Annotated in this window: 102 protein-coding genes and 1 tRNA gene (1 of these 103 cut by a window edge); 56 read left to right on the top strand and 47 right to left on the bottom strand. The window is 65.3% G+C overall.

Annotation, left to right across the window (positions count from 1 at the left end):
* The 3 genes from AAFG50_RS01595 to AAFG50_RS01585 all read left to right on the top strand — a co-directional run.
* On the top strand, positions 1-714 hold the 3' portion of the coding sequence (locus AAFG50_RS01595) for a xanthine dehydrogenase family protein molybdopterin-binding subunit (protein ID WP_028175652.1). Its footprint begins 1629 nt before the window's first position; 714 of the gene's 2343 nt are visible here — the last part of the coding sequence; its start codon lies beyond the left edge, outside the window; it ends in the stop codon at positions 712-714.
* Positions 715-853: 139 nt separating this feature from the next.
* Entirely contained in the window at positions 854-1654 is an 801-nt protein-coding gene (locus tag AAFG50_RS01590) for a xanthine dehydrogenase family protein subunit M (protein WP_028175653.1), read from the top strand.
* A 207-nt stretch (positions 1655-1861) separates the two neighbouring features.
* Positions 1862-2974 (top strand): CaiB/BaiF CoA-transferase family protein, encoded by a 1113-nt coding sequence (locus tag AAFG50_RS01585; RefSeq protein ID WP_028175654.1) that lies wholly within the window; start codon positions 1862-1864, stop codon positions 2972-2974.
* A gap of 243 nt (positions 2975-3217) precedes the next feature.
* Here the strand turns inward: AAFG50_RS01585 and hppD are convergent, their stop codons facing one another.
* Positions 3218-4336 (bottom strand): 4-hydroxyphenylpyruvate dioxygenase, encoded by a 1119-nt coding sequence (hppD, locus tag AAFG50_RS01580; protein WP_028175655.1) that lies wholly within the window; start codon positions 4334-4336, stop codon positions 3218-3220.
* A 121-nt stretch (positions 4337-4457) separates the two neighbouring features.
* Between hppD and AAFG50_RS01575 the strand changes: the two genes are divergently transcribed.
* The gene (locus tag AAFG50_RS01575) at positions 4458-4937 is read left to right on the top strand and encodes an Lrp/AsnC family transcriptional regulator (protein WP_028175656.1); all 480 of its coding nucleotides are present in this window, start codon (positions 4458-4460) and stop codon (positions 4935-4937) included.
* Positions 4938-5008: 71 nt separating this feature from the next.
* On the top strand, positions 5009-5320 hold the full coding sequence (locus AAFG50_RS01570) for a DUF1272 domain-containing protein (RefSeq protein ID WP_011083173.1): 312 nt from the start codon (positions 5009-5011) through the stop codon (positions 5318-5320).
* 96 nt (positions 5321-5416) lie between these two features.
* On the opposite strand, the gene fahA is transcribed toward AAFG50_RS01570, so the two are convergent.
* From fahA to AAFG50_RS01545, 5 genes are all read right to left on the bottom strand, one after another.
* Positions 5417-6688 carry a fumarylacetoacetase gene (gene fahA, locus AAFG50_RS01565; RefSeq protein ID WP_028175657.1) on the bottom strand — a complete coding sequence of 424 codons (1272 nt, stop codon included), beginning with the start codon at positions 6686-6688 and terminating at the stop codon, positions 5417-5419.
* Positions 6689-6825: 137 nt separating this feature from the next.
* Entirely contained in the window at positions 6826-8172 is a 1347-nt protein-coding gene (gene hmgA, locus AAFG50_RS01560; protein ID WP_028175658.1) for a homogentisate 1,2-dioxygenase, read from the bottom strand.
* A 2-nt stretch (positions 8173-8174) separates the two neighbouring features.
* Positions 8175-9131, bottom strand: coding sequence for an MBL fold metallo-hydrolase (locus AAFG50_RS01555; protein ID WP_028175659.1), 957 nt, complete (start codon positions 9129-9131; stop codon positions 8175-8177).
* Positions 9132-9154: 23 nt separating this feature from the next.
* The gene (locus AAFG50_RS01550) at positions 9155-9379 is read right to left on the bottom strand and encodes a DUF2783 domain-containing protein (protein WP_025032749.1); all 225 of its coding nucleotides are present in this window, start codon (positions 9377-9379) and stop codon (positions 9155-9157) included.
* A gap of 8 nt (positions 9380-9387) precedes the next feature.
* Positions 9388-11016: an FAD-dependent oxidoreductase gene (locus AAFG50_RS01545; protein ID WP_028175660.1), complete on the bottom strand. Its 1629-nt coding sequence runs from the start codon at positions 11014-11016 to the stop codon at positions 9388-9390.
* A gap of 110 nt (positions 11017-11126) precedes the next feature.
* On the opposite strand from AAFG50_RS01545, the gene AAFG50_RS01540 reads away from it, so the two are divergent.
* Positions 11127-11669 carry a MarR family transcriptional regulator gene (locus tag AAFG50_RS01540; RefSeq protein WP_028175661.1) on the top strand — a complete coding sequence of 181 codons (543 nt, stop codon included), beginning with the start codon at positions 11127-11129 and terminating at the stop codon, positions 11667-11669.
* A 216-nt stretch (positions 11670-11885) separates the two neighbouring features.
* On the opposite strand, the gene AAFG50_RS01535 is transcribed toward AAFG50_RS01540, so the two are convergent.
* Positions 11886-12185: a hypothetical protein gene (locus AAFG50_RS01535; RefSeq protein WP_028175662.1), complete on the bottom strand. Its 300-nt coding sequence runs from the start codon at positions 12183-12185 to the stop codon at positions 11886-11888.
* Between the two features lie 511 nt (positions 12186-12696).
* Between AAFG50_RS01535 and AAFG50_RS01530 the strand changes: the two genes are divergently transcribed.
* Positions 12697-13059: a hypothetical protein gene (locus tag AAFG50_RS01530; protein WP_060909787.1), complete on the top strand. Its 363-nt coding sequence runs from the start codon at positions 12697-12699 to the stop codon at positions 13057-13059.
* 29 nt (positions 13060-13088) lie between these two features.
* On the top strand, positions 13089-13550 hold the full coding sequence (locus tag AAFG50_RS01525; protein WP_028175664.1) for a MaoC/PaaZ C-terminal domain-containing protein: 462 nt from the start codon (positions 13089-13091) through the stop codon (positions 13548-13550).
* A 414-nt stretch (positions 13551-13964) separates the two neighbouring features.
* On the opposite strand, the gene AAFG50_RS01520 is transcribed toward AAFG50_RS01525, so the two are convergent.
* Positions 13965-14771: an N-acyl homoserine lactonase family protein gene (locus AAFG50_RS01520; RefSeq protein ID WP_028175665.1), complete on the bottom strand. Its 807-nt coding sequence runs from the start codon at positions 14769-14771 to the stop codon at positions 13965-13967.
* Positions 14772-15177: 406 nt separating this feature from the next.
* Between AAFG50_RS01520 and AAFG50_RS01515 the strand changes: the two genes are divergently transcribed.
* The 4 genes from AAFG50_RS01515 to AAFG50_RS01500 all read left to right on the top strand — a co-directional run bounded on the left by AAFG50_RS01515 (position 15178) and on the right by AAFG50_RS01500 (position 21756).
* On the top strand, positions 15178-16704 hold the full coding sequence (locus AAFG50_RS01515) for a caspase family protein (protein WP_028175666.1): 1527 nt from the start codon (positions 15178-15180) through the stop codon (positions 16702-16704).
* A gap of 146 nt (positions 16705-16850) precedes the next feature.
* The gene (locus tag AAFG50_RS01510) at positions 16851-17522 is read left to right on the top strand and encodes an OmpA family protein (RefSeq protein WP_028175667.1); all 672 of its coding nucleotides are present in this window, start codon (positions 16851-16853) and stop codon (positions 17520-17522) included.
* 158 nt (positions 17523-17680) lie between these two features.
* Positions 17681-18610 carry an efflux RND transporter periplasmic adaptor subunit gene (locus AAFG50_RS01505; RefSeq protein ID WP_028175668.1) on the top strand — a complete coding sequence of 310 codons (930 nt, stop codon included), beginning with the start codon at positions 17681-17683 and terminating at the stop codon, positions 18608-18610.
* Positions 18610-21756, top strand: coding sequence for an efflux RND transporter permease subunit (locus tag AAFG50_RS01500; protein WP_028175669.1), 3147 nt, complete (start codon positions 18610-18612; stop codon positions 21754-21756). The genes AAFG50_RS01505 and AAFG50_RS01500 overlap by 1 nt, the downstream gene beginning before the upstream one ends.
* A 15-nt stretch (positions 21757-21771) precedes the next feature.
* Here the strand turns inward: AAFG50_RS01500 and AAFG50_RS01495 are convergent, their stop codons facing one another.
* The gene (locus AAFG50_RS01495; RefSeq protein WP_028175670.1) at positions 21772-22446 is read right to left on the bottom strand and encodes a Crp/Fnr family transcriptional regulator; all 675 of its coding nucleotides are present in this window, start codon (positions 22444-22446) and stop codon (positions 21772-21774) included.
* A 236-nt stretch (positions 22447-22682) separates the two neighbouring features.
* Here AAFG50_RS01495 and AAFG50_RS01490 point away from each other — a divergent pair, with 236 nt between their 5' ends.
* The 3 genes from AAFG50_RS01490 (at position 22683) to AAFG50_RS01480 (ending at position 28690) form a co-directional block, all read left to right on the top strand.
* Complete coding sequence (locus AAFG50_RS01490) at positions 22683-24746, top strand: AsmA family protein (RefSeq protein ID WP_028175671.1); 2064 nt, start codon at positions 22683-22685, stop codon at positions 24744-24746.
* 233 nt (positions 24747-24979) lie between these two features.
* Positions 24980-27427 carry an adenylate/guanylate cyclase domain-containing protein gene (locus AAFG50_RS01485; protein WP_028175672.1) on the top strand — a complete coding sequence of 816 codons (2448 nt, stop codon included), beginning with the start codon at positions 24980-24982 and terminating at the stop codon, positions 27425-27427.
* Positions 27428-27823: 396 nt separating this feature from the next.
* Positions 27824-28690, top strand: coding sequence for a hypothetical protein (locus AAFG50_RS01480; protein WP_028175673.1), 867 nt, complete (start codon positions 27824-27826; stop codon positions 28688-28690).
* On the opposite strand, the gene AAFG50_RS01475 is transcribed toward AAFG50_RS01480, so the two are convergent.
* Positions 28691-29962, bottom strand: a complete 1272-nt coding sequence (locus AAFG50_RS01475) for a Spy/CpxP family protein refolding chaperone (protein ID WP_039186723.1) — start codon at positions 29960-29962, stop codon at positions 28691-28693.
* A gap of 135 nt (positions 29963-30097) precedes the next feature.
* Positions 30098-31123 (bottom strand): LysM peptidoglycan-binding domain-containing protein, encoded by a 1026-nt coding sequence (locus AAFG50_RS01470; RefSeq protein WP_028175675.1) that lies wholly within the window; start codon positions 31121-31123, stop codon positions 30098-30100.
* Positions 31124-31308: 185 nt separating this feature from the next.
* Between AAFG50_RS01470 and AAFG50_RS01465 the strand changes: the two genes are divergently transcribed.
* The 5 genes from AAFG50_RS01465 to AAFG50_RS01445 all read left to right on the top strand — a co-directional run bounded on the left by AAFG50_RS01465 (position 31309) and on the right by AAFG50_RS01445 (position 37758).
* Positions 31309-32001, top strand: coding sequence for a hypothetical protein (locus tag AAFG50_RS01465; protein WP_028175676.1), 693 nt, complete (start codon positions 31309-31311; stop codon positions 31999-32001).
* A 317-nt stretch (positions 32002-32318) separates the two neighbouring features.
* The gene (locus tag AAFG50_RS01460) at positions 32319-34982 is read left to right on the top strand and encodes an EAL domain-containing protein (RefSeq protein WP_011083196.1); all 2664 of its coding nucleotides are present in this window, start codon (positions 32319-32321) and stop codon (positions 34980-34982) included.
* 279 nt (positions 34983-35261) lie between these two features.
* Positions 35262-35540 carry a 30S ribosomal protein S21 gene (gene rpsU, locus AAFG50_RS01455; RefSeq protein ID WP_011083197.1) on the top strand — a complete coding sequence of 93 codons (279 nt, stop codon included), beginning with the start codon at positions 35262-35264 and terminating at the stop codon, positions 35538-35540.
* A 103-nt stretch (positions 35541-35643) separates the two neighbouring features.
* A complete protein-coding gene (locus AAFG50_RS01450) occupies positions 35644-35904 on the top strand; it encodes a hypothetical protein (RefSeq protein WP_038967442.1) in 261 nt (86 codons plus the stop codon).
* 159 nt (positions 35905-36063) lie between these two features.
* Positions 36064-37758, top strand: coding sequence for a GMC oxidoreductase (locus AAFG50_RS01445; RefSeq protein ID WP_028175678.1), 1695 nt, complete (start codon positions 36064-36066; stop codon positions 37756-37758).
* 120 nt (positions 37759-37878) lie between these two features.
* Here AAFG50_RS01445 and AAFG50_RS01440 read toward each other — a convergent pair whose 3' ends face one another.
* Complete coding sequence (locus tag AAFG50_RS01440; RefSeq protein WP_256380414.1) at positions 37879-38001, bottom strand: hypothetical protein; 123 nt, start codon at positions 37999-38001, stop codon at positions 37879-37881.
* Between the two features lie 312 nt (positions 38002-38313).
* On the opposite strand from AAFG50_RS01440, the gene AAFG50_RS01435 reads away from it, so the two are divergent.
* From AAFG50_RS01435 to AAFG50_RS01420, 4 genes are all read left to right on the top strand, one after another.
* On the top strand, positions 38314-38451 hold the full coding sequence (locus tag AAFG50_RS01435) for a hypothetical protein (protein WP_156149861.1): 138 nt from the start codon (positions 38314-38316) through the stop codon (positions 38449-38451).
* A gap of 133 nt (positions 38452-38584) precedes the next feature.
* The gene (locus AAFG50_RS01430) at positions 38585-39709 is read left to right on the top strand and encodes a beta-propeller fold lactonase family protein (RefSeq protein ID WP_028175679.1); all 1125 of its coding nucleotides are present in this window, start codon (positions 38585-38587) and stop codon (positions 39707-39709) included.
* A gap of 68 nt (positions 39710-39777) precedes the next feature.
* Complete coding sequence (locus tag AAFG50_RS01425) at positions 39778-39948, top strand: hypothetical protein (RefSeq protein WP_165448133.1); 171 nt, start codon at positions 39778-39780, stop codon at positions 39946-39948.
* A gap of 223 nt (positions 39949-40171) precedes the next feature.
* Entirely contained in the window at positions 40172-41062 is an 891-nt protein-coding gene (locus AAFG50_RS01420; protein ID WP_028175680.1) for an HlyD family efflux transporter periplasmic adaptor subunit, read from the top strand.
* Between the two features lie 236 nt (positions 41063-41298).
* Here the strand turns inward: AAFG50_RS01420 and AAFG50_RS01415 are convergent, their stop codons facing one another.
* A complete protein-coding gene (locus AAFG50_RS01415; RefSeq protein ID WP_011083202.1) occupies positions 41299-42147 on the bottom strand; it encodes a caspase family protein in 849 nt (282 codons plus the stop codon).
* Positions 42148-42569: 422 nt separating this feature from the next.
* Here AAFG50_RS01415 and AAFG50_RS01410 point away from each other — a divergent pair, with 422 nt between their 5' ends.
* From AAFG50_RS01410 to AAFG50_RS01400, 3 genes are all read left to right on the top strand, one after another.
* Positions 42570-44297 (top strand): hypothetical protein, encoded by a 1728-nt coding sequence (locus AAFG50_RS01410; protein WP_028175681.1) that lies wholly within the window; start codon positions 42570-42572, stop codon positions 44295-44297.
* A 149-nt stretch (positions 44298-44446) separates the two neighbouring features.
* Positions 44447-45169: a thermonuclease family protein gene (locus AAFG50_RS01405; RefSeq protein ID WP_011083204.1), complete on the top strand. Its 723-nt coding sequence runs from the start codon at positions 44447-44449 to the stop codon at positions 45167-45169.
* Positions 45170-45272: 103 nt separating this feature from the next.
* Positions 45273-46460, top strand: coding sequence for an aminotransferase class V-fold PLP-dependent enzyme (locus tag AAFG50_RS01400; RefSeq protein ID WP_011083205.1), 1188 nt, complete (start codon positions 45273-45275; stop codon positions 46458-46460).
* 267 nt (positions 46461-46727) lie between these two features.
* Here AAFG50_RS01400 and AAFG50_RS01395 read toward each other — a convergent pair whose 3' ends face one another.
* Both AAFG50_RS01395 and AAFG50_RS01390 read right to left on the bottom strand, forming a co-directional pair.
* Positions 46728-47837, bottom strand: coding sequence for a hypothetical protein (locus tag AAFG50_RS01395; protein ID WP_028175682.1), 1110 nt, complete (start codon positions 47835-47837; stop codon positions 46728-46730).
* On the bottom strand, positions 47837-49273 hold the full coding sequence (locus AAFG50_RS01390) for an MBOAT family protein (protein WP_028175683.1): 1437 nt from the start codon (positions 49271-49273) through the stop codon (positions 47837-47839). The genes AAFG50_RS01395 and AAFG50_RS01390 overlap by 1 nt, the downstream gene beginning before the upstream one ends.
* Before the next feature lie 337 nt (positions 49274-49610).
* Here AAFG50_RS01390 and AAFG50_RS01385 point away from each other — a divergent pair, with 337 nt between their 5' ends.
* Entirely contained in the window at positions 49611-51716 is a 2106-nt protein-coding gene (locus AAFG50_RS01385) for a S9 family peptidase (protein WP_028175684.1), read from the top strand.
* Between the two features lie 46 nt (positions 51717-51762).
* On the opposite strand, the gene AAFG50_RS01380 is transcribed toward AAFG50_RS01385, so the two are convergent.
* The 5 genes from AAFG50_RS01380 to AAFG50_RS01360 form a co-directional block, all read right to left on the bottom strand.
* Complete coding sequence (locus tag AAFG50_RS01380) at positions 51763-52482, bottom strand: ribonuclease activity regulator RraA (protein WP_011083209.1); 720 nt, start codon at positions 52480-52482, stop codon at positions 51763-51765.
* 99 nt (positions 52483-52581) lie between these two features.
* The gene (araD, locus tag AAFG50_RS01375; protein ID WP_028175685.1) at positions 52582-54321 is read right to left on the bottom strand and encodes an L-arabinonate dehydratase; all 1740 of its coding nucleotides are present in this window, start codon (positions 54319-54321) and stop codon (positions 52582-52584) included.
* On the bottom strand, positions 54318-55181 hold the full coding sequence (locus tag AAFG50_RS01370) for an ABC transporter permease (RefSeq protein ID WP_011083211.1): 864 nt from the start codon (positions 55179-55181) through the stop codon (positions 54318-54320). The genes araD and AAFG50_RS01370 overlap by 4 nt, the downstream gene beginning before the upstream one ends.
* A gap of 12 nt (positions 55182-55193) precedes the next feature.
* Positions 55194-55955 (bottom strand): ABC transporter ATP-binding protein, encoded by a 762-nt coding sequence (locus tag AAFG50_RS01365; RefSeq protein ID WP_011083212.1) that lies wholly within the window; start codon positions 55953-55955, stop codon positions 55194-55196.
* Complete coding sequence (locus AAFG50_RS01360; RefSeq protein WP_011083213.1) at positions 55955-56974, bottom strand: ABC transporter substrate-binding protein; 1020 nt, start codon at positions 56972-56974, stop codon at positions 55955-55957. The genes AAFG50_RS01365 and AAFG50_RS01360 overlap by 1 nt, the downstream gene beginning before the upstream one ends.
* Positions 56975-57068: 94 nt before the next feature.
* On the opposite strand from AAFG50_RS01360, the gene AAFG50_RS01355 reads away from it, so the two are divergent.
* Positions 57069-57779: a GntR family transcriptional regulator gene (locus AAFG50_RS01355; RefSeq protein WP_028175686.1), complete on the top strand. Its 711-nt coding sequence runs from the start codon at positions 57069-57071 to the stop codon at positions 57777-57779.
* Here the strand turns inward: AAFG50_RS01355 and AAFG50_RS01350 are convergent, their stop codons facing one another.
* Positions 57780-59951, bottom strand: coding sequence for a methyl-accepting chemotaxis protein (locus tag AAFG50_RS01350; RefSeq protein WP_028175687.1), 2172 nt, complete (start codon positions 59949-59951; stop codon positions 57780-57782).
* Positions 59952-60344: 393 nt separating this feature from the next.
* On the opposite strand from AAFG50_RS01350, the gene AAFG50_RS01345 reads away from it, so the two are divergent.
* Positions 60345-60764 carry a response regulator gene (locus AAFG50_RS01345; RefSeq protein ID WP_028175688.1) on the top strand — a complete coding sequence of 140 codons (420 nt, stop codon included), beginning with the start codon at positions 60345-60347 and terminating at the stop codon, positions 60762-60764.
* On the top strand, positions 60742-64338 hold the full coding sequence (locus AAFG50_RS01340; RefSeq protein WP_028175689.1) for a PAS domain S-box protein: 3597 nt from the start codon (positions 60742-60744) through the stop codon (positions 64336-64338). The genes AAFG50_RS01345 and AAFG50_RS01340 overlap by 23 nt, the downstream gene beginning before the upstream one ends.
* Before the next feature lie 112 nt (positions 64339-64450).
* Here the strand turns inward: AAFG50_RS01340 and AAFG50_RS01335 are convergent, their stop codons facing one another.
* Positions 64451-65086: a response regulator gene (locus AAFG50_RS01335; protein WP_011083218.1), complete on the bottom strand. Its 636-nt coding sequence runs from the start codon at positions 65084-65086 to the stop codon at positions 64451-64453.
* Positions 65087-65252: 166 nt separating this feature from the next.
* Between AAFG50_RS01335 and AAFG50_RS01330 the strand changes: the two genes are divergently transcribed.
* Positions 65253-65558: a hypothetical protein gene (locus tag AAFG50_RS01330; protein ID WP_028175690.1), complete on the top strand. Its 306-nt coding sequence runs from the start codon at positions 65253-65255 to the stop codon at positions 65556-65558.
* Positions 65559-65610: 52 nt separating this feature from the next.
* Here AAFG50_RS01330 and AAFG50_RS01325 read toward each other — a convergent pair whose 3' ends face one another.
* The 7 genes from AAFG50_RS01325 to AAFG50_RS01295 all read right to left on the bottom strand — a co-directional run bounded on the left by AAFG50_RS01325 (position 65611) and on the right by AAFG50_RS01295 (position 72179).
* The gene (locus AAFG50_RS01325) at positions 65611-66114 is read right to left on the bottom strand and encodes a response regulator (protein ID WP_011083220.1); all 504 of its coding nucleotides are present in this window, start codon (positions 66112-66114) and stop codon (positions 65611-65613) included.
* A 141-nt stretch (positions 66115-66255) separates the two neighbouring features.
* The gene (locus AAFG50_RS01320; RefSeq protein ID WP_011083221.1) at positions 66256-66573 is read right to left on the bottom strand and encodes a hypothetical protein; all 318 of its coding nucleotides are present in this window, start codon (positions 66571-66573) and stop codon (positions 66256-66258) included.
* Positions 66574-66575: 2 nt separating this feature from the next.
* Positions 66576-67454: a CheR family methyltransferase gene (locus tag AAFG50_RS01315; RefSeq protein WP_011083222.1), complete on the bottom strand. Its 879-nt coding sequence runs from the start codon at positions 67452-67454 to the stop codon at positions 66576-66578.
* 61 nt (positions 67455-67515) lie between these two features.
* Complete coding sequence (locus tag AAFG50_RS01310; RefSeq protein WP_028143851.1) at positions 67516-67902, bottom strand: response regulator; 387 nt, start codon at positions 67900-67902, stop codon at positions 67516-67518.
* Positions 67903-67933: 31 nt separating this feature from the next.
* A complete protein-coding gene (locus AAFG50_RS01305; RefSeq protein WP_011083224.1) occupies positions 67934-68407 on the bottom strand; it encodes a chemotaxis protein CheW in 474 nt (157 codons plus the stop codon).
* 81 nt (positions 68408-68488) lie between these two features.
* Positions 68489-71290 (bottom strand): hybrid sensor histidine kinase/response regulator, encoded by a 2802-nt coding sequence (locus tag AAFG50_RS01300; RefSeq protein ID WP_074076414.1) that lies wholly within the window; start codon positions 71288-71290, stop codon positions 68489-68491.
* Positions 71291-71699: 409 nt separating this feature from the next.
* Complete coding sequence (locus tag AAFG50_RS01295) at positions 71700-72179, bottom strand: response regulator (protein ID WP_028174828.1); 480 nt, start codon at positions 72177-72179, stop codon at positions 71700-71702.
* Between the two features lie 444 nt (positions 72180-72623).
* On the opposite strand from AAFG50_RS01295, the gene AAFG50_RS01290 reads away from it, so the two are divergent.
* The 4 genes from AAFG50_RS01290 to AAFG50_RS01275 all read left to right on the top strand — a co-directional run bounded on the left by AAFG50_RS01290 (position 72624) and on the right by AAFG50_RS01275 (position 75105).
* Positions 72624-73334 (top strand): Crp/Fnr family transcriptional regulator, encoded by a 711-nt coding sequence (locus AAFG50_RS01290; RefSeq protein ID WP_028174829.1) that lies wholly within the window; start codon positions 72624-72626, stop codon positions 73332-73334.
* A 192-nt stretch (positions 73335-73526) separates the two neighbouring features.
* Positions 73527-74225 (top strand): Crp/Fnr family transcriptional regulator, encoded by a 699-nt coding sequence (locus AAFG50_RS01285; RefSeq protein ID WP_171901173.1) that lies wholly within the window; start codon positions 73527-73529, stop codon positions 74223-74225.
* 156 nt (positions 74226-74381) lie between these two features.
* Positions 74382-74759, top strand: a complete 378-nt coding sequence (locus tag AAFG50_RS01280; RefSeq protein ID WP_028174831.1) for an Hpt domain-containing protein — start codon at positions 74382-74384, stop codon at positions 74757-74759.
* Between the two features lie 97 nt (positions 74760-74856).
* Positions 74857-75105, top strand: coding sequence for a hypothetical protein (locus AAFG50_RS01275; RefSeq protein ID WP_011083230.1), 249 nt, complete (start codon positions 74857-74859; stop codon positions 75103-75105).
* A 55-nt stretch (positions 75106-75160) separates the two neighbouring features.
* On the opposite strand, the gene AAFG50_RS01270 is transcribed toward AAFG50_RS01275, so the two are convergent.
* Positions 75161-75784 carry a helix-turn-helix transcriptional regulator gene (locus AAFG50_RS01270; RefSeq protein WP_028174832.1) on the bottom strand — a complete coding sequence of 208 codons (624 nt, stop codon included), beginning with the start codon at positions 75782-75784 and terminating at the stop codon, positions 75161-75163.
* A gap of 341 nt (positions 75785-76125) precedes the next feature.
* On the opposite strand from AAFG50_RS01270, the gene AAFG50_RS01265 reads away from it, so the two are divergent.
* A complete protein-coding gene (locus AAFG50_RS01265) occupies positions 76126-77289 on the top strand; it encodes a hypothetical protein (protein WP_028174833.1) in 1164 nt (387 codons plus the stop codon).
* 334 nt (positions 77290-77623) lie between these two features.
* Positions 77624-78049, top strand: coding sequence for a hypothetical protein (locus AAFG50_RS01260; RefSeq protein ID WP_161532699.1), 426 nt, complete (start codon positions 77624-77626; stop codon positions 78047-78049).
* Between the two features lie 12 nt (positions 78050-78061).
* On the opposite strand, the gene AAFG50_RS01255 is transcribed toward AAFG50_RS01260, so the two are convergent.
* Complete coding sequence (locus AAFG50_RS01255) at positions 78062-78298, bottom strand: hypothetical protein (protein ID WP_166466025.1); 237 nt, start codon at positions 78296-78298, stop codon at positions 78062-78064.
* A gap of 34 nt (positions 78299-78332) precedes the next feature.
* Between AAFG50_RS01255 and AAFG50_RS01250 the strand changes: the two genes are divergently transcribed.
* Complete coding sequence (locus AAFG50_RS01250) at positions 78333-79541, top strand: EAL domain-containing response regulator (RefSeq protein ID WP_028174835.1); 1209 nt, start codon at positions 78333-78335, stop codon at positions 79539-79541.
* A gap of 173 nt (positions 79542-79714) precedes the next feature.
* Here AAFG50_RS01250 and AAFG50_RS01245 read toward each other — a convergent pair whose 3' ends face one another.
* Positions 79715-80575: a DMT family transporter gene (locus tag AAFG50_RS01245; protein ID WP_028174836.1), complete on the bottom strand. Its 861-nt coding sequence runs from the start codon at positions 80573-80575 to the stop codon at positions 79715-79717.
* 162 nt (positions 80576-80737) lie between these two features.
* Here AAFG50_RS01245 and AAFG50_RS01240 point away from each other — a divergent pair, with 162 nt between their 5' ends.
* A complete protein-coding gene (locus AAFG50_RS01240; RefSeq protein WP_049832546.1) occupies positions 80738-82096 on the top strand; it encodes a PLP-dependent aminotransferase family protein in 1359 nt (452 codons plus the stop codon).
* Positions 82097-82201: 105 nt separating this feature from the next.
* On the opposite strand, the gene AAFG50_RS01235 is transcribed toward AAFG50_RS01240, so the two are convergent.
* Together AAFG50_RS01235 and AAFG50_RS01230 are read right to left on the bottom strand one after the other, a co-directional pair.
* Positions 82202-82807 carry a GDYXXLXY domain-containing protein gene (locus AAFG50_RS01235; RefSeq protein WP_028174838.1) on the bottom strand — a complete coding sequence of 202 codons (606 nt, stop codon included), beginning with the start codon at positions 82805-82807 and terminating at the stop codon, positions 82202-82204.
* A complete protein-coding gene (locus tag AAFG50_RS01230; RefSeq protein WP_028174839.1) occupies positions 82804-84075 on the bottom strand; it encodes a DUF2157 domain-containing protein in 1272 nt (423 codons plus the stop codon). Before AAFG50_RS01230 ends, AAFG50_RS01235 begins: the two co-directional genes overlap by 4 nt.
* Before the next feature lie 397 nt (positions 84076-84472).
* Between AAFG50_RS01230 and AAFG50_RS01225 the strand changes: the two genes are divergently transcribed.
* Complete coding sequence (locus AAFG50_RS01225) at positions 84473-85576, top strand: tripartite tricarboxylate transporter substrate binding protein (RefSeq protein ID WP_028174840.1); 1104 nt, start codon at positions 84473-84475, stop codon at positions 85574-85576.
* Positions 85577-85654: 78 nt separating this feature from the next.
* On the opposite strand, the gene AAFG50_RS01220 is transcribed toward AAFG50_RS01225, so the two are convergent.
* On the bottom strand, positions 85655-86635 hold the full coding sequence (locus AAFG50_RS01220; protein ID WP_028174841.1) for a tripartite tricarboxylate transporter substrate binding protein: 981 nt from the start codon (positions 86633-86635) through the stop codon (positions 85655-85657).
* A 79-nt stretch (positions 86636-86714) separates the two neighbouring features.
* Positions 86715-88355 (bottom strand): FAD-dependent oxidoreductase, encoded by a 1641-nt coding sequence (locus AAFG50_RS01215; RefSeq protein ID WP_039186375.1) that lies wholly within the window; start codon positions 88353-88355, stop codon positions 86715-86717.
* Between the two features lie 117 nt (positions 88356-88472).
* On the opposite strand from AAFG50_RS01215, the gene AAFG50_RS01210 reads away from it, so the two are divergent.
* The gene (locus AAFG50_RS01210) at positions 88473-89366 is read left to right on the top strand and encodes a LysR family transcriptional regulator (protein WP_011083242.1); all 894 of its coding nucleotides are present in this window, start codon (positions 88473-88475) and stop codon (positions 89364-89366) included.
* Between the two features lie 21 nt (positions 89367-89387).
* On the opposite strand, the gene AAFG50_RS01205 is transcribed toward AAFG50_RS01210, so the two are convergent.
* From AAFG50_RS01205 to AAFG50_RS01170, 8 genes are all read right to left on the bottom strand, one after another.
* Positions 89388-90263, bottom strand: a complete 876-nt coding sequence (locus AAFG50_RS01205) for an ABC transporter permease (protein WP_028174843.1) — start codon at positions 90261-90263, stop codon at positions 89388-89390.
* The gene (locus AAFG50_RS01200; RefSeq protein WP_049832547.1) at positions 90260-91045 is read right to left on the bottom strand and encodes an ABC transporter ATP-binding protein; all 786 of its coding nucleotides are present in this window, start codon (positions 91043-91045) and stop codon (positions 90260-90262) included. The genes AAFG50_RS01205 and AAFG50_RS01200 overlap by 4 nt, the downstream gene beginning before the upstream one ends.
* Positions 91046-91089: 44 nt before the next feature.
* Positions 91090-92139, bottom strand: a complete 1050-nt coding sequence (locus AAFG50_RS01195; protein WP_028174845.1) for an ABC transporter substrate-binding protein — start codon at positions 92137-92139, stop codon at positions 91090-91092.
* The gene (gene leuB / locus AAFG50_RS01190) at positions 92139-93278 is read right to left on the bottom strand and encodes a 3-isopropylmalate dehydrogenase (protein ID WP_028174846.1); all 1140 of its coding nucleotides are present in this window, start codon (positions 93276-93278) and stop codon (positions 92139-92141) included. Before leuB ends, AAFG50_RS01195 begins: the two co-directional genes overlap by 1 nt.
* Complete coding sequence (gene leuD, locus AAFG50_RS01185; RefSeq protein WP_011083247.1) at positions 93275-93910, bottom strand: 3-isopropylmalate dehydratase small subunit; 636 nt, start codon at positions 93908-93910, stop codon at positions 93275-93277. Before leuD ends, leuB begins: the two co-directional genes overlap by 4 nt.
* Positions 93911-95323, bottom strand: coding sequence for a 3-isopropylmalate dehydratase large subunit (leuC, locus tag AAFG50_RS01180; protein WP_198046598.1), 1413 nt, complete (start codon positions 95321-95323; stop codon positions 93911-93913).
* 172 nt (positions 95324-95495) lie between these two features.
* A complete protein-coding gene (locus AAFG50_RS01175; protein WP_028174848.1) occupies positions 95496-96449 on the bottom strand; it encodes a LysR family transcriptional regulator in 954 nt (317 codons plus the stop codon).
* A gap of 162 nt (positions 96450-96611) precedes the next feature.
* Positions 96612-96701: transfer RNA gene (locus AAFG50_RS01170), tRNA-Ser, on the bottom strand.
* 135 nt (positions 96702-96836) lie between these two features.
* Between AAFG50_RS01170 and AAFG50_RS01165 the strand changes: the two genes are divergently transcribed.
* The gene (locus AAFG50_RS01165; RefSeq protein WP_028174849.1) at positions 96837-97700 is read left to right on the top strand and encodes an alpha/beta hydrolase; all 864 of its coding nucleotides are present in this window, start codon (positions 96837-96839) and stop codon (positions 97698-97700) included.
* Positions 97701-97874: 174 nt separating this feature from the next.
* Here the strand turns inward: AAFG50_RS01165 and AAFG50_RS01160 are convergent, their stop codons facing one another.
* Entirely contained in the window at positions 97875-98999 is a 1125-nt protein-coding gene (locus AAFG50_RS01160) for an ROK family protein (protein WP_011083251.1), read from the bottom strand.
* A 324-nt stretch (positions 99000-99323) separates the two neighbouring features.
* Between AAFG50_RS01160 and rplU the strand changes: the two genes are divergently transcribed.
* The 3 genes from rplU to AAFG50_RS01145 all read left to right on the top strand — a co-directional run bounded on the left by rplU (position 99324) and on the right by AAFG50_RS01145 (position 100801).
* Positions 99324-99713 carry a 50S ribosomal protein L21 gene (gene rplU, locus AAFG50_RS01155; RefSeq protein ID WP_011083252.1) on the top strand — a complete coding sequence of 130 codons (390 nt, stop codon included), beginning with the start codon at positions 99324-99326 and terminating at the stop codon, positions 99711-99713.
* 97 nt (positions 99714-99810) lie between these two features.
* The gene (gene rpmA, locus AAFG50_RS01150) at positions 99811-100080 is read left to right on the top strand and encodes a 50S ribosomal protein L27 (protein WP_011083253.1); all 270 of its coding nucleotides are present in this window, start codon (positions 99811-99813) and stop codon (positions 100078-100080) included.
* Positions 100081-100207: 127 nt separating this feature from the next.
* Positions 100208-100801 (top strand): GNAT family N-acetyltransferase, encoded by a 594-nt coding sequence (locus AAFG50_RS01145; protein ID WP_028174850.1) that lies wholly within the window; start codon positions 100208-100210, stop codon positions 100799-100801.
* Between the two features lie 180 nt (positions 100802-100981).
* On the opposite strand, the gene AAFG50_RS01140 is transcribed toward AAFG50_RS01145, so the two are convergent.
* Complete coding sequence (locus tag AAFG50_RS01140) at positions 100982-101896, bottom strand: DMT family transporter (protein ID WP_028174851.1); 915 nt, start codon at positions 101894-101896, stop codon at positions 100982-100984.
* Positions 101897-102115: 219 nt separating this feature from the next.
* On the opposite strand from AAFG50_RS01140, the gene AAFG50_RS01135 reads away from it, so the two are divergent.
* The 3 genes from AAFG50_RS01135 (at position 102116) to AAFG50_RS01125 (ending at position 105605) form a co-directional block, all read left to right on the top strand.
* Positions 102116-102595: a MaoC family dehydratase gene (locus AAFG50_RS01135; RefSeq protein WP_028174852.1), complete on the top strand. Its 480-nt coding sequence runs from the start codon at positions 102116-102118 to the stop codon at positions 102593-102595.
* Between the two features lie 101 nt (positions 102596-102696).
* Positions 102697-103737 (top strand): GTPase ObgE, encoded by a 1041-nt coding sequence (obgE, locus tag AAFG50_RS01130; RefSeq protein ID WP_011083257.1) that lies wholly within the window; start codon positions 102697-102699, stop codon positions 103735-103737.
* A gap of 233 nt (positions 103738-103970) precedes the next feature.
* Positions 103971-105605: an alkaline phosphatase family protein gene (locus AAFG50_RS01125; protein WP_028174853.1), complete on the top strand. Its 1635-nt coding sequence runs from the start codon at positions 103971-103973 to the stop codon at positions 105603-105605.
* 45 nt (positions 105606-105650) lie between these two features.
* On the opposite strand, the gene AAFG50_RS01120 is transcribed toward AAFG50_RS01125, so the two are convergent.
* Positions 105651-106628: a Bug family tripartite tricarboxylate transporter substrate binding protein gene (locus AAFG50_RS01120; RefSeq protein WP_028174854.1), complete on the bottom strand. Its 978-nt coding sequence runs from the start codon at positions 106626-106628 to the stop codon at positions 105651-105653.
* 216 nt (positions 106629-106844) lie between these two features.
* On the opposite strand from AAFG50_RS01120, the gene proB reads away from it, so the two are divergent.
* From proB to AAFG50_RS01085, 7 genes are all read left to right on the top strand, one after another.
* Positions 106845-107966, top strand: a complete 1122-nt coding sequence (gene proB, locus AAFG50_RS01115; protein WP_028174855.1) for a glutamate 5-kinase — start codon at positions 106845-106847, stop codon at positions 107964-107966.
* Between the two features lie 268 nt (positions 107967-108234).
* Positions 108235-109530 (top strand): glutamate-5-semialdehyde dehydrogenase, encoded by a 1296-nt coding sequence (locus AAFG50_RS01110; RefSeq protein ID WP_028174856.1) that lies wholly within the window; start codon positions 108235-108237, stop codon positions 109528-109530.
* A 23-nt stretch (positions 109531-109553) separates the two neighbouring features.
* Complete coding sequence (locus tag AAFG50_RS01105) at positions 109554-110198, top strand: nicotinate-nucleotide adenylyltransferase (protein ID WP_028174857.1); 645 nt, start codon at positions 109554-109556, stop codon at positions 110196-110198.
* A 196-nt stretch (positions 110199-110394) separates the two neighbouring features.
* Positions 110395-110751, top strand: coding sequence for a ribosome silencing factor (gene rsfS / locus AAFG50_RS01100; protein ID WP_027523570.1), 357 nt, complete (start codon positions 110395-110397; stop codon positions 110749-110751).
* Positions 110752-110845: 94 nt separating this feature from the next.
* On the top strand, positions 110846-111328 hold the full coding sequence (rlmH, locus tag AAFG50_RS01095; protein WP_028174858.1) for a 23S rRNA (pseudouridine(1915)-N(3))-methyltransferase RlmH: 483 nt from the start codon (positions 110846-110848) through the stop codon (positions 111326-111328).
* A gap of 33 nt (positions 111329-111361) precedes the next feature.
* Positions 111362-112711: a peptidoglycan DD-metalloendopeptidase family protein gene (locus tag AAFG50_RS01090; protein WP_028174859.1), complete on the top strand. Its 1350-nt coding sequence runs from the start codon at positions 111362-111364 to the stop codon at positions 112709-112711.
* The gene (locus tag AAFG50_RS01085) at positions 112708-114063 is read left to right on the top strand and encodes a S41 family peptidase (protein ID WP_011083266.1); all 1356 of its coding nucleotides are present in this window, start codon (positions 112708-112710) and stop codon (positions 114061-114063) included. The genes AAFG50_RS01090 and AAFG50_RS01085 overlap by 4 nt, the downstream gene beginning before the upstream one ends.
* Positions 114064-114078: the final 15 nt, after the last annotated feature.

The raw sequence follows: 114078 nt of genomic DNA, 5'->3' as shown, positions 1-114078 counted from the left end.
ACCTACGGCTCGCGCTCGGCGGCCGTCGGCCTCACCGCGATCCTGAAGGCCATGGAGAAGATGGAGTCCAAGGCCAAGAAGATCGCCGCGCACGCATTGGAAGCGTCGGAAGCCGACATCGTCATCGAGAACGGCGAGTTCAAGGTGACGGGCACCGACAAGGCGATCGCCTTCCCGATGGTCGCGCTCGCAGCCTACACCGCGCACAATCTGCCTGACGGAATGGAGCCGGGCCTGAAGGAGAGCGCCTTCTACGATCCGACCAACTTCACCTTCCCGGCCGGTACCTATATCTGCGAGCTCGAGGTCGATCCCGGCACCGGCAAGACCTCCTTCGTCAACTTCGTCGCGGCCGACGATTTCGGCCGGCTGATCAACCCGATGATCGTCGAGGGCCAGGTCCATGGTGGCCTGGTTCAAGGCATCGGACAGGCGCTGCTCGAGCACGCGATCTACGACGCCAACGGCCAGCCGGTCACGGCCTCGTTCATGGACTATGCCATGCCGCGCGCCGACGATGTGCCCTCGTTCAACCTCTCCCACACCACGACGCTGTGCCCGGGCAATCCGCTCGGCATCAAGGGTTGCGGTGAGGCCGGCGCGATCGGGGCGTCAGCGGCCGTGATCAACGCGATCACGGATGCGATCGGCAAGAACAATCTGGAAATGCCCGCAACCCCTGACCGGGTGTGGCGCACGATCCACGCGGCTTAACCGCCTCATCATCGTCATTCCGGGGCGACGCGAAGCGTCGAACCCGGAATCTGGAGCCACGAATTCAACCTCGAGATTCCGGGTCTGCGCCTGCGGCGCATCCCGGAATGACAGAGAAAAGATTTCAGGAGCAACCAAGATGTACCAGACAACCTATCATCGCGCCTCCTCGGTCGACGAAGCCGCCAGCCTGTTCGGCAAGAGCAGCGAGGCGAAATTCCTGTCCGGCGGCCAGACGCTGCTGCCGGTGATGAAGCAGCGCCTCGCCAGCCCGTCCGACGTGATCGACCTCGGCAAGATCAAGGACATGATCGGCATCGAGGGCGCCGGCGACACGCTGACCATCAAGGCCGCCACGCCGCATTACGACGTGGCGACCAGCGATGCCGCGAAGAAGGCGATCCCCGCGCTCGCCTATCTCGCGTCGCTGATCGGCGACCCCGCCGTGCGCTACCGCGGCACGATCGGCGGCTCGCTCGCCAACAACGACCCTGCCGCGGATTATCCGGCCGCGACGCTGGCGCTCGGTGCCACCGTGAAGACCAACAAGCGTTCGATCTCGGCGGAGGATTTCTTCAAGGGCCTGTTTACGACGGCGCTCGAGGACGGCGAGATCATCACCGCCGTGTCGTTCCCGGTTCCGGGGAAAGCGGGCTACGCGAAATTCCCGCATCCGGCCTCGCGCTTTGCGCTGACCGGCGTGTTCGTCGCGCAGACGAAGTCGGGCGATGTCCGCGTTGCCGCCACGGGCGCCTCGCAGAGCGGCGTGGTGCGCATTCCCGCCATCGAAGCCGCGCTCAAGGCCAACTGGTCGCCGTCGGCGATCGACAGCGTGACTATTTCGGCGAGCGGACTTCTGTCCGACATCCACGGCACGTCGGAGTATCGTGCGAACCTCATCAAGGTGATGGCGCAGCGTGCGGTGGCCGCCGCAGGCTGACGATCCCGCTCTAGCGACTGAACACAAATTTTCCGCGGCGCGCAGAAATGCGCGCCGCTTTTATTATGCGCCCATGCATGAAAACCGCTTGCCTCGCTGGCGGGAAGGCGAGAAAAGTTAATCAGCCGATTAACTCGCCCCCAAGAGCAACGTCGGAGGCGTTTGCCGGATCACCGGCACTTGCCTGCGACCCGAGGAAACAACAACGTGCTCGACAAATCAGCCCCCACCTCGTCCGTCCGCGCCTCCGGCCCGCTCTCGGGCTTCCGCATCGTCGAATTCGCCGGCATCGGGCCCGGCCCGTTCGCCTGCATGATGCTGGCCGACATGGGCGCCGACGTCGTCACGCTCGACCGGGTCGGCGCCAAGAAGAGCATGAAGTCGGTGGCGGGCCGCGGCCGCAAGGTGATCGAGCTTGACCTCAAGGACAAGGCGGCGATCGCACAGGTGCTCGACCTGCTTGCGAGCGCCGATGCGCTGGTCGAAGGTTTTCGTCCCGGCGTGATGGAGCGGCTCGGACTGGGCCCCGACGTGGTGCTCGCGCGCAACCCAAAGCTCGTCTACGGCCGCATGACCGGCTGGGGCCAGGAAGGCCCGCTCGCGAATGCCGCCGGCCACGACATCAACTACATCTCCATCACCGGCGCGCTCGCCGCGATCGGCCCGAAGGAGGCGCCGGTGCCGCCGCTCAACCTGGTCGGCGATTTCGGCGGCGGTGCACTCTATCTCGTCGTCGGCGTGCTCGCGGCCCTGCTCGAAGCATCGAGGTCCGGCAAGGGCCAGGTGGTCGATGCCGCGATGTGCGACGGCGCCGCATCGCTGATGTCGTTCTTCTTCGACATGACCACGATCGGCCGCTGGACCGAAGGGCGCAACCAGAACTTCCTCGACGGCGGCGCGCATTTCTACGGGGTCTACGAATGCGCCTGCGGCCATTTCGTCTCGATCGGCTCGATCGAGCCGCAGTTCTACGCGCTGCTGCGCGAGCACGCGGGCCTCTCCGACGCCGATTTCGACGCGCAGATGGACCGCAAGGCCTGGCCGGCGCTGAAGGAAAAGCTGAAAGCCGTGTTCAAGAGCAAGACGCGCGAGGACTGGCGCAAGATCATGGAAGGCACCGACATCTGCTTCGCGCCGGTGCTGACCATGTCGGAGGCCACGCAACATCCGCACATGGTCGCCCGACAGGTGTTCGTCGAGCGCCACGGCGTGAAACAACCTGCGCCCGCACCAAGGTTCTCACGGACGCCATCAGCGGTGCGCGAGCCGGAGGGCGCGGAGATCGCGGCGGTGACGAAGGCGTGGCAGGCGGCGAAATAATCTCCGCCGTCGCAACACGCTCCGCTGTCGTCCCGGACAAGCGCAGCTCTCGACAACGCGTAGCGTTGCCTAGAGCGGAGCGCTGATCCGGGATCCATAACCACAGGCCGTTGTGGTTACGGGACTCGGAGTTACCGCTTTCGCGCCGCAACTCCTCCCTGTGGCATGGGTCCCGGATCTGCGCTTGCGCTTGTCCGGGACGACACCTGTTATGAGGCGGCAAATGCAGGCAATAGCGACGAGCTACGCCGCGTCATCCACCTTCAGCACCCCGCGCCGGATCTGGTCCTCCTCGATCGATTCGAACAGGGCCTTGAAGTTGCCCTCGCCAAAGCCGTCATCGCCCTTGCGCTGGATGAACTCGAAGAAGATCGGGCCGATCGCGTTGGCCGAGAAGATCTGGAGCAGCACCTTGGTCTGGCCGCCGTCGACCACGCCTTCGCCGTCGATCAGGATGCCGTTCTTCTGAAGCCGTGCGATGTCCTCGCCATGCTTCGGCAGGCGCGCGTCGATCCGCTCGAAATAGGTCTCGGGCGGCGAGGGCATGAAGGGCAGGCCGGCCTCGCGCAGGCCTTCGATGGTGTGGTGGATGTCGCGGCAGCCGCAGGCGATGTGCTGGATGCCTTCGCCGCGATAGATCTTCAGATATTCCTCGATCTGGCCGGAATCGCCGGCGTCCTCGTTGATCGGGATCCGGATCTTGCCGTCGGGGCTGGTCAGCGCGCGCGAGAACAGGCCGGAGGCGCGCCCCTCGATGTCGAAGAAGCGGATCTGGCGGAAGTTGAACAGCCTTTCGTAGAAGCCGGTCCAGACATCCATCCGGCCGCGATGAACGTTGTGGGTGAGGTGGTCGAGATAGAACAGGCCGGCACCGACCGGCTTGGGATCGCGCGCGCCCAGCCACTCGTACTCGGAATCATAGGCCGAGCCCTTAGCGCCGTAGCGATCGACGAAATAGAGCAGGCTGCCGCCGATGCCCTTGATCGCGGGCACGTCGAGCGCCTTCTGCGCGGATGACACGTTGGCGGGCTCGGCGCCGAGCGCAATCGCGCGGTCGTAGGCCGCCTTCGCATCGACGACGCGAAACGCCATCGACGGCGCACAGGGACCGTGCGCGGCGACGAAATCGTGGCCGTGGGTGCCGGGCTCCTCGTTGACGAGATAGTTGATGTCGCCCTGGCGATAGACCGTGATGGCCTTGGTCTTGTGGCGCGCGACGGGCACATAGCCCATCAGCTTGAACAGCGCGTGCAGCTGTTCCGGATTGGGATGCGCATATTCGACGCACTCGAAGCCGTCGGTGCCCATCGGATTGTCGGCGCTGATCGTGGCCGGCGGTGCATCGTGCGGAAACGGACCCATGCTGCTCTCCCAAATGGCTGCTGGCAGGAACTATCCTTCATGGGACGCGCAAGGGGCGTGCAAACGGGACGACATTTGACTATCATATGCACGATCCGTGCATCAAATGGACAAAACCCGCATGATTTCAGTGGACGCCTTCGACCTCAGGATTCTCGGCGCGCTCCAGGACGACGGCCGCCTCACGAACCAGGAGCTTGCGGAGCTCGCAGGTCTCTCGGCCTCGCAATGCTCGCGGCGGCGGATGCGGCTGGAGGAGGAGAAGGTGATCGCGGGCTATCACGCCGATCTCTCCAGCGAGGCGCTCGGCTTCGGCGTGATCGCCTTCATCCAGGTAGGGCTCGCGACCCACTCGCCGGACAATTCCAAGCGCTTCCGCGCGCTGGTGAACCGCATCGACGAGATCCAGGAGGCCTACTCGCTGACGGGCGATGCCGATTACGTGCTCAAAGCCGTGCTGCGCGACCTGAAGGGCCTCTCCAACCTCGTCAACGACGTGTTGATGCCGCACCAGAGCGTGGCGCATGTGCGTTCCTCGATCGTGCTGGACCGGCTGAAGGAGAGCACGCGGCTGCCGCTGAGGGATTTGAAGGCTGGCTGAAATCGAGGGAACTACGGCATTCGCGCTGCGCGCGCGGTCTGCGATGATCCGGCCGATCCGGAGATTCGACCATGGCCCTCCAGCTTCGACCGAACTGCGAATATTGCGACCGCGACCTGCCGCCTGACGCAACGGATGCGCGGATCTGCTCCTATGAATGCACATTCTGTGCGGACTGCGTCGAGACCAAGCTCTCCAACGTCTGCCCGAACTGCGGCGGCGGCTTTGCGCCGCGCCCGATTCGCCCCACGCAGGAATGGCGGCCGGGCGTGTGCACGACCAGGCAGGCGCCGTCGGACAAGCGGGTGCATCTGAAATACAGCGTGGAGGATGTCGCGGCACATTGCGCGCGGATACGCGACGTGCCGCCGGAGAGGCGTTGAATTTCTAACTCGTCGTTCCGGGGCGCGCGAAGCGCGAACCCGGAACCTCGAGATTCCGGGTTCGATGCTTCGCATCGCCCCGGAATGACGACCATCTCACTCCGCCGGCAAAATCGTCCCCTCGACCTCGCCGAAGCCGACGCGATAGCCGGCGCCCTGGCACCAGCCGCGCATGATGAGGCTGTCGCCGTCCTCCAGGAACGAGCGCTTGATGCCGCCGGGGAGTTCGACCGGCTCGGTGCCGTTCCAGCTGATCTCGAGCAGGCTGCCGCGCTGGTTCTTCTCCGGGCCGGAGATGGTGCCGCTCCCTAAGAGATCTCCGACATTCATGGCGCAGCCAGAGGAGGCGTGGTGCATGAGCTGCTGCACCGAGGACCAGTACATGTACTTGAAATTGGTGCGGCTGATGCTGGTGGGCGCGTTGGCGCCGCCGGGCCGCAGCGAGACGTCGAGCTCGATGCTGTAATTCTGCGGCTTGGCCTGCTTGAGATAGTCGAGCGGCACCGGCTCCTGCTCCGGCCCCTTCAGCCGGAACGGCTCCAGCGCCTCGCGCGTCACCACCCACGGGCTGATCGAGGTCGCAAACGCCTTTGCCAGGAACGGACCGAGCGGCACGTACTCCCACTGCTGGATGTCGCGTGCGCTCCAGTCGTTGAGCAGCACGAAACCGAAGATCATCTCTTCGGCCTGCTGCTCGGTGAGCATGCCGCCCATGGCTGAGGGCTGGCCGACCACGACGCCCATCTCCAGCTCGAAATCGAGCCGCTTGCAGGGACCAAAGCTCGGCACGTCGACATTGGGCGGCTTCAATTGCCCGCGCGGGCGCTTCACGTTGGTGCCGGAGACCACAACGGTGGATGCGCGGCCATTGTAGGCGATCGGCATATGCAGCCAGTTCGGCTGCAGCGCATTGTCCTTGCCGCGGAACATCACGCCGACATTGGTGGCGTGCTCCCTGGACGAATAGAAATCGGTGTAGCCGGAGACCGCGAACGGCATGTGCAGCTTGGCGTCGCGCATCGGCACCAGGGCCTGCTTGCGCAGCTCCTCATTGTCGCGCAGCTCCGGATGGTCCGCGCGCAAGAGCTCGCTGATCCGCGCCCGCGTCCTTGCCCAGACCTTCGGCCCCAGCGCCATGAACGGATTGAGCGAGGCGCCCGAGAACACGCCGAGCGCGCCGACATCGAGACGCGAGTCCTGCTCGAGCTCCCAGAGATCGAGCACGTAATTGCCGATCGCGACGCCGACGCGCGGCGTCGGGTTGGCCGCGGTCGAGAACACGCCATAGGGCAGGTTCTGGATCGGGAAGTCGGAGGCCGGATCGACGTCGATGAAGGAGCGGAGGCTGGGATCGTTGGGGTGGGGCATTGGTTTCCTGCCGGATGTTCTGAGACGGTTTCTCCGCCGTCATTCCGGGGCGCGCGGAGCGCGAGCCCGGATTCCATAACCACGATCGTGAGTATGGATTCCGGGCCTGCGCCTCTGGCGCATCCCGGACGAAGTCACTACGGCCTGTTCGGATCGAACCGCTTCTCCAGGCCCTTCCAGCAATCGGCGTAATCGTCCTGGAGCGTGGACGCGTTCGCGGCATGCGCGGTGACGCGCTGCGGGTAGCGGGTCTCGAACATGAAGGCCATGGTGCCGGTCAGCTTCACCGGCTTCAATTCGCCGTTGCTGGCGTGCTCGAAGGCATCACGATCCGGGCCGTGCGGCAGCATGCAATTGTGCAGGCTCATGCCGCCGGGGACGAAGCCCTGCGGCTTGGCGTCGTAGACGCCGTAGATCAGGCCCATGAACTCGCTCATGATGTTCATGTGGTACCAGGGCGGCCGGAAGGTGTTGTCGGCGACCATCCAGCGCTCCGGGAAGATCACGAAATCGATGTTCGCGGTGCCCGCGGTCTCCGACGGCGAGGTCAGCACCGTGAAGATCGACGGATCGGGATGGTCGAAGCCGATCGCGCCGACCGGAGAGAAGGTGCGCAGATCGTATTTATAGGGCGCGTAATTGCCGTGCCAGGCGACGACGTCGATCGGCGAATGCGGCAAGGTGGTCTTGAACAGCGACCCGCCCCATTTCACGAACAACTCGGTCGGCGTGTCCTTGTCCTCGTAGTTCGCGACCGGCGTCAGGAAGTCGCGCGCATTGGCGAGGCAGTTGGCGCCGATCGGCCCGCGCTCCGGCAGCGTGAAGGCGCCGCCGTAGTTCTCGCAGAGATAGCCGCGCGCCGGCCCGTTCGGAATCTCGACGCGGAATTTTACGCCGCGCGGGATCACCACGATCTCGCCGGGCTCGGCGTCGATGCGGCCGAACTCGGTGACGAGGCGCAGGTTCCCCTGCTGGAGCACGAACATCAGCTCGCCGTCGGCATTGTAGAAATGCTGGTCCACCATCGACTTGGTGATGAGATAGACATGCGCGGCCATGCCGGCCTGCGTATTGACGTCGCCGGCGGTCGTCATGGTCTGCACGCCCTGAACGAAGGTGACCTCCTCCTTCGGCACCGGCGTCGGGTCCCAGCGCATCTGAGCGATAGGCAGATCGTATTCATGGCACGGCGCCGAGCGCCACAGGCCGGCATCGGCCTTCTCGAAGCGCCCCGAATGCTTCACCGAGGGACGGATGCGGTAGAGCCAGGAGCGCTCATTGCTGCCGCGCGGCGCGGTGAAGGGCGAGCCCGAGAGCTGCTCGGCATAGAGCCCGTAGGCGCAGCGCTGCGGCGAGTTGCGCCCGATCGGCAGCGCGCCCGGCAGCGCCTCCGTCTCAAAGCTGTTGCCGAAGCCGGACATGTAGCCCGGCGTGACCTGGGCCGAGCTGCGGATGATCTGATCGGGCGAGGTATTGATGTTCATGACTATCCTCCTCCTTGCAAGGCGGTCCACATCTCCTGATCGCGCTTGTCGGTCCAGATCACGGGGTCGTCGATCCCCGACGCTTCGTCATAGGCGCGCGACACGTTGAACGGCAGGCAGTGCTCGTAGATGGCGAAGCTCGAAAACTTCGGATCCATCACCTCGCGCGTCGCTGCCATCGATTCCTTCAGCGAGCGTCCTTTGGCGACCGAGATTTCGGCGGCGCCATAGAGCGAGGTGACGAAGTCCCGCGTCATCGCGATGGCCTCGCGCACGGTGGCTGTGCCCTTCAGCGCATCGCCGCGGCCCGGCGCGATCGCCTTGGGATTGAAGTTGCGGATCTCGTTCAGCGTCAGCGGCCATTCGCGCAAATGCGCGTCACCGCAATAGCAGGCCGAGTGGTATTCGATGAGATCGCCGGAGAACATCACTTCCGCATCCGGCACCCAGGCGACGATGTCGCCGGAGGTGTGGCCCGCGCCGAGCTGCATCAGCCGCACTTCACGCTTGCCGAGATAGATCGACATCTCGCCTTCGAAGGTCAGCGTCGGCCAGGTCAGGCCGGGAATGCTTTGCGCATCCTGGAACAGGCGCGGGAAGCGGCCGTATTCGGAATCCCAATCCTGCTTGCCGCGCTCCTCGATGAGACGATAGGTCTCCTGCGAGGCAACGATACCTTGCGCCTTGTAGGCGGAGGCCCCCAGCACGCGCACGGCGTGATAGTGCGACAGCACGACATATTTGATCGGCTTGTCGGTGACGGCGCGGACGCGCTCGATCACCTTGTTCGCCATCGCGGGCGTTGCCTGCGCGTCGAACACGAGGCAACCGTCGTCGCCGACGATCACGGCCGTGTTCGGATCGCCCTCCGCGGTGAAAGCATAGAGATCGGCGCCGATCTCGGAGAAGGTGATCTTCTTCTCGGCGAGATCGCCGGTGGACGCGAAGTTCTTCGCCATCAATTCATCCTTAGGTCACAGGGTTATTGCTGTTGCTGTTGCTGCTGCTGGCCGTCGATCATGCGGCGCTTGGCGAGCCCGATCGCTTCCCGCAGCACATCGATGTCGCCGATATGGTTGGCGAGGATCAGCACCAATGCCGCATCGAAATCGGCGCTCTGCTCCTCCGTGAGGCCGCGATGCGCCTCGACGATGGCGCGAAAGGCGTCGTCCGGGCGTGCGAAGTTGGAACTGGTGGACAGCGGCATACCAAACCTCAATTCAAGCCTTCGGCGCGCGACAGCGCCGCAGCAATGGTCTCGCGCGTCGGATGACGGAACCGCGCAGCAACGTAACCATCGGGCCTGAGCAGATAGGCAGCACCCGCGTCGGCGTCGTAGCGCCTTGCGACGAGGCCCGAGGGATCGGCAAGGCCGCCCTCGCCGCCGATGCGGATATCCTTCACGCCTTCGGGCACGCCGAGCTGCGTGCCATTGCTGAACGACAGCAAGGTGAAGTCTGTTCCGCCCTTGCGGAATGCATCCGTCAGATAGATCTGCTCGCCCGCGCTTGTGGCAACCGGCGCATCCAACATGGAACAGCCGGGCCGCGGGCCAGCGCCCCACATATCCGCATCGGGCGACGACAGCGACGTATCATAGCTGCACGGCACCGAGAGCCGCCCACCATTGACCATGCGCTTGCCGAATTCGGTCTCCTTAGCGAGCGACAGCACCGCCTTGCGCAGCCGCGCCTCCTGGTGCGAGTTCGGCGCCATGAAATCGGTCGAGCGGGTGGATTCGCGGATGTTCTCGTCGGCCGCCATGCTGCGCTCGGCGTGGTAGCTCTCCAGCAGGCTCGCGGGCGAGGTGCCGCGCAGGACGCGGTCGAGCTTCCAGGACAGGTTTTCCGCGTCCTCGAGTCCCGAATTGGCGCCGCGCGCACCGAAGGGCGAGACCTGATGCGCGGAGTCGCCGGCGAAGATCACGCGGCCATGGATGAAGCGGTCCATGCGCCGACACTGGAATTTGTAGAGCGAGATCCACTCGAACTCGAACTTGTCGTGGCCCAGCATGCGCGCAATCCGCGGCCGCACGTTTTCCGGCTTCTTCTCGACGACGGGATCGGCGTAGCGATTGAGCTGGAGGTCGATGCGCCAGACATCGTCGGGCTGCCGGTGCAGCAGCGCCGAGCGTCCCGCATGGAACGGCGGATCGAACCAGAACCAGCGCTCGGTCGGGAATTCCGCCGTCATCTTGACGTCGGCGATCAGGAACTGGTCCTCGAACACCTGGCCGGCGAACTCGGCGCCAACCATCTGCCGCAGCGACGACCGCGCGCCGTCGCAGGCGACGACATATTGCGCGTGCAGGCGGTAGGCGCCCTCCGGCGTCTCGATCGTCAGCGCGACGGAATCGTTGCGCTGCTCCAGCGCCGTCACCTTGTTGCGCCAGCGCAGGTCGATCGCAGGCAGATCGCTGATGCGATCGACCAGATAGGCCTCGGCGTAATATTGCTGGAGATTGATGAAGGCCGGCCGCTTGTGACCGTCTTCCGGCAGCAGGTTGAACTGGTAGAGCTGGGACTCGCCATGGAAGATGCGACCGACGCTCCACACCACGCCCTTCCCGACCATGCGGTCGCCGACGCCAAGCCGGTCCCAGTACTCCAGCGAGCGCTTCGAGAAGCAGATCGCGCGCGAGCCTTCGCCGATGCGGTCGGCATCATCCAGAAGGACGACGCTCTGGCCGCGCTGCGCGAGGTCGATCGCGAGCGAGAGCCCGACCGGGCCCGCGCCGACAACCACAACCGGATGCTCGGCCGGGCTTTGCCCGGGACGGTCCTGATCGGGGTGGCGGCGATAGCCGAATTGGGTCTTGGTCTGATGCACATTGACCTGCGCCATGCGCTAACCTCGGCTCTGGTCAGGAGAGGGCTGATCTGCTAGATAGTCTCACGTGCAACTATTTTGGACCGGAGCCGGCCGGCCGTCAACTGGAATTCGGAGCGCAAGCCTTGGCGAGGACATCCAGCGATGCGGCACTGAAGAGACAAGAGGCGGGCGAGGCGTCGCCGCGGCAAAAAACGCGGCTCGATCTGTTCAAGTTCGTGCCGTTCCGCCTCAACCGGCTTGCCGCGGAGGTGAGTTCCGCGCTCGCGGTCGAATATCAGGAGCGTCACGGCCTCGACATTCCGGCCTGGCGCGTGATCGCGACGCTCGGTTTCCGCAACGATGCCTGTAGCGCGCAGTACATCTCGCAATGCACCCGCACGCACAAATCGACCATCAGCCGCGCCGTCACCATGCTGTTGCATGAGGGACTAATCGAGCGCGTCGAGAACGAAGCCGACCGCCGCGAATTCCGCCTGCAACTGACCAAGAAAGGCCGCGCGCTCTACGAAGAGCTGTTCCCGCAATTGCTGCGGCGTGAGGACGAGATCCTCGCCTGCCTCTCGGCGCAGGAGCGCAAGCAGCTCTCGGCTCTGCTCGGCAAGATCGAGCAGAGTCTCGACCTGATCCAGACCAGCGAAGAGGCGGATGCCAAGCAGGCGTATTAGGGTGCGGAATAGACGCTCCAGCATGTAGTTGCTGAGCCGTCTTTGTCGCGACTTTCCGCTCGGCCGACGGCGGCCCGATGCCGAAGCGACGACGCGGTCAAGACAACTGCGCTTGGCGGCGTCGGCACATTGCGGCCGGTCAGGACCGCCGCGCGGCCGATGCGGCTCACAGAACCTCAATACTCTAACGCTACGCCCGCAACTCTCAGCGGAGCCTCAGAGATCGATGCCGACCGCGATGTTACGGCCCTTCAATTCGGCAAAGGTTAGTGTGTGCGCGTACAGCTTTGTGAATGCTTCATCCTTTGCCAATGCCTCCTGTACCTTTCCGTACACTTCCCAACTGGAATAGCGCGTAGCGATAAGAAACTCCCCAGCCCACATACCAGTGTGAAATCGGGAAAGTCGAAGAAATTCAGCGCCGTGCTTTTCGAAGATTGCCTTCGCCTGCTTGGCGGTCTTGATCAATTCCTCAGGTTTGTCGCTCTTGAAGCGCGTAAATTGTACAATAGCCATGACCTAGTCCCTCCATTGACCCTCCCATGGGTAAGTCTAGGAGTGGCCGCGGAGGTTCACAGGAAGCCCCTATGATGCGAGGTCCGGGTGTTGGGCAAAAACGCCGGTCGAGAGCCGTGCGGCCAAAGACCGGTCTAGGGGTGCAGCGAACCCATGCGGCTTCCCGAACCTCTTCGCGTCGGGCCACAAGGAGCTGTCTCCGCATTTCAGAGAGACGCGCACGACAAAATTCGCGGTACAGAAAATCGAATATCGAGGGCATGGTCAAACCCCCTTGTTTGATCTTCGCTATGCACGTCCCACTTGCACTAGCTCTTGGTGTGCAACAGGCGAACTAGAACACACGAGGCTACCAAACTTTGTCGGATACTTCGCGACGTTCGGCCTCACCCCAATTTGTGAACCTCCCTTAGCCGAAAGATACCTACTCACAAGCGGTTACAGTTCGCCCGGAGGCACCATGGGGCGGCACTGCACAGCGTTGATCAAACGCGGGATTTCGCAAATCGCCATGAGCGCGGCTATCGCGATGGTGATGTCGCCGGCGCCGGCGCCGGGGCGCGATCTCGACGGACGCTACAGGAATTCACCACTTCTCGAATGGTTTGAGAGTTTGGCAAGCGGCAAAGGCCTCTGCTGTTCGCACGCCGACGGTCATGCCGTCGAAGACGTAGACTGGGAAGCCAGAGACGGCCACTACCGTGTGCGACTGCCGAAAACCGCCGACTCCAAAGTGATGATCTGGGTCGATGTGCCTGACGATGCCATCATCACCGTACCGAACAAAGTCGGACGCACCATGGTCTGGCCGATCTACAACGACCTCTATCCGGAGATATCGATCCGGTGCTTCTTGCCAGGGAGCATGACCTAGATTGGCGGGCGCTTGTAAAGGATTGACCGATGACCAGCGGCTATTTTGAAGACACCGAGATTGGCGATAGCCGCAAGGCCGGCCCCTATTTTGTCTCCAAGGACGAAATTATTCAGTTCGCCAAGCAATATGACGCACGGCCCTTCCACATCGATGAGGAAGCTGCTGCGCGCTCAGTTTTTGCGGGACTGACGGCATCCGGTGCCCACACGTTCGCGATCTTCATCTCGCTAACGAGCAAACTACAGCCTCCGCTCCGTGTCCTTGCCGGGCTCGGCTGGGATGAGGTGAGGCTGCCGAACGCGGTACGCCCCGGAGACCACCTTGATCTTGAATCGATCGTTCTGGAGAAGCGCGAGTCGAGGTCGAGCTCCGATAGGGGAATCCTTCGCAACCAAATCCACTTGCGCAACCAAAGACGCGAGACGGTGCTACAGTGCATCGGCAATGTTCTCGTTGCGAGGCGACCGGATGCGAAAGCATCGATGTAAGCCATTCAATAAGCTGCCGTCGGTTGGTTTCGCTCTGATGTCTCTTGTGCGTCACAAGGCGACATTCCGGATTCGGAGCTGGGTGTCCGCTTTACCCTAGAAAGCAAACATCCCGGATTTACGAAGTACACGCCCCTGCATTCCTGACGACTAGTTGACCCTCATGGTGAGGAGGCGCGCAAGCGCGCCGTCCAAAACTCAATCGTCGTCCCGGACAAGCAGTGCTCTAGACAACGCGAAGCGTTGTCTAGAGCGAAGCGCAGATCCGGGATCCATAACCACAGGGAGATCTTTGGCGAAGACTCGGAGTTGCCAGCTCGCGCGGCGACTCCTCCCTGGGGTTATGGGTCCCGGATCTACGCGCGCTTTTGGCGCGCTTGTCCGGGACGACGAGCGTGGGGCAGGTCTCAACCGCTATTTCGCAAACGACCGCGACGGCGGCAAATGCAGCGCCCAGGCGTCGACCTTGTCGCTGGCGCGCGGATAGATCTCCGTCACGATCGGATCGTGGCCGGGAATGAACCTGTCGGGGTGGCCGGCGAGACGCTCGATCGTCTCCCAGCCCTGTGCCATGTCGCCGACATTGTAGACGATCGGAAACGGGCTGCGGCGCTGCAGGTTGGCGTAGTAATGCGCGGCGTCGGACGCCAGCACCACCGGCCCGCGCGCGGTCTCGACCTTGACCACCTGCAAGCCGTCCGAATGGCCGCCGACACGGTGCACGGTGATTCCGGGCGCGACCTCGCCGTCGCCCGAATAGAAATTGACGCGCTCGCCATAGACATGGCGCACCATCTGCGTGACGTGCTCGACCGAGAACGGATGTCGCAGCAGTCCGTTGCACATGCAGCGGCCGGTCGCGTAGGCCATCTCGCGCTCCTGGAGATGGAAGCGCGCGTTCGGGAAGCGGTCGAGATTGCCGGCATGGTCGTAATGCAGATGCGTCACGATGATGTCGCGAATCGCCGACGCCTTGACGCCAAAGCGCTCCAGCGCATCGACCGGATTGAGCGTCAGCTTGCGCGCACGTAGCCCCGCCTCCTCGGCATTGAAGCCGGTATCGACCAGGATGTCGCGGCCGCCGCCGCGGATCAGCCAGACGAAGTAGTCGAGGTCCTGCGCCGCGCTGTCATGCGGATCCGGCGCCAGGAAGTTCATGCTGGGAGTGCGCGGCGACATGGTCGCATAGCGCAGTGCGTAGATTTCGTAGGCGTTTCCCATGATTTTTCTTTTGGTTTTGCTTCTTGTGTGGACCTTCGGGGAGGTACGAGCGCACCAAGCCATTGTCCGCCGGAAAGGTCAAACGCCACGCGTGATGCGCGGAGGCCCGTTCCAATGTGAGACCAATCACATTTTCGGCGCCAAGATTCCCCTAAAAAAGACTCCCTAACAGGGGTGCCCCGAGATGGGCGCTGCAATGCCCAACCGGATCGCGTCGAGCACGACCATGATGGCCCGTTTATTCCCCTCGCGGCGCGCCCCTGCGTTGCGGTCAATCGTCGCGATAATGCCGAATCTCCAAGCGGTTGACGCCCCCTCTCCCCGGTTTGATAATGCACATTGCGTAAGTTAAGGTCGCCGCGGCGCAAGCTGGGAACGGCGCCCTTTTGGCTGGACCGCGCTGATTATGAAAATTCGCTTCCTTTTCCTTCTTGCCTTGCTCGTTTCGCTCATCCCGACCGCACCGTCGCTTGCGGCCGGCGACCGTTATGCGCTGGTCATCGGCAACGCCAAATATCCGGATGCAGACGCCCCGCTGAAGGAGCCGCTCAACGACGCACGTGACGTCGCCGACGAGCTCAAGCGCGACGGCTTTTCGGTCGAGATCGGCGAGAACCTGACCGGCGACGGCATGCGCCGCGCCTTCGACAAGCTCTACGGCAAGATCAAGCCGGGCTCGGTGGCGCTGGTGTTCTTCAGCGGTTTCGGCATCCAGTCGGCGCGCCAGAGCTACATGCTGCCGATCGACGCGCAAATCTGGACCGAATCCGACGTACGCCGCGACGGTTTCAGCCTGGAAGCCGTCCTCGGCGAGCTCAACACCCGCGGCGCCGGCGTCAAGATCGCGCTGATCGATGCCTCCAGGCGCAACCCGTTCGAGCGCCGGTTCCGCAGCTTCTCGGCCGGCCTGACCCCGGTCATCGCGCCGAACGGCACGCTGGTGATGTATTCGGCGGCGCTGGCCTCGGTGGTGTCGGACGCCGGCGGCGAGCACAGCCTGTTCGTCCAGGAACTGCTGAAGGAAATCCGCGTCCCCGACCTGATGGCCGAGGAGACGCTGAACCGCACCAAGATGGGCGTCACCCGCGCCTCGCGCGGCGAGCAGGTGCCGTGGATATCCTCTTCATTGGCCGAAGATTTCTCGTTCATTCCGGGAGCCGGCGGATCGCGTCCGACAATGGCGCCGCCGCCCGCGCCCCCCGCGCCGCCACCCGTCGTCGCCAATAACCCGCCGCCGGCACCACCGGCGCCGCCATCACCGCCTCCGCCGCCGAAGCCGGCCGACACGGCAGCCGCACCGGCGCCCGCGCCCGTCCCGGCCCCATCACCGAAGCCCCAGGTCGAGGCCGCCTTACCCCCGCCGCCGCCGCCGGTGAAACCGGCCGACCCCGCTACCGTGCCGAACGCGGACGCCGGGCCTAGCGCGGCCGCCCTCGCGGAGGACCCCACCATCAAGGGCCTGACGGCCAAGATCGCGGCCAATCCTGATGACGTGAACGCGCTGTACCGGCGCGGCCAGGTCTATGCCAGCAAGGGCGCCTACAACCTCGCCATCAAGGATTTTGACGACACGCTCCGGATCAACTCGAAGGACGTCGAGGCGCTGAACAACCGCTGCTGGACCCGCACGGTGGTCGGCGATCTCCAGGGCGCGCTGAAAGACTGCAACGAAGCGCTGCGGCTGCGGCCGAACTTCGTCGATGCGCTGGACAGCCGGGGGCTCGTCAATCTGAAATCGGGAGCGGTGAAGAACGCGATCGCCGATTTCGATGCGGCCCTGAGGATCAATCCCCGCCTCACCTCCTCGCTGTACGGACGTGGCATTGCGAAGCAGCGCAACGGCTCCGCCCAGGAAGGGGCTCTGGACATTGCCAATGCCAAGGCGATGGATCCGAACATCGTTCAGGAATTCGCAAGCTACGGAGTACGCTAGTATTTTTTTGAATTGAGGCGACCGACGCCTCGAACCTCGGCGGCCCAGGCAAGACTAATGGACGGATGCCGCAGGCGGCCTTTCCCGGGGGGCCTATTGCAGGAATTTTGGAACCACGCAGCTCGGCTGCGCAGGAGGGACTGGCAATGAGATCGGCTGCAAAAGGACTTACCGCAATCCTGTCCATCATGGCCATTGGCGCCGCGCTGTCGCTGCCGGCCTCCCCCGCATTCGCCGGCGACGACGGCAACAGCAAGAACGTCACCGAGGACGAGATCGTCCGCGCGCTGGCGCCGCCGCAGAAGAAGCCGCTGACCCGCGGCCTCTCGATCGCGCCGCAGGCCGATCCCGCGCCGAGCGCGTCGGAGACCAAGCTGATCCAGTCCGTGCGCGGCCGCTCGACGCGCTCGCTGTCGTCGACCGAGCGCGAGGAAATCGCGTCGGTCGCCAAGGACAAGCCGAACATCGATCTCGAGATCACCTTCGACTACAACTCCGCCAACATCAGCACCAAGTCGCTGGCTTCGGTGCAGGCGCTCGGTCGCGCGCTGACCAGCCCCGACCTGAAGGGCTCGACCTTCGTGGTCGCCGGCCACACCGACGCCGCCGGTGGCGAGAGCTACAACCAGGACCTCTCTGAACGCCGCGCGGATGCGATCAAGCGCTACCTCGTCGAGAAGTACAGCATCTCCGCGACCGACCTCGTCACCGTCGGTTACGGCAAGAGCAAGCTGAAGGACCCGAGCCAGCCGATGGCCGAGGTCAACCGCCGCGTGCAGGTCGTCAACATGGAAAACAAGACCACCGCATCGAAGTGAGCACGACGCAATCCGTTGAAGTGACCGTGCGTGATGTGGTGTAAAGTCTCGCTTCCAAAGCGCGTCCCGCAGCCTTGCGGGACGCCGCTTTGTTTCAGGGAAACGCTCTCAGCAGGCCTCGTGCGGATGGCCGTGAGCCAGGCCAGGACAATCCGGCGATGAACGTCTCCGACTATCTCAAGCCTGCCGGAACCGTGGCGTTCATCGTCGCGCTCGGCATCGGCTATTATCTGTTCGAGCATCGGCGTCGCCCCGAGGCGAAGGAAACGCCGGGCGAGGCGCTCGTCATCGTGACGAAGTCGACCAATGCCTGCTTCTCCGACCTCGTCCGGGTGACCGGCTTTTTCGTGCCGCGCCGCGAGGCCGTGGTCGTCGCCGACCAGGAAGGCTCCCGGGTCACCGACCTCTTTGTCACCGAAGGCACCATGGTCACCGACAACCAGGAGCTGGCGCGCCTGACGGCGCCGCCGCAGATCCCGGGCCAGCCGCAGCGACCCGGCGCGCAAGGCCCGATCTCGCTGAAGGCGCCGGCGCCGGGCCTCGTCACCGAAGTTCGCACCATCGTCGGCGCGCCGGCCTCGCCGCAGGCCGGCCCGATGTTCCGCATCGCCGTCAACAACGAGATCGAGCTCGACGCCCAGGTCCCGGCCGTGCACATGCCCAAGCTCAGCGCCGGCGCGACCGTGCGCATCAGCCGCGACGACGCGCCCGATCTGATCGGCCGGGTGCGGCTGGTTGCGCCCGAAATCGACCGCGCCACCCAGCTCGGCCGCGTCCGCATCAGCGTCACCAACAATCCCTCGCTGAAGGTCGGCGTGTTCGCCCGCGCCTCGATCGACGCCAAGCGAAGCTGCGGCGTCGCGGTGCCCAAGACCGCGATCGACCATCTCACCGTGCAGGTCGTCAAGGGCAACACGATCGAGACGCGCAAGGTGCGGGTCGGGCTGTCGTCCGACACCGCGACGGAAATCCTGGATGGGCTCGACGTCGGCGAAATCGTCGTGGCCGACGCCGGCTCTTCACTGCATGACGGCGACCAGATCAAGACCATGTTCGCCGATGAACTCGATCGCACGCGGGTACGCTGATGGCTCTCAATATCTCGGCATGGTCGATCCGGAATCCGCTGCCGTCGGTCGTCTTTTCGATCATCCTGCTGATCCTCGGCTGGACCTCCTTCGCCAAGCTCGCGGTGACGCGGCTTCCCTCGGCCGACATTCCCGTGATCTCGGTCGCGGTGTCGCAGTTCGGTGCTGCGCCCGCCGAGCTCGAATCCCAGGTCACCAAGACCATTGAAGACGCGGTCTCCGGCGTCGAGGGTGTGCGGCACATCACCTCCTCGATCACCGACGGCCTGTCGCTGACCACCATCCAGTTCGCACTCGAGACCAATACCGACCGCGCGCTCAACGACGTCAAGGACGCAGTGACGCGGGTGCGCTCCAACCTGCCGCAGAACGTCACCGAGCCCTTGATCCAGCGCGTCGACGTCATCGGCCTGCCGATCGTGACCTATGCCGCGATCTCGCCCGGCAAGACGCCTGAGCAGCTCTCCTATTTCGTCGACGACGTGGTCAAGCGCGCGCTCCAGGGCGTGCGCGGCGTCGCCCAGGTCGAGCGCATCGGCGGTGTCGAGCGCGAGATCCTGGTCTCGCTCGATCCCGACCGCCTTCAGGCGATGGGCCTGACCGCCGTCAATGTCAGCCAGAGCCTGCGCGGCACCAATGTCGACGTCGCCGGCGGCCGCGCCGAGATCGGCAAGAACGACCAGGCGATCCGCACCCTGGCCGGCGCCAAGACGCTGAGCGACCTCGCCGGCACCATGGTCCCGCTGTTCGGCGGCGGCGAGGTCCGGCTCGACGATCTCGGCACCGTCACCGACACCATCGCCGACCGCCGCACCTTCGCGCGCTTCAACGGCGAGCCGGTGGTCGCGCTCGGCATCAAGCGCTCCAAGGGCGCCAGCGACGTGAAGGTCGCCGACGCCGTGCAGAAGCGCATCGACGCGCTCAAGGCCGCCTATCCCGACGTCGACCTCAAGCTGATCGACACCTCGGTCGAATACACCAACGGCAATTACGAAGCGGCGATCTCGACCCTGTTCGAGGGCGCCATCCTCGCCGTCGTCATCGTGCTATTGTTCCTGCGCGATCTGCGCGCCACCATCATCGCCGCGATCTCGCTGCCGCTGTCGATCTTCCCGGCATTCTGGGCGATGGACCTCCTCGGCTTCTCGCTCAACCTCGTCAGCTTCCTCGCCATCACGCTGTCGACAGGTATTCTTGTCGACGACGCCATCGTCGAGATCGAGAACATCGTGCGGCACATGAACATGGGCAAATCGCCCTATCGTGCCGCGCTGGAAGCCGCCGACGAGATCGGCCTCGCGGTGATCGCGATCTCGCTCACCATCATCGCGATCTTTGCGCCGGCGAGCTTCATGTCGGGCATCGCCGGACAGTTCTTCAAGCAGTTCGGCATCACCGTCTCGGTGCAGGTGTTCTTCTCGCTGCTCGCGGCGCGCTTCGTCACGCCGGTGCTGGCCGCCTACTTCCTCAAGCATGGCCATCACGAGGAGCCGCCGCCCGGGCGCGTGCTGCGGTCCTATCACCGGATCGTGGCCTGGTCGGTGAAGCACTATTTCATCACGGTGCTGATCGGCTTCGGCATCTTCGCCGCCTCGATCTGGAGCATCACGCTGCTGCCGCAGGGCTTCCTGCCGGCGCAGGACAGCGCGCGCTCGCTGCTTGCCCTCGAGCTGCCGCCGGGCACCCAGCTCGCCTACACCGAAAAGGTCACCGAGGATATCGTCGCGCGGCTGCGCAAGCGGCCCGAGGTGAAGAGCATATTCGTCGACGGCGGGCGCGTTCCACCCGGCACCCAGGAAGTCAGGCGCGCCGCCCTCATCATCAACTACACGCCCAAGGGCGATCGCGACATCACCCAGCGCGAGCTGGAATTCTCGATCAGCCAGGAGCTGGAGAACATTCCCGACATCCGCTTCTGGTTCCTCGACGAAAACGGCCTGCGCGCGATCTCGCTGGTCGTGACCGGCGTCGACGCCAACATCGTCAACAACGTCGCCAGCGAGCTCGCGACGCAGATGAAGCGGATCCCGACCATCTCCAACGTGATCTCGGAAACCACGCTGGAGCGGCCCGAGCTGCGCATCGAGCCGCGCGCCGATCTCGCCGCACGCCTCGGTGTCTCCACGGAAAGCCTGTCGCAGACCATCCGCGTCGCCACCATCGGCGACGTCGGGCCTGCGCTTGCCAAATTCGACGTCGGCGACCGCCTGGTGCCGATCCGGGTGCAGCTCGAGGACGCCGCGCGCGCCAACCTCAAGACGCTCGAACAATTGCGCGTGCCGCTCGGCGAGCACGGCGAGAAGGGCGGCGTGCCGCTCTCGGTCATCGCCGACGTCAAGCTCGACCAGGGTCCGACCAGCATCAACCGTTACGACCGGGACCGCCAGGCCACCGTTGCCGCCGACCTCGTCGGCTCCGCGGCGCTCGGCGATGCCACCAAGAAGATCAACGAGCTGCCGGTGATGAAGAGCCTGCCGAAGGGCGTGAAGGTCTCACCGTCCGGCGACGCTGAAAGCCTGAACGAGCTGTCCGACGGTTTCGCCACCGCGATCACCGCGGGCCTGATGATGGTCTATGCCGTGCTGGTGCTGCTGTTCGGCACCTTCCTGCAGCCGATCACCATCCTGTTCTCGCTGCCGCTGTCGATCGGCGGCGCCATCGCGGCCCTGCTCGTCACCGGCAAGCAGCTCACCACGCCGGTCTGGATCGGCATCCTGATGCTGATGGGCATCGTCACCAAGAACGCGATCATGCTGGTGGAATTCGCCATCGAGGCGATCCGCGACGGCAAGCCGCGCGACGAGGCCATGATCGACGCCGGCATGAAGCGCGCCCGCCCCATCGTGATGACCACGATCGCAATGGCCGCCGGCATGATGCCGAGCGCGCTCGCGGTCGGCGCCGGCGGCGAATTCCGCTCGCCGATGGCGCTCGCGGTGATCGGCGGCCTGATCTTCTCGACCATCCTGTCGCTGGTGTTCGTGCCCGCGATGTTCATGGTGATGGACGATCTCGGCGCCCTGATCTGGCGCTTCGGCAAGCGGCTGATCGTGCACAGCGAGGATACCGAGGCCCCCGGTCATCATCACGAAGCTTCGCCGGCACAGCCGGCACAGAAGAGCATCGTGCACCCGGCGGCGGAGTAAGGTTCGCGAGAGCCCCTACTCGTTCCGCGCGATCGCCGTCAGCTTGGTCATGTTCCTCAGCAGGATACGGCCACGCTGGAGATCGAGGATCGCGTCCTTGCGCCAGGCCTGAAGCTGGCGGTTGACGCTTTCGCGGGCGGCGCCGACGAAGACGCCGAGCTGCTCCTGCGAGATGTGCACCTCCGAGCCGAAATCGGCGGCGAGCGCGCAGAGCCGCCGCGCGAGGCGAACCGGCAGCGGCTGCAGCATGGACTCTTCCATGCGCTCGCTCTGCCAGCGGATGCGCTGGCACAGCAGCGCGATGATCTTGATCGCGACCTTCGGCTCGCGCTCGAGGAAGGAGAGAAAGTCTTCGCGCCGCAGCACGAACAATTCGCTGGCCTCGCCCGCGGTCGCGTCCGCGGTGCGGTTCTGGCCGTCCAGCACCGCGACCTCGCCGAACAGGTCGCCCGGCCCCATGAAATTCAGCGTCAGCCGGCTGCCGTCGGCGGCGCCGGTCTCGATGCGGACCTGGCCGCGGCGCATGCCGAACAGCGCGTCTCCGGCATCGCCCTTCTGGAACAGCACCTCGCCGTTCGCCAGATGCTGGGTGTGGCAGAGATTGGACAGCCGCTGGAGCTCGTCTGCGCCGAGATCGGCGAACATCGGGTTCATCTTCAGGATGACCGCAAATTCGGCCTGCTTGCTCATTTCAACTTCCTTGTGAATTTACTTGTCAATTTCGCTGGCAAATCGGCTGGAACCATCAACGTCCAGAATCGCGTAAAACCGCGCCGGAGAAGTGTGTCATAAGTCACATAACTTTGCAGCACCCCCTGACTATTTTTGACCGCTTGGAGCGGCTTCCCGTCCCGGGATAAACTCACGCGCATAGGACGGGTGAGCGGCCGGGTTCGGCACCGTTCGTCCGTCGTTGGAAAGTCGACATGAGAGCAGTGAAATTCGCCGGCGCCGCGGTCGCCGCTGTCGTCATCGTGATCGCGCTTCTCCTCGTGGTCGGGATCCCATCGGGCTTCCTGACCTCGACGATTGCGTCGCGGGTCGAGAGCGCGACAGGCTATCGCCTGTCGATCGACGGCACCACCAGGATCAGCCTGTGGCCGACGCTCAACGTCACCTTGAACGACCTCACGCTTCAGGATCCGAAGGACCGCAGCGGCATCACGCGCCTCACCGTCGACAGCGTGCAGGCCGACATGTCGCTCTCCAGCGTCTGGTCGGGCCGCCCGAAGATCAGCGAGCTCATCGTCACCCGCCCCGTGCTCTACCAGCCGCTGCTGCGTGAGCGTCTGCCGAATGCCGGCGCCTCGTCGAAGCCGCTGATGCTCGACACGGACGGCGCGACCATCGACCGCGTCAAGGTCACCGACGGCGAGGTCGCATTCGCGCGCGTGCGCGATCGCGTCGAGAGCCGCATCAGCGCCATCAATGCCGATGCCGTCGTTGGCCGCGACCGCAACGTCAGCATCACCGGCACCGCGCGCGTCGGCGAGCACCCGACCAAGTTCGACATCAAGGCGACGACGCCCGCGCCGCCAACCGACCGGCCGACGATCCCGGTGGAGTTCGCCATCGACATGCCTGATGTGCTGAAGTCCCGGCTCGCAGGTCACGCCGAGATGCGGCTGAGCGGCGATCTCGTGATGATCAACGGCGTGAACGGCACGCTCGGCGACGGCGCGTTCAACGGCTGGGCTTCGGTCGACATCGCGAGCAAGCCTCTGGTCAAGGTCGATCTCGACTTCCAGCGGCTCACGATTCCGCTGGCGAAATCGCCGGACGGTGCGTCCGGACAGCCCTGGAGCAATGCGCCGATCGACGTGTCCGGGCTCAATTATGTCGATGCACAAATCAGGATCTCCGCGAACGACGCCGTGATCGGCGATGCGCGTCTTGCGCCGCTGGCGCTCGATGCAAAGCTCGCCGGCGGCGTGCTGAAGGCCGGCACCGCCAATCTCGGCGCCTATGGCGGCCAGGTCTCCGGCGAAGTGATCCTGGATGCGACCAGCGGCGCGCCGAGTTTTGCCATGCATTCCGACCTCGTCGGCGTGCGCGCGCTGCCGCTGCTCCAGGGCCTTGCCGAATTCGACCGGATCGACGGCAAGCTGCAAGCCAAGCTCGCATTGCGCAGCGCCGGCACCAGCCAGCGCGCTCTGATGGCGAACATGCAGGGCACGGCCTTCGTCAATTTCCAGGACGGCGCCATCCGCGGCATCAACGTCGCGCAGATGATCCGCTCGCTGACATCGGGCACGCTGTCCGGCTGGCAAGACAACCAGAACAGCAGCCAGGACCAGAGCACGGATTTGTCGCAGCTCTCGGCCTCCTTCCGCATCGACAAGGGACAGGCGGTGACGACCGATCTCAACCTGATCGGGCCGCTGGTGCGCGTGACCGGCGCCGGCACCATCGCGCTCGACACCAAGATGTTGGGCTTTCGCGTCGAGCCGAAGCTGGTGATGACCACCGAGGGCCAGGGCCGCGCCTCCGAGCCGGTCGGCTTCGGCATCCCCGTGATGATCCAGGGCAGCTGGTCGCAGCCGCGGATCTACCCTGACATGGCCGGCATGCTCGACAATCCCGACGCCGCCTATGCCAAGCTGCGCGAGATGGGCAAGGGCCTGTTCGGGCCTGATGGCGCCGGGCTCGGCAATATCCTGGGCAGCCTTGGTCTCGGCGGCACGACCGCGCCGGGTGGCGGCAATGCAGCCGGCAACGCCAATCCGCAAACCCAGCAGCCGGGGCAGAACAATCTGCTCGGCGGCCCGCTGGGCGAGGCGCTCGGCAATCTGATCCAGCAGGGGCTTTCCAGCGGAGCTGCAACCGGTGCTGGCACCGGCCGCAGCCGCAGCCTGCCCGCGACGCCGTCCACACCGGCACCGCAGGCCTCGCCCGCGCCGGCGCCCCCGGCCCCGGACGAGCCGCCGGTGGCGCAGCAGGACAGCCAGCCCATGAACGACGTGTTGCGGCAGCTCTTTAATAATCGGTGATTGGCGGACCAACGGGCTGGACTCCACGCCAATCCCTTACATCGGCTTCGCCTTTCCCTGCTTCCTCCGAACGGATGAGCCTGCGACAATTCACCACCGGCGTCCACTTCGAGTAACCACGCCGGCCGGTCCTCCGGTCCCCGGGACGTCCCTTGGCCCAAATTGTGATAGAAGGGCGGCTGGGCCTGTACGGCCCGTAGCGCCGGCGTCGATGGCGGCGCGAGAGGATCCGGATGGCGGGAGCGAACGACAAGACACGGTTTCTGCGCGAGGGCCTGTTCGCCAAATACGTCGTCTCCCTCGTCGGCCTCGTCGTGTTCGTCCTCGCCGTCAGCGGCGCGATGGAGACCTGGATCTCCTATCGCGCCACCAAGACACAGCTGACCGACGGGCTGGAGGACAAGGCGCAGGCCGCGGCCCGGCGGGTGGAACAGTCGATCTCCGAGCTCGAGCGCCAGATCAGCTGGGTGACCCGCGCGAGCCAGGACACCCTCGAGAAGCGCCGCGCCGACTACGCCCAGCTCCTGCACCAGGTCGCGGTGGTCAACCAGCTGTTCCAGCTCAACGGCGACGGCCGCGAGGTGCTGCGCGTCTCGCGCCAGTCGACCACGACCGGCGGCAATGCCGACCTCTCCCGCGACATGCGCTTCACCGACACCGTCGCCCGCGGCGTCAGCTACGCGCCGGCCTGGTTCTCCGACAGGACTCCGTTGATGTCGATCTCGGTGGCGCATTCCGGCTTCAACGCCGGCGTCACGGTCGCTGAGATCGATCTCAGCTTCCTCTCCGAATTGCTGTCCGACGCCCAGGTCGGCAAGGCGGCCTTTGCCTATGTGGTCGATCCGCGCGGCCGCGTGCTGGCGACGTCCTCGAAAGGGCCCGATGTCGGCAAGGACCTCTCCAAGCTGCCGCAAGTGGCTGCCGCGATTTCGCCCGGCCGCGGGCCCGACACGTCAGGCACCGACTTCAACGGCTATTCGGTGCTGACCGCCGCGAGCACCGTACCGAAGCTCGGCTGGAGCGTGCTGTTCGAGCAGCCGACCACGCAGGCCTTGACGCCGATCCGCGATCAGCTGGTGCGCATCGCGCTCTTGATCGGCATGGGCCTGATGGTCGCGATCCTCGCCGGCACGCTGCTCGCCCGCCGCATGATCATTCCGATCACGGCGCTGCGCGACGGCGCGCACAAGCTCGGCGAAGGCGATTTCAGCCACCGCATCGACGTGCACACCTCCGACGAGCTGGAAGATCTCGCCGGCCAGTTCAACCGCATGGCCACCCAAATCCAGGAGACCTATTCGAACCTGGAGACCAAGGTCGAGGAGCGCACCCGCGATCTCGCGCAATCGATCAACGAGCTCAAGGTGCTGGAAGAGGTCGGCCGCGCCGTCGCCTCCTCGCTCGATCTCAACGCGGTGCTGCCGACGATCGCCGCCCGCGCGATCGAGATCACCCATGCCGATGCGGTGCTGATCTACGGCTTCGACGCCGGGCCGCGTCGCTTCAACCTGGTCGAAGCCAACGGCATCGACAAATCGGCAGACGGCGCCCATGTCACGATCGACGAAGGCGACAACATCCTGAGCGATGCCGCGGCGAGCTGTGAGCCGATCGCGCTTGCCGATCTCGACCATGCGGCCGAGCAGCCGCTGCGCGACGTCGCGATCGCGGCCGGCTTCCACTCCGTGCTGGTGGTGCCGCTGGTGGACCAGCAGGGCACGCTCGGCTCGCTCGTTGTTTTGCGCCGTGCCGGCGGCGAGTTCGCCGCCAGCATCATCGGCCTGATGCGCACCTTCGCGAACCAGGCGGTGCTGGCGATGCGCAATGCGCGCCTGTTCACCGAGGTTGATCACAAGAGCCACGCGCTGGAGGCGGCGCACGAGACCGTGCGCGCCCAGGCGGACAAGCTGCGCGTGCAGACCGAGCAGCTCAAGGACTGGAACAAGTCGCTGGAGGAGCGCGTCGAGAAGCAGCTCGGCGAGATCGAGCGCATCCGCAAGCTCGAGCGGTTCCTGGCACCGCAGGTCGCGCAGTTGATCGCCTCCTCCGACAGCCCCGAGGGGCTGCTCACCAGCCAGCGCCGCGAGGTCACGGTCGTGTTCTGCGACCTGCGCGGCTTCACCGCGTTCACGGAAGCGACCGAGCCGGAAGAGGCGATGAACGTGCTGCGCGAATATCACGCGGCGCTCGGCACGCTGATCTTCAAGTATGAGGGCACGCTCGACAAATATGCCGGCGACGGCGTGATGATCCTGTTCAATGCACCGATTCAATTCGAGGACCACACCCAGCGCGCCGTGAAGATGGCGGTGGAGATGCGCGACACCATCGGCCCGCTGACCGAGCGCTGGCGCAACCGCGGGCATAGCCTCGGCTTCGGCATCGGCATTGCCCTCGGCTATGCGACGCTCGGCCAGGTCGGCTTCGAGCAGCGGCTGGAATATGCCGCCATCGGCAGCGTCACCAACCTCGCCTCGCGCCTCTGCGGCGAAGCCAAGGCCAACCAGATCGTGGTCAGCCGCCGCGTCTACGGCATGGTCGAACCCTGGGTGGAGGCGCGCGCGCTCGACGATCTCGTGCTCAAGGGCTTCAATCACCCCGTGCTGGCGATGGAGATTCTGAGCTGGCGCGAGGAAGTGGAGAACGTGGTGGATGCGGCTGCGGCAAGACGGCGCGGGTAGCCCTCGCTCTCAGCCGCACGCTCGCTGCGTTCCCTCCCCCCTCGCGGCAGGGCAATCGCATTTGAGGCCGTTGCTCTGCGGCCCATCCTTCGAGACGCCCGCCTTTGGCGGGCCCTCAGGATGAGGACGGAGTTCGCGGCAGCAATTTCGACCGGCAAAGATGCCGCTTAGCCTCATCCTGAGGAGACCGCGGAGCGGTCGTCTCGAAGGACGAGGCGCGCGCTCACGCCCTGCCAAAAGTCATATGCGATTACCCTGCCGCGAGGGGGGAGGGAGCGCAGCGGCGCAAGCCGCACCGTCGTCGCGACTCTTGCGACGACACTACGAACCACATCCCTCCTCCCCGCGACTAACCATCGCCTCAACGACGAGGCCCACTCTCGATGGGAGACGATCGTGGCGCTTGGCTTGCCTTCGCGTGCGTATGACTTGCAGATGCTGGACCGTCCCACTGAGCGTGCGCGCGACCACGGCTGGGTCTATGGCTTGCCGCCGGGCATCACATCCGAGCAATGGCCGCTCGATCCCGTCACCGGCTATCCGCTGATGCACGGGTTTACACTTCTGCTGCCTGACGATTATCGCGTGCATGGCGACGACATCGTCGCGGTGTCGTTCTTCGCGACCGCGCCCGATCACAATGACGGCGGCGCGCCCGACGACCCTGAGATCCGCGAGGCGGTGCTGGCGCGCACCTCGCATCCGCGCCTGTCGCGCATGACCGACATCCTCGACTACGAATATGCCGCGCTGCTGCTGACCAAGGCTGAATATGACGGCGCGTTCGCGACGCCGCCGGCGCCGCTTGCGCTGGCCACCGCCGACCGGCCGCGCTGGCTGGATGTCGGCGGCGCCAATGCCTTCTTCGAGGCCGCCGCGCCCTACGCCAGGAAGATGTTCGCCGCGCCGCCGCGCGCCGATCTCGCCGAGACCCGCGCGATTGGCTTGACGCCACGCGCGGCCGATCCCAATGCCGGCAAGGGCCCGCAGGACGAGCACGTCCGCCAAAACCCACCGACCGGCTATCAGCCCTATTACTATTATGTCGGCGGCGTGCCGAGCCGCGACAATTTTCGCCTGCACGATTGGAGCAAGGACCACGCCCACAACCATCTCGGCGGCACCATGCGGCCGTGCCAGGCGGTGCCGGAGATGAGCCCGTTCTACATCGAGTTCGAGGAATATTTCGGCGGCTACAATTTTGGCGGCGGCAACGCGCAGCTCGATTTCAAGGACATGAAGTTCGACTGGGCGTGCGGGTGATCACGCCCCGCGCTTGGGTCCGATCGCCTCGAAGCCGGCCTTCTGCTCGTCGCTCAGGTCAGCCTCGAAATCGTCGAGCGCATCGCCAACACCGTTCACCGCTTGCAGCATCGTCTCCAGCCGCGCCTTCACGGCCGCGAGGCGGCCTTGCGGTGTCGTGGCGGCCTTGGTCGGGCAGGCGCTCAGCGTCTCCATGGTACGCAGCGTGGTGTCCTGGAGCACGTCGAGCCGGGCGCGGCCGATGTCGTCGAGGCGAAGCGTGGACGCGATGTCGGCGACGGGCCATTGCTGCTGCACGAGCTGCTCGTACTGGCGCTGCAGCTGGGGGTCATAGCGAGGATCGCTGTCCGCCGCGCAAGCCGCGGCTGCCTGCGCATCCTTGTGCTGGCTTGACGCGAGCGCGGCGCGAGCCTCGTTGGCCAGCGCATCGAGCCTGGACTTCTGGTTCGCGTCGAGAAGATCGACAAATTTCGAAAGCGGCGGCGCGATCGCATCCGTTGCCTTGATCATGGCCTCCAGGCGCTCGCGCATCAGGCCGAGGCGCTCCGATGCGGTCGCAGGCACCTGCGCCGGGCAGGTAGCGCGAATGCTGTTGCGCGCCGCCGTCCAGGCGGCACTGAGATCATCGAGCGCGGTGCGCTGCAATTCGTTCGGCTGCACGGCGGCAGCAATGCGATCCGCGGGGAAGCCGGCGGGATCGCTGACGTCACAGATGTTTTGCGCCGACGGAATCCTGCGCGCAAACCGGCCTTGCGGCGCGGCGTAGGCGGCAAGCTCCTTGGCCGCATAGGGCGAGAACAGCGCGGCATAGATGTCGCCGTAGCCATAGAGCGAGATGCTGGTCGTATCGCCGAGGATGACGGCATTGGCGAGATCGTCATGGGCGAACGGCCAGAACACCGGACCGGCCCAGCCATAGCTGCCGTCGGGATGGCGCCACCAGCCCTGCGGGCGGCGGCCGCCATGCCAGCCCGACAGCGCCGCTTGCGCCGTGAGCGCCGCGCGCAGGATGGCGGGATTGGGCGGTTGCCGGCCCTCGACGCCGCGGGGATCCTGCGACCGCAAGGCGGCGGAGCGGTATCCGCCGCCTCGCACCGCCATGCGGGCATGACGCAGGCGCGACAGGCCGATCACGTGGCCGACGGCGAACCGCGCGACGCCGAGCGGCCCGCCGCGCAGCCCGAACTGCGCTTCGGCCCTGTTCGGCAGCAGCACGGCCAGAACGACAAGGGCGGCGCCCGCCAGCACGGGGGCCATCCGTGATCCCGACATGATCGCTGACCTGACCACCTTGGCCTCCTCCAGCGCCAAGCGCGCACCACCTCGCATCACATGACGCGCGGGGGAACCAAAGGTTCCGGGAGTACGTCGGTCAAAGCGTCGCGGCGGCGAGAAGAAGCGCCGCGCTCATTCCGCCTTTTGCGGCAGCACGAGAGTCTGGCCGGGATAGATCAGGTTCGGGTTGTGGATCTTGGCGCGGTTGGCGTTGAAGATCACGGCGTAGCGGGCGCCGTCGCCGTAAGCGAGCCGGCTGAGCGCCCACAGGCTGTCGCCGCGGGAGATCACCCGGCTGCCGCCCGCCTCCGCCGGTGTGCCGCTGAGGGCGTCGCCCGGCGACGCCGATGCGACCGTCGTGGCGGCAGGCGCTCGCGCCATGCTGCCCCTGGATTTCGTCGCGCCCATCATTCTGGGCCGCGTCGCCGGCCTGTCCGATGCCGACGGCAGGGATGCCACGACATCCGATCTCGCGTCCGGCGTCGCGGCCCGCTTCGTTTCCAGTTTGGCGGCGGGCGGTGCAACACGCGCCGGCGGCGGCGCCGCCTCCGCGATCGTCACCGGCATGGTGCGGCTGGACTGCGTGACGGTGCCATCCGGCGCCCTGGCGCGCAGGGTCAGCTCGTAGCTGCCGGCGGGAAGTTGCGGCGGCGTCATGACGAACTGGCCCGATGCATCGGCCACGACCGAGTGAAGCGGCTGGCCGTCGCGCAGCAGCTCGACCTTTGCACCCGGCGTGGCCTGGCCCGCGATCACCGCCGCTTCGCCATGGTCGTCGATGCGGGCGACGTCGAACCGGGGACCGGCGTCGGTCGCGGCCACCGGCGGCTTGACCGGCACGAGATCAGCCAGCGCCGTGACCTGCTTCTGCGTCTCGGCCAATGGACCCGCAGGCTTCGGCGCGGCGGCGGGCGCGGGCGGCGCGCCGGCGGCGAGCTTCGGTTCCTCGGGCGTCGGCACTGCCTTGGTCTCGGCTTTAGGTTCGGTCTTGATTTCGGCGTTGGCTCCGACCTTGGCCTCGGGCTTGGCCGCGACGGCGATCTCGGTGCTCGTCCCGCCCGGCAACAGGCGGCGCAGCTCGGTGGGGCCGATCACCAGCACGGTGCCGACCACCGCGAGCAGGCAGAATGCAATGAAAGCCTTGGAAGCGGTCATCATCAGAAAGCAGACCCTTGCTGGCAAATCGGCCGATGACGGCAAGTTGCTCCGATTTGGCTACGGCAGCAAGACGGTCGAAGGGATTACCGCCCTCCGTTCCCGCCCGCCGCGGATGAACCGGCGCGGCCCCGTCGGCGTCATATGATCGAGGCCGCATCGCGGCCTATTTTTTGAGGATTTTTCCCGTGACTGCATTCTGCCGCCCCGCGCCATGGCTGGCGCTTGCCGTGATGCTCGCCGCCACCCCCGCACTTGCCGCCTCGGGCCCGCCGCCGGACTACATCCTCACCGACAATGCCGATCTCGCCTTCACCTCGCCCGACGGCGCCACCCGGATCGAGCAGTACATGAAGGACAGCAAGGATTTCGACGTCAAATGGCAGGCCTGGGCGAGGAACGGCGAGCGGATGACGGAGCTGAAGCCCGAGCAGGGCTACGGGGCCGGCTTCCGCTTCACCAGCGACTCGCAATGGCTGGTGCGGATGCAGAAGACCGGCTCGGGCGAGCAGGATCTGTTTCTCTACCATGTCGAGAACGGCGCCTTCGTGAGCGCGACGAAGAAGTCGCTCAGTGACCTCGCCTGGGCCTATTTCCACAGCCGGCCGGACACGAAGAACATGAAGCTCGACTACCACATCTCGGCCAATCTGATGAAGGGCACCGAAGATGCTTATCGCTGGCTCGGTGTTGACTGGCCCAACAATCGCTACCTCCTGATCTCGCTGTCGGGCGAAATGGGCAAGCATCCGAAGAACGTCGCCGTGAAGGGACTGGCCGACTGGAAATGCCGTTATGACCTCAAGACCGGCAAGTTCGACGTGCCGGCGATGTTCGCCAAGGGCAACGCGGAGGCGCTGAACTGGGAGATCAAGCGGTGAGATTTGGCCTCGCCGGCCCCCTCCAAAGCGGGGCGATCTCATATGTCTCCTTGGCGCCAGTCTACGCGCGCCTCGCCCTTCGAGACGACCGCTTCTCGCGGTCTCCTCAGGATGAGGCTAAGCAGCATCGGCGCCCGCTAAAATTCTGCCACGCACTCTGCCCTCATCCTGAGGAGCCCGCCAAAGCGGGCGTCTCGAAGGATCGGCCGCCCCGAGAACCAACCTCCCGATTCCGTTCCGATTCATATTTTCGTAACCCTCACTGGTAACGGGGTCTTGTCGGTTTTGCTGCATCTTGCATCCCACGGGAGGGCTGGATGGGCACATCGATCCGATGGACCGCGCGGATGCGCGCGCTGCTGCGCCGTTGGCGCGGGGCGCCGCTGACATGGCTGATCGTCGGCGGCTTCGTGCTGATGGCTGCAACCGCCATCGGCACCGCGCTCACCGTCGACCGCTTCCGGCAGAATGCGATCGAGAGCGGCCGCGACAGCCTGGAGAGTGCCGTCCGCCTGCTGGTCCGCCATTTCGACCGCGAGTTCGCGGATTTCGCGGTGCTCCAGAAGAGCGTCATCGCCGAGCTCGAAAGCCACGGCATCGCCTCCACCGACGTCTTCCGCAGCGAGATGGGCACCCTCGCCATGCACGAGGCGTTGCGCGCAAAAGCCAGCGGCTGGTCCGACGTCGCCGGCGCCAATGTGTTCGACGCCAACGGCGCGCTCATCAACTCGTCGCGGCGCTGGCCGGTCGCCGACATCTCGGTCGCCGACCGCGGCTATTTCAACCGCCTCAAATCCGACCCGACCTCGCAGGAGGAGATCGAGGTCGTGCCCGGACGGTTCGGCAACGGACCGGCGATCGTGTTCGCGCGGCGCGTCTCCGGCCCCCATGGCGAATTCCTCGGCATGGTCTCGCGCGCGATCACGCCCGACCAGCTCGAATCCTTCTTTGCCTCGACGGGGCTCGGCGACGATTCCTCGATCGCGATGCACCACCAGAACGGCCAGCTGCTTGCGCGCATTCCGCATGTCGACGCGATGATCGGGCAGAACTACCACACCGGCTCCCCCGAGCAGAAAGCCGTGTTCGAGCGCACCTTCGTCACGATGCAGCTCGCGAGCCCGATCGACGGCAAGGACCGCATCGTCGCCTCCCGCCTCCTGACCGGCGCGCCGCTGGTGATCGTTGCGACCAGGTCGCTGGACGCGACGCTCGCCACCTGGCGCACGCAAACGAAATTCTTCGTCACCGTGGCCGTGCTGTCGATCGGCCTTCTCGTCCTGACGCTGTTCCTGATCTTCCGCCAGGTGACCCGCCGGCTCTCGCTGGAGAAGCAGCGGCTCGACACCGCGCTGAACACCATGACGCAGGGCCTTCTGATGTTCGACCAGGACGAGCGGCTGATCGTCTGCAACCGGCGCTACATCGAGATGTACCACCTGTCCACCGACGTGGTGAAGCCCGGGGCCTATTTCCGCGACGTCATCCAGCACCGCCACGACACCGGGTCGTTCGACGGCGACGTCGATTCCTATTGCGACGGCATTTTGGGCAGTGTCGGACGGACCCAGAGCGCGATCGTCGAGACCGCCGACAGCCGCCTGATCGAGATCAAGAACCAGCCCGGCGCCGCCGGCGGCTGGCTTGCCACCCATGACGACGTCACCGAGCGCATCCGCGCCGACGAACGCATCGCGCATATGGCGCATTACGACGCGCTGACCGACCTGCCCAATCGCGTGCTGATGCGCGGCCATCTGGAACGCCGCGTGGCGGAGCTTGCCGAGGGCAAGCCGTTCGCGATCCTCTATATCGACGTCGACGAGTTCAAGGGCGTCAACGATTCGCTCGGACACGAGGTCGGCGACGAGCTGCTGCGCCAGGTCGCGAACCGCCTGCGCGCCTGCGTCAGCGGCAACGACCTCGTCGCGCGGCTGGGCGGCGACGAATTCGCCATCGTCAAGGCCGGTACCCGCGACCAGGCCGAGCTGACGGCGCTGGCGGAAACGATCCTCAACGCATTACGTGCGCCCGTGAACTGCAAGGGCCAGGAGGTTCCGACCGATGCCAGCATCGGCATCGCGATCGCGCCCGACCACGGCGACAATCTCGACGATCTGCTCAAGCGCGCCGACCTGGCGATGTATGCCGCCAAATCCGAGGGCCGCCGTACCTTCCGCGTCTTCGTGCCCGAATACGACGCCAAGGCGCGGCTGCGCCGGCAGCTGGAGCTCGATCTGCGGCAGGCGCTCGCACGCGGCGAGTTCGAGGTGCACTATCAGCCGCTGGTCGACCTCGCGGCCAACGTCGTGACCGGCTGCGAGGCGCTGCTGCGCTGGCACCATCCGGAGCGCGGCATGGTCTCGCCCGCCGACTTCATTCCGGTCGCGGAAGACACCGGACTGATCGGCGAGATCGGCGAATGGGTGCTCAAGCAGGCCTGCACGGAGGCAGCCTCCTGGCCCGGCGATATCCACATCGCCGTCAACGTCTCGCCGGTGCAGTTCCGTTCCAAGACGCTGGCGCTCAAGGTCGCCGCCGCGCTTGCCGAATCGGGCCTCGCGCCCGGGCGGCTCGAGCTCGAGGTCACCGAAACCGTCCTCATTCGCGACGACGAGGAGGCGCTGACGATCCTCCAGCAGTTGCGCGAGCTAGGCGTCCGCATCGCGCTCGACGATTTCGGCACCGGCTATTCGTCGCTGAGCTATCTGCACCGCTTCCCCTTCGACAAGATCAAGATCGACCGCAGCTTCATCAGCGACATCGGCGAGCCCGAGGACTCCTCTCCGATCGTCCAGGCCGTGGTGCACATGGCCGCCGCCCGCCGCATGGCGACGACGGCCGAAGGCGTCGAGACCGAGGCGCAGCGCGAGGTGCTGCGCCAGCTCGGATGCAGCCAGATGCAGGGCTGGCTGTTCAGCCCGGCCGTCCCGGCCGCGAAGCTGAAGCGGTTGCTGTCGGCGCAGGCGGCCGCGGCTTAAGCGCCGTTTGCGCAGGCGATGACGGTGAAAACACCTCTCGCGCGGCCCGGAATAGGCTTCAGGTGGCGAATTGACGCGCACGGCGGCCTTATCGATTGACACGGCGGCCCGGGAGTGTTCACGTCGTCCCCGAACTGTATCGCGGCGACAAGCAGCTCGCGTGTTCGAGGCCGGCGCTGAAGATCGCCGTCACTGTCATCCTCACGATCGCAATGAAGCTCCTGCGCAATCGGCTGCGTGCAGGACTGCCGTATTTCGCAGCCGGACGAGGAGACACAATTGCAGGTACTTGTTCGCGACAACAATGTCGACCAGGCGCTTCGTGTCCTGAAGAAGAAGATGCAGCGCGAGGGCGTGTTTCGAGAAATGAAACAGCGGCGCTCCTACGAGAAGCCGTCGGAGAGAAAGACGCGCGAAAAATCCGAGGCCATTCGCCGCGCCCGCAAGCTCGCTCGCAAGCAGGCGATCAGGGAAGGCTTGCTGCCGGCGCCGCCGAAAAAGAAGCTTCCGGAGCGCAAGCCGCCGCTGCCGCAGACCGCTGCCAGGCCCGCGGGCTGAAACGGCGGCACGACAACGCCGTGAGACCGACCGGGCAATGAGAACAGGCCGGCATCGTTGCTGCGCATCTTGTATCCGGGAAGATGGTCCATATCTCATCGGCATGATGAAGCTCACACTCGTCCAGGACCAGGCTATCCAGGCGCTCATGGCAGGCATCGTCGGCGCCGAGACGTTCGATCGCGTCTTCGCGGGCATCCGCTTCGACAATATCGAGGGCACGATGCTCTACGCCTTCGCCGGGAACGCGGAGGTCGCGTCCGACATCGAGGACAGCTACTCGCCCTACATCGCCGCGGTCGCATCGCAGGTGCTGGACAAGCAGGTCGACGTCGTCATCGTGATGCCGAAAGTGCTGCAATAGGGTTCATCGAGCGAGACGGCGCACGCCCGCCGTCCGTCTCGCCCCGCGGCATCGTCCCACCCTGCAGACCTCATGGCGCCACCAACAAAAGCCGTGGCGTGACCTCGAAATAAATCCGCGCTAACCTCTTGGGCACAAGAACAAGAGGAAACGCCAATCGTGTACGACTACATTATCGTGGGCGGCGGCTCGGCGGGGTCCGTGCTGGCCCACCGGCTCTCCGCAAAGAGTGCCAACAAGGTCCTGCTCTGCGAAGCCGGACAGGACACACCACCCGGCAACGAGCCGGCCGAGATCAGGGACAGCTATCCGGGCACGGCCTATTTCGATCCGCGCTTCCACTGGACGGAATTGAAGGTCACGACGCAGGTCGTCAGCCACAACAATCCGAACGAAGCGCGTCCGCCCTTGCGCAAATACGAGCAGGCGCGCGTGCTCGGCGGCGGCTCGTCGATCAACGGCCAGATGGCCAACCGCGGCGCGCCGACCGACTACGACGAATGGGATGCGCGCGGCGCCGAGGGGTGGACGTGGAACGACGTGCTGCCGTTCTTCAAGAAGGTCGAGCGCGACCTCGATTTCGACGGCCCGTATCACGGCAAGGACGGCCGGATCCCGGTGCGCCGGATTCCGCGGGAGCACTGGACACGGCATTCGCAGGCCTTCGCCGATGCCTTCCAGCAGGCCGGTCATCAACTCGTGGCGGACCAGAACGGCGAGTTCGTCGACGGCTATTTCGCGGTGACGCACTCCAACCAGGCCGAGCAGCGCGTCTCCGCCGCGATGGGCTATCTCGATCGCGACACCCGCAAGCGCGCCAACCTCACGATCTCCACCAACACGCAAGTTCGGGAGCTGCTGTTCGAAGGCACGCAATGCGTCGGCGTGAAGGCCAGGGTCGACGGGCGGGAGCAGGAATTCCGCGGACGCGAGATCATTCTCTCCAGCGGCGCCATCCATTCGCCGGCGCATCTGCTCCGCGCCGGTATCGGCCCGGTCGGCCACCTCAAGGACATGGGGATTCCCGTGCTGACGGGCTTGCCGGGCGTCGGCCAGCGCCTGATGGATCATCCCTCGATTTCGCTGTCGTCCTTTGTCCGCCGCGGCGCGCGCATGAACGAGCATACCAGGCGCCACATGCAGCTTGGCCTGCGTTATTCGTCCGGGCTGTCAGGGGTGCCGAAGGGCGACATGTTCGTCGTCGTGCTCAGCAAATCGGCCTGGCACGCGGTCGGCGCGCAAATCGGCTCGCTGCTGACCTTCGTCAACAAGACCTATTCCGAGACCGGACAGGTCAAGCTTGCCTCGCGCGACCCTTCCGCAGAGCCGATCGTCGAGTTCAACCTGCTGTCGGACCGGCGCGACCTCGATCGGCTGATGAGCGGCTTCCGCAAGATGGCGGCGGTGCAGATGAGCGAAATCGTCAGGAAGGTGACGGACAAGCCGTTCCCGGCCGCCTATACCGACAAGGTCCGCAAGATCGGCGTGGTCAACACCAGGAACAAGATCCTGACCAGGATCGCTGCGGCGCTCATGGACGGGCCGGCGGCGCTGCGTCACTACCTGATCGACAATTTCGTGGTCGAAGGCTTCACCTTCGATGACGTGATGAACGACGACGAGGCGCTTGAAGCCTTCGTGCGCAAGGCGACCATCGGCGTGTGGCACGCCTCGTGCTCATGCCGCATGGGCCGGGCCGACGATCCGATGGCGGTGGTCGACAACCAGGGCCGCGTCAGGGGTGTCCAGGGTCTGCGGGTCGTCGACGCCTCGATCTTCCCGGTGGTGCCATGCGCCAACACCAACTTTCCGGTGCTGATGTCGGCAGAGAAGATCGCTGCAACCATGCAGTGAGCGATCCCGGCGGGACGAGGTCCGGAATCGGAGGCGAGTCCAAACTGGACCTCGGACCGCAGACGTCGCCCTCGGGCGAGGCCGGCGATCGGGGAACAGCATCCCGGTCGGGACGAAAGTTCACATCAGCCGTTTGGCCGCGTGCACTTCGACGAACTCGGCGTCGGGATGCGTGACGATGGTGGCGAACATGATGCCGCTGATGATCAGCGACCAGGCGGTGTCCCAATAAATCCAAAACACGTGCCAGCCTCCGTTTTGGCGTCCTCCGCCCGCGAGATCAGGGGTAACGGCGGGAAGGGGGCTGCCGTTCCCTAGCGATCATGTGGCCCTGCGGCCTGAGATGGAGCAGAGGAAGCGCAGCGCTGTTCAAGTTTGTCGGAGAGACCTTGCGATCGGTTTAACCGGTGTGGCGCTTTGCCACGACATCCTCATCCCGCGGACCCTTTCATCCCCTTGGGCTGTGAACGAGTTCATAGAGGCGCGGCCGTTTGCAGTGCACGATGGTTCGCACGCGCCCCGGCGCATCGAACATTCGACCAACGGATTTTCGCCATGCGCAAACGACTCGTCGCCTGGACCATCCTGACCTCGGCATTGCTCGCGGTCGTCGTGTGGACCGTGCTCGGGCCGCCCGACCATCCTGCCGGCCCGAATCTGCACTTCCGCAACCTGACGGCCGCGGTGCGGTAGCCGCCTTCGGCGCGACGCAACCGATACCATTTCGGCATCGATCGATCTCATTTGGAATTTGGTGCGGCGAGGCGCCTGCCGCTATCCTCTGCGACAAAACAACAATGCCGCACTGGCCCCGAGGAGAACGCCCATGCCGAGACCGACACGCTGCGTCGCATCCAAAACGCCCCGCGCTGCGATCGCCACCACCCTCGCCTTCCTTGCCCTCATTTCGGGAGTTCGCGCCGGCATGGCCGAGACCTTTGCCTATGTCGGCAATGCCGACAGCAACGACATCAGCGTGTTCAAGCTGTCCGAAAGCGGCGAGATGACACCGGTGCAGACCGCCGCCTTCACGGGCGTCGAAAAGCCGGGCTCCTCGACGCCGCTCGCGATCACACCCGACCACCGCGTGCTGATTGCCGGCGTCCGCTCGCAGCCGTTCCAGGCGGTAAGTTTTGCGATCGACCCCAAGACGGGCCAGCTCAGCCATGTCGGCAACGGGCCGCTCGCCGACAGCATGGCGAACATCGCAACCGACCGCGGCGGCAAGGTCCTGTTCAGCGCCTCCTATGGCGGCAACAAGGTCGCGCTGAATCCGCTTTCCGCGAACGGCGTCGTGGGCGAGCCGAAGCAGGTGATCCCGACCGGGCTGAACGCGCACGCCTTCCTGCCCTCGCCCGACAACCGCTTCGTGTTCGCGACCAATCTCGGCTCCGACCAGGTGCTGAGCTTCGCGTTCGACGCCACGACCGGTACGCTCACGCCGAGCGATCCGCCGAACTACAAGGTGCCGGAAAAATCGGGGCCGCGGCACTTCGTGTTCCATCCGAACGGCAAGTTCGTCTATCTCATCCACGAACTGAACGGCGATGTCGCTGCTTTCACCTATGAGGCCAAGAGCGGCGCATGGGACGAGATCCAGCGCACCACCGCACTGCCGGAGGGTTTTAATGGGAAACCCTGGGCCGCCGACATCCACATCACCCCGGACGGGCGCTTCCTCTACGCCTCCGAGCGCACGACCAATACGCTCACCGCCTACAAGGTCGATGCGGCCAGCGGCAAGCTGACCACGGTCGGCAGCGTGCCGACCGAGAAGCAGCCGCGCGGCTTCAACATCGATCCGTCCAGCCGCTACCTCGCCGCGGTCGGCGAGCTGTCCGACGGCATGACGGTCTATGCCATCGACCAGAGCAGCGGCGCGCTCAGCAAGCTGAAATCCTACCCCACCGGCAAGAAGCCGAACTGGGTGGAGTTCCTGAGCCTGCCGTGAGGGGCCGCGGCCGGCCTAAGTAATCATCCGTAATTTCAAAGTCCGGGGCTTTTCATCATATGACGGTCATGGACCGTCATATTGTCTTCAAGTGCCCCCAGACCGGCATGAACGTGCAGCATCGGCTTGGCGACGAGCCGGCCGACCGCACGCACGTGTCCGTACCCTGCCCGGCCTGCACGCGACTGCATCTGATCGACCGTTCCTCCGGCAAGCTGCTCGGCGATCGCCGAAGCTGACCGGCAGCCAGGCAGAACCGTCGCACCCCATCTCGAACCACGAGCTGTGCGGTCGCCGCGCCCTGCCCGGCGGCGAGCGAACCTGTTCTCCAATCCCGCGACTAATCAAAGACTTGCCGCGGCAGCCCGGGCGGCGCGGCATCCCGCTTTGGGACAACGCTGCCGTAGTCCTTGCCGCTGCCATCTGCTATCGATTGGAGGCATAGCCCCCGTGGAATTTCCGATGCGCCATTTGCCCCGTGCCGCTGTTCGAGCCCTGTTTCCCGCAACCATCGCCGCAGTGCTCGTCTTCGGCCAATATCCGGCCGGAGCCGCCGATGACGACGCGCCCAAGGGGCCGGCCGTCACGGTGCTGAAGGTCGCAAAATCCTGCTTCTCCGACATCGTCGAGGCCACCGGCACAATCATCGCGCGCGAGGAGACCTCGGTGCGGCCCGAACGTCCTGGCCTGAAGGTAACGGAAGTGCTGGCGGAAGCCGGCGAGACCACCACCGCCGGCCAGGTGCTGGCGCGCCTCGCGCTGCCCGAAGGCGGCACGCTTCAGGTCACCGCGCCGGTCGCGGGTGTGATCGCCACCTCGACCGCGCAGATCGGCAACCTCGCCTCGGCCAAGGGCGAGGCACTGTTCACGATCGTGGCGCGCAGCGAATACGATCTCGTCGGCCTCGTGGCGACGACCGACATGCGCAAGCTCGCAGTCAACCAGCAGGCGACCGTGCGTATCGCCGGCGCCGGCGACATCGACGGCAAGGTGCGCCGCATCGGGCCGACCGTCGAGCCGAACATCCAGCAGGGCATGGTCTATATCGGCATCTCCTCGCAGAAGCGGCTGCTGCTGAATGCGAGCGGGCGCGCGCTGATCAAGACCGGGCAGAGCTGCAACGTCGCGGTGCCGCTGACCTCCGTGCAATATTCGTCCGCCGGCACCGTGGTGCAGGTGATCCGCCGCAACCGCGTCGAGACCAAGCGCGTCGAGATCGGCTTGATGTCGGGCGGCAATATCGAGGTCCGCGACGGCCTCAACGAAGGCGACGTCGTCGTCGCTCGCGCCGGCGCACTGCTCCGCGAAGGCGATCCCGTGCGCCCGGTGATGGCCGCGGAAGCGGCGAAGTAGCAGCCACGATCGTCATTGCGAGGAGCTCTTGCGACGAAGCAATCCAGAGTCTTTCCGCGGAAAGATTCTGGATTGCTTCGCTGCGCTCGCCATGACGGTGTAGGGGCAGATGTGCGTTACACACGCATATCGTAGGCTGGATTAGCCGAAGGCGTAATCCACCTCTTTGCTTTCCGCTCTGAGAGAGAAGTGGTGGATTACGCTTCGCTAATCCACCCTACAATCGCCGGGAAAAACTAGCCGCCGGCTTCGCCGAAATGGACGTCTTCGAGCAGCGAGGAGGAGACGGTCGGGACCTGGTCGCCTTCGGAGGCGCGGGAGATGGCGACGCGGGTCTTGTTGAAGGCGCTTTCGGCGCTGCCCTGCGCAGCGAGGTTGCCGAGCAGCTCGCTCACCAGCACGCTGTGCTCGCCCTTGCCGTCGTCGACGACCTTGCCGGGCGAAGCGGAGGAGAGGATCAGCGCATTGTCGGGCGCGCTGATCGGCGCGAGGCCGTGGCTGTAGGAGCGGAAGCGGCGCTCGTAGGGGTTACGGCGGGAGGCATCGACGACGACGAGCTTGGCCTTGGCGCCCTGCTCCTTCATCATGTCGAGCACGCCGTCGATGGAGACGCCCTGGCGGCGGACGTCGCTTTCCTTCCAGATCACGGCGTCGATCGGCAGCATGTAGCTCTGGCGGCCGGCCTGCACGCCGTAGCCGCCGAAGAACAGCATGACGACGGTGTCGCGCTTGATCCGGGACTTCAGGCGGTTGACGGCGCGGACCATGTCGTCCTTGGTCGCGTCTTCCACCATGTCGACGTCAAAGCCGTTCTTGCGCAGGGTCGAGGACAGCGCGCGGGCGTCGTTGATCGACTGCGTCAGCGGCGCGTTGGCGTCGGGATAATGTCCATTGCCGATGACGAGCGCGAGCCGGGAGGCCTGGCCGATCGACCCGGTGACCTGGTCGGTCGTAACAGCCTTGGCGGCATCGAGCGCGCGCATGTTGAGGGCAGCATGGGCGCCGATCACGAGCGAGACCGTGCCGATGAGGGCTGCGGCCACCGCAATCGTGCGTCGGGAAATGTCGAGCTGCCTTACATTCATCTCGCTTCATTCCTGTCAGTGCCAAAGACCGGCCACGCGCGCGCATACAGGTTGAGTAGCGCGATAGCGTCTTTAGGTTTGAGGGATTGGCCGGGGGAGTGCCCCCGAATTGCGCGCAATTTGCGGCGCCGCACCAAACAAACCTTTAACGGGATATAGGGTGTCCCGCAATAGATTGCCCAAAATTTGAGCTAAGTCGCTGAAGATGTTAGTTAATTACCTGACCTGGATTTCTCCGTTTTTGGTATCCCCGTAGCCTTCCGGGCTCTGATCATGCAGCCCTCGTGCCGACTTTTTCCGTGACTGCCATCACATTTGTTTTTCCTGCGAATCCGGGTAGCTTTTTCAAAGACTTGCAGGGGTGGTGCGCAGATGGGAGCGCACCGGCCGTCCCCGACCAAGGCCCCGCGACCAGGTATTTCATGAGCTTTCATTATTTTGCCGGCGCCGCCTGCCGGGCGCTGACGGCGCGGAAGGACGGCCCCTCGCTTTACGACGTCTGCGATCCCGTATTGTCAGGCCCCGCCAGCGGCGATCCGCATCTGGCCAAATTCTACAAGACCGCGCTCGGCAATCCCGCGCTGCGGGTGCTGCTCCGGCGGGCCGGGCTGCCCGAGTTGCGCAACGAGGCCAAGCTCACCCGGCTGCGCGAGGCACTCACCCGCGCCCGCGACGAGGCCGAGCCGGACTGGGCGGCGGTCGGCCAGCCCGTCGCCGAACTCGTCGACAGCATCACGCTCGACCATCCGAAGCCGCCGCCGGCGCCGTTCGTCGGCGCCATGCCGCAGGCTTCACAGATCGACGGCGTGATCCGCGACTGCGCGCAACATCTGCTCGGCTCGTACCGCAAGAACGGTTTCCTGCCGACCTATGCCGCCTTCAACCTGATCGGCGACCCTGATTTCCGCGGACGCGAGCTGACCATGGCGCTCACCGGGTTGAACGCGCGCGGCTACAAGAACTCCTCGCTGCTGTTCAACCTCGCCCGCGTCTTCATCGCGCGCTCGAGGGCAGCCGCCGTGGTCAATCCGCCCTGGACCGGCATCGCCGAGCCGATGTGGGAGCCGGTGCAGATCCGCCACCGCTCGGCCTATTACGATGCGTTCTTCATTGAAGCGCTGCTCAGCTTCGTCGAGACCGGGCTCGCTTCGCCGGCCGACAAGACGGCGGCAGAGCACGCCATCGCCGACATGGTCGATTTCTGCGTCAACATCAGCCGCGAGGAGGTCGAGGGCACCGACGGTGCGCGCTTCAATGTCATCACCGCGCTCGCGCCCGCGCCGCATCCGCGCTTTTCCCGCTTCTTCGCCCAGATCAAGCAGGATCTCGGCTTCGGCGTCTATGTGCCGGACTGCGACACCACGGCCTGCTCGATCTCGGCGGCGACGCAGGCGGGCTGCACTGATCCGATCATCGACCAGCCGCTGCTGGATTTCTACAGCAGTTACCAGGTGCGCGCCGGCGTCAACGAGCCGCGCGTGACCGTGCCGCTCAATGACAATATCGACTACGAGGGCGGGGTCGCGACCTGGATCGACAATCTCAGGGGCGAACGGCCCTACGGCAACGATCTCGATCCGACGCTCAATCTCGACATTCTAGAGGTCAGCTTCCGCAACCTCGTGCGCTGGAAGATTCTGGAGACGCCGGCCCGGCTTGCGACCGTGCATCGCATCATCGGCTTCCAGAAGCGGCTCGCGGCCAGCGGCGCCTTCGCCAATCCGCGCTCGCACATCTATTACCTGCCGGAACTCTACAGCGCCTATTTCGGCCGCTGCTATGCCGCTTTCCTCGCGCTGCCGCTGGCGGCGCAGGCGGCGATCGATCCGGACGGCGACTTCGATTTCATCCGCCACCGCGTGCTCTCCTACGTCAAGGGCGAGCTGATGGCCGCCGAGATGAACGTGTTCGACGCGGCACTCGCCTTGATCGCGCTCGGCCATCTCGGCGCCGACCCGCGTGCCTTCGCGCCGGCGCTGAATGTCATCGTCGCGAGTCTGGGCGAAGGCGGCCGCCGCGGCCCGTTCCGCGCCTATGAATGGAACAAGATGAAGACGCCGACGCGGATCCTGGTGGGCGGACCGGAGGTGACGTCGGCGTTCGTGCTGATGGCGCTGGCGGTGGCGAAGCGGGCGATGGCGCGGGGGTGACGTGTCTTCCCCCTCCAGGGGAGGGTAAGTGGCGTCCACGACAATGACGGGAAGTTGAAAGCTTAATCGTTAGGCAAGCGCTGGCCGGGCGGCCAAAAGCCGACCACAATTGCGCGGCTTATCGAGATTTTCCTGAACACTGGACCGGCATGTTGCGAAAATTCCTGCTTGCGCTGTCTTTGCTCGCCCCGACGCTCGCCCAGGCCGCCGACATCACCGGCACCGCAAAGGTCCGCGACGGCGATTCCGTCGTGATCGGCAACACGAGGGTCCGGCTCGGCGGCATCGACGCGCCGTCGTCCGACCAGCTCTGCCTCAACACCCATACCGAGCGCTGGACCTGCGGGATCGCGGCACGCGACGAACTCGCCAAATACACCGAGGGCAAGAACTGGGTCTGTCATGCCCGCGCGATCGACCGGCGCGGCCGCACCGTGGCGCGCTGCGAGGTCGGCGGCGAGGACATCCAGAAATGGCTGGTGCGCAGCGGCTGGGCGCTGTCCTACACCCGCGTTTCGCACGATTACGACGCCGACGAGGCTGCCGCGCGTGAGGCTAAGGCCGGCATGTGGCAGGGCGCCTTCATTGCGCCCTGGGACTGGCGCGTGCGCAACAAGAAGACGACGATATTGGGCGCCACCAAGCCGCCGGAGGGAGCGCATGCCGTGCTGCTCGCTTCGGCCTCGGGGCCGGTCGCGCCCTCGCCGGACTGCACCATCAAGGGCAACGTCAACACCGCCGGCGAGTGCATCTATCACCAGCCGACCAGCCGCTGGTACACCCAGATCAAGATGAAGATCAGCAAGGGCACCCGCTGGTTCTGCTCGGTGGAGGAGGCGGAAGCCGCCGGCTGCCGCGAGACCAAACGATAACCCAGCCCTGCATTTTGCGTGCTTTTCTTGGCTTCCAGCAGCGCGTAAAAGTACGACTCGAGCGACCCACCAGCCTGTCCTCCAGCAACAAGGACCAACAGCAATGACCGTTCGCGCGGGCCGGGAATTTCTGGCCATCCCCGGGCCCACCACGATGCCCGACGAGGTGCTGCGGGCGATGCATCGTCCGGCGATCGACATCTACTCCAAGGAGATGCTCGACCTGACGGAGAGCCTGCTCAGTGACATCTCGAAACTGTTTGCGACCAGGGGCAAGTCCTACATCTACATCGCCAACGGTCATGGCGCCTGGGAAGCCGCGCTGAGCAACGTGTTGTCGCGCGGCGACAAGGTGCTGGTGCTGGAGAGCGGCCGCTTCGCGATCGGCTGGGGCAATGCGGCAGCGCTGATGGGCGCCGAGGTCGAGGTGCTCAAGGGCGACTGGCGTCGCGCGGTGCGGCCGCACGAGGTCGAGGAGCGCCTGCGCCGCGACAAGGAGCACAGGATCAAGGCCGTCGTCGTCGTCCAGGTCGATACGGCCTCGGGCGTGCAGAACGACATCGAAGCGATCGGCAAGGCGATCAAGGCGAGCGGTCATCCCGCGCTGTATATGGTCGACACCGTCGCCTCGCTCGGCTGCATGCCGTTCGAGATGGACAAATGGGGCGTGGACGTCGCGATGTCCGGCTCGCAGAAGGGTCTGATGACGCCACCCGGCCTCGGCTTCGTCTCCGCCAATGCGCGCGCGCTCGAGGTGCACAAGAAGGCGAACATGTCGACGCCCTATTGGAGCTGGAGCGAGCGCGAGGGCACCGAGAATTATCGCAAATATGCCGGCACCGCGCCGGTGCATCTGCTGTTCGCGCTGCGCAAGGCGATCGACCTGCTGCACGAGGAAGGGCTTGAAAACGCCTTCCGCCGCCACAGCCTGCTCGGCGAAGCCGCGCGCCGCGCGGTATCCGCCTGGACGGAGGGCCAGGTGCTCGGCTTCAACATCGCCGAAGCCAGCGAGCGCTCCAACACCGTGACCACGGTGACCATGAGCAACGGCCATGATCCCGCAGTGCTGCAACGCTATTGCAAGGACAAGTGCGGCGTGGTGCTCGGCACCGGCATCGGCGACCTCTCCGGACAAGCCTTCCGCATCGCCCATATGGGCCACATCAACGCGCCGATGCTGCTCGGCACGCTGGGGGTGGTCGAGATCGGCCTCAACGCGCTGAAGATCCCGCACGGCAAGGGCGGGCTGGAGGCGGCGGTCGCGTATCTCGGCGAAGAGGTGGCGGCGTAGGCGCAAGCCACCGCTGTCGTCCCGGCGAAGGCCGGGACCCATACCGCGTGATCTATCAGTGACGCACGGTGTGCGTACCACGAGAAGACTCTTAACTACGAGTCTTCGCCAAATTCCTCCCTGGGGTTATGGGTCCCGGCCTTCGCCGGGACGACAGCGGGGTTTTTGGCTACTGCTGACCATCACAGCTGCAGTCTTGTAGCCCGGGTGAGCGAAGCGACACCCGGGATCTGCGCAAGGTCCCGCATATCGCTTCGCTCTTGCGGGCTACGGCTGCGGCACGCGATACGCCTCGACCTGCGCCTTCAGCTCCTCCAGCGACGCGAGCGGCGCCTTCGGATCGACCCGGTATTCCCCGCTCGCCAGCCATTTCAACACCATCGCGTCCACGGCCGGCGAATGGTGGATGACGTCGCCGTAATTGTTGAGGTCGTGGGTCACCGCCTTGATCGCGCGGAAATCGTGGAGGCGCACGTTGGCAAGCTGCGTCAGGCGCTGCGCGATGCGGGCCGTGAGATCGGTGACGATGGTCAGCGTCGCCGGTGAGGCATCGCGCATCGCGACGAATTGCAGGATCGAATAGGGCGGGAAGTAGACGTCGAAGGTCACGTCCGGATGGCGCGTGATCAGGCTGGCGGCGTCACGCTCGAAATGCCTGATCATGGCGTCACGCTCGTAGCCCTCGCCGAGAAAGCTGCTGCGCACCGGATCGGTGATATAGGCGAAGGCGGCGCGTGTCCTCTCGGCGTTGTAGGCGCGCGCGACGTCGAAATCCCGTGGCAGCGCGTAGATGTCGTCGACGTCGGACAGCGCGAACTTGACGGGGAGAAACGGCGCCGCACGGCTCAGCGGCTCCCGCAGCGGCGGGACAGACCGCAGCAGCGCGAACAGGGATTCCTTCGCCATCGGCGCGCTGAACAGATAGGCCGCGATCCCCTTGGCCGTCCTCCGATAAAGATCGACGGACAGATAGGGATCGGCCTCGATGCCGGCCGCATCGACAAAGCTGAAATCGTCCATCGCCCAGATCACGCGCCGGGCGCCGCGATCGATCGCCTGCTCCAGCACAAAGCCCTGCTGGCGCGAATTGGATCCGGTCATCGCCAGCTTGAGCGAACGGACGCCGAGCGCGCGGTCGATGTCGCTCTGGCGGAAATGGATCGCGAGCGAGGTGCCGATGAAGGCGGTGTCGAACGACTGGCTGCGGATCAGCCCGGCATTCTGCATGCGCGTGTCGTCGGAATAGAACGGCGCGACGAGGCGCGACGGGCGGAACAGTTGCAGGGGATCGACGGCAAAGGTGAGCGCCGCGGCGCCCAGCACGCACGCGACGCTCGCAAGGAGAAGGCGCATCACGCTGGTGAACGATCCCCGCATCAGAACCGGAAGTAGATGAATTCGCTGTGGCTCTGGATGCCCAGAAGCCCGAATGCCAGCACGAGCGATGCACCATAGAGGAACAGCGGCCGCATGCGCCCTGCCCGCAAGCTTTCGCCGACCCTGCGATTGCCGTGATCGTAGCCCATGATTCCTTGCGTGTTCGGCGCCAGCCACACCAGCGCCGCATAGATCGCGACCTGCACCAGCGCCGCGATCTCCTCGCGGCCGAGGACGATGTTCAAGGGATCAGCCATGGCACTGATGATCCGCAACGCCCAATCGACCCGCTCGGCGCGGAAGAACACCCAGGCGACGACGACGGCGAGGAAGGTCAGCACGGCGCCAAGGATGCGGACCGGGCGCGCATGAAGCGATGGGATGGTCTGCACCAGCGCGCTGAAGGCGTGATTGACGCAGAGATAGGCGCCGTGCAGCGCGCCCCACACCACGAATGTCCAGGCCGCGCCGTGCCAGAGCCCGCCGAGCAGCATCGTGATCAGCAAATTGACATAGCGCAGCACGTGGCCGCGGCGGTTGCCGCCGAGCGGGATGTAGAGATAGTCGCGCAGGAATTGCGACAACGTCATGTGCCAGCGGCGCCAGAACTCGACGATGCTCGCAGCCTTGTACGGCGAGTTGAAGTTGACGGGCAGGAAGATGCCGAACATCAGGGAAATCCCGATCGCCATGTCGGAATAGCCGGAGAAGTCGAAATAGAGCTGGAACGTGTAGGCGAGCGCACCACACCAAGCTTGGTCGAAGCTCGGCGAGCGCGCGTCGAAGGCGAGCGCGACCAGGGGCTGGATGCCGTCGGCAAGGCAGGTCTTCTTGAACAGGCCGATGGCGAAGATGATGATTCCGCACAGGATCAGATGCGCGTGCGGCTGCTTGGACTCCTCCCGCTCGAATTGCGGGATCATGTCCTTGTGGTGGAGGATCGGCCCCGCGATCAGATGCGGGAAATAGGTCACGAACAGCGCGTAATGCGGCAAGGCATAACGCGCGACCTGGCCGCGATAGGCATCGACCAGGAACGCGATCTGGGTGAACGTGTAGAAGGAGATGCCGACCGGCAGCAGGATGTGGACCGCGACATGCGTGCCGAGCAGCGCATTGAGATTGTCGGCGGCGAAGCCCGCATATTTGAAGATGCCGAGCACGAGGAGGTCGCCGGCGACACCAAGGGCAAGTGCCGCCCGGCGCTGCGTTGGCATGAGCTCCGCTGCAATCAGGAGATGGCCGACACCGTAGTTGAAGGCGATCGACGCCAGCAGCAGCGCGACAAACTGCCAATTGCCGATGGCATAGAAGGCGAGCGAGGCGGCCGCCAGCCAGATCACCGGGGTCAGATTGCCGCGCCGCCCGAGCCAGAAGTACCCGGCCAGCGCAGCCGGCAGGAACAGCAGGATGAACGGGTAGGAATTGAACAGCATCAGGCTGGACCGGCGGCGGGGTACTGCCCCTAAAGCATACACGGGGGCGATCAACAACCCGGCGACTTGGCGCAGTCCTTTGTCCGGTCCTTGGCGCAGCGACGCTGGCAATCCGCGGAATCGGGACGATATAAGGTGGGACACGCTGTGCTAATTTCCCCTCTCCCCGTTCTTACGGGGAGACGGTCGGGGTGAGGGGCCTCTCTCCACACGCGAGATGGTCGAGAGACCTGTACCCCCTCACCCGGATTGCATCTCCGATGCAATCCGACCTCTCCCCGCAGGCGGGGAGAGGTAAGGAAGAGGCGCCGTACGGACGTGAGATGATGAGGATCGAGTGACCCAGATCAAGACACCTTCCCAGCCCCCCGTCGCCCCGCGCCGGCCGCACAGCTTTACCCGGCACGGCATCACCGTGACCGACGACTATGCCTGGCTGAAGGACGAAAAATGGCAGGAGGTGCTGCGCGACCCCGGGGTGATCGACCCCGACATCCGCAAATATCTGGATGAAGAGAACGTCTACACCGAGAGCCTGCTCGGCCATACCGCGGCGCTGCAGAAGACGCTGGTGCGCGAGATGCGCGGGCGGATCAAGGAGGACGATTCTAGCGTGCCGTCGCCGGACGGCCAATTCGCCTATTTCCGCAGGTTTCGCGAGGGCGGGCAGCACGAGCTGTTCGGCCGCATGCCGCGCGAGGGCGGCGACGGCCATATCGTGCTCGACGGCGATGCGCTCGCCAAGGACCACAAATATTTTAAGTTCGGCGGCAGCCGGCATTCGCCCGATCACAAGCTGCAGGCCTGGAGCGCCGACACCAAAGGCTCCGAATATTTTTCGATCCGCGTGCGCGACTGGGCGACGGGGAAGGACTTTGACGACCTCGTCGAGGAGACCGACGGCGGCATCGTCTGGAGCAAGGACGCGAAAAGCTTCTTCTATGTGAAGCTCGACGACAATCACCGGCCGATGCAGGTGTGGCGGCACCGGCTGGGGACGAAACAGGCCGACGACACGCTCGTCTATGAGGAGCAGGATTCCGGCTGGTTCACCCATCTGCACGAGAGCACCAGCGGCCGCTTCTGCGTGATCGCGGGCGGCGATCACGAGACCTCCGAGCAGCGGCTGATCGATCTCGAAAGCCCTGATACGCCGCCGCGGCTGGTCGCGGCGCGTGAGGAAGGCGTGCAATATTCGCTGGCCGATCGCGGCGATCAGCTCTTCATCCTCACCAATACCGATGACGCCATCGACTTCAAGATCGTCACCGCACCGCTTAGCTCGCCCGAACGGAAGAACTGGCGCGATCTGATCCCGTATCGTCCGGGGATCTACATCATCGACCTCGATCTCTATGCCGGCCATCTGGTGCGGCTGGAGCGCGCCAATGCGCTGCCGGCGATCGTGATCCGCGATCTCGCATCGAACGAGGAGCATGCCATCGCCTTCGACGAAGCCGCCTATTCGCTCGACACGATGGGCTCCTACGAATTCGAGACGACGAATTTGCGCTTCGCCTATTCGTCGATGACGACGCCGTCGGAGGTCTATGATTACGACATGGCCAAGCGGACGCGGACCTTGCGCAAGCGCCAGGAGATCCCGTCCGGCCACAATGCGAGCGACTACGTCACCACGCGCATCATGGCGAAGGCACAGGACGGCGCCGAGGTGCCGGTCTCGATCCTCCATCGCCATGGGCTGAAGCTCGACGGATCGGCACCGCTCCTGCTCTACGGCTACGGCTCCTATGGCATGGCGATGCCGGCCTCGTTCAACGCCAACCGCCTGTCGCTGGTCGATCGCGGCTTCGTCTATGCCATCGCCCACATCCGCGGCGGTGCCGACAAGGGCTGGGGCTGGTATCTCGACGGCAAGCGCGAGAAAAAGACGAATTCGTTCGACGATTTCGCCGCCAGCGCCCGCGCGCTGATCGACGCAAAATACACCAGCGCAAAGCGCATCGTCGGCCATGGCGGCTCGGCCGGCGGCATGCTGATGGGCGCGGTGGCCAACCGCGCCGGCGAGCTGTTCGCCGGCATCGTCGCCGAGGTCCCGTTCGTCGACGTGCTCAACACCATGCTCGACGACACGCTGCCGCTGACGCCGCCGGAATGGCCGGAATGGGGCAACCCGATCGAGAGCGAAAAGGATTTTCGCACCATCCTGTCCTACTCGCCGTACGACAATGTCGCGGCCAAGGCCTATCCGGCCATCCTGGCGATGGGCGGATTGACCGATCCGCGCGTCACCTATTGGGAGCCCGCCAAATGGATCGCGCGCCTGCGCGCCACCATGCGCGGCGGCGGCCCGGTGCTGCTGCGCACCAACATGGGCGCCGGCCACGGCGGCGCCTCGGGACGATTTGATCGTCTGGACGAGGTGGCGATCGTCTATGCGTTCGCGCTGTGGGCGGCGGGAATGGCGGAGGCCGGGATGTAGCCCCATCGTCGTCCTGGCGAAAGCCAGGACGACGATGGAGTGTAAACTACCTGCCGTTCTTCTTCCGCCATTCCGCGAAGTCGGTGAGCGTCTGCGGATCGGTGGCAGGATAGAGACCGAAGATGCCGCGCCCCTTGCCGACCTCCTCGGTGACGAAGTCCTCGAACGCGGTCATCTCGAACGTCTCGTTGGCGATATCGTCGGCAAGATGCGCGGGGATCACGATGACGCCGTCGGCATCGCCCAAAATGACGTCGCCGGGAAACACCGGCGCATCGCCGCAGCCGATCGGCACGTTGATCTCGATCGCCTGATGCAGCGTGAGGTTCGTCGGTGCGCTCGGACGATGGTGGTAGGCGGGGATGCCGAGCTTGGCGATCTCGGCGGAATCGCGAAAGCCGCCGTCGGTGACGACGCCGGCCACACCGCGCTTCATCAGCCGCGTCACCAGGATCGCACCGGCCGAGGCCGCGCGCGCATCCTTGCGGCTGTCCATCACCAGCACGCTGCCTGCCGGGCAGTCCTCGACCGCCTTGCGCTGCGGATGCGAGCGGTCCTTGAAGACGTCGATGGTGTTGAGGTCCTCGCGCGCCGGCATGTAGCGCAGCGTGAAGGCCTCGCCGACCATTGTCGGCTGATCAGGGCCGAGCGGGTGCACATCCTGGATCATCTGGATGCGCAGGCCGCGCTTGAACAGCGCGGTGGCGACCGTGGCGGTGGAGACGGATTTGAGCTTGTTGCGGGTGGCTTCGCTGAGTTTTGTCATTGGCGCTTTCTTTCTCGTTCGTCATTCCGGGGCGCGCCACTTGGCGCGAACCCGGAATCTCGAGGTTCCGGGTTCGCTTCGCGCCCCGGAACGACGGTGTTAGTAGATCGACGGCTCGCCGATCGGCGCGCCGAAATCGGTCTCGAGGAAGTCGAAGTCGCAGCCGTCATTGGCCTGCTTGATGTGCTTGGTGAACATCCAGCCATAGCCGCGCTCGAAGCGGCGCTCGGGCTGCTTCCAGGCGGCGCGGCGTTTTTCGAGCTCGGCTTCGCTCACATCGAGATTGATGGTCCGCGCGGCGACGTCGAGGGTGATGCGGTCGCCGTTCTGCACCAGGGCCAGCGGGCCGCCGATGTAGGACTCCGGTGCAACGTGCAGGATGCAGGCACCGTAGCTGGTGCCGCTCATGCGCGCGTCCGAGATGCGCACCATGTCGCGCACGCCCTGCTTCACGAGCTTGGTCGGGATCGGCAACATGCCCCATTCCGGCATGCCAGGTCCGCCCTGCGGCCCCGCATTGCGCAGGATCAGGATGTGATCCTCGGTGACGTCGAGATTGGGATCGTCGACCGCCTTCTTCATCGACGGATAATCGTCGAACACCAGCGCGGGTCCGGTGTGCTTGAGGAAGCGCGGCGCGCAGGCGGAGGGCTTGATGACGCAGCCGTCGGGCGCGAGATTGCCCTTGAGCACGGCGAGCGCGCCTTCCTTGTAGATGGGATTGTCGATCGAGCGGATCACGTCGTCATTGTGCACTTCGGCACGCGCGATATCCTCGCCGAGCGTCTTGCCGGTGACGGTGATGCAGTCGAGATGCAGATGCGGCTTGATCTGGCCCATCAGCGCCGGCAGGCCGCCGGCATAGAAGAAGTCCTCCATCAGATAGGCATCGCCGCTCGGCCGCACGTTGGCGATCACAGGCACCTTGCGGCTCGCGATCTCGAAATCGTCGAGACCGATGTCCTGGCCGGCACGGCGAGCCTGCGCGATCAGATGGATGATCGCGTTGGTGGAGCAGCCCATCGCCATCGCGACCGCGATCGCGTTCTCGAACGCCTTGCGGGTCTGGATCACCTTCGGCGTCAGATCCTCCCACACCATCTCGACGATGCGACGGCCACATTCACTGGCCATGCGGATGTGGTTGGCGTCCGCCGCCGGAATCGAGGAGGCGCCCGGCAGCGTCATGCCGATGGCCTCGGCGATCGCGGTCATGGTCGACGCCGTGCCCATGGTCATGCAGGTGCCGTAGCTGCGGGCGATGCCGGCCTCGATGTCGAGCCAGTCCTTGTCGGAGATCTTTCCGGCGCGGCGCTCGTCCCAGTATTTCCAGCCGTCCGAGCCGGAGCCCAGCGTCTTGCCCTTCCAGTTGCCGCGCAGCATGGGACCTGCCGGCAGATAGATCGCCGGGATGTTCATCGAGGTCGCGCCCAGCAGCAGCGCGGGCGTGGTCTTATCGCAGCCGCCCATCAGCACCACGCCGTCGACGGGATGGCTGCGCAGCAGCTCCTCGGCGTCCATCGCCAGCAGATTGCGATAGAGCATCGTGGTCGGCTTGAGCAGCGATTCCGATAGCGACAGCGCCGGCAGCTCGAGCGGCAGGCCGCCGGCCATCAGGATGCCGCGCTTGACGTCGTCGACGCGCGACTTGAAGTGCATGTGACAGGGCTGCGCGTCCGACCAGGTGTTGAGGATCGCGATGATCGGACGGTCCTTCCACTCCTCGGGGGCGTAGCCCATCTGCATGGTGCGGGAGCGGTGGCCGAACGAGCGGAGATCGTCGGGCGCGAACCAGCGCGCGCTGCGGAGCTGGTCGGGTGTTTTCTTCTTCTTGGTCATGATTGAGTGCCCCATTTCTGGACCGTGTTCCGCTCGATGGCGCGGAAGATCAGGTTCTCGACAAAGAGCCCGATGATAATCACCGTCAAGAGGCCTGCGAAGACGGCGGGTATGTCGAGGAGGTTGCGGTTCTCGAAGATGAACCAGCCGAGCCCGCCTTGGCCCGAGGACACGCCGAACACCAGCTCGGCCGCGATCAGCGTGCGCCAGGCGAAGGCCCAGCCGATCTTGAGGCCGGTGAGGATCGAGCCGAAGGCGGCGGGGATCAGGATTTTCGCCACATAAGGCAGCCCGCGCAGGCCGTAATTGCGCCCGACCATGCGCAGCGTGTTGGACACACTCTTGAAACCGGAATGGGTGTTGAGCGCGACCGGCCACAGCACCGAATGGATCAGCACGAAAACGAGGCTGCCGTTGCCGAGTCCGAACCAGATCAGCGCCAGCGGTAACAGCGCGATCGCCGGCAGCGGATTGAACATCGCCGTGACGGTCTCGAGGAAATCGGTGCCGATGCGGGTCGAGATCGCAAGCACGGTGAAGATCGCGGCGAGCACGATGCCGGCCGAATAGCCCATGAACAGGACCTTCAGCGAGGCCCAAGCCCGCATTGGAATCGTGCCGTCCTTCACGCGCTCATACATCGTGACGATGGTGTCGTGCAGCGTCGGAAACAGCAGCGGATTGTCGAGGGCGACGCCGTAGGCCTCCCAGATCGCCGCCAGGAACAGGATGATAACGGTCTTGCGGACAAAACCGTCGTTCCACAACAGCTCGGTCACGCTCAGCTTGCGCTCGACCTCGGCAGCGCCGCTGGCAGCAGCGACCGGCGCGTCACGCAGCAATATTCTCGCTTCGCCCATGTCGAGGCTCCCTCAATGCGCGGTGGCTTCGGCGGCGAACAGGAGATCGTGGATCTCCTTCTCCAGCCGGCCGGCGCTGCCGTCCGCACTCGAGACCTTGTCGACATCGACCACCTCGGCCTTGACGCGGCCGGGATGCGGCGACAGCAGGAGGATGCGGTTGCCGATGCGGATCGCTTCCGCGATCGAATGGGTCACGAACAGCACGGTGAATTTGGTCTCGCTCCAGAGCTGGAGCAGCTCGTCCTGGCAGGTCCGGCGCGTCAGCGCGTCCAGCGCCGCGAACGGCTCGTCCATCAACAGGATGTCAGGCTCCATCGCCATGCCGCGCGCGATCGCGACGCGCTGCTTCATGCCGCCGGACAGCGTGTGCGGATAGGCATCGACCACGCGGGTGAGGCCGACTTTCTCGATATAGGCCCGCGCGCGGGCCTCGGCGTCCTTGTGCGGCAGCTTTCGCGCCGTCAGCAACGGAAACATCACGTTGGCGAGCACCGTCTTCCACGGCAGCAGCTGGTCGAACTCCTGGAAGATCATCATGCGGTCGGCGCCCGGGCCGTGGATCTCGCGACCGTTGATACTCATGCGGCCTTCGCTCGGGCTCATGTAGCCGCCGACGGCCTTGAGCAGGGTCGACTTGCCGCAGCCGGACGGTCCGAGCAGCACGAAGCGGTCGGACCTGTCGACGGTGAAGCTCACCCTCTCGGTGGCGGTGACGACGGCGCTGGAGGTCTTATAGCGCAGCGTCACTCCGTTGACGTCGAGCAGCGCCATCAGTTGCCCTTCAGGTCGTGCGCGACGGGGAGATAATAGTCGGTCCAGGCCTTGGGCTGATTCTTCAGCGTGCCAGTCTTGTAGAGATGGGCGGCGAATTTCATCGTACCCTGCGGCTCGAGATTCCACTCCATCATGCCGGGCTCCTTCAGCAGATCGAGCAGCTCCTCCGCCGAGGTCTTGTCGCCGGTGATCTCCTTGTAGATCTCGACGGCTTGCCTGGTGTCGCTGCGGATCAGGTCCTGCGCTTCCTTGGTGGCGTCGCGCACGGCCTGGATGATCTTGGGATTGGCGTCGGCGAATTTGGTCGTGGTGAAGAACTGGGCCTGGCTGAGCGGGCCGCCCATCACGTCGGGCGACGACAGCACGACATGCGCGCCCGGCACGTTCTTCAGCTCCAGGAACGTGAAGGGCGGGATCGAGAAGTGGGTGTGCACCTCGTGCTTGGAATTGGCGAGCGCCGCATAGGCGTCGGGATGGCCGAGCTGCACGGTGTTGGCGTCGAGCTTCGACCATTGATCGGCGCCGAAGGCCTCGGCCGCCGCGATCTGAAGCACGATCGCCTGGGTCGAGACTTTCACCGTCGGCACCGCGATCTTGTCGCCGGGGCCGAAATCCCTGATCGACTTGATGTTGGCATCGCGGCTGATCAGCGTCATCGGCTGCGCCGAGGTTGCGACGATGCCCTTCACGCCGCCGCGGGTACGGTCCCACAGCAACAGGAGATTGCCGGTGCCGGTGTTGAGGATGTCGACGCCGCCCGCGAGCAGCGCATCGGTCTGGGCGCCGCCGCCGGAGAAGGTGACCCATTTGGTCGTGACGCCGGGCACACCGAGGCTGGCGGCATGCTTCTCGATCAGCTTCTGCTTCTCCATGATGTGGCTCGGCATGTAGAAAATGCCGGGCTGGCGCGACAGCGAGATCTCGGACTTCTGCTGTGCATGCGCCGCGGACACCGAGAGGGCGGTTGCGGCGATCAGGGCGGCAGCCGCAAGCTTGCTACGAAGATGCATCATCATTGTTGTGTGTTTCCTCCGGCCAGCGTCGAGCTGCGTTGACCCTGCTGATGCACTAATATATTAGTGCATCAAAGGCAAGCCCGCGGGACCCGACATGGAAGTAACCCATACCGCGCCGCGCGCGGCACGACCCGCCCGGCTCGACCGCGCCCGCCAGGCCGCGCCGCAGGTGTTCGAACGGCTGCGCAATGCGATCATCGCCCTGGAGCTGCCGCCGGGCGCGCCGCTGTCCCGCGCCGAGCTCGCCGGCCAGTTCGGCGTCAGCTCGACGCCGGTGCGCGATGCCTTGATGCGGCTCGAGGAAGAGGGCCTGGTCGACGTCTTTCCGCAGCACGCGACCGTGGTCAGCCGGATCGACATCGGCCGCGCCCAGCAGGCGCATTTCCTGCGCCAGGCGCTGGAGCTCGAGATCGTCCGCCTGCTCGCGGAGAAGCATGACGACGCCCTGATCATCCGCCTCGACCACGCCATCGCACTCCAGCAGCAATTCGCGAAGGCCGGCGAGTTCGAGGCGTTCATGGCCGCCGACAACGACTTCCACGCCCAGCTCTACGCCGCCGCCGGCAAGCAGGAGCTGTGGGCACTGGTGCGCAGCCGCAGCGGCCATATCGACCGGCTGCGCCGGCTGCATCTGCCCTCACCGGGCAAGGCCCAGAACATCGTGCGCCATCACAGGCTGATCACCCGCGCGATCGAGACCGGGGACGCCGACGCCGCGCAACAGCATCTGCGCAAGCATCTGTCGGGCACGCTGAGCGAGCTCGACAAGATCCGGAGCCACCACCCGGAGTACCTGACGGACTAGTCAGGCGGCGTTGCGCCGGTCCGGCCCGCGATAATCGGCATCGTCGCTGTTGCGGCGGTCCATCGGACCAGTGCGCAGCCTGACGAAGAAGGCCTGGACCTCGGTGGCGAGACGTTCGGCTGCTCCCGAAACGTGGTTCGCGGCGCCCATCACGTCGTCGGCCGAGCGGTTGGTTTCCGCGATGGCGCCGGAGACGGTCCCGATGCTGGTCGCCAGCGTCTGCGTGCCCGACGCCGCCATCTGGACGTTCTGCGAGATCTCCCGCGTCGCGGCGCCCTGCTCCTCCACGGCGCTGGCAATCGCCGCGGTCACCTCGTCGATCCGGCGCATGGCGGTTGCGACCTCCTTGACGGAGGCGACTGCGCTGCCGGTCGAGTTCTGGATCGCGGCAATGTGCTGAGCGATGTCCTGCGTCGCATTGCGGGTCTGGTCGGCCAGCGCCTTGACCTCGGAGGCCACGACCGCAAAGCCGCGGCCGGCCTCGCCGGCGCGCGCGGCCTCGATGGTGGCGTTGAGCGCCAAAAGGTTGGTCTGGCCCGCGATCGCCTGGATCAAATCGACCACCGAGCTGATGCTCTGGGCGGCGTGCGCGAGGCCTTCGATCTCGGCCTCGGAGCGCGCGGTCACCTCGCCCGCCGACCGCACGGTCTTGTTCGACAGTTCGATCTGCCGGCCGATCTCGACGATGGAGCTCGCGAGCTGCTCGGCCGCCGCGGCGACGGTCTGGACGTTGACCGCGGTCTGTTCGGATGCGGTCGCTGCGGACGCGGCCTGGCTCGTCGCATGGTTGGCGATGCCGCCGAGGCTCTCTGCGGTCTGCCGCATGGTGCCGGCGTTCTCGCCGACCAGCGCGAGCAGGTCGCGCGAGGTCCCGCGAAATTCCTCGACCGCGTCCTCCATGTTGCGGTTGGCCGCTTCGCGCGCCTCCGCCTCGCGCGCGAGAGACGCCGCCGCCTGCTGCTGGGCGATCACGTTGTCGCGGAACTTGGCCACCGCCTGCGAGACCACTCCGATCTCGTCGCCGCGCCCGGCCGTCTTGAATTCGACACTGGTGTCGCCCCCGGACAGGCGCGCGGAATCGCCCACCAGCTCGACGATCGGACGGGTGATGGAGCGCGCAACCAGGATCGCAATCGTTGTCCCGAGCGCAAGCCCCGCGGCGAGCAGGATCCATTGCAGCAGCAGCAACCTCTCGACCGCGTCGGCCACGCTGCGGGCGTCCTCGGCGAGCTTCGACTGCTGGTCGCTCTTGAGTCCGCCGGAGCGCTTGCCATCGGTGTCCTTGCGACCGTCGAGCAGATCGAGGATGCGGGCTGCGCGCGGCGCGGCCTCGGTGGACAGGATGAAGACCGGCGCGTTCCATTGCGGCGTCCGGCGGATCGCGAAGATCTTTTGCGGCAGCGGGGTGAAGGCCTCGTTCGCCCTGGCGATGGCCCGGTAAGCGGTCGCCTGCCTTTCGGTGAGCAGATCCGCCTGGGTGCCGACCGATGCGAGCGCGGCCCTGAAGGTCGCCAGCGGCTTTTCGAACTTGTCACGATCGGCCGCCTCGCCCGAGGCGACGTAGAGCCGCAATTGCGATCCCGCCGCGGCGAGATTGCCGCGCACGTCGGCGAAGGTCTTGAGCAGGCGCTTGCGCTGGGGCGTCGCCTCCAGCGCCTCCTCCTCGTCGATCATCGAGGTGATCTCGGCGAACATGGTCGCGATCAGCGGCGCGGCCTCCTTGGCCAGGAGCTCGCTCGCCGGATAGGCCGACGGGGTGAAGGCGGCGAGCTCGGCCTTGTCCTGGGCCTGGCGGAACTCCGCGATCAGCGCCCTGGCTTCGCTCCAGTTGGTCTTGTTCTGCGGGTTGGAAAACCCCTCCGCCATGCGGTCGACCGCGGCGGCGGTGCGATCCAGGTCGGCCCAGACCGCCGCCCGGTCACGCTTGCCCTGCGCATCGCCGGTCAGCAGATAGCCGCGCAGCACCGAGAGCGTGGAGTAGAGATTGCCGACGAGTTCCGTGCTTGCGACTGCGACCGGCGCTCGCAGATCCACGACCGTCTTGATCCGCGACGAGATGTCCGAGACGGCGGCGACGGTGTAGATCACGGTCGCGGCGAGCAGAATGCAGATCAGCGCAAAGCCGCCGAGCAGCCGGGTCCGAATTCCGGTGTTCGCAATCGATTTGAACATGGAAGATCTCGTGCTGGTGGTCGGTTGATCGGTTGGCGTGGTGGGACGCCAGAATGTGAGCAATGAAATGCGCGAAATACTGATACGAGGACTATCGGAGATTGTAGTCAGCGGCCTTTAATCCATAGTGAAGGCTCGGGTTCCGTACAACTACGGCGAGAGAAATATCTCCCGATGCTAAAACGGGTTACGATGTTTGGAACCAGGCCCGACCTCAAATGCACGCAAGAGTGCGTATGATGTGCAAGGCATTGCCTCCCGGCGCGCCAGGAAAGGCAATCGCGGCAGACGCGAGGCGCTTGCGGGGCGGATAGAATCCGCGCAACAATTTCGTATTTGATGCCTTGATTTGCGGTCACTGGAACGTCCCAGCCGACCCGGAGGAATTCAGACGTGGCCAACATCCTGATCGTGGATGACGACCCGGCCGTGCAGATCACGATCCGGCTGCTTCTGGAGAGAGCCGGTCATCACGTCACCGTCGCCGGCGACGGCCACAAGGGACTTGCGCTGTTCGAGGCCAGCCCGTTCGACCTCCTGTTTCTCGACATCTTCATGCCCGGCATGGACGGGCTGGAGACGATGCGCCACATCCGGGCGCTAGCCCCGGCGATTCCGATCATCGTCATTTCCGGCCGATCAATCACGCCGGACCCCTATGCGGAGCCGGATTTCCTGAAGATGGCGACCAAGCTCGGCGCAGTGGCAAGCCTTCAGAAGCCGTTCCGGGCAGACGCGCTGCTCGCCGCGGTGAGCGGCTGCCTCGACGCGGGCAAGCCGGAGGGGCCCGATGTCAGTACCGGCCGCCGATGACGAGGGCGTCTCCTCTGCTGCAGGCCAGAACACGCACGGTCATCCGGGAACCCCTGTGAATATCTCCATGACCCTCGCAACCCGGCTGGCCATCGCGATGATCCTGCTGGTGGCGGCTACCGTGACCGCCGTCGGCTGGCTGGGCTATCGCAACATCACACAAGCCGTCATTCCGCGGGTGCTGGAGCGGGTCGAAGCCCAGTCACGCCTGCTGGCCACCAATCTTGAATCCTACGTTGCCGGCGTTCGCGGCGATTTGGTCGGCTATCGCTCCGCCGCGGCAATCAACGGTCTGATCCGGGCCCACCTCGGCGGAGGAATTGACGCTCTTGACGGCGTCTCGGAGCAGACCTGGCGCGAGCGTATCGCGGCGCGGCTCGCGGCCGAGATCGAGGCCAAGCCCAGCTATGGACAGTTTCGAATCATCGGTCTTGACGACGACCAGCGCGAGCTGGTCCGCGTCGATCGCTCCGGCCCGAACGGAGCAGTACGAGTTGCCCCCGACAGCGAACTGGAGCGCAAGAGCGAACGAACCTACTTTCAGGAAACGATACGACTGGCGCCGGGCGAGATTTATGTGTCGCCCATCGAACTCGCGACCCGCCAGGGGGGAACCACGGCCTTGCACACTCCGACCCTGCGGGCCGCGACGCCGCTGTTCACGCCCGACGGCAAGCCGTTCGGCATCATCATCGCCAATATCGACATGCGTCCGGTACTCGACCGCATTCGCTCGACGACGAGCTCGGGAGGCGAGATCTACGTCGTGAATGCGCGCGGCGACTATCTGGTTCATCCCGATCAGACGCGAGAATTCGGCTCGTTGCGCGCCCCCCCCACCAACTGGCGCAGTGATTTTCCATTTTTCTCAGCCCTGGCAGGCTCGCCGGGAGTATCCACGCAGCTCGCGACCGATGGATCGGGCCGGCCGAGCGGCGCGGCGATCGCGCCTGCGCTGCTTGCGAGCAAGGAATGGGTCGCAATCATCGTGACCATTCCCCCGGCCGTCTTTGGCCGCGTGCCGGCCGCCATTCAAAAAACGTCCTTGCTCGTCGGCTTGCTTGCCGTCCTCGCCGCGGCTTCGCTCGCGGTGCTGCTGGCGCGCTCCCTGACTCGCCCGATCGGGCGCCTGACCGCGGCCGTGGAGGCCATCGGCAGCGGACGGCCAGCGGACATTCCCGTCGATGCAAGCGGCGAGACGGGCGTGCTGGCGCGGGCCTTTGCCCACATGGTCGAGGAGATGAAGGCAAAGACGTCGGCACTGGAGCACGAGGTCGAGGAGCGGCGTCGCACCGAGGCCGTCCGCGACCAGCTCGCCGTCCGCGAAAGCCTGTTCAGCGCGGCGGTCCAATCCTCCGACGATTCGATCGTCCTGCAAACGCTCGACGGCATCATCATCGGCTGGAACGCGGCAGCCGAACGCCTCTACGGCTATTCGGCCGAGGAAGCGATCGGACAGCCGACGTCGATCCTGCTTCCGCCGGATCGCCGCGAGGAGGGCAAGGACTATCTTCGGCGGATTGCGAGGGGTGAGCGGATCGAACATTTCGAAACCGTGCGCCTGCGCAAGGATGGCAGCCCGGTCGAAATCTCGGTGAGCCTCTCACCGATCAGGGGCCCCTCCGGCGAGATCATCGGCGCCTCGGGCTCGGCGCGCAGCCTCACCGAGGCGCGACGGACCGAGCGGGCGCTACAGCAGCAGCTCGAGGAGCGGCGGCAGCTTTTCGACGCCTCGCAGGACCTGATCATGATCATGGACTCGCAGGGCCATATCGCGCAGATCAGCCCGAGCTGCGAGGCCATTCTCGGCTACCGGCCCGACGACATGATCGGCTACAGCGGCGCCGATTTCATCCACCCGGCCCATCTCGAACAATCGCGCGAGGAAATGCGCGCACTCAGGCGCGGCGGGCACCCGAAGCTCGCCGACACCCGCTGCCTCCACAGGGACGGACGCGAGATCTGGCTGTCCTGGCTCGGCAACTGGTCCGATCAGGCCAAGCGCTACTTCTTCGTCGGGCGCGACATGACCGAGGCAAGGCTGGCCGAGGAGTCCTTGCGCGAAAGCGAGCAGCTGGCCCGCAACATCGTCGAGACCGCGCTCGACGCCTTCGTCCAGACCGACGACCGCAGCATCATCCTGAACTGGAGCTCGCGGGCCGAAGAGCTGTTCGGCTGGCGCCGCGACGAAGCGCTGGGCAGGAATGCGATCGACCTCATCGTCGCCACAGGTGAGCGCGAGAGGGTCAAGGCGGGTCTCGCTCGCTTCCTCGATTCCGGAGACGGTCAGACGCTCAATCGCCGCCGCGAGCTGGTCTGCTGCCGCCGTGACGGCAAGGAATTCAAGGCCGAACTGAGCGTCACGGCGCTGAAGCGCCGCGAAGGCATTCTGTTCAACGTCTTCTACCGCGACCTCACTGACAAGATCGCGTCCGAGGAACGCATCCGCCATGCGGAGAAGATGGAGGCGGTCGGCCAGCTCACCGGCGGCGTGGCGCACGACTTCAACAACATCCTCACCGTGATCACCGGGACGATCGAAATCCTCAGCGACGCAGTGGCCAAGGAGCCCGAGCTTGCGGCGATCACCCGGATGATCGACGAGGCCGCCGGCCGCGGCGCCGAGCTGACCCAGCACCTGCTCGCGTTCGCGCGCAAGCAGCCGCTCCAGCCGCGCGAGGTCGACATCAACTCGCTGATCGTCGACACCGCAAAGCTGCTGCGGCCGACGCTGGGCGAGCAGATCCAGATCGAATCCGTGTTCGAGGAGGAGAGCTGCGTTGCGATCGTCGATCCCAACCAGCTCACCACCGCGATCCTCAACCTCGCGCTCAACGCCCGCGACGCCATGCCCGGCGGCGGCAAGCTGATCGTGGAGACGGGCGCCGCCTATCTCGACGAGGTCTATGCCAGCGTCAACGACGTCCGGCCCGGGCACTACGTGCTGATCGCCGTGAGCGACACCGGAACCGGCATTCCGTCCAACATGCTGACCAGGGTGTTCGATCCCTTCTTCACCTCGAAGGGACCGGGCAAGGGCACCGGGCTCGGGCTTTCGATGGTCTACGGCTTCATCAAGCAGTCCGCGGGCCACATCAAGATCTACAGCGAGGAAGGCCACGGCACCACGATCAAGATGTACCTGCCGCCGGGCAAGACGGCGACGGCGGTCGGCGACGGTGTGATCCCCGCGACGATCGAGGGCGGACACGAGACGATCCTGGTGGTCGAGGACGACCGGCTGGTGCGCGACTACGTGCTGGCGCAGCTGCATGCGCTGGGCTACGTCACCTTGCAGGCTGCGAACGCCGCGGAAGCGCTCGCGATCGTCGCCGCCGGAAAGCCGTTCGACCTCCTGTTCACCGACGTCATCATGCCCGGCAGGATGAACGGACGGCAGCTCGCCGACGAGCTGATGAAGACGCGCCCCGATCTCAGGGTGGTCTACACGTCAGGCTATACCGAGAATGCGATCATCCATCACGGCCGGCTGGATTCGGGCGTTCTGCTGCTCGCAAAGCCCTACCGCAAATCGGATCTCGCGCGGATCATCCGCAAGGCGCTGCTGGGGTGAGACTTGGGAGTCATTCCGGACGCGCGTAGCGCGATCCGGAATCTCGAGATTCCGGGTTCGATGCTCCGCATCGCCCCGGAATGACGAAGAAATGTCCGCGACGCAACCGACCCTACGACGCGCGCTGCGCCGCGGTCATCACGATCCGGATCAGGTCGGCGGCATTGCGCGCACCGAGCTTCTTCATGATGTTGGCGCGGTGGTCCTCGATGGTGCGCGGGCTGATGCCGAGAGTGCGGCCGGCTTCCTTGTTGGAAGCGCCGGCGGCGAACTGCTCGAGCACCTCGCGCTCGCGCCGCGTCAACGGCTCGCGTCCGGGGAAATGCAGCGAGCCGAATTTCGGCGCTGCGTTCTCCGCCTGCCTGCGTGCATAGGCGCCGATCGCCTCGTCGAGGCGGCCGACGATCTCGCTGCCGCGGAACGGCTTCTCGATGAAGTCGAGCGCGCCGCTCTTGATGGCGCCCACCGCCATTGTGATGTCGCCCTGCCCGGAGATCATGAAGATCGGCGCCGGATAATCCTCACCGTGCAGCTCCTTCAGAATGTCGAGACCCGACTTTCCGGGAATGTGCACGTCGAGCAGGATCGCAGCCGGTGTGCGGTTTCGCGCGACGGAGAGCAGCGCTGCGCCGTCCGCAAAACAGATCACCTCATAGCCCGCCGCCTTCAACACCATCGACAAGGTGTCGCGAACAGCCGGGTCGTCGTCGACTACGAAGATTTCACCGCGAGAGGTTTGTTCGGCCATGTGCCATGTCCAATTGGCATTAGAGTCCATTCGGCATTGAGGACTCGCGTCCGCGCCAACCGTTATGGCGTTCGGCGCGGATTCGGCCCACCCGTATTTGTACGGGACATAGACTTAACGCACAAGTAGCGGCATGGCGCCTAATTGCGGGGGACGGAGAATATCCATGCTAAATTTGGCCAGCACGCCACCTCTCGTCACGACGCCCGAGGCCGACAGCCGTCAGTTGATTGCGGCCGACCTTCGCTGCCTGATCGCGCAGATCGAGAGCAGCATGCGCCTGATCGACGCAGCCATGATCGATGCAGGCCCGGAGCAGGACGACAACGGCGATCAGGCCGGTTCCGCCGACATTTTCGTGCTCGACGACGTCACGCCGCGCTATGCCACGGCGAGTGCCGCCCTCAACGTCTGCCGGGCGGGCCTTGGCCACGCCCTGCAATACCTGTCGGATTCCGGCGACCCGGTGTAGGTCGCGATCGGCGCGGCGGCGGCTGCATCCGATTGCATGGCAGCTCCGCGCGTCAGGTGCGGTGCCGTTCCACGATCGCGTCGCTGGCGACACCACCCCAGGTGTGGATCGCCGGCAGCCCCATCGCGGTCTTGCCGAGGTTGGCGAGGCTGATGCGCAGGGCCGCCAGATCGAGCGGCTTCGGCAGGCCCTGGAGCTGGATCCCGACGGAGCGGGCGAAGCTGCGGGCGGCGCTGCGGCGCTTGCCGTCCATGCCGCTGATGACGATCACGGCACCGGCGAATTTCGCGTTCGCCATCTCGCGCAACACGTCGATGCCGTCGCCATCCTCCAGCACGAGATCGAGCGTCACGCAGTCGAAGCGCGCGGCGCGGAGCTTCTCGATCGCTTCCGCCACGGACGGCGCCACGGTGACTTCGTGGCCGGCCTGCTTGGCGGCGACCGTGATCAGGCTGCGCTGCGTGGCGTCGTCATCGACCACCAGGAGCTGGAGCGCACGCCGCTCGGCGACGTCGGGCAGGTTCGATGGGACGGGGGAGAGGGAACTTCTGGGCATTGCCGTATTCCTGAGATTGAGACAGGCAATGGATACACGGCGCGCGCTTAGGCCACGTAAAGCCGCCGCGGCAAATTCGCCCGGATGTTTCAGCAAATGTAAAGCAACGTGGCGGAAAGCGCCGGCGCCGCCCCGCGCCGGTCAGGCTGCCGCGTCGTGGCCGCCGGCCGCGCCGCGCTTCTTCCGGTTCTTGCCGCGCAGGAACTGGATGTCCATTTCGGCGCCGTTGACGCGCACCAGCTCGCAGCGGCGGTAGGCTAGGCCGGTGGACGACAACAGCAGGAAGAACTCTTTCAGGTTCAGCCCCTGGATCGAGCCTTCAACCGTGAGGATGGCGTCGGTGTCGGAAATGGCGTTGAGCTTGCAGTCACGGCGCCAGGTGCCGTCGATGGCCATGATGCAGACATCATAGCCGCGACTGAAGGTGACGCGCTCCGCGCCTTTTCCATCCTCGGCCATGCCTATCGTCCCGCCATCACCGCCATGCGCGGCGCCACGCCGGCGAGAGCCGGCTTGGCCACGGCTGCACGCGGATCGTTCGGCTTGTAGAGGCCGCGCCGGTCGGGAATCGGCCTGAACGTATCCGTCAGTCCGACCACGGTTTCGGCGGCACCCAGCACGAGGAAGCCATCGGGCTCGATCTGGCGCGCCAGGCGGTTGAAGATGTTGATCTTGGTGTCCTGGTCGAAATAGATCAGCACGTTGCGGCAGAAGATGACGTCGAACGTACCGAGCTGGGCGAAGTCGTGCAGCAGGTTGAGCTGGCGGTGCTGGATCATCGCCCGCAATTCGGGATTGATCTGCCAGGTCTCGCCGGTCTGCTTGAAATATTTCACCAGCATCTGGATCGGCAGGCCGCGCTGCACCTCGAACTGGCTGTAGACGCCGGCTCTGGCCTTCTCCAGCACCTCCTGCGACAGGTCGGTCGCGATGATCTCGACGCGCCAGCCGGTGAGGGCCGCACCCATCTCCTTCAGGCACATCGCCAGCGAATAGGGCTCCTGCCCGGTCGAACCGGCGGCGCACCAGATCCGCACGCTGCGGCGGCCGGCGCGCGCCTTGATGATCTCGGGCATGATGGTGTCGCGGAAATGATCGAACGGGACCTTGTCGCGGAAGAAGAAGGTCTCGTTGGTGGTCATGGCTTCGACCACGTCGGTGATGAGCGCGCGCGAGCCACCCTGCAGCTTCTGCACGAGCTCGGGGATGCCGGAGAGCCCGGCCTTGCGGGCGAGCGGCAAGAGGCGGCTTTCGATCAGATACTGCTTGTCTGCGGACAGATCGAGACCTGAATTGTCCTTCAGGAACTTGCGCAGATACTCATACTCGGTCGGGGTCACAGATGGCCTCTCGAAAGCTGTACTGAAAACACTCTGGCCGGAACACTCGGGCCAGACACACTCAGACCATGGCTTGTCCGACCGGGATCAAGCCGACTTCAGCGAACTTGTCGGCGATAATGTCTTTGTCGAAGGGCTTCATGATGTATTCGTTCGCGCCGCCGCTGAGCGCCTGGGCGATATGGGCCACGTTGTTCTCGGTGGTGCAGAACACCACCTTCGGCTGGTCGCCGCCGGGCAGGCGGCGCATGTGGCCCATGAACTCGAAGCCGTCCATCACGGGCATGTTCCAGTCGAGCAACACCGCATCGGGCAGTTGCCGCTGGCAGATCTCGAGCGCCTTCGAGCCGTCCTCGGCTTCGGTGACCTGGAATTCCAGGCCTTCCAGGATGCGGCGCGCGATCTTGCGCACGACGCTGGAATCATCGACCACCAAACAGGTCTTCATTTTGGTTCTCCGGCTTCGATGTTTCGTTGGTTCACGCAGCCATTTGCACTTTGGTTTCGAGCTCGAGGACGCGATCGACGTCGAGGACGACCATGAGCTGGCCGTCGAGGCGGTGGACACCGCCGGCGAGCTTGGCCATGCGGGGGTCGAGGTTGACGGGGTTTTCTTCCTTGCCGTCCTCGGGCAGGCGCAGCACCTCGCCGATCTGGTCGATCAGCAGGCCATAGGATTCGCCGCGCAAGTCGACACCGACCGCCATCGGCACCTTGCCGTCCTCGGGCCTCGGCAGGCCGAGGCGGGCGCGCATGTCGACCACGGTGACGATGCGGCCGCGCAGGTTGAGGACGCCGGCGATCTCGCGGGAGGACAGCGGAACGCGGGTGACGCGCTCGGGCATGAACACGTCCTGGACGCGGGAGATCGGCAGGCCGAACAGCTGGCCGCCGATCATCGCGGTGACGTATTCGACCATGGCGCCTTCGGTGGACTGGGTCTTGTTGGCCATCAGCGTATCTCCTGATCCCGCTTTTTCGTTTTGAGCATGATCTCGTCGGAAAACCGCTTCACACTTTTCCGGATCATGCTCTTACGCCGCTGCCCGGCTCAGCTCGGAGGCGCCGGCGGCGCCCGCGGTCTGCTCCTTCAGCGCCGCGATCAGACCGGGACGGTCGAACTTGGCGACATAGTCGTGGAAGCCGGCCTGACGGCCGCGCTCGATCGCCGCCGGCGACACCAGCGCGGACAGGCCGATGATCGGCATCGCGCCCAGATTGTTGTCGGAGCGGATCACCTCGGCGAACTCGAACCCGTTCATGTCGGGCATCTCGATGTCGGTCAGGACCACGTCGAAGCTCTGGGCGCGCAGCGCGGCCAGGCCCTCCTGCGCGGTCGGCGCGGTGCGGACGCGGTAACCGGCCGCCTTCAGGACGGGGGCCAGCATGTTGCGGAAGAACGCGCTGTCGTCGACCAGCAGCACCGACTGCGAGTGCATCGACGGCTTCATCTCCTTGCGGGTGAACCAGTCGGCGAACGCCATCGGCAGGAAGTGGCCGACGTCGATCACCTCGGTGGCCTGCCCCTTGATCACGGCCGAGCCCAGGATGCCCTGGCTGGAGCCGCCGACCTCGATGTTGAGGCGTTCCTCGACGATGTCGATGATCTCGTCGACGACGAGGCCCATGGAGCGGCCGTCGTCGGCGAACACCAGGATCGGCTGGGCGCCTTGGCTCGCAACGGTGACGCTCTCCATGGCGACGAGCGGCATCAGCTGCTCGCGGTACTGCACCATGTAGCGGCCGTTGCTGAACTCGATCTTGTCGGCGGGCAGCTCCTCCAGGCGCGTAACGAGCCCGAGCGGGACCGCCTTGGGCTGGGACGAGCCGGCGCGGAACACCAGCAGCGAAGTGGTCTGCTCGCCACTTCCGATGTGATGCGCCCCGTTCTCGTCGCCCATGTCATGGGCCGAGGAGCCGGCGGCACCCAGCGCCTTGGCAATGCCGTTGGGGTCGATGATCATGATGACGGCGCCATCGCCCAGGATGGTGTTGCCGGAGAACATGTCGATGTGACGCAGTTTCGTCGACATCGGCTTGACCACGATTTCTTCGGTGTGGAAGACGCCGTCGACGACGATGCCGAAGGTCTGGCTGCCAACCTGCGTCACCACGATAAAACCGTTCTCGGGATCGCTGGCCGCGCCGTCGTCGATCTTGAGCAGCTTCTTCAAATGGATCAGCGGCAGCAACTTGTTGCGCAGGCGAAGGACGGCGGTGTCCTTGATGCGCTCGATGCGGTGCTCGCTGTTGGCGCGGGCCCGGACCAGCTCGACGACGGAGAGCTGCGGGATCGCGAAGCGGTCGCCGGCGGCTTCCACGATCAGCGCGGAGACGATGGCCAAGGTCAGCGGGATCTTGATGGTGACGCTCGAGCCCTCGCCGGCCACCGACTTGATGTCGATGGTGCCGCCGATCTGGTCGATATTGGTGCGCACCACGTCCATGCCGACGCCGCGCCCCGACACCGAGGTGATGGCGGCCGCGGTCGAGAAGCCCGGCGCGAAGATGAACTTGTGGATCTGGGCTTCGCTCATCTTCTCGAGCTCGGCCTCGGTGACGAGACCCGAGGAGATCGCCTTGGCCTTGATCCTCTCGGTGTTGAGGCCGCGGCCGTTGTCGGCGATGCAGATGATGATGTGGCCGCCCTCGTGATAGGCGGAGAGGCGGATGGTGCCCTGCTCGCCCTTGCCGGCCGCGAGCCGCTCGGCGGGGGTCTCCAGGCCATGGTCGGCGGAGTTGCGCACCATGTGGGTGAGCGGGTCCTTGATCAGGTCGAGCACCTGGCGGTCGAGCTCGGTGTCGGCGCCGTGCATCTCCAGCTCGATCTGCTTGCCGAGTTCGCTCGACAGGTCGCGGACGATGCGGGGCAGCTTCTGCCAGGCATTGCCGATCGGCTGCATGCGCGTCTTCATGACGCCTTCCTGCAGCTCGGCGGTGACGTTGGAGAGGCGCTGCAACGGCACCTTGAACTCGGTGTCCTCGTTGCGGCGGGAGATCTCCAGCAGCTGGTTGCGGGTCAAGACCAGCTCGGAGACCATGGTCATCAGATGCTCCAGCGTATCCACGTTGACGCGAATCGACTGGTTGGCGATGCGGTCGCCCTCGGAGGCGCCCTCGTCGGCCATCGACTTCTTCGGCGCGGCCTTCTCCTTGGCGGCAGGCTTGGCCGCTTCCTTGGCAGCCTCTTTGGCAACAGGGGCCGGAGCCGGCGCGGGCTCAGCCTTGACCTCGGCTTTGGCAACGGGTGCGGGGATTGGGGCTTCGATCGCGGTCTCGCGGAAGGCGCGCTCGAGCTCGTCCAGCGACACCTCGCCCGGGCGCAGCGGGCGCTCCAGGGTCTGGTCGATCAGCGAACCCGTGGTCATGTCCTTGGCCGGCGCAGCGGCGGCCGGCGCTTCCGGCACCAGCGGCGGGGCGTCAGCAACGGGAGCGGCGCTGCCAGCCGCCATTGCCGCCATGCCCTGCTCGACCATCGCTTCCAGCTTGTCGATGAGATCGCGGTCGGTGCCCTCGGGCTCGGCTTCGGTCGCCTCGAGGCCGGCGAGGATCTCCTTGATGCGGTCGATCGAGGACAGGATCACCGTCACCGCCTGCCCCGTCACCGGCATGCCGTCACGGAACTTGCCCATCAGCGTCTCGCCGGCATGCGCCAGCGCTTCCAGTCGCGGCAAGCCGAGGAAGCCGCACGTCCCCTTGATGGTGTGGACCAGGCGGAAGATGTTATCCAGGATCTTGGCGTTGTTCGGCTCCTGCTCGAACTTCACCAGCTGATTGTCGACGGTGTCCAGGCTCTCGCTGGTCTCCGTCAAGAACTCCCGCAACAGATCATCCATGAGCTACGCCTTACTGAGCTGGACTTCGACGCCTGAGCCACGCTTGGCATCGACGGAGGTCCCCGTCTGGATCGTTAGACATCCCCTTTCACGGTCCCGTTAATTTCATCCTCCGTGCTAATACGGATATTGAAGAGAAGTTTGCGGTTCGGTCACATGCGGCAACGCTTCTCGGTAAAATCGGCACCGAACCGTCGCGAAAAGAAGCGTTAGGTAAACGCGCCGATAACAGCGCGACGACGCGCGCGAAAAAATCCTGCTCGTGAAGGACGATATGCACGGCCCACGTGAAATCGAAGCCGATCGGGAGCGCTCTCGCGACCGTCGCGGCGTGCCCTGCCGGGATCCGCAAGGCCCGCGTTTGTGGTAAACAGACGCTTACCCCGCCGCTACGACGGCCTGCGCTGCGCTAACCCAGGCGCGCGGCCGAGGCAACGTCGTCGGAGCGGTGCTCCGCGAGGCAATCGTTGATGGCGGCGAGCAGAGCGTGCGGCGTGAACGGCTTGCGCAGACAGCGTGCCGCGCCGAGCTCGAGCGCCATCCGGAGGAAATCGGGAGCGGGTGAATTCAGATTTGCGAAAGCGTAGCCGGACATCGCGATCAACGGAATGGTGGGCGCCCGCTCGTGGAACACCCTGATCGATTCGAAGCCGCGCATGTGCGGCATGAAGATGTCGATGATCATCAGATCGAACTGTTCGTGTTCGAGAGCGCGCAGTCCGACCTCTCCTCCTTCGGCAATCGTCACCCGAAAATGGTTTCGCTGAAGATAGACCTCGATGGCCATGCACACCATCGGGTCGTCGTCGACAACGAGAATATGGCACAGACTTTCTGTCCCCGTTTGAGCTTCCCGTTTCGGCGATTCAATAATTGAACCGTGGGGCACGCCTTTCTCCTCTGGTTGGGATCGAAGAACTGACGGTCGCGAACGTCTTTGGCGAAGCCAGGAGGACGGAAACGACGGACGCGAAATCTGCAGCCATGCGGCGCCATGAATCGGTGCGATGTCCGGTCGCTGTAACCACTCGTCCAATAGACGAGGCTGCGCGGACTGACCGGTGTCCGATCGCCGCGCGGATGCAGTGCTCCCGGCTCATGAAGGCCCCCCTGCCACTTTTTCCTGCGCGCCCTCACAGGACTGGCGCGAAGGTTCTCGAGCGAATCAGCGCGCTGTACTTATTTCCGCCGCAAATGCGGCAGCCTGTCTGCCCTCTAACGGGTATATGGACAGCACCACAACCTGTACAATATGCTTTTGTTACCGTGCAACTGAACGACGCAACAGGGCGCTGCATCGATCTTAGGTCGAACGCGCCGGAATTGATCCTGAATGACCACGAGCGGCTTCCTGCCCAATCAGTTGCTGCAAATGCTCGATGCGGCAGATTTCGACCTGCTGCGCCCCCATCTTGCGACGGTCGAAATGGTCAGGGAATCTGTCTTGGGCGAGGCGGGCGCCGCGTTGCGATACGTCTACTTCCCGCACGGCGGGTCCGTTTCGATCACGCTGGGCTTGTCCGAAGGACAAATGATCGAGATCGCAATGCTGAGGCGCGACAGCGTCGTGGGCAGTGGCGCGGCGCTTGCCGACGGCATCGCGCCGGCGGACGCGGTCGTGCTCTTCCCCGGCACGGCTTCCATGCTTGAAACCGCGGCTTTCCGGACGATCGCCGCCGCGAGCGTCCCGTTTCGAAATCTGATGGTGCGTCATGAGCAGGTCCTGCTCGCGCATGCGCAGCAATCGTTGCTCTGCAATACGCTGCACCCGGTCGAGGCCCGGCTGGCGCGCTGGCTCTTGCGCGCCCGCGACCTGTCCGACAGCGCGATCCTTCCGCTGACACAGGAGACGCTGGCACAGATGATGGGCGTGCGGCGCAACGCCATTTCTCTCGTCGCGCATGCACTGCAACGGGCCGGCATTATTCGCTACACCCGCGGGCAGATCGAAATCATCGACCTGCGCGCGCTGGAGACGACGTCCTGCGACTGCCATTCGGCGGTCAAGGCCACCCATTCACGCCTGCTCGGAGCGCTGCGGTGACGAGAAGTCGATGCGACCGTTCTGCATGCCGAGGTGCACACAGCGCCGCGAAGGTGACCGTCGCACTCGGACAACTTGTCCCAATTGCCTATATATCCCGACGGGAACATGATGGAGCTTGCCCGTGCCGGGATCCGCAAATTCGCTCTCGCAAGTCCCTGCCTGACGAGACGGGAGGCAGTTTTGGAAACGATGGTGCGTCCGTCCAACGGTTTCCTGTCCGCGCTCACGGCGGACGATTATGAGCTGATCCGCCCATATCTGCGCACGGTCGAGCTGCCGCACGAGGCCGTGCTGGTCGAGACCGGCGAGACGCTCAAGCGCGCGTTCTTTCCCCACCGCGGCGTCATCTCGCTGGTGGTGAACCTCGCCAAGGGCGAGCATGTGCAGGTCGCCATGATCGGCCGCGACAGCCTGCTCGGCACGCTCTCGACCATGGGCGATACTTGCGCGCTGAACACGGCAATCGTGCTGGTTCCCGGCGTCGCGTCGGTGATGGATCTCGACCGGCTGCGCATCGCGGCCGACCAGAGCGGCACCCTGCGGACGTTGCTCACGCGCCACGGGTTGGCGGTCTACGCTCAGGTCCAGCAGACCGCGGGCTGCAACGCCGCCCATCCGGTGGAATCGCGGCTGTCGCGCTGCCTGTTGCACACCCATGATCTGTCGGGCGACTACCGGCTGCTGCTGACCCAGGAGGCCATGGCGCAGATGATCGGCGCGCGGCGCAACAGCGTGTCGCTGGTCGCCAATACCTTGCAGCAGGCCAATTTCATCCACTACAGCCGCGGGCACATCCAGATCCTGAACCTGGACGGCCTGCGCCAGACCGCGTGCGAATGCTACGCCACGGTGAAAGCCCAGTACGACCGGCTGCTCGGCCAGCGCTGACCGGCGCCGTCGCGTGGTAAACCTGCGGCTAACGCCGGCCTGCAAACACCTGCCGTCCCGCTACCGGAACTGAAATTCAAATGCCGTAGACACGGGCCGGACCTCGCGACGGACGCGCCGCGCGACAAACGGACCGTGACCAAGGCAGGCAAAGCCATGTTTGAAATGACCGTTGCGCCTGCGCAGGCAGCGCCCGATGCCGAGCCCGCGCGCGAGCCGGGCGCGTATGCGGCGCTGGTGCGCGAGATCGGCGAGGACGGTGCCGGCGAAGTGCGCGCCGTGTTCTGGAGCGAGACCTGCGCGCGCCTGCAACTGTTCCGCACGCTCGCGCTCGCGCAGCACCACGCGAAGATCGCGCGCGAAGCGCATTCGCTGAAGAGTGCGGCCGGGACGTTCGGCTATGCCAGGCTCGCGGCGCTGGCGCTGCGGCTGGAGAAGACCGCGGAGACGCTCGGTGAGGCCGAATTCGGTGATCTGCTGGAGCGCATGGATGCCGCCTACGCCGCCGCGCGCGCGCAGGAGCCGCAGGCATAGCGAGACCGATGCAACCCCGCCGTACTTCTACGGTTTGGGATTTTCACAGATGGCTAATCATAGGTGGCGATAGTCGCGGGAAACCAGGAGGGTTTCCATGTTCACCTATGAGACAGTGGACCAGAAGGAGGTCCGTCGCTTCCGTATCGCGCAGTTCAACGGCCGGATGGCGACGGTGAAGGCTGGCGAGTCGACGGTGACCGGCTTCGTGCGCTCGGTGCTGGAGCAGGAATCGAGCACCCCTCCCCGCTGGACCATCACGATCATTCCGAACGCGCCGAAGGAAGAGATCAAGCCGCTGCGCCCCATCTCGCGCGCGCGCGCCTTCTCCGAAGACTATTTCTGAACGCGATCGGCTTCTCCCGCCCCCGCGCCGCCACCGGCGGCGCAAGACAAGAACCTCAATCGATTGAATGCAGCAGCGCCGCGCGGACGAGGTCCGCGGTATTGCGCGCACCGAGCTTGCGCATCGCCTCGGCGCGATGGCTCTCGAACGTGCGCGGACTGATCTGCATCCGAAGCGCACCCTGCTTGTTCGAATAGCCCTCACTGATCAGCCGGAGCACCTCGCGCTCGCGCTTGGTCAGCCGCTTCTGGCCCGACAGGCCCAGGAGTTCGGGACTCGGCACGCGCTGCGGCTGCGGCGCACGGGCGATCTTGGCTTCGGCGTCCTCGATCCGGGGCGGGATCGGCGAGTCAACCTTGTGGGGGCCGGCAAGCTGCTTGATCAGGCCGCAAACGCGCTCGGTCTGCGTCAGCGCATTCTCCACCACCCGCTGCAAATAGGCACGGTCGCCGGTAGCCGGCGCGAGCTGATCGCTGTGATGCTTGATCTCGCCCATGTAGAGCAGGAGCGCAGTCAGGGGGCCGTTGAGCTCGCGGGCGATGGCAGCGGCCATTTCGTCTGCGGCCTTGGCGCGAGCGGCGTTCAGGCGGACGAAATCGAGCTCTTCAGCCGGAGCAGTGCTGCTTTCGTACCATTCCGACGGCCGCGAATCGGTAGCCGTATCGTTCTGTGACCCCATGTGACCTGTTTAGCGGAACCCAGGCCGATCTGTGGTTAACTTTTTGCTCCGTAAGACTACGGTAATTTTGGCAGTTTTGCGCTAAAATACCGGCGTCGGCACAATTTATGCTTGCGCGAAGCTTGCCTTGACCATGCAAGGGTTGAGAATTTCGCCCACTTCCTGGGCAGACGGGCCGAAGCCTCCTTAACCGCCGTCGCCCGGACGGTCCTCCGCCGCCCCCGGATTTTACGGATAAATTAACGGCGACTTGCTTCTCTAGAGCCCGATTGAGAGCGCGCAAATGCCTCCATGCATTGAGCCCGTAGGCTTGCTGGAATCGTTGCGGAAGATTGCGTGCCATGAACGAGATCGATCGGCTGACCGAATTCTTGCAGAGGCTGACGCCGCTGTCGCGCAGCTGTCTGCTCAGCGAGCTCGAACGGCTCGAGCTGTGCGGCATCGACATGCCGGGCTCGGCCGACGTCCAGGCCCGCCTGCGCGCCGAGTTTCGCAAGGACGGTTCGACCCAGGCGCGCGCCACCAGCCCCTCGCGTTATTTCTTCGCCCCGCTCGAGCTGCTGCTGATCGACGGCGCACCCGAGCATGCCAATATGGGGCGAATTTCGCGCAACACCCTCACCCCGATCTGGGAGTGGATCTGCCGCGATCTGCTGCCGACCATGGCGCGCGACTACATCAAGGCGATCAACGACCAGGTCGCCGCCAACAACCCGAAGGAAGTGCTGAAGGTCGCGTCGATCTTCCAAACCAAGGTCGTCAAGGTCCTCGAGAACACCCTCGCATCAGCGGAGAGCGCCGAGTTCGCCCGCGGCAAGCTCGCGCAATACACGGCTTCGCGCAGCGCCTTCGACGACGTGAAGAAGATGCAGCAGGTGCTGCGCGCCGGCGCCGCGCTGCCGAAGTTCGACGAAAAGCTGCCCGAGAAGATCGCGAAATTCGACGACGGCCAGGTTGCCCAGATTACCGCGCAGCTCGATGCCTTCAAGAAGGCTCATCCCGAGGCGCTGCCCTTCGCGCTGGCGCTGGTGGCGCGGCGGCTGAAGACGTCCTGGCAATTGGTGCGCCTCGCCACCAAGGCCGCCGCGAGCAAGAGCGCGGCCGACGTCGCTGCCGCGCCCTATGCCTGCGTCGTTGCCATGGTGCTCGACCGGCTCGACGACAAGCGCCTCGCGCTCAGGATCGCTCTCCGGCACAACCGGGTGCTGGTCGCCCGCGACCTGCTCGCCGAAATCTACGACACCGAATATGCGCTCAAGGTCCGCATCGACGGCATCGAGAATTGCGAATGGGGCGTCCGCCTCCAGCAATTGATGGACGCGATCGCGGCGCTGGTGGCCGCCGAGGTAAGCCGCTTCCCGGCCAATGTCGGACACATTCTCGGCTCGCGCCGGCTACGCAGTCACGATACGCTCGGCGGCAAGCTGTCCTACCTGGCGTGGAAGGGACGCGATGCCGTACAGGACGGCGCGGCGGCGTTTCGCAAATTGATCGGGCAGACCTGACATCCGGCAGCGCAATCAATGCGCGCGCGGCAGGCACAGGAAGCGATCGAGAAATCGCCCTGACAGCACGAACCTGAACCACCAATACAATATTCGCCGCGTCGTCATTGCTGCGATCCTCGACAGCCCACCACCGGCTGCCTGAAGCAATAGCGCAGGTGCAGCAAACCGCATGTGATCTGCTTCACACTTGCGCCGTCGCGGCCACGCATTGTCGCAGAACCGTCACGAGCGGAGGCGGAACATGCGCGCATCGCGCGAAAATGAGTTCTTCGGCCGTAGCTGCCGCTCTTATCCTCCGATGCACGGCATGAGCATTGGGAAGGAATCCGCGATGAGATCGAACCGACGGACATTGACGATGGCGGCCCTGCTTGCGGGCGCGCTGGCGCTCACATCGACGACGATGGCACAGACGTCGCCGCCGCAAGGCAATGCCGCGCCGACCGCCGACAACGCGGTGCTGCTCACCGTCTTCTTCAAGCACGACCAGTCCCGCCCGCTCAACGAGCTGAATGCGCAGCTCGATAGGCAGGGATTCCACAAAGCGTTTCCGCCGCCCGGAATCGAGGTCGTGAGCTGGTACGTGATGATGGGCATCGGCCAGGTGATCACGCTGCGCCTGCCGGCTTCGCGGCTGCGCGAGGTCAATCGCGTCATCGAGGATACCGCGTGGGGCTCGTACCGCACCGAGTTCTATCCGACCTATGATTACAAGGCGGTCGGGATGGCTCAGCACGACAAAGCCACAGCCAATTGAGGCGAGCGTTATTCAATTGGGCGACACGCGAACGGCTTCGTCCAATTGCAGGACACCGGTCTTGATCTCGCCGCGGCCGCATCTTTCAAAAATCTCTCGCGATGACCGTGTCATGCGCCCGTCACGCACGGTCAGACGTAAAGATTCTTCGAAGAAGATCCGAACAATTTTAGGAATGATGAGGGCTTTAACGTTACCCAGATAATCCGACGATCGACTGAAGCCCTCCATATTTGAAACTGCTCCCATCGCTAACACCGTCGCGGAACGGGAGTGGTTTGCGATGAACGATCAAATTGTAGAACTCGCCGGCGGAAGGCCCAGAACCTTCGGACGGCGAAAGGTAACGCCGCGCGCTTGCGTCGCCGACGGCAAGCGCCATCTGCGTGCTTTCCTCGCCGAGGTGCTGGAGGATCTCGGCTTCGTCACGACCGAATGCGCCAGCGCGGAGGAGCTGCAAACCGTACTGACGCGCGAGCTGCCGGATCTGATCCTGCTCGGAATCGCCGCCGACGGCATCGAGCCCGGGACATTTCTGCAGACGCTGGTTCGCGAGGCATTCGACGGCAAGGTTCTCGCCGTCGGCGCCCGCGAGTCGATCATCGTCAGGGCCGTGCAGCAGGTCGGCGAGGAATATGGCCTTGCGATGCTGCCGCCGCTGACCACGCCCTTTGCCGCCGAGACGCTGCGCGAGCGCGTCGCGATGCTGCTGCCGGAGGAGCCGGCGCCGAGCCCGGCCGTGCATGTCGGCGAGGCCCTGCATGCCGGCTGGCTCGAGCTCTGGTATCAGCCCAAGATCGACGCGAGGACGCTGATCCGCAACGGCGCCGAGGCACTGGTGCGGATCCGCCACCCGACCTGGGGCGTGGTGCCGCCCGCCTATTTCATCCCCGAGGCGCACGATCCGCATCTGCGCGACCTGTCCGAATTCGTGATCGGGCGCGCCGTGCAGGACTGGCACTATCTGCTGGAGCACCAGAGCCCGGTCGATCTCTCGATCAACCTGCCGGCCTCGTATCTGAAGGAGCCGCAGGCCGTGCGCGATCTCTGCCGGCGCGTGCCGACGCATCCGGCCTTCGGCGGACTGACGATCGAGATCGACAGCGAGGAGGCGATCCGCGACCTCGATCACCTCGCCGAGGTGGCGCGGGAAGTGCGCCTGCACAATATCGGCCTGTCGATCGACAATCTCGGCGCCAACTGGCCGTCGCTGATGGACCGGGACAGGCTCCCCTTCATCAAGCTGAAGGCCGATCGGCACTTCGTCACCGGCAGCGGCAATGACCGCCTCAAGCGCACGGTGTGCCGCCACATCGTCGAGCTTGCGCAGGGCTACGGTGCGTGCGCGATCGCCGAAGGCGTCGAGAGCCGCGCCGACCTCGTCGCCGCGAACGAGCTTGGCTTCGACTTCGTGCAGGGCTTTCTGTTCGGCAAGCCGATGCCGCTGAAGAAGTTTGCCCGTTCGACGCTGACGAAGACGGTGATGGAGTGAGCGCGTTCGCGGCGATCGCGCTCGCAAGCGTGCACTGTCGATTGCTTCGAAGCGCTTCCGGCGTGCCACGCGCGAGTGTCGTGATCCCGCGCGCGTTCGCCGTGATGCAAGGCAATTCGGAGAACTACGCTGTTGCCGCGCGAACATCCGTCGGCTGCGGCAATGGGCTGTCGTCAGGCAAACCGCCGCGCGAAGAAGACGCAGACGACCACGAGCGCGGTCGCGGCGATCATGCTCCATGCGACCGGCTCATGCAGCAGGAAGCCGGCAAGCGCGAGACCGAAGAACGGCTGGAGCTGCTGCAACTGACCGACGCGCGCGATGCCGCCGATCGCAAGGCCGCGGTACCAGAAGATGAAGCCGACGAACATGCTGAAGATCGAGACGTAGGCGAGCCCGATCCAGGCCGGCGCACCGACGCCGCTCCATGTCGACGGCCAGGTCAGGATCGCGACCGGCACCATCAGCGGCACCGCAAGCAGCAGCGCCCAGGAGATCACCTGCCAGCCGCCGAGGCGGCGCGACAAAGCGGCGCCTTCGGCATAGCCGAGCCCGCACAGCACGATCGCGGCGACCATCAGCAGATCGCCGGCGAGTGACGCCGAGCCGTCGTTGGAGAGAGCAAAGCCACCCACCGTGGCGCTGCCGAGGATCGCGAACAGCCAGAACAGCGGTCTTGGCCGCTCGCCGCCGCGCAGCACGGCGAAGATCGCGGTCGAGAGCGGTAAGAGGCCGATGAACACGATCGAATGCGCGGAGGTGATGTGCTGGAGCGCAAGCGCCGTCAGCAGGGGGAAGCCGACCACCACGCCGATCGAGACGATGGCGAGCGAGGCGAGATCCTTTCGCTGCGGCCGCGCCTGACGGAGCAGGCCGAGCACGGCCGCGCCTATCAGCGCGGCGATGACCGCGCGCGCCGACGTCAGGAACAGCGCGGAGAAGCCGCCGACCGCCACGCGCGTCGCCGGCAGCGAGCCGCTGAAGATGATGACGCCGAGAAGCCCGTTGCCCCAGCCGCTGCCCGCCGATTGCATGTCCGCCTCGCCTTCTTGGGCAGCGATACTCGGCCTTCACCGGTGGCAAGAACAGCCACAATCCAGTACAATCCGGCCAAACTGTATGGGTATGGAAGGCGGTACACCTTGGACAGCGGGGCGCTGACGAAAGGCCGGGGCGGCACCCGGACCGTTGATGTGATGAGCGCGATCCGCGCCAAGGTCGCGGGCCGCGCGCTCGGTGCCGGCGACCGCCTGCCGTCGATCCGCAGCCTTGCCGCGACGATGGGTGTTTCGCCCTCCACCGTCGTCGAGGCCTATGATCGCCTCGCCGCCGAAGGCCTGATCCGCCCCCGTCGTGGCTCCGGTTTCTACGTCTCGCCGACCGTCACGCCGCCCCTTGCGTTGACCGAGGTCGAGCCGCGCCGCGACCGGGAGGTCGATCCGTTCTGGGTTTCGCGGCAATCGCTCGATGCCGACGAAAGCGTGCTCAAACCCGGCTGCGGCTGGCTGCCGCCGGAGTGGATGCCGGAAGAGGCCCTGCGCCGCGCCGCTCGCGCGCTCGCCCGCACTGATGCGAGCGTATTGACCAATTACGGTTCGACATCCGGCTCCCTCGCCCTGCGCCGGCTGCTGCTGACGCGGCTCGCAGAAGACGCAATCGAGGCTTCGGCCGACCAGTTGATGCTGACGGGTTCAGGCACGCAGGCAACCGACTTGATCTGCCGCTTCCTGCTGCGTCCCGGCGACACCGTGCTGGTGGACGATCCCTGCTACTTCAATTTTCGCGCGCTGCTGCGAGCGCATCAGGCCAGGATCGTCAGCGTTCCCTACACGCCGTCGGGTCCGGATGTCGCGCGCTTCGAGCAGATTCTCGCCGGCGAGCGGCCACGGCTCTACATCACCAATTCAGCGCTGCACAATCCGACCGGCGCGACGCTCTCGCTCCAGACCGCGCACCGGCTGTTGACCGCGTCCGCGGCGCACGACCTCACCATCGTCGAGGACGACATTTTTGGCGACTTCGAGCCGGAGCGCTCGCCGCGCCTGGCCGCACTCGACGGCCTCAATCGCGTGATCCGCATCGGCAGCTTCTCCAAGACACTCTCGGCCTCGGTGCGCTGCGGCTACATCGCAGGGCGCGCCGACTGGATCGAGCATCTCGTCGATCTCCAGGTCGCAACCAGTTTTGGCGGCCCGAGCCCGGTCGCGACCGACATCATCGCCAGGGTGTTGGCCGGCGGCAGCTATCGCAAGCACATGGACGAGCTCAGGCAAAGGCTCACGCGCGCCCGGCGCGAGGTGGCACGCAAGCTCCAGGCGCTCGGCATCGAGCCCTGGCTGATGCCGCGCGGCGGCTTCTTCCTCTGGTGCCGTCTCCCGGATGGACAGGATGCCACCGCCGTTGCGCGCGCCGCGCTCGAAGAGGATGTCGTGCTCGCACCGGGCAACGTGTTCAGCGTGTCGCAGACGGCATCGCGCTTCATGCGGTTCAACGTGGCGCAGATGAGCGATCCGCGGATGTGGGACGTGATGCGACGAGCGTTGAAGGCCAAATGATCGGCGCCTAGGACGCTGGTTTGAGGTCGAGCCGAGTTCGGCCGACAGCGATGCTCTCTCCGTTCCCTCCGTTGGGGGAGCAGGCGAGTCTCATCTCATCGGGTCCTAGTACAACGGCTCCTCGTACACCGGCTCGCCGTCGAGCAGCAGGCGCTTGATCGCGGCGCGGCCTGAGGGCAGCACGGCGGCGACGACCCGCAGCTTCTGCTGATTGCGGGCCTGCTCGAGCTTCTTGCCCTCGCCTTCGGGCACGAAATAACTTTCGAGACCGTATTTGATTGTGAGCTTGTCGCAGAAGGTGCGGCCGGGCGAACCGCAGGAATAGGGGACACGGCCGCGGATCAGCACTTCGGCCGCCGTGACCGCGACAGGCTCGGCGTGAACCGAGACGGCCTCGTAAAGCCCGTTGGCATTGGGCGCGAGCTTGACGAACACAACGGAATTGCGCTCGGCCGCCGGCTTGCCGGCAAGCGCGCCGGCCGGCAGTTGCGAGATGTCGTAGCGGAGCACGACATAGTCGCCGCGCAAGAGATCGCGGGGATCGACTGGCTGCGTCTGCAAGGTCACCTCACGGCCTTCGCGCAGGATCTGCATGCGATCGGCGACCATCAGGACCAGCAGCACGCATTGGACCAGGACGGCGACACCGAATAGCACAGCTTTCGGGATGCGCTGCCAGAGCCTGATGACGGAAGCGACCAGTTCCATCATCGCCCCGCCCTCGGCAGTGCGCGATTGAGCGCGGTTGCAAATGCGACGGCAACGACGCCGGCCGCCGCAAGGAAGGCCGAGCGGCGCAGCAGCGAGCCCTTCACCGCCCAGGTGATGCCGGCGATGACGCCGGCGATCCCGAGCCAGCCGGCCACGATCCGCGGACGCACATCATCGAGCATGCCGGAGACGACGAGGCTGAGCATGGCGCAGAGCAGCGCAGCGTAGGCGAACCAGGGCTCTCCGGCGGTGGATACCGGCCACAGCGGAACTGCGAGCAGGGCGAGCCCGATTGAACATCCTGCAAGGATTTCACCTGCGCGCTTGGTGATCCCGGCGGACGCGAGAGCGAGGATCACACCCGCAGCCCCGCACAGGATCGCCCAAAGCGGCTGGGCTGGCGCACTGCCGGTCCGAAAGCGAATGATATCGTCGACCGTCGTCACCTCCAGGAACGCGACCACGGCCAGCGAAAACGCCCCGTAAATCGATAGAACGGTCCCGAGACGAAGCGCTCTCGGCGACGGCGCTGCGGCGATCGCGAGCCCGGCGCCGAACAGCAAGGCGGCGCCGTTCGCGAGCACGAATGACGGCTGAGCACCATCGAATTCGAAGCGAAGCGACGTCGCGATCCACCACGGCAGCACCGCGATCGCGACGAGGTGGGCCGCGACGCGGGAATTCCACGCAAACGCAAGAGCGGCGGCGAGGAGCCACACCGCCACGAACGGAAGATGCAGCGCGTCCGGCGCGTCGTAAGTCCGCATGCAGGTCCAGATGCAGGCGGCCACGAGGGCGACCGCAAGCGCGCCGCGCGATTCGGTCAGCAGCGCCGCTGCGAACGCGCCGATCGACCACAGCAGCATGCCGCCGGCAAAATCCTCGCCGAGATGGTACATCTGACCGACCAGGGCAATACCCGCGCCGAAGATGACCGCGCCGATGCTCGCGCAGAGATCGGCAAGAATCGTGCGCCCCTTCGCCGCGAACCACGCCCCAAGGCCCCCTGCGACGACCATGCCGGCAAGCAGGATTCCGAACCGCAGCAGCCGCGCGATCTCCGTCCAGTGCGCCGCGACGAAGGCGAGGAAAGCTGCTGCGATCAACAGGCCGCCAACGATGCCGACGACCACCGCGATGTTGACGCCGGGCGACAACGGCGGCAGCGCATTGCGGATCGAGACGGCGGCCGCTGGCGCGATCACGCCGTCCGCTTCCCATTGCGCCAGATCAGCTTCGAGGCGCTGCCGGTAGGTTTTGTCGAACATCGTCGTGAATCACCTCGCTCCCAGCCGGCCGGCGGGCTGCTGTTGGTCGGGCCGCGACGGTAGCAGGTTCAACCCGTCACTGCTGCGGTTGCGGCACACCGGGTTGTGGATTGCTGCGCAGTCAGCCGACAAGGCTCCGTTCGCGGATCGCCTGCGCACCCGCGAGAATGCCGCGCTGGAGCGCGCGTGCGGCCGGCGACAGATCGCGGCCGATGCGCCAGGAAGCTGCCCTCGCGGACGGTGCTGACAAACGGTCCCATAGCCTGAAGGCGATCTATCTTTTCATATTCTGCAAAAGAGATGCTCGGACTGCGCCAATGGTTTGAAGAGACTCAAGGCTGTAGCCTTCGGTCAACATGGCCGTAAACGGCCACGCTGCAACGGGGGGACTGCATCCATGGAATTCTTGGCGCAGCAGCGCGGCTATCATCAGACCTCGCGACAGGTGATCAACAACGTGGTCGAGCAGACCGGCGCGCGCAGCGGCCTGAGCGGTCGCCCCGTCGGGACGGTGAGGAGAGCGCTCCTGTGTCTCGTCGCCGCGACGACGCTGGCGCTCCAGGCCGGCGCCGCGGGGGCCCAGACGGCCGCGGAATCCTGGCCGAACCGCGCGATCACCTGGGTGGTGCCGTTCGGGGCTGGCGGCGTCACCGACCTCGTCTCGCGCAAGATCGCGGAGCTGCTGCGGACGCGGCTTGGGCAGCCGGTGGTGGTGGAGAACCGACCCGGCGCTGGCGGGACCATCGGGACAGAGTTCGTTGCCCGGGCCCAACCCGACGGCTACACCGTGCTCTACGCCTCCGGCGGGCCTATGACGATCCAGCCGAACCTGGGGCTGGCGAAGCTCAACTACGACCCGCTCAAGAGCTATATCCATGTCCGCGGCGTGAGCTCGGCAAACCAGATCCTCGTCGCAACCTCGGCAGCGCCCTACAGCACGCTGGCTGAGTTCGTCGCCTACGCGAAGACCAACCCGGGCAAGGTCAACTTCGGCTCCCCCGGCCCCGGCACCGCCCAGCACCTCGCCGGCGAGATGTTCCAGGCGGCCGCCGGCATCAAGCTGACCCATGTGCCCTACAAGTCGGGCTCGAGCCAGATGACCGACATGATGTCGGGCATCCTGGACGTCTCCTTCGACTACCTCACCGTGCTCAGGCCGCTGATCGACACCGGCAAGGTCAAGGTGCTCGGCACCACCGGCACGGCGCGGCTGGCCGCGTTGCCCGACGCGCCGACGGTGCTCGAGGCCGGCTACCCGGACGCCGTCAGTGTCGGTTCGACCTGGGTCTCGGTCCCGGCCGGGACCGACCCGAGAATCGTGGGCAAGCTCTCTGAGGCGCTGGCCGCGGTGCTCGCCGACCCCGGCATCGTCGCGGACCTCGCCACCAACGGCCAAGTGTCGATTGCCGACAAGGGGTCGGCCGAGATGGGACCGTTCATCGTCGAGGAGACCGCACGCTACAAGCGGGTGATCGAGAGCGCGGGCATCGCCGCGCATTAGCTCAGGCGCACGGTTGCCGGCATCGCACACTCGAGGGAGCGGCCGTCGGCGTGGCGCCGACCGATCGTGATGCCAGTTCTAGTTCGCCTTGATGCCGGCTTCGCTGATGAGCTTGCCCCATTTCGCGCTTTCGCTTTGAATGAAGCGACCGAACTGCTCCGGCGACATTGGCGCGGGCTCTGCGCCGAGGGTCCTGATCTTCTCGGCCACGGACGGGTCCTTCAGGGCTTTCGTGAAAGCCTCGTTCAGCCTGGCGACGATGTCGGCGGACGTGCCGGCCGGCGCAACCAGCCCGAACCAGCCGACGGATTCGAAACCCGCAATGCCGCTCTCGGCCAGAGTCGGCACATCCGGCAGGGATGCAAGGCGGCGCGCTGAGGAAACGCCGATCGCGTTGAGCTTGCCTTCGAGGATCAGTTGCTTCGATGCGGGAATATCCAGCACAGCAAAGGGGACATGTCCTGCGAGGACGTCGACCGTCGCGGGCGCGGTCCCGCGATACGGGACCAGCTCCATGGCGATCCCGGTCCTCTGCGTAAACAGCGCGGCCGTCAGATGCATGGCCGTCGAATTGCCGCCATGTCCGATCGACAGCGCACCCGGCTTTGCCTTGGCGAGCGCGACCGTCTCCGCCGTCGTGTGCGCAGGTATGTTCGCGGAGGCGACGAGCACGAAGGGAATTTCCGCAAGCAGCGTGATCGGCGCGAGATCTTTCAGCTCGAACGGCATCGACGAATTGAGATGCGGGTTCACCGTCAGCGCGCCCGCCGGCGCGACGCCGAGCGTGTAGCCGTCGGGCTTGGCCTGCGCGACCGCGGCCATGCCGATGTTGCCTCCAGCGCCTGCGCGGTTCTCGATCACCAGGCTCTGCTTGAGCTCGGCGGTGACGAGCGGCTCGAGCGCACGGATCACGGTGTCGGCGCTGCCGCCGGGCGGGAAGGTCACGATGATCTTGATCAATTGCTCCGGATAGGCGGCTTTGCCCGCCGTCAGCGGCAGCACGGCGAAAGTCGCGACCGTCAGCACGGCCAGAATGCGGCGCCTTGCAACGTGAAACACGTTCCCCTCCTCGGTACGTTCTTGCTTGTGAACCACGACCGGGCCGCCTTCGCCGCCAGACCGTCCGCTTCAAGCCGCCTTACGCTGCAGCGCCGGTGATGCGCGCCAGCAAGCCTTGTGGATCCGCGGGCGCGACCTGCCCGCGCCAGGCGATGTGCTGGTCGGGCCGCGCCAGCACCAGCTTCTCGGCATAGGTGCCGTTCGCCTCATCGGGCGCGATGTCGACCAGCGCGAGCGGGATGCCGCGCTCCCTTGCGGCGGATTGCAGCCGCGCCACATCGATCGCCGGGTCGAACCGCAACAATGTGTAGCCGGCTCCGAATGCATCGTAGAGCGATCGTCCGTCGCGCAGGAACAGATGCGGCGCGCGGGCGCCCGGCACAGTGGAGGGCGTGAAGCTGCCCATCGCGTAAGCCGGCGGCGTTTCGCCGTCATAGGCAATGATCGGCGAGGCATCGTAGTAGTAGCCGAAATTGAGACCCGCGCAGCAATATTGCTGCACGTTGAGATCGTAAGCCGCCCTGGCCAGCGTTGCGCGCGCCGCCTGGCCGCGCGGCGTGTCGTCCTCGATCTCCGCGGACACGCCGCCGCGCTGCGCCATCATCTTCATCGCGTGGTCCATCGCGAAGCGCGACACCTGCTCGGTGATGGGCTGACGCTCCGCTTCATATGCGTCGAGGATCGAAGCCGGCGCCCACCCGTTCAGATGCGCCGCCAATTGCCAGCAGAGATCGACAGCGTCGGCAATGCCCGCATTCATGCCGTAGCCGGCATAGGGCATCCACAGATGCGCGGCGTCGCCACAGATGAAGACCCTGCGGTCGCGGAAGCGATCGGCCACGAGGCGACGCCCGACCCAATCCTCCTTGCTGAGGACGCGGTATTCGAAGCGCTCGTCGACGCCGAGGATGGCGCGGATCGCCCAGTCGCGATCGACCGAATCGAACTCGGGCTCGTCGGGCTTCAGATGATTGTGGATCAGCCAGCGGTCGTGGCCGTCGATCGCAACCGTCGTGCCCGAGCGTCGCGGGTTGAGCGAGAGCACCATCCAGGCCGGCTTGTGCGCGCCCATCAGCTCCTTGAGCTGCGGGGCTTCGATGAAGGTCGATTGCACGCGCTGGATCACCGGCGTGCCGGAGAGGCTCGCGCCGATCGATTTGCGAACCAGGGAACGGCTGCCGTCACAGCCGATCACGAAGGACGCTTCGATGCGAAGCGAGCTCCCGCTGTCGAGGTCGCGCGCCAGTGCGACCACATGGTCGTCGCCCTTTTCGATGTCAGTGATTTCCGTGCGCGCCAGAATGGTGATGCGCGCTTGAGCGGCCGCATGGCTGAACAGGATCGGCTCGAGGTAGACTTGGTTGATCCGGTGCGGCGGCTCGGGCGTCGGCCACCAGGTGTCGGGACCGCCGGTTGCGCTGTAACGGCGCGCGCGGGAGGGAATGTCGATGCGGCACAGCTCGATGCCGGTCGCCGTGGTCCGATAGGAGCAATCGTTCGGGAAGTCCGCCGGCAGGCCTGCGTCGCGCAGCTTTGCGGCGACGCCGAGCCGGCGGAAGACTTCCATCGAGCGCGCCGAGACGTGATTGCATTTGACGCTGGGCGGATCGCCGGCATGGCGGATCTCCGCGACGACGACGTCGATCCCGCGCGAGGCCAGATCCATCGCCGCGGTCAGTCCCACGGGCCCGGCGCCCACGACCAGCACCTGTGTCCTCATGCTCGCCTCCGCTCCCCTTGCCGTACGGCGGATTCTCCGACCGCGCGGCATGCATTTTATTGCAGACTCGCTTATGAGATAAGCCAGAAAGAACTCATCAATTCATGAGCCCTGCCTATGAATGTCACTTTGCGCCAATTGCGGGCCTTCACCGGCGTCTATCGCACCCGCAGCATCACGCGGGCCGCGCGCGAGCTCGGGATCACGCAGTCGGCGGCGAGCCTGTTGATCCAGCAGCTCGAAACCCAGCTCGGCGTCAAACTGTTCGATCGCTCCACGCGTTCGGTGCAGCCGACCTTGGCGGCCGACGAGGCGTTCCATTCCGCCGAACGGATGCTGGGCGATGCGCTGGGCCTGTCACGGCGCATGCGCGACCTCGCGCAAGCGCGCGCCGGCCGCGTCGCGTTTCTGGCATCGGCCGGCGCCGCCTCGGCGCTGCTGCCCCTGGTGCTGGCGAAATTCCGTGCGGCCCATCCCGACATCGAGATCGACATGCGGGATGTCGCCGCCGACGATCTCGTTCCGCGCCTGATCGCAACCGACGCGGAGTTCGCCATCGGCAGCGTGGAAGGTGAATTCGCGGAGATGACGATCGAGACGCTGACCCGCGGGCGCCTGAGCGCGATTGGCCGGAGCACAGCCGACTTCGCCGCGCGGCGCGCGCTGACATGGGACGAACTGGCACAGCTCCCGACGATCGCGATGCGGCGCGAGACGCGGATCCGCATGCAGATCGATCAGGCGCTCGGCGCGCAGGGCAAGCACCTCAATCCAACCTATGAGGTGACGCTGATCAACACCGCGCTCGCTATGACCGCGCAGGGCCTCGGCCTCGCCATTCTCCCCGCGACGATGCTGCCGGCCGATCAGTTCCCGACGCTGATCGCAAGACCGCTGATCCGCCCGGCCATCACCCGGCCGGTGTCGCTGCTGCAGCGTCAGGGCCGGACGCTGTCGCCGGCCGCGCAGGCGTTCGTGGCGATGGCGCGGACGGTGCTGGCGGGTCCGTAATCAATGTAACCCCTGCTCGGGCTACTCCGCCAGATTGTGCTGCTGCCAGCGCAGCAGATAGGCCTGCAATCGCCAGATCAGCGCGGACAGCGCAACGCCGACCAGCATCAGCACGATGACGGCGACCATCATGCCCGAGGCCTCCGCGCGCGCTTCGGACTCGATGATCAGGCGTCCGATTCCGCGTTCGGCGCCGATGAACTCGCCGACGATCACGCCGATCAGGGCGAAGGAGATCGCAGGCGTCAGCGAGGCGAAGACCCAGGCCATGGTCGATGGGATGACCACCGTGCGGGTGATCTGCCACTCGCTGGCGCCGAGCAGCCGCGCCGCGTTGACAAAGCCCTCGTCGATCGATCGTGCGCCTTCGAACGTATTGAAGAACACGAGGAAGACGACCACGATCCACGACGTCACGACCTTCGAGGTATCGCCGATGCCGAAGGCCAGCACGATGATCGGCGCCAGCGCGATGCGGGGAATCGAATTCACCGCCGTGATGAACGGCTGGAAGATCGCGCTCAGCCGGTCCGAACGGCCAAGCACCAGGCCCGCGGCAAAGCCGCTGCTCACGCCGGTCACGAAACCGAAGAAGGTGTTCTTCAGGGTGACGGCGGTCGCGATCCAGAGATTGTTCTCGGATCGTGCCATGCAGCGGGCGAATTCGCCATTGAACCAGCCGTTGAACACGCCGAGCTTGGACTTGAGACAGCTCAGGATCAGGAAATGCTCGAAGATGTCCGAGGGTTTTGAGACGAAATAGGGGTCGAGCAGATCAGGCACCAGCCAGGGGAGCCGGCCGTGCAGATCGTAACCCCATTGCCAGATCGACAGGAAGCAGGCGCAGATCGCCATTTGCCAGGCCAGGGTCCTGCCGGCGTTGCGAGCGCGTCTCATGGCTTGCGGCCCTTGATGAACTCTTCGCCGAGCGAGTGCCAGATCAGCTGGAACAGCTCGGCATAACGCGGCGTCTCCCGGATCTTCACCGCATTGCGTGGGCGGGCAAAATCCACATCGAAACTCTCCTTGATCCGGCCGGGCCGCGCGGAGAACAGAATGATGCGGTCTGCCAGCGTCAGGGCTTCGCCGAGATCATGGGTCACGAACAGCACGGTCTGCTGCTCGCGTTCCCAGATGCGAAGCAGCACGTCGTGCATGTCGATCTTGGTGTGGGTGTCGAGCGCGCCGAACGGCTCGTCCATCAGCAGGACCTGCGGCTCAACGACCAGCGTTCGCATCAAAGCGGCGCGCTGGCGCATGCCGCCGGACAATGCAGAAGGGTAGGCGTTGCCAAAGCCCTCCAGCCCGGCCTGCACCAGGCAGGCACGGACACGCTCCTTTCGCTCCGCCACCGGGACGCCCGCCAGCTCCAGGCCGTAGCCGATGTTGTCGGCGACTGTCCGCCAGGGAAACAGCGTATCGCGCTGGAACACGTAGCCGACGTCAGACGTCGCCCGTCCGGGGACAACAGGCGTTCCGTCGATCAGAATCTGACCGCTGGTCGGCTTGACCAGTGTCGCTATCATGTTGAGGACGGTGCTCTTGCCGGAGCCGGATGGCCCGAGCAGGGCGACGAATTCGCCGCGCCGGACATTGAAGGAGACGTCGCGCACCGCCTCGATGGCGGTGCCCGCCAGCTGGAAAGTCTTGCACAATCCGCGCACGTCGATGCGCCGCATCTCAGGCGGCGCGTCGGCGTGCGGCGCATGTAAGGCCTGCACGCTCAAGCCGGATAGGCCTTGCGTGCCGCTTCGATGAAACTGGTGGTGACGACGTCGGCCATGGCGAGCGGCTTGATCCCGGTCATTTCACGGAACCAGACCTTCTGGCCGCGTGCAAAACTCTCCGCATCGATGACGCATTCGTAGTCGGTGACCTTCTTCATGATCCCAATGTCGAAAACATTCGCATCGCGCGACGTGCTCCCGACATAAGGCTCGATCGCATCGTAGATCTCTTCGGGGGAGTGCCCCTTGATCCACTGGGTCGCGCGCCACAGCGCCGTGACGAACGCCTGCATCTTCTGCGGGTCCTTGTCGATGGTCGACTGCAAGGTGAAATGAGACGTCACCGGGACCTTGCCGCCGATATACCTGGCCCAGACCGCCTCGTCGGTTCCGTCGAACAACAGCGCGCCCCAGCCCTGCTCGATAGAATCCTTCAGGATCGACGGCGAGTTGATGAGGACATCGACCTGTTTCGTTTTCAACGTCCCCATCATGGTGTCGACATTGCCGGTGCCGATCCAGGTCACCTTGTCGTCGAGCCCCATGGTTTCCATGTAATAGGAGGCCCAGACGTGGTTGGTGCCGCCAAGCGACGACACCGCAACGATCGGCTTGCGTCCGTCAGGCCGCTTCCACTTCGCCAGCGCCTCCAGCGTGGTGATGCCCTGATCGAACAGATCCTTGCGGATGATGAAGATCGCGGCGTTGCTGCGGGTATCGACCGGCATCAGCACGCGCGCGCTGCGGCCGTGATTGCTGAGCTGCATCGGGTGGGTGATGTCGCCGATGCCGATATCTCCCTGGGACGAAGCAATGATCTCACGGGTCTTCACGCCGCTGCCGCCCTGGATCAGCTTGCAGTCGAGGCCGGCCTCCCTGAAGAACCCGGCACGGTCGGCGACGAATTGGGACTGATACACCGGAATGGCCACCGGGTAGATCACGCGGCCCGACGGGGTATCCGCCCACGCCCGCCCCGCCGCCATGGAGACACCGGCGCCGGCGACAATCGTCAGCGCCGACCGTCTTGTGACCCGAGTTCTCATCACGCGTGCTCCCTCTCCTTGCCGACCACCTTGTCGAGCGCGTTCAGCACGGCATCGCCCATCTCCTGGGTCGAAAGTCTTTTTGCGCCGGGTTCGGCGATATCGGCCGTTCTTGCGCCGGCGGCCAGGGCCGTATCCACGGCCTTCTCCAGCAGCGCGGCATCTTCAGGCCGATGGAGGGTAATGCGCAACATCATTGCGACGCTGAGGATCGAGCCAAGTGGATTGGCGATGCCCTTGCCCGCAATGTCGGGCGCGCTGCCGTGAACCGGCTCATAGAGCGCCTTGCGACGTCCGAGCCGGTCCGGCGGCCCGAGCGAGACCGACGGCAGCATGCCGAGCGAGCCCGACGCCATCGCCGCGCAATCGGAGAGAATGTCTCCGAAGATATTGCAGGTCACCATGACGTCGAATTGCGAGGGTGCCCGCACGATCTGCATCGCGGCGTTGTCGACATAGAGATGCGTTAGCTCGACATCGGAAAACTCCGCTTCATGCAGCGCGGTGACCTCCTCGCGCCACAGCACACTGGTCTCAAGCACATTGGCCTTGTCGACGGAGCAGACCCGGCCCTTGCGCGTCCGTGCCAGCTCGAACGCGGTTCGCGCCACCCGGCGGATCTGGCTGGTGGTGTATTGCTGGGTGTTGAAGCCGCGGCGCTGGCCATCGGGCAGCGTTTCGATGCCGCGCGGCTCGCCGAAATAGATGCCGCTGGTGAGCTCGCGGATGATGGTGAAGTCGACGTCCTTCAGCACCGCGGCCTTGAGCGGCGCGGAGTCCGCCAGCGCCGGATTGGCGACGATGGGCCGGAGATTGGCATAGAGGTCGTATTTGCTGCGCAGCGACAAGAGGCTTCCCGCCTTGCGCGCGGCCGGTGGGACCTCCGTCGTCTCCGGGCCACCGGTCGCGCCCCAGAGGATCGCATCGGCCTCCTCCATCGCCTCGACGGTGTCATCCGGCAGCACCTTGCCTGTCGCGAGATACGGGATCAGACCGTATTGCGCTTCGCGCAGAATCACCGGAGCGCCGCGCCGGTCCGAGAACCATTTGAGAATGCGATGGGACTGATCGGTCACTTCCGGACCGATGCCTTCACCACCGACCACGGCCACCTTGATCGTGTTCGAGAGCGTGTTCATGCCTGATGTCCTGCAAAGTGAATCCACGGCCGCGCGGTGCGGTCGGATGCCTGGAATCCGCGGATCTCTTGGTCGCGCCGCAAGGTCAGCGAAATTTCGTCGAGGCCTTCGAGCAGGCCCGCACGTCTGCGCGGATCAATCTCGAAGACGTGCCTTAACCCCGATGGCGAGGTGACCGTCTGCTCCTGCAGATCGACCGTGAGGCGTCCCGCGCCCTGGCTCGCTTCGATGTCGGCGGCGAGGCTGTCGATGATGGCCTTGTCCAGCACCACCGGCAGGATGCCGTTCTGGAAACAGTTGGCGAAGAAAATGTCGCCGAAGCCGGATCCGATGATGGCGCGGATACCCATCTCCTGCAGCGACCACACCGCCGCCTCGCGCGATGAGCCGCAGCCGAAATTCGGACCCGTGACCAAAATTTCCGCCGCGCGATACGGCTCGCGATTGAGGATGAACTCCGGATTGTCCGAGCCATCAGGCAGATAGCGGAGCGAGCCGAACGCCCATTTGCCGAGACTGCCGCGGACGGAATTTCCGATCATGCGATTGATGCTGATGATGACGTCCGTATCGACATTGGTGCGCATGATCGGCGCGGCAATCGCGGTCAACTTGGTAAAGGGCTCCGCCATCTAGCGCTCCATGGTTCGGACATCGGCGATGGCGCCGGAGACCGCCGCCGCCGCGGCCATGGCCGGGCTCGCCAGATGGGTGCGGGCACGCGGCCCTTGCCGGCCGATGAAATTCCGGTTCGACGTCGAGACCGAGCGCTGGCCGGGCGGCACGGTTTCGCCGTTCGCGGCGAGGCACATCGAGCATCCGGGCTCGCGCCATTCGAAGCCCGCGTCGATGAAGATCTTGTCGAGCCCTTCGACCACCGCATCGCGCTTGACGGTCTCCGAACCCGGCACGACCCAGGCGCGCACGCCGGGCGCGACCTTGCGGCCGCGCGCGACCTCGGCCGCGCCGCGCAGATCGCTGAGACGGCTGTTGGTGCAGGAGCCGATGAAGACCCAATCCACCGGCGTGCCGGCGATCGGCGCGCCCGGCGTCAGGCCCATATAGTCGAGCGCGATCTCGATCGCGCCGCGGCGCGCCGGATCGGCAATGTCCCGGGGATCCGGGATGCGGCCATCGACACCGAGGACATGTTCGGGACTGGTGCCCCAGGTGATCTGCGGGATGATGGTTGCGACATCGATCGACACCTCGCGATCGAACATTGCGTCCCTGTCGCTCCGAAGCGTCCGCCACGCCGTGACGGCCCGCTCCCACATCTCGCCTTGCGGCGCGTAGGGACGTCCCCGGACATAATCGAACGTCGTCTGGTCCGGCGCGATCAGCCCCATCTTGGCACCGAGTTCGACCGACAGATTGCAGATGGTGAGCCGCCCTTCGATCGGCATGTCCCTGATCGCGCTGCCGGCGTACTCGACCGCATAGCCGATGCCGCCGGCGGCGCCGACATGGCCGATCAAAGCGAGGATGAGATCTTTCGCCGTGACACCGAACGGCATGCGGCCGTCGAACGTCACGCGCATGGTTTTCGGCCGGCGCTGGATGATAGTCTGGGTCGCCAGCACATGCGTGAGCTCGCTGGAGCCGATGCCGAAGGCAAGCGCGCCGAGCCCGCCATGGGTGCAGGTGTGGCTGTCGCCGCAGACGATCAGGCAGCCGGGCAGGCTGAGACCGAGCTCCGGCCCGATGACATGGACGATGCCCTGCCCCGGCTGGTCGATGTCGAACAGCCGGATGCCGCTGGCGGATGTCTCGGTCCGCAACGCCGCCAGCAGCTCCTGCCCGGTCGTGATCGTGCCGGCGCGCCCGGACGCCGTGGAAATCGCATGATCGGGCGTGGCAAAAGTCAGCTCGGGATTGTGGACCGGGAGGTTGCGGCTCTTGAGGTCGATCAGGCCGCGGGAGCCGCCGAGATCGTGCAGCAGATGACGATCCACATGAAGCAGATCGGTGTCATCGCTGACATGGGCGATGACATGCTGGTCCCAGATTTTGGCCAGCAGCGTGCGACCACGCGTGTCCACGATCCGTCCTCCCCTGATCGGCATCTGATGTGCCGTAGTGCCGCCGATCATGCCGACCGAGGGCAATCCTGGGAAGCAGGATAGAAGCGCGTCCCGCAAATGTGCAGTGACGGTTTGGCAGGGTGCCATCGCGGCCGGCGATGGCAGGCGATGGCAGGCGTTGACACGGGCGATGTCAGCCCCTGCTGCGGACGACCGTCAGCCGGTCGGAGACGCTGCTCGTGGTGAGACCCGTATCATCCTGGGTCCGCAAATGGTCCACCAGCAGCTTCGTCACCGGCGGCAACGATTTGTAGTCGCGCACGCCCATGACCAGCTCGCGTCGCGCCCAGGACTCATCGAGCGCGACGGTGACGAGGCTGTCGACACCGTAGCGGCCGCGAACGATCTCGAGCGGCACGACCCCGACCCCCATCCTGGCATCGATGACGCGGAACAGCGCATCGAAGCTGCTGACGCGGATGCGCACCTTCAGGTGCTGCCCGAGAGCGGCCGCCGCCCTGACACACAGCGTCTCGATCGAGCTGCCCTTCTCCAGGCTGACGAAGTCGAAATCGACCAGCTCGCGGAAGCGAACGCTGCTGCGACCGGCCAGCGGATGGTCGCGCGTGACCAGCGCGACCAGGCTGTCGCTGCGATAGGACAGCAGCTCCAGATCCTGTGCGTCGATGTTGCCGCCGAAAATGCCGATGTCGGCCCGGTTCTCCATCACCGCGCGCACGATCGCGGGGCTTAGATCCTCCTCGATGTCGATATGCACCAGCGGATGCCGCTCCAGGAACAGGCTGAGCTCGTCGGCGAGAGCTTCGAGGATCGCGGACTTGTTGGCGCAGACCCGGATCAGCCCGCGCTTGCCCTGCCGGTATCCGGTCAATTCGGTCTCGAGCCGGCTCAGGTTTCCAAGGACGATGCGGGCATGCTCGAGCAAGGCAAAGCCGGCCGGCGTCGGCTCGATCCCCTTCGAATGGCGATGCAGCAGCTCGACCTGGAAACGGTCCTCGATATCCGAGATGCGCCGGCTGACCGCGGACGCGGCGATGTTCTTCTTCTCCGCCGCCTTCGCGATGCTCTGCTCCTCAACGATCGCCACGAAGAGCTGCAGCGTCAGCAGATCGATTTTGGCCGTCATCCGTCGGGTCCTCGGGGCGGGCTGTCATGACGGACATTGTGGAGAAGCTTGCCGCCCCGCCGCAAGTGCGGTGTCGGATTGCGGTCCCCTGGAGGCGACACCAGAAGCTGCTGCGATCTTGAGGATTCAGTGCTTGAGGCGAGGCTTTGAGGCCGATTGATATGGCGGAGAGGGAGGGATTCGAACCCCCGATAGGCTTGCACCTATGCCGCATTTCGAGTGCGGTGCATTCAACCACTCTGCCACCTCTCCTGAAGGCGCCAAGTAAGGAGCAGGGCCCCTGTGGTTGGGGGCGTTAATAGGCGAGGATGGCGGGCCAGACAAGGCGCGAAAGGGGAAAATCCGCTGCCTCTTTCAACCCCCATCCTTCGCCCGGGAGGAACCGCGATGGAGCATCTGACGATCAAGGCCAATGGCGCCAATTTCCACCTGGTTCGCGCTGGAAAGGGCAAACCGCTGCTTTTGCTGCATGGTTGGCCGGAATTCTGGCTGACCTGGGAGCCGGTGATGGCCCGGCTGGCCGATCGCTTCATGCTGATCGCGCCCGACCTGCGCGGCTTTGGCGACAGCGACAAGCCTGACGGGCCTTACGGGCCGGACGGCCATGCCGCCGACATGCTTGCGCTGATGGAGGGGCTCGGCATCGAGCGATTCGCCGTGGTCGGCCACGATGTCGGCGGCGCCGTGATGCAGCCCCTGGCGCGGCAGGCACCGGGCCGGCTCGCCGGTCTCTTCTTCTTCGATTTCGTCTATCCCGGCATCGGACCGCGCATGGCGGCGCCCGACCGGCTCAACCACATCTGGTACCAGTCCTTCCACCAGATGGAGATGGCCGTGCGGCTCGTCGGCGCGAGCCGCGAGAGCTGCCGGCTCTATATCAGTCACTTCCTGAAGGGCTGGGCGCATCGAAAAGACGCCTTCGACGACGTCCTCGACGCCTTCGTCGACAATTTCTCTAGGGTGGGCAACCTTGCCGGCGGCTTTGCGCATTATCGCGCCTCGCATGCCGGGCGCGTCGCGATGATGAAGGGCGAAGCTCCACAGCTTCCGCCGATCGACGTGCCGACCTGCGTCCGCTGGGCCGAGCACGATCCGCTGTTTCCCTATGCGTGGACCGACCGGCTCGGCGAGACGTTCAGCGCGCTCGATCTCGCGATGTTTCCCGGCGCCGGCCACTTCCCGCATCGGGAAAATCCCGACCACGCGGCCGCGGAGATCGCGGCGTTCTTTCAGCGCGTCGGCTGGAGTTGAGTCCGGATAAGGGGTGGGACCGCCAGACGCGGTAAACACTGGCGGTCCCGTGCCGCTCATTGCAATACTGACCGGGAAGGGCGGCTTCGCCGGCCAGGTGAGGCGACAGATTCGACCGTAGCGGGTGCCCCATGCACCGCAACGCAATCCGTCCCTTAACCTAACCAGTCAAGGTTACTCCTTGTCAGACTTGGCCTTTTTCTTCCCATTCTCGGTAGAATCACGGTCTTTCCCATTGTCCTTGCGGCGGTTGGTGAAGCGCGCATTGCCGAGGCCCGTGCCGATGGTGAGCACGCCCCAGCGCTCGACATCCTGCATGAACGGCACCTCGGAGAGGCCCTGAACCACGCCGTCATTGTGCATCAGGATCGCGGTGTCGTGCTCGCCGATCTCGGGAATGCCCTCGATCAGGCTCGCCGGCAGGTTGAACTTGCTGCTCTCCCAATTGCCCGGCAGGTTCTGCGCGCCCTTCTCGATCGAGCCGTCGGCGTCGATCACACCGGGACAGGCGATGCCGATGAAGGGCGCGAGCTTGAAGCCTTCGGTCTCGGCCTCGGCGATCAGCCCCTTCAGCATCTTGGTGAGCCGCTTCACCGCGCCTTCGCGCGTCGGCTCGTCGTCGGCATGACGCCATAGCTCGGATTTCACGACCTTGGCCTTCGACAGGTCTTTTGCCTTTTTCCAGCTCGTTTCCACCAGGCCACAGCGGATATTCGTACCGCCGATATCGACGGCGAGGATGCTGTCATGAGCCTCGAAGATCCATGACGGCGCCAGATGCAGCGCACCGATCAGGCCGGCTTCATCGGGATGATGGCGGATCGGCTGCATGTCGATCTTGAAGTCCTCGGATTTCAGGATGATCTCGGTGCGCGCGATCGCGAGCTCGCCGAGCCTGGAATCACGAAATCCGCCGCCGACCATGATGCGCTCGGTCTTGGCCCAGGCCTTGGTCTTGAGGAAGCGGCGCGTGACATAGGCGAGCTGCTGGGCGAAATCCTCGATCGCGCTGTGGACCAGCGCCGAGGCCTCGGTGTCGTCGCCGATCAGGATCGCATCCAGCGTCTTCTTGCTGATCTGGTCCGAGGGCTCCTTGCCGAACGGGTCCTCGCCGGTCTTGCGCAGCGGCTTGCGCCAGCGGTCGAGGATCTCGCGGAACGCGCCCTTGCTGGCGCGGTCGCCGAGAAAACCGTCCTCGTCCTTGATCTCGATGTTGAAACTGTCGACGTCCACCGACGGCAGGCGGCTCGCGCCGTGCTGCGCAATGCCCGTCGTCGCGACCAGTTCGTCCGTTGCCATGGGACCCTTGCCCGCTTGCGAAATCTGGGGGACAACGGCGCGGGAACCCGTTGGTTGCAACGCCGGGGGAGAATCGGCGGATGGGCGGGCGGCCAAATCCTTCAAATCCGGGCCTTTTTCAGCGGTTTTCCTTGACTTGCGGCGTCCGGCGGCTATAAGTCCCACACCCGGCGCGGGGCGTTTCTCGCGCCGCTTGTTTTTGCGTGGGTTTTCAAAGGGATAACTCCCGCCCGCACAAAACTCGCATAAACCCATAGCGACTGACAAAAAGCCAGCCCCGACGGACTGTCGCGAGGCCGGGATTGAACACGAAGGAAAACAACGATGTTCGCAGTCATCAAAACCGGCGGCCGGCAGTACCGCGTCGCTCCGGATGATGTCCTGGAAGTAGGCAAGATCGAAGGCGAAGTCGGCTCGATCGTGCAGCTGAATGAAGTTCTGGTGGTCGGCGGCGACACGCCGATCCTGGGTCTGCCCACGGTGGCCGGCGCGTCCGTTGCGGTCGAGGTGCTCGACCACAAGCGCGGCCCCAAGGTCATCGCGTTCAAGAAGCGCCGCCGCAAGAATTCGCGCCGCAAGCGCGGCTACCGCGACGAGATCACGGTGCTGCGCGTCAGCGAGATCCTGACGGACAACGCCAAGCCCACCAAGGGGCCGCGTCCGAAGAAGGAGAAGGTCGCCAAGGAAGCGACCAAGGAAGACGCCGCCGCATAAATTGATCACGCCAATTCACGAATTGATGCGTGAGAAATTATGAAATGATTCCGTCAAGGAATTGATCTAGAACTACTCAGGATTTCGGAGACGAGCCATGGCTCACAAAAAAGCAGGCGGTTCATCGCGCAACGGTCGCGATTCAAAGGGCAAGCGCCTCGGCATCAAGGCGTTCGGCGGGGAAGTTGTGATTCCCGGCAACATCATTGCGCGTCAGCGCGGCACCACCTGGCATCCCGGCCTTAATGTCGGCATGGGCACGGACCACACTTTGTTCGCCAAGATCGAGGGTCGCGTCACGTTCCAAGCCAAAGCCAACGGCCGCACATTCGTATCGGTACTCCCGATCGCAGAGGCGGCTGAATAGACGGTGGATCAAATTTGGAGTCCGCCGGGTCCTGACCAAACCGGCGGAGTCCACAAATAGGCTCCAGGGGAGGCGGGAAACCGGCCTCCCCTTTCGTTTTGTCTTAGTGACTTCGACGGAGCCGGACATGTTGCAGGATTTTTCGAGCACCACCTTGCGGGAGGCGAGACCGAGCGTCGTCGCCACCGAACGGCTGACCTTGCGGCGGCCGACCCTCGCCGACGTCAGGACCATCGCCCGGCTCGCCAATGATCGCCGCGTCGCCGAGAACACGCGCCGCCTGCCGCATCCCTATTCGCAGGACGACGCCATCGAATTCGTCCGTACCACCGCCGAGATCGGCAGCGAGACCGTGTTCCTGATCGAGCACGACAGCGGGCCGGTCGGCATGGTCGGGATCGACTGCTCGAAGCCCGACAATGCCGAGCTCGGCTACTGGCTCGGCGTCGAGCATTGGGGCCAGGGCTTCGCCACCGAGGCCGCACGCGGCGCGATCGACTTCTTCTTCGAGGAGTTCGAGGACGACCACCTCCATGCCGGCGCGCGCGTCACCAACCCCGCCTCGCGCAAAGTGCTGGAGAAGTGCGGCTTCCAGTGGAGCGGCGTCCAGCTGCACCGCTTCCTGGCGCTGGGCTCGTCCACGCCCGTCGATTGCTTCCGCCTGTCGCGCGGGGTGTGGGCGTCGCTGAAGAGCTGGAGCAGCGCAAGACGGGTGAGGTAGGGCGCAGGCCGCGCCACAATCGCCACTGTCGTCCCGGGGCGCGACGAAGTCGCGAGCCCGGGACCCATAATCCCAGGGAGCAGTGCGAGGCGAAGCGCCCACTCCGAGTCGTCGCCAAACCACTCCCTGTGGGTATGGGTCCCGGGCTCGCGCTGCGCGCGCCCCGGGACGACGTTGTGGCTACGCCGGCGGATTTACCTCGTTGCTCGGGCGCCCCAGATCGCGCTCACGCAAGTAGATATAGAACCCGGCGCCGATGATGATGGCGGCGCCGACGATCGTTGCAATCGACGGCACGTCGCCGAACACGACGAAGCCGAAGATCACGGCCCAGACGATCATCGAATATTGATAGGGCACGACGACGCTGGCCGGCGCGAGCTTGAGGGACCGGTTGACGCAGAACAGCGCCGTCACCGAGATGCATCCGGCCAGGGCGAAGATGACGAGGCTGCCTGATGTCGGCGGCACCCAATGGAATGCCGACAACACCGCGCCCAGCGAAAACGTGCCGACGAATTGCGAGGACGCCATCACGATGTCGGGGGTCTTGCGCAGGCTGCGGGTGATCAGCATCAGGGTTGCAAAGGACAGGCTGCCGCCGAGCGCGATCAGCGCCGGCAGGCTGACGGTCTGCGCCGACGGCCGCAGCGCGATCACGACGCCGCAGAAGCCGATCAAAATCGCCGTCCAGCGCCGCCAACCCACCTTCTCGCCCAGGAAGATCGCCGACATCGCGGTGACGAAGATGGGGCCGGCGAGGTAGTACGTGATGACGTCGGCGAGCGGCAGATAGACCGTCGCAAGGAAGAAGGCCGCCACTTCCAGCGTCGAGAGCACGACGCGAATGAGCTGCAGGCGCGGCCGCTCCAGATGCAGGAACTGGCGACGCTGCCGCCAGATCAGCGGCGACAGCAGCAACAGCGCCGCGCAGGCGCGCAGGAACAGCAACTGCCCCACCGAATAGGTCCCGACCAGGAACTTGCCCATGGCGTCGCCGAACGAGAACATGAAGATCGACAGCACCATCAGCGCGATGCCGGCGAGGCGCGCGGAGCGGTCGTCATAGGCGGAGAGGTTCTTGAAGAAGGGCATTGAAACGAGTCGGAGTGTGAGAGGTCGTCATTGCTTCGTCGCTTCGCTCCTCGCAATGACGGGCGGAGAGAGCACGGAAAACCCGCGATTAGCGTCGCTTGCGGTCGTTTTAATGACGTGAGCGACTGGGACAAGCCCGCCACCGCCGAATTGAACGGATTGTCGCACTCTTCGCGTCGCGGTAGCGATAGGCGCCTCATCGACAAAGAGAGCTTTGACATGACCGACTTCGATCCGGCCCGGCACCGCATGATCCCCACGCAACGCTGGTTTGAGGATTTCGTCGTCGGCGAACGCTTCGTGCTGCCGAGCCGGACCCAGACCTCGGCGGTGTTCGCGGCGTTCCAGACCGCGAGCGGCGACACCCACCCCGTGCATTACGACGTGGAATATTGCCGCAGCCGCGGCATGCCGCATCTGCTCGCCCACGGCTTCCAGACCTTGATCCACACCGCGCCCGGCGCGGGCCTGTTTCCGTTCATGGTCGAGGACTCCCTCGTCGGCTTCCTCGAGCAATCGAGCCGGTTCCTCAAACCCGTGTTCGCCGACGACACCATCTATCCCGCGCTCGAGGTCACCGAACTCGCGCCGGGACGCTCGACCGGCGTGGTGACGCTCAAAAGCACCGTGTTCAACCAGCGCACGGAGCTGGTGCTGGAGGGCATTCAGAAATTCCTGATCCGGCGACGGCCCCACTGAAGTCGTCTTGGGTTAAGCAAGGGGCGAAATTCGCGGAATTTCGGCCGGTTTGCGGGTAAGTCCGGGTTGCCGCGGGGGACCGGCTGGCCTACCTATGGCCCATGAAATTCCTCGACGAAGCAAAGGTCTATATCCGCTCCGGTGACGGTGGGAACGGCTGCGTGGCGTTCCGCCGCGAGAAGTTCATCGAATTCGGCGGCCCCTCCGGCGGCAATGGAGGCCGCGGCGGCAACGTCATCATCGAGGTCGCGGACGGGCTCAACACGCTGATCGACTACCGCTACCAGCAGCATTTCAAGGCCCAGAAGGGCGAGAATGGCGCAGGCTCGGACCGTCACGGCGCCAACGGCAAGAACATCGTGCTGAAGGTGCCGATGGGCACGCAGATCTTCGATGAAGACCGCGAGACGCTAATCCACGACTTCACCAATGTCGGCGAGAAATTCGTGCTCGCCGAGGGCGGCAATGGCGGCTTCGGCAACGCGCATTTCAAATCCTCGACCAACCGCGCGCCGCGCAACGCCAATCCCGGCCAGCCCGGCGAGGAGCGCTGGATCTGGCTGCGGCTGAAACTGATCGCGGATGCGGGCCTCGTCGGCCTCCCCAATGCTGGCAAGTCGACCTTCCTCTCCAAGGTCAGCGCGGCCAAGCCGAAGATCGCCGACTATCCCTTCACCACGCTGCATCCGCAGCTCGGCGTCGTGAATGCCGACGGCCGCGAATTCGTGCTGGCCGACATTCCCGGTCTGATCGAGGGCGCGCATGAAGGCGCGGGCCTCGGCGACCGCTTCCTCGGCCATGTCGAGCGCTGCCGCGTGCTGCTGCATCTCGTTGATGCGACCTGCGAGCACGCCGGCAAGGCCTACAAGACCGTGCGCACAGAGCTCGATGCATATGGCGGCCTGCTCACCGACAAGATCGAGATCGTCGCGCTGAACAAGATCGACGCGGTCGAGCCGGACGAGCTCAAGAAGCAGAAGGACCGGCTGAAGCGCGCCGCCAAGAAGACGCCGCTGCTGCTCTCCGCCGCGACCGGAGAGGGCGTCAAGGAAGCGTTGCGCGCGCTTGTCGCAGTGATCGGCGAGGCCCCGGTGTCCGCCAAGGCGAAGAGCGCCGCCGAAGCCGAGCCCTGGTCGGCTTAAACTATCTCCCCTGGGTTGTCCCGGCGAAAGCCGGGACCCATAACCACCGAATGCGATTTGGCGAAGATTGGTCATTGCCATCTCGCGCCATAACATCTTCTGAGGAGTATGGGTCCCGGCCTTCGCCGGGACGACATTGGAGTGTAGGCTGCGGGCACCCGCATCACTGGCAGGTTGTCACCGGCGCTCTAATATCGCAGCATTAAACAAGCAAGAAACGGCAGGGATGACGCATGGCGCGCGCGAAGAACGTTCTCTGGATCATGTGCGACCAGCTTCGCTATGACTATCTCGGCTGCACCGGCCATCCCACGCTGAAGACGCCCAACATCGACGCCATGGCGAAGCGCGGCGTGCTCTTCAGCAAGGCCTACGTGCAGTCGCCGATCTGCGGGCCCTCGCGGATGTCGTTCTACACCGGCCGCTACATGCGCTCGCACGGCTCGCACTGGAACGGCTGGCCGCTGCGCGTCGGCGAGCCCACGCTCGGCGATCACCTCAAGAAAATCGGCGTGCGCAATGTGCTGGTCGGCAAGACCCACATGGCGCCCGACCTCGAAGGCATGAAGGCGCTCGGCATCCCGCCGGAATCGATGATCGGCGTGCACGTCGCCGAATGCGGGTTCGAGCCCTATGAACGCGACGACGGCCTGCATCCGACCGGAAGGCCGCGCCCGAAATACGACGAGTATCTGCGCCAGCAGGGATTCGAGGCTACAAATCCCTGGGAGCATTGGGCCAATTCAGGCGCGGCGGAGGACGGCTCGTTGCAGAACGGCTGGCTGCTGGTGCATGCCGACAAGGCTGCGCGCGTGCCGGAGGAGCATTCCGAGACGCCCTACATGACGCGGCGCGCGATGGATTTCATCAGCGAGGCCGAGACCGACGGCAAGCCGTGGTGCCTGCATCTGTCCTACATCAAGCCGCACTGGCCCTACATCGCGCCCGAGCCTTACGCCAGCATGTATTCGACGGACGACATGATCCCGGTGATCCGCTCCGAGCGCGAGCGGCAGAACCCGCATCCGGTGTTCGGCGCCTATATGGACATGCGCTACTCCCACAACATGGCGCGCGACGACGCTCGCGAGAAGGTGATCCCGACCTATATGGGCCTGATCACGCAGATCGACGACCAGATGGGCGCGCTGATGAAATTCCTGGAAGAGCGCGGCCTGCTGGACACCACCATGATCGTGTTCACCTCCGATCATGGCGACTATCTCGGCGATCACTGGATGGGCGAGAAGGATCTGTTCCACGAGCAGTCGGCAAAGATTCCGCTGATCATCATCGATCCCTCCCGGGAAGCCGACGCCACGCGCGGCACGCGCAGCGACGCGCTGGTGGAGGGCATCGATCTTGCGCCGACCTTCGTCGATTATTTCGGCGGCAAGGTGCCGGGCCACATCCTCGAAGGACGCTCGCTGCTGCCGCTGCTGCGCGGGCCCACACCGCCGGACTGGCGCAAGGTCGCGTTCTCCGAATACGACTACGCTATGCAGGACGTGCGACTGAAACTGAATCAGCCGATCGAGCGCTGCCGCCTGTTCATGGTGTTCGACGGCCGCTGGAAATACATCCACGCCTCGGGCTTCCGTCCGATGCTGTACGATCTCGAGACCGATCCGGAAGAGTTTTTGGATCGCGGCGATGATCCTGATTGCGCCGGCATCATCGCGCGGTTGCAGGCCGAGCTGTTCGACTGGGCGCTGCATCCCAACGACCACATCACCACGCCGCGCGAGAAGATCGCGGCTTATGCCGACAACCAGCTCCAGGTGAAGGGCGGCGTTTTGATCGGCATCTGGGACGAGGCCGAGCTTGCAGCGATCAAGGACGGCATCGCGCAGCGAGCGAAGCTTTGAGTCTGTCTTCTCCCTCTCCCCGCTTGCGGGGAGAGGGAGAAGAATTCAATTCTCGATCTTGTATCCCGTCGCCTTCACGATCGGCTGCCAGAACGCCGTGTTGGCGGCGAGTTCCTTGGTCAGCTCATCCGGGCTGCTGCCGACCGGGATCAGGCCGATCGCAGTGAGCTTCTCCTTCACCTCGGCCTTGGCGAGGGCAGCGCTCGCGGCGGCGCCGAGCTTGCTGGCGAATTCCGGCGGGCTGCCGGCGGGAAGCCACATGCCGTACCAGGCATCCGCAACGAGAGCGATGCCGCTCTCCTTCAGCGTCGGCACCTCCGGCGCGAAGGGCGACCGTTCCGCGCTCGAGACCGCGATGACCTTCACGCCCTTGGCGCGGTGCTGCGGCAGCGCATCGGCCAATGTCACGATGCCGAACGACAGATGGCCGCCGATGAGATCGTTGAGGATCGGCGCGCTGCCGCGATAGGGCACGCGGGTCAGGGGAATGCCGAGATCCTTCTCGAGCTTGGAGCCCATGAAATGCGGAATGGTGCCGTTGCTCGGCACCCCGAACGACGTCTTGTCCGGATGCGCCTTCAGCCAGGCCACGAATGACTTGAAATCGGCAGCATCGATCGCCGGGCCGATCACGACGGCGAATTCGAACCGCGCCAGCAGCGACACCGGCATGAAATCCTTGGCCGTGTCGAAGCTCGGCGTCGTCTCCACCATCGGCAGCAGATACATGGTGGGGCCCGTCGTCACCAGCACCATGCTGCCATCGGAGTTCGCACCCTTCACCGCCTTGATGCCGATCAGGCCGTCGCCGCCAGTGCGGTTCTCGACCACGATGGTCCTTTGCAGCACCGGCGCCATCTCCTGCGCGATCAGCCGGCACAGCGTGTCGCCGCCGGCGCCCGCCGCGAACGGAAAGATGATTTTTGAAAGCCCCGCCTGCGCTTGCGCCCCGCCCGCCTCTGCCAGCAGCGGCAGCCCAAGACCTCCTCCAAGACATCCGGCCATGAATTTGCGGCGATCCATACGTTTCCCCTTCCAGCCCGTTATTGGTTGCCGGCATTAGAACCGCCCCCGCGCTCAAGACAAGGCCGAAGACCAAGCCACGTTGCGCCGTTTACCGGGCCAGCCGCCTTGCGCCGGCCATCGTCCTGCTGCAAAAGCAGGCCTTATCGGAGCCGCTTGTTTGCTCCGCCGTTCCCGAACCCGAGCAATTCGTCACACGCGCCAACACATACACACATGGCCAGCCCCGAACTCAGTCAATTCCGCCGCATCGTCGTCAAGGTCGGCTCCGCGCTGCTGGTCGATTCCGACAAGGGCGAGGTGCGGACGTCCTGGCTCGCCGCGCTTGCCGACGACATGGCCAAGCTGCACAAGGAGGGACGCGACGTCCTCGTCGTCTCCTCGGGCTCGATCGCGCTCGGCCGCAGCCGGCTCAAGCTGCCGCGCGGCCCGCTGAAGCTGGAGGAGAGCCAGGCCGCCGCGGCCGTCGGACAGATCGCGCTGGCGCGGATCTGGTCGGAGGTGCTAGGGGCCCACGGCATCGACGCCGGGCAGATTCTCGTGACGCTCCAGGATACCGAGGAGCGCCGCCGCTATCTCAATGCGCGCTCCACCATCGGCAAGCTCCTGGAGTGGCGCGCCATCCCCGTGATCAACGAGAACGACACGGTCGCCACCACCGAGATCCGCTACGGCGACAACGACCGCCTCGCCGCGCGCGTCGCGACCATGGCGAGCGCCGATCTCCTGGTGCTGCTCTCCGATATCGACGGGCTCTACGACGCGCCGCCGAAGAACAACCCGAACGCAAAGCTCATTCCCGTCGTCGACAGCATCTCCTCGGAGATCGAGGCGGTGGCGGGCGACGCCGAGTCCGAGCTGTCGCGCGGCGGCATGCGCACCAAGGTCGAGGCGGCCAAGATCGCGACCACCGGCGGCACGCATATGCTGATCGCCTCCGGCAAGATCGAGCATCCGCTCCGGGCGATCGCCGATGGCGGCCGCTGCACCTGGTTCCTGACGCCGGCCAATCCCATCACCTCGCGCAAGCGCTGGATCGCGGGCACGCTGGAGCCGAAGGGCACGCTGACGATCGACGCCGGCGCGGTGACGGCGCTGCGTGCCGGCGCCAGCCTGCTGCCGGCCGGCGTGATCAAGGTCGAGGGCCAGTTCGCCCGCGGCGATGCCGTGATCGTGCGCGGCCCCGATACGAGCGAGATCGGCCGCGGCCTGATCGCCTATGACGCCGACGACGCCGAACGCATCAAGGGCCGCTCCTCCCCTGATGTGATGACCATCCTCGGCATCAGCGGCCGCGCAGAGATGATCCACCGTGACGATCTGGTGGTGGGCGGGTAAACCCGTTGCTCCGTCATTCCGGGATGGTCCGAAGGACCAGACCCGGAATCTCGAGATTCTCAGGTGCGCAACCGCGCACCATAGTTCAATGCTCCGCATCGCCCCGGAATGACGCCCAAGGAAAACATGGACAAGCCCGCCACAACGTCGGGGCTGGGCCAATGACCCAGCCGTCGCGCGGCCGGGGAGACCTGCCATACCCTCCCCGCCCTTCGCAAAAGCGGGATTTCCGTGCTAGGACACCGTCTTAGCAGAAGGTTGAAACCCCATGGCCGCCCCCCTCAAAGCCGTTGACGGCAATGCCGATCTCCAGGCGCTGATGTCCGATCTCGCCACCCGTGCCCGCGCTGCCGCGCGCGTGCTGGCGCTGGCGCCGGCGGAGCAGAAGAACCGGGCGCTGGAGGCCATGGAGCGGGCGATCCGCGCGAACGCGGCTCCGATTCTCGCCGCCAATGCCGAGGACGTCGCTGAGGCTCGCGCCTCCGGCAATGCCACCACCTCCTTCATCGACCGCCTGACGCTGACACCGGCGCGTGTGGAGAGCATGGCCGAGGGCATCGGCATCGTGCGCGGCATCGCCGATCCGGTCGGAATCGTCACCGAGAGCTGGCAGCGGCCGAACGGCATGACCATCGAGCGCGTGCGCGTGCCGCTCGGCGTCGTCGGCGTGATCTTCGAAAGCCGGCCGAACGTCGCAGCGGATGCCGGCGTGCTGTGCCTGAAGTCCGGCAATGCCGTGATCCTGCGCGGCGGCTCCGACAGTTTCCGCTCCTGCCGCGCCATCCACGAATGCCTGGTGCAGGGCCTGCGCGAAGCGGGCCTCCCCGAGGCTGCGATCACGCTGGTGCCGACGCGCGACCGTGCGGCGGTCGGCATGATGCTGTCGGGGTTGAACGGCGCGATCGACGTCATCGTGCCGCGCGGCGGCAAGAGCCTCGTCGCGCGCGTCGAGCAGGAGGCGCGCGTGCCGGTGTTCGCGCATCTCGAAGGCGTCAACCACGTCTATGTCGATGCCAGCGCCGACCTCGCCATGGCGAAGTCGATCGTGCTCAACGCCAAGATGCGGCGCACCGGCGTCTGCGGCGCAGCCGAGACGCTGCTGGTCGATCGCGCGGCTGCTGCGACGAGCCTGAAGCCGCTGGTCGAGATGCTGATCGAGGCCGGCTGCGAAGTGCGCGGCGACGACGTCGTGCAGAAGACAGACGCGCGCGTAAAGCCTGCGAACGACGACGATTGGGACACCGAATATCTCGACGCGATCATCGCGGCGAAGGTGGTGGACGGCGTCGACGGCGCGATCGCGCATATCCAGAACCACGGCTCGCATCACACCGATGCGATCGTGAGCGAGAACGAGGCCGCTGCGAAGAAATTCCTGAGCGAGGTCGATTCCGCCATCGTGCTGCACAACGCCTCGACGCAATTTGCCGATGGCGGCGAGTTCGGCTTCGGTGCCGAGATCGGCATCGCCACCGGCCGCTTTCACGCCCGGGGACCTGTCGGCGCCGAGCAGTTGACGAGCTTCAAATATCGCGTTCACGGCACCGGGCAGACGCGGCCGTAGATAACGTCGCGAGGCGCGGGCAATTGAGCAACAATTTCGTCGTGCCGCGTTTCATGGCGCAAGCGATCCCGCCCTCGACCCCGGGCATGCGCGTCGGCCTGCTCGGCGGCTCCTTCAATCCGCCGCATCAGGCCCATCGCGCGATCAGTCAGTTCGCGCTCAAGCGATTGCAACTCGATCGCGTCTGGTGGCTGGTCACGCCCGGCAACCCGCTGAAGGAGAACGGCACGCTGCATGAACTCGGCGCGCGCATGCAGGCCGCGCGCGACGTCGCCAACGATCCCAGGATCGAGGTGAGCTGTCTCGAATCCGTCATTCGCACGCGCTACACTATCGACACGATCAACACCTTGCGCCGCCGTCTCCGCGGCCTGCGCTTTGTCTGGATCATGGGCGCCGACAACCTCGCTCAATTCCACCGTTGGCAGGACTGGCGGCGCATCGCCGGCCAGGTGCCGATCGCGGTCATCGATCGCCCGCCGCAGAGTTTTCGTGCCCTCGCCTCTCCTGCCGCCAAGGCACTATCGCGCTACCGCCTCCCCGAGAACGAGGCGGCGTTGCTGGCGGATCGGCCGGCGCCGGCCTGGGTCTTCCTCACCGGACTGAAGCTGAACCTGTCCTCGACGGGCCTGCGGAACCCGGACGGGAGCTGGAAAGGTACGAAGTGAGACAGACTGTGCGGATCGGGGCTCTCTGGCATATTGAAACCCTTAACCCCACATGATGTAGTGTAACCCGCGAGGGTCGGATTCGGCTCTCGCGATACAGTGAAAGGAATGGTCCCTGGCCACATCTGTATTGTCCAAGTCTGTTTTACCCAAGGTTGCTAAGCCTACGCGTAAAACATCGACCAAAGCTGCGGCCTTGAAGGCGCAACCCGACGCCGACAAGACGCTGAGCCTGATCCTCTCCCGCCTCGAGGACATGAAGGCGGAAGAGACGGTCACAATCGACCTTCGCGGCAAATCGGCGTACTCCGACTACATGATCGTCACCACGGGCCGGGCCAACCGGCACGTCGGCGCGATCGCGGAAAACGTCACGAAGAGCCTCAAGGAAACCGGCATCAAGAACATCCACGTCGAGGGCTTGCCCAATTGCGACTGGGTGCTGATCGATTCCGGCGATGTGATCGTGCACGTGTTCAGACCCGAGGTCCGCGAGTTCTACAATCTCGAGAGATTGTACACGCAGGGCCCAGGGGCGGCGAAGGCGATCTAGAGGCTCAAAGAGCCGATTTCGAATCGGCTGACGCGCATGCTAGCGTCGTGTGCGCGCGAGATGCGCGCGGCCTCGAAAACACGACTCTGAACACATGCGTGTTGCTGTCATTGCGGTGGGCCGGCTGAAGCAGGGCCCCGAACGGGAGCTTGCCGACCGCTATTTCGAGCGGTTCGATGAGGCCGGCCGCAAGCTCGGATTCCGCGAGCTGTCGATCCACGAAATTCCCGAGAGCCGCGCGCGCGACGCCGCGACGCGGATGGCCGAAGAGGCTGCGGCGATCGGTGCGCACATCCCGGACAAGTCGATCCTGGTGGCGCTGGACGAACGCGGCCAGAATCTCGATTCCACCGTATTCGCACGGCACCTCGGGCGCTGGCGCGACGAGGGTGCCGGTCATACTATCTTCGTGATCGGAGGGGCGGACGGACTTTCGCCCGAATTGCGCCGTAAGGCCAAGCTCGCGATCGCGTTCGGCTCTGCGACCTGGCCGCACCAAATGGTCCGCGTCATGCTTCTGGAACAGCTTTATCGGGCCGCCACCATCCTGGCCGGCCACCCCTATCACCGCGCGTGATCCGCGCCACAACGAGCACCTTTGCCTAAAGCGATGCGAGCGCCTGTCCTCAACCTGCTGCTGATCGCGAGCGTCTCAGGCGCAAGTGTCTTGGATGCAAGTGTCTTGGGCGCAAGCCTCGCGCAAGCTCAGACGCCGGCACCGCAGACGGCAGCCGTCTCGCCCGATGCGATCAAGCAGCGCGAGCAGGAGCTGGAGGCCGCGCGCGCCAGGCAGAAGAGCGCGGAGGAGGCGCAGGCCAAGCTCAAGGCCGAGATCACCTCGCTCGGCCAGGACCGCACCCAGCTCAACCAGCAGCTGATCGACACTGCCGCCAATGTGCGCAGCGTCGAGACCAAGATCGACGAAGCCGAAGCGCGGCTGAAGACGCTCAACGGCCGCGAGCAGGCGATGCGCACCTCGCTTGATTCGCGCCGCGCCGACATCGTCGAGGTACTGGCGGCCTTGCAGCGCGCCGGCCGGCGCACGCCGCCCGCGCTGCTGGTGCGGCCCGAGGACGCGCTGCAATCGCTGCGCACGGCGATGCTGCTCGGCGCCGTCGTGCCGGAACTGCGCGGCCGCGCCGAAAAGATCGCGAGCGAGCTCGGCGAGCTCGTGGCTCTGCGCAAGAACATCGCCACCGAACGCGACCAGCTCGCTTCCGATCGCGACAGGGTCCGCAACGACCAGAGCCGGCTCGCCGCATTGGTCGACGAACGGCAGCGCCAGCAGGCCGCGCGCGAGAAGGACCTCGATGCCGAGAACTCGCGCGCCATCATGCTTTCAAGGCAGGTCGGCGATCTCCAGGGCCTGATCGCCAAGATGGAGCAGGACCTGCAAAGCGCCGCCAAGGCGGCGGAGAAGGCAGCCGAGGCCGCCAGGCAGGCGGAGGCAAAAGCGGCCGCCGGCGCCAAGTCGGGCCCTGGCGCTTTCAAGGACCGGTCCCGGACCAGCCCCGCGATCGCCTTCGCTTCGGCCAAGGGCCTGCTGCCGCTTCCGGTTAACGGTAACAAGATCAGGGACTTTGGCGGTTCCGATGGGGTCGGCGGGGTCCAGAAGGGCATTTCGCTGGCCACCAAGCCGGGCTCCCAGGTCACGACGCCGTGTGATGGCTGGGTGGTCTATGCCGGCCCGTTCCGCAGTTATGGACAACTCTTGATCCTCAACGCCGGGGGCGGGTATCATGTCCTGATCGCCGGGATGGAGCGCATTTCGGTCAACATCGGACAGTTTGTGCTCACGGGGGAGCCGGTCGCGACCATGGGGTCGACCTCTCAAGTCGCCTCCATTCTCGCCACGAACGCGAGTCAACCTGTGCTGTATGTCGAGTTCCGCAAAGACGGCACTCCAATCGATCCAGGCCCATGGTGGGCCGCAAATGAAGGCGAGAAGGTTCGCGGATGATGCGCAAGACTTCAGTTATCCTCCTCAGCGCGGCCACCGGTGCGGCGCTGACGCTGTTCGTGACCCAGCCGCGCGCGGTCTTCATGGGCTCCAGCGCGCGGGCCGCCACCGCGGACACCTATCGCCAGCTCAATCTGTTCGGCGACGTCTTCGAGCGCGTGCGCTCCGACTATGTCGAGAAGCCCGACGACACCAAGCTGATCGAATCCGCCATCAGCGGCATGCTCACCGGCCTCGATCCGCATTCGAGCTACATGGACGCCAAGAGCTTCCGCGACATGCAGGTGCAGACCCGCGGTGAGTTCGGAGGCCTCGGCATCGAGGTCACGATGGAAGACGGCCTGATCAAGGTCGTCTCGCCGATCGACGACACACCGGCCTCGCGCGCCGGCATCATGGCCAACGACATCATCACCAATCTCGACGACGAAGCGGTGCAGGGCCTGACCCTGAACCAGGCGGTCGAGAAGATGCGCGGTCCGGTCAACACCAAGATCAAGCTCAAGATCATCCGCAAGGGCCAGGACAATCCGCTCGACGTCACCTTGGTGCGCGACAACATCCGCGTCCGCTCGGTGCGCGCCCGCATCGAGGCCGACGACATCGCCTATATCCGCATCACCACCTTCAACGAGCAGACCACCGAAGGCCTGAAGCGCGAGGTCGCCAACCTCTCGAATCAGATCGGCGACAAGCTGAAGGGCTACATCATCGACCTGCGCAACAATCCGGGCGGCCTGCTCGAGGAAGCGGTCACCGTCTCCGACTCGTTCCTGGAGAAGGGCGAGATCGTGTCGACCCGCGGCCGCAATGCCGAGGAGACCCAGCGCCGCACCGCGCATGCCGGCGACCTCACCAAGGGCAAGCCGGTCATCGTTCTGGTCAATGGCGGCTCGGCCTCGGCGTCCGAAATCGTCGCCGGCGCGCTGCAGGACCACAAGCGCGCGACCATCGTCGGCACGCGCTCGTTCGGCAAGGGCTCGGTGCAGACCATCATCCCGCTCGGCTCGGGCAACGGCGCGCTGCGCCTGACCACGGCGCGCTACTACACGCCGTCGGGCAAGTCGATCCAGGCCAAGGGCATCGTGCCCGACATCGAAGTGCTGCAGGACGTGCCGGACGAGCTGAAGTCGCGCACCGACACCAAGGGCGAGGCTTCGCTGCGCGGCCATCTGAAGAACGACGGCGACGAGAAGACCGGCTCGCAGTCCTACGTCCCGCCGGACGCCAAGGACGACAAGGCGCTGAAGCTCGCCGACGACCTGCTCCACGGCATCAAGAACAGCGCCTCCGCGGCGCCCACGCCGGGTACCGACAAGGCCGCGACCGACAAGCCCAAAGCGGCGAACTGAGTCGGCGCGACCCGC

It is taken from the genome of Bradyrhizobium sp. B039, from assembly GCF_038965675.1.
In the GTDB taxonomy this organism is placed as follows: Bacteria; Pseudomonadota; Alphaproteobacteria; order Rhizobiales; family Xanthobacteraceae; genus Bradyrhizobium; species Bradyrhizobium diazoefficiens.
This window is presented reverse-complemented; position numbering and strand designations above follow the sequence as displayed.

Excerpts from the sequence above, each read along its gene's own strand:
- AAFG50_RS01520 (WP_028175665.1), bottom strand. The coding sequence starts at position 14,771 with ATGGGAAACGCCTACGAAATCTACGCACTGCGCTATGCGACCATGTCG.
- proB (WP_028174855.1), top strand. The coding sequence starts at position 106,845 with ATGGCCAGCCCCGAACTCAGTCAATTCCGCCGCATCGTCGTCAAGGTC.
- AAFG50_RS01390 (WP_028175683.1), bottom strand. The coding sequence starts at position 49,273 with ATGCTGTTCAATTCCTACCCGTTCATCCTGCTGTTCCTGCCGGCTGCG.
- AAFG50_RS01225 (WP_028174840.1), top strand. The coding sequence starts at position 84,473 with ATGGAATTCTTGGCGCAGCAGCGCGGCTATCATCAGACCTCGCGACAG.
- AAFG50_RS01135 (WP_028174852.1), top strand. The coding sequence starts at position 102,116 with ATGACCGACTTCGATCCGGCCCGGCACCGCATGATCCCCACGCAACGC.
- AAFG50_RS01205 (WP_028174843.1), bottom strand. The coding sequence starts at position 90,263 with ATGAGACGCGCTCGCAACGCCGGCAGGACCCTGGCCTGGCAAATGGCG.
- AAFG50_RS01370 (WP_011083211.1), bottom strand. The coding sequence starts at position 55,181 with ATGGGCGAAGCGAGAATATTGCTGCGTGACGCGCCGGTCGCTGCTGCC.
- AAFG50_RS01515 (WP_028175666.1), top strand. The coding sequence starts at position 15,178 with ATGAAAATTCGCTTCCTTTTCCTTCTTGCCTTGCTCGTTTCGCTCATC.
- AAFG50_RS01550 (WP_025032749.1), bottom strand. The coding sequence starts at position 9,379 with ATGCCGCTGTCCACCAGTTCCAACTTCGCACGCCCGGACGACGCCTTT.
- AAFG50_RS01285 (WP_171901173.1), top strand. The coding sequence starts at position 73,527 with ATGGTGCGTCCGTCCAACGGTTTCCTGTCCGCGCTCACGGCGGACGAT.
- AAFG50_RS01495 (WP_028175670.1), bottom strand. The coding sequence starts at position 22,446 with ATGAGCAAGCAGGCCGAATTTGCGGTCATCCTGAAGATGAACCCGATG.
- AAFG50_RS01265 (WP_028174833.1), top strand. The coding sequence starts at position 76,126 with ATGAACGAGATCGATCGGCTGACCGAATTCTTGCAGAGGCTGACGCCG.
- leuB (WP_028174846.1), bottom strand. The coding sequence starts at position 93,278 with ATGAACACGCTCTCGAACACGATCAAGGTGGCCGTGGTCGGTGGTGAA.
- AAFG50_RS01330 (WP_028175690.1), top strand. The coding sequence starts at position 65,253 with ATGCTAAATTTGGCCAGCACGCCACCTCTCGTCACGACGCCCGAGGCC.
- AAFG50_RS01420 (WP_028175680.1), top strand. The coding sequence starts at position 40,172 with ATGCGCCATTTGCCCCGTGCCGCTGTTCGAGCCCTGTTTCCCGCAACC.
- AAFG50_RS01245 (WP_028174836.1), bottom strand. The coding sequence starts at position 80,575 with ATGCAATCGGCGGGCAGCGGCTGGGGCAACGGGCTTCTCGGCGTCATC.
- AAFG50_RS01280 (WP_028174831.1), top strand. The coding sequence starts at position 74,382 with ATGTTTGAAATGACCGTTGCGCCTGCGCAGGCAGCGCCCGATGCCGAG.
- fahA (WP_028175657.1), bottom strand. The coding sequence starts at position 6,688 with ATGCCCCACCCCAACGATCCCAGCCTCCGCTCCTTCATCGACGTCGAT.
- AAFG50_RS01405 (WP_011083204.1), top strand. The coding sequence starts at position 44,447 with ATGTTGCGAAAATTCCTGCTTGCGCTGTCTTTGCTCGCCCCGACGCTC.
- hmgA (WP_028175658.1), bottom strand. The coding sequence starts at position 8,172 with ATGAACATCAATACCTCGCCCGATCAGATCATCCGCAGCTCGGCCCAG.
- AAFG50_RS01555 (WP_028175659.1), bottom strand. The coding sequence starts at position 9,131 with ATGGCGAAGAACTTCGCGTCCACCGGCGATCTCGCCGAGAAGAAGATC.
- AAFG50_RS01275 (WP_011083230.1), top strand. The coding sequence starts at position 74,857 with ATGTTCACCTATGAGACAGTGGACCAGAAGGAGGTCCGTCGCTTCCGT.
- AAFG50_RS01570 (WP_011083173.1), top strand. The coding sequence starts at position 5,009 with ATGGCCCTCCAGCTTCGACCGAACTGCGAATATTGCGACCGCGACCTG.
- AAFG50_RS01415 (WP_011083202.1), bottom strand. The coding sequence starts at position 42,147 with ATGAATGTAAGGCAGCTCGACATTTCCCGACGCACGATTGCGGTGGCC.
- AAFG50_RS01590 (WP_028175653.1), top strand. The coding sequence starts at position 854 with ATGTACCAGACAACCTATCATCGCGCCTCCTCGGTCGACGAAGCCGCC.
- AAFG50_RS01175 (WP_028174848.1), bottom strand. The coding sequence starts at position 96,449 with ATGACGGCCAAAATCGATCTGCTGACGCTGCAGCTCTTCGTGGCGATC.
- AAFG50_RS01505 (WP_028175668.1), top strand. The coding sequence starts at position 17,681 with ATGAACGTCTCCGACTATCTCAAGCCTGCCGGAACCGTGGCGTTCATC.
- AAFG50_RS01450 (WP_038967442.1), top strand. The coding sequence starts at position 35,644 with ATGATGAAGCTCACACTCGTCCAGGACCAGGCTATCCAGGCGCTCATG.
- AAFG50_RS01340 (WP_028175689.1), top strand. The coding sequence starts at position 60,742 with ATGTCAGTACCGGCCGCCGATGACGAGGGCGTCTCCTCTGCTGCAGGC.
- AAFG50_RS01195 (WP_028174845.1), bottom strand. The coding sequence starts at position 92,139 with ATGAGAACTCGGGTCACAAGACGGTCGGCGCTGACGATTGTCGCCGGC.
- araD (WP_028175685.1), bottom strand. The coding sequence starts at position 54,321 with ATGACCAAGAAGAAGAAAACACCCGACCAGCTCCGCAGCGCGCGCTGG.
- AAFG50_RS01410 (WP_028175681.1), top strand. The coding sequence starts at position 42,570 with ATGAGCTTTCATTATTTTGCCGGCGCCGCCTGCCGGGCGCTGACGGCG.
- AAFG50_RS01300 (WP_074076414.1), bottom strand. The coding sequence starts at position 71,290 with ATGGATGATCTGTTGCGGGAGTTCTTGACGGAGACCAGCGAGAGCCTG.
- AAFG50_RS01435 (WP_156149861.1), top strand. The coding sequence starts at position 38,314 with ATGCGCAAACGACTCGTCGCCTGGACCATCCTGACCTCGGCATTGCTC.
- AAFG50_RS01360 (WP_011083213.1), bottom strand. The coding sequence starts at position 56,974 with ATGATGATGCATCTTCGTAGCAAGCTTGCGGCTGCCGCCCTGATCGCC.
- AAFG50_RS01230 (WP_028174839.1), bottom strand. The coding sequence starts at position 84,075 with ATGTTCGACAAAACCTACCGGCAGCGCCTCGAAGCTGATCTGGCGCAA.
- AAFG50_RS01210 (WP_011083242.1), top strand. The coding sequence starts at position 88,473 with ATGAATGTCACTTTGCGCCAATTGCGGGCCTTCACCGGCGTCTATCGC.
- AAFG50_RS01255 (WP_166466025.1), bottom strand. The coding sequence starts at position 78,298 with ATGGGAGCAGTTTCAAATATGGAGGGCTTCAGTCGATCGTCGGATTAT.
- AAFG50_RS01290 (WP_028174829.1), top strand. The coding sequence starts at position 72,624 with ATGACCACGAGCGGCTTCCTGCCCAATCAGTTGCTGCAAATGCTCGAT.
- AAFG50_RS01355 (WP_028175686.1), top strand. The coding sequence starts at position 57,069 with ATGGAAGTAACCCATACCGCGCCGCGCGCGGCACGACCCGCCCGGCTC.
- AAFG50_RS01350 (WP_028175687.1), bottom strand. The coding sequence starts at position 59,951 with ATGTTCAAATCGATTGCGAACACCGGAATTCGGACCCGGCTGCTCGGC.
- AAFG50_RS01145 (WP_028174850.1), top strand. The coding sequence starts at position 100,208 with ATGTTGCAGGATTTTTCGAGCACCACCTTGCGGGAGGCGAGACCGAGC.
- leuD (WP_011083247.1), bottom strand. The coding sequence starts at position 93,910 with ATGGCGGAGCCCTTTACCAAGTTGACCGCGATTGCCGCGCCGATCATG.
- AAFG50_RS01240 (WP_049832546.1), top strand. The coding sequence starts at position 80,738 with ATGAGCGCGATCCGCGCCAAGGTCGCGGGCCGCGCGCTCGGTGCCGGC.
- AAFG50_RS01530 (WP_060909787.1), top strand. The coding sequence starts at position 12,697 with ATGAGCGCGGCTATCGCGATGGTGATGTCGCCGGCGCCGGCGCCGGGG.
- AAFG50_RS01500 (WP_028175669.1), top strand. The coding sequence starts at position 18,610 with ATGGCTCTCAATATCTCGGCATGGTCGATCCGGAATCCGCTGCCGTCG.
- AAFG50_RS01425 (WP_165448133.1), top strand. The coding sequence starts at position 39,778 with ATGGACCGTCATATTGTCTTCAAGTGCCCCCAGACCGGCATGAACGTG.
- AAFG50_RS01320 (WP_011083221.1), bottom strand. The coding sequence starts at position 66,573 with ATGGCCGAGGATGGAAAAGGCGCGGAGCGCGTCACCTTCAGTCGCGGC.
- AAFG50_RS01475 (WP_039186723.1), bottom strand. The coding sequence starts at position 29,962 with ATGTCGGGATCACGGATGGCCCCCGTGCTGGCGGGCGCCGCCCTTGTC.
- AAFG50_RS01235 (WP_028174838.1), bottom strand. The coding sequence starts at position 82,807 with ATGATGGAACTGGTCGCTTCCGTCATCAGGCTCTGGCAGCGCATCCCG.
- AAFG50_RS01395 (WP_028175682.1), bottom strand. The coding sequence starts at position 47,837 with ATGCGGGGATCGTTCACCAGCGTGATGCGCCTTCTCCTTGCGAGCGTC.
- rpmA (WP_011083253.1), top strand. The coding sequence starts at position 99,811 with ATGGCTCACAAAAAAGCAGGCGGTTCATCGCGCAACGGTCGCGATTCA.
- AAFG50_RS01110 (WP_028174856.1), top strand. The coding sequence starts at position 108,235 with ATGGCCGCCCCCCTCAAAGCCGTTGACGGCAATGCCGATCTCCAGGCG.
- AAFG50_RS01160 (WP_011083251.1), bottom strand. The coding sequence starts at position 98,999 with ATGGCAACGGACGAACTGGTCGCGACGACGGGCATTGCGCAGCACGGC.
- AAFG50_RS01310 (WP_028143851.1), bottom strand. The coding sequence starts at position 67,902 with ATGAAGACCTGTTTGGTGGTCGATGATTCCAGCGTCGTGCGCAAGATC.
- AAFG50_RS01090 (WP_028174859.1), top strand. The coding sequence starts at position 111,362 with ATGCGAGCGCCTGTCCTCAACCTGCTGCTGATCGCGAGCGTCTCAGGC.
- AAFG50_RS01165 (WP_028174849.1), top strand. The coding sequence starts at position 96,837 with ATGGAGCATCTGACGATCAAGGCCAATGGCGCCAATTTCCACCTGGTT.
- obgE (WP_011083257.1), top strand. The coding sequence starts at position 102,697 with ATGAAATTCCTCGACGAAGCAAAGGTCTATATCCGCTCCGGTGACGGT.
- AAFG50_RS01380 (WP_011083209.1), bottom strand. The coding sequence starts at position 52,482 with ATGACAAAACTCAGCGAAGCCACCCGCAACAAGCTCAAATCCGTCTCC.
- AAFG50_RS01525 (WP_028175664.1), top strand. The coding sequence starts at position 13,089 with ATGACCAGCGGCTATTTTGAAGACACCGAGATTGGCGATAGCCGCAAG.
- rplU (WP_011083252.1), top strand. The coding sequence starts at position 99,324 with ATGTTCGCAGTCATCAAAACCGGCGGCCGGCAGTACCGCGTCGCTCCG.
- AAFG50_RS01140 (WP_028174851.1), bottom strand. The coding sequence starts at position 101,896 with ATGCCCTTCTTCAAGAACCTCTCCGCCTATGACGACCGCTCCGCGCGC.
- AAFG50_RS01490 (WP_028175671.1), top strand. The coding sequence starts at position 22,683 with ATGAGAGCAGTGAAATTCGCCGGCGCCGCGGTCGCCGCTGTCGTCATC.
- AAFG50_RS01365 (WP_011083212.1), bottom strand. The coding sequence starts at position 55,955 with ATGGCGCTGCTCGACGTCAACGGAGTGACGCTGCGCTATAAGACCTCC.
- rlmH (WP_028174858.1), top strand. The coding sequence starts at position 110,846 with ATGCGTGTTGCTGTCATTGCGGTGGGCCGGCTGAAGCAGGGCCCCGAA.
- AAFG50_RS01085 (WP_011083266.1), top strand. The coding sequence starts at position 112,708 with ATGATGCGCAAGACTTCAGTTATCCTCCTCAGCGCGGCCACCGGTGCG.
- AAFG50_RS01270 (WP_028174832.1), bottom strand. The coding sequence starts at position 75,784 with ATGGGGTCACAGAACGATACGGCTACCGATTCGCGGCCGTCGGAATGG.
- AAFG50_RS01460 (WP_011083196.1), top strand. The coding sequence starts at position 32,319 with ATGGGCACATCGATCCGATGGACCGCGCGGATGCGCGCGCTGCTGCGC.
- AAFG50_RS01250 (WP_028174835.1), top strand. The coding sequence starts at position 78,333 with ATGAACGATCAAATTGTAGAACTCGCCGGCGGAAGGCCCAGAACCTTC.
- AAFG50_RS01200 (WP_049832547.1), bottom strand. The coding sequence starts at position 91,045 with ATGCGGCGCATCGACGTGCGCGGATTGTGCAAGACTTTCCAGCTGGCG.
- AAFG50_RS01545 (WP_028175660.1), bottom strand. The coding sequence starts at position 11,016 with ATGGCGCAGGTCAATGTGCATCAGACCAAGACCCAATTCGGCTATCGC.
- AAFG50_RS01260 (WP_161532699.1), top strand. The coding sequence starts at position 77,624 with ATGAGATCGAACCGACGGACATTGACGATGGCGGCCCTGCTTGCGGGC.
- AAFG50_RS01125 (WP_028174853.1), top strand. The coding sequence starts at position 103,971 with ATGGCGCGCGCGAAGAACGTTCTCTGGATCATGTGCGACCAGCTTCGC.
- AAFG50_RS01510 (WP_028175667.1), top strand. The coding sequence starts at position 16,851 with ATGAGATCGGCTGCAAAAGGACTTACCGCAATCCTGTCCATCATGGCC.
- AAFG50_RS01215 (WP_039186375.1), bottom strand. The coding sequence starts at position 88,355 with ATGAGGACACAGGTGCTGGTCGTGGGCGCCGGGCCCGTGGGACTGACC.
- AAFG50_RS01485 (WP_028175672.1), top strand. The coding sequence starts at position 24,980 with ATGGCGGGAGCGAACGACAAGACACGGTTTCTGCGCGAGGGCCTGTTC.
- hppD (WP_028175655.1), bottom strand. The coding sequence starts at position 4,336 with ATGGGTCCGTTTCCGCACGATGCACCGCCGGCCACGATCAGCGCCGAC.
- AAFG50_RS01535 (WP_028175662.1), bottom strand. The coding sequence starts at position 12,185 with ATGGCTATTGTACAATTTACGCGCTTCAAGAGCGACAAACCTGAGGAA.
- AAFG50_RS01470 (WP_028175675.1), bottom strand. The coding sequence starts at position 31,123 with ATGATGACCGCTTCCAAGGCTTTCATTGCATTCTGCCTGCTCGCGGTG.
- AAFG50_RS01335 (WP_011083218.1), bottom strand. The coding sequence starts at position 65,086 with ATGGCCGAACAAACCTCTCGCGGTGAAATCTTCGTAGTCGACGACGAC.
- AAFG50_RS01430 (WP_028175679.1), top strand. The coding sequence starts at position 38,585 with ATGCCGAGACCGACACGCTGCGTCGCATCCAAAACGCCCCGCGCTGCG.
- AAFG50_RS01400 (WP_011083205.1), top strand. The coding sequence starts at position 45,273 with ATGACCGTTCGCGCGGGCCGGGAATTTCTGGCCATCCCCGGGCCCACC.
- AAFG50_RS01120 (WP_028174854.1), bottom strand. The coding sequence starts at position 106,628 with ATGGATCGCCGCAAATTCATGGCCGGATGTCTTGGAGGAGGTCTTGGG.
- AAFG50_RS01325 (WP_011083220.1), bottom strand. The coding sequence starts at position 66,114 with ATGCCCAGAAGTTCCCTCTCCCCCGTCCCATCGAACCTGCCCGACGTC.
- AAFG50_RS01305 (WP_011083224.1), bottom strand. The coding sequence starts at position 68,407 with ATGGCCAACAAGACCCAGTCCACCGAAGGCGCCATGGTCGAATACGTC.
- AAFG50_RS01575 (WP_028175656.1), top strand. The coding sequence starts at position 4,458 with ATGATTTCAGTGGACGCCTTCGACCTCAGGATTCTCGGCGCGCTCCAG.